Origin of the sequence: Rhizobium leucaenae USDA 9039, assembly GCF_000426285.1 — a bacterium.
GTDB classification, from domain to species: Bacteria; Pseudomonadota; Alphaproteobacteria; order Rhizobiales; family Rhizobiaceae; genus Rhizobium; species Rhizobium leucaenae.
Window position 1 is genome coordinate 1 of record NZ_AUFB01000016.1, and the last position, 114,820, is coordinate 114,820.

107 protein-coding genes and 9 tRNA genes (1 of these 116 cut by a window edge) are annotated in these 114,820 nt (G+C 59.2%); 47 read left to right on the plus strand and 69 right to left on the minus strand.

What is annotated here, in order from left to right; all coding sequences use genetic code 11:
* Positions 1-105: 105 nt before the first annotated feature.
* The 5 genes from K290_RS0121900 to K290_RS0121920 form a co-directional block, all read right to left on the minus strand.
* Positions 106-182: transfer RNA gene (locus K290_RS0121900), tRNA-Arg, on the minus strand.
* A gap of 93 nt (positions 183-275) precedes the next feature.
* A complete protein-coding gene (locus K290_RS0121905; RefSeq protein WP_028753853.1) occupies positions 276-581 on the minus strand; it encodes an ETC complex I subunit in 306 nt (101 codons plus the stop codon).
* A 174-nt stretch (positions 582-755) separates the two neighbouring features.
* A tRNA-Pro gene (locus K290_RS0121910) sits at positions 756-832 on the minus strand.
* A gap of 127 nt (positions 833-959) precedes the next feature.
* Positions 960-1,469, minus strand: a complete 510-nt coding sequence (locus K290_RS0121915; protein WP_028753854.1) for a DUF192 domain-containing protein — start codon at positions 1,467-1,469, stop codon at positions 960-962.
* A 1-nt stretch (position 1,470) separates the two neighbouring features.
* A complete protein-coding gene (locus K290_RS0121920; protein ID WP_028753855.1) occupies positions 1,471-2,049 on the minus strand; it encodes a cold-shock protein in 579 nt (192 codons plus the stop codon).
* 196 nt (positions 2,050-2,245) lie between these two features.
* Between K290_RS0121920 and K290_RS0121925 the strand changes: the two genes are divergently transcribed.
* The 5 genes from K290_RS0121925 (at position 2,246) to K290_RS0121945 (ending at position 4,286) form a co-directional block, all read left to right on the plus strand.
* Positions 2,246-2,686, plus strand: a complete 441-nt coding sequence (locus K290_RS0121925) for a VOC family protein (protein ID WP_028753856.1) — start codon at positions 2,246-2,248, stop codon at positions 2,684-2,686.
* 267 nt (positions 2,687-2,953) lie between these two features.
* Positions 2,954-3,703 (plus strand): hypothetical protein, encoded by a 750-nt coding sequence (locus K290_RS0121930; RefSeq protein WP_245276617.1) that lies wholly within the window; start codon positions 2,954-2,956, stop codon positions 3,701-3,703.
* Positions 3,704-3,860: 157 nt separating this feature from the next.
* Positions 3,861-3,935 (plus strand) — tRNA-Glu (locus K290_RS0121935).
* A gap of 82 nt (positions 3,936-4,017) precedes the next feature.
* A tRNA-Glu gene (locus tag K290_RS0121940) sits at positions 4,018-4,092 on the plus strand.
* A 119-nt stretch (positions 4,093-4,211) separates the two neighbouring features.
* Positions 4,212-4,286 (plus strand) — tRNA-Glu (locus K290_RS0121945).
* Between the two features lie 34 nt (positions 4,287-4,320).
* On the opposite strand, the gene K290_RS0121950 is transcribed toward K290_RS0121945, so the two are convergent.
* From K290_RS0121950 to K290_RS0121970, 5 genes are all read right to left on the minus strand, one after another.
* Complete coding sequence (locus tag K290_RS0121950) at positions 4,321-4,824, minus strand: hypothetical protein (protein ID WP_028753858.1); 504 nt, start codon at positions 4,822-4,824, stop codon at positions 4,321-4,323.
* A gap of 269 nt (positions 4,825-5,093) precedes the next feature.
* Positions 5,094-6,899 (minus strand): single-stranded-DNA-specific exonuclease RecJ, encoded by a 1,806-nt coding sequence (gene recJ, locus K290_RS0121955; protein ID WP_037135990.1) that lies wholly within the window; start codon positions 6,897-6,899, stop codon positions 5,094-5,096.
* 58 nt (positions 6,900-6,957) lie between these two features.
* Positions 6,958-8,277: a homoserine dehydrogenase gene (locus K290_RS0121960; RefSeq protein WP_028753860.1), complete on the minus strand. Its 1,320-nt coding sequence runs from the start codon at positions 8,275-8,277 to the stop codon at positions 6,958-6,960.
* A gap of 58 nt (positions 8,278-8,335) precedes the next feature.
* Positions 8,336-9,556: an LL-diaminopimelate aminotransferase gene (locus tag K290_RS0121965; RefSeq protein ID WP_028753861.1), complete on the minus strand. Its 1,221-nt coding sequence runs from the start codon at positions 9,554-9,556 to the stop codon at positions 8,336-8,338.
* Between the two features lie 222 nt (positions 9,557-9,778).
* Positions 9,779-10,240, minus strand: a complete 462-nt coding sequence (locus tag K290_RS0121970) for a hypothetical protein (protein ID WP_028753862.1) — start codon at positions 10,238-10,240, stop codon at positions 9,779-9,781.
* A gap of 158 nt (positions 10,241-10,398) precedes the next feature.
* Between K290_RS0121970 and phaC the strand changes: the two genes are divergently transcribed.
* From phaC to sthA, 6 genes are all read left to right on the plus strand, one after another.
* Positions 10,399-12,240 carry a class I poly(R)-hydroxyalkanoic acid synthase gene (gene phaC, locus K290_RS0121975; protein WP_028753863.1) on the plus strand — a complete coding sequence of 614 codons (1,842 nt, stop codon included), beginning with the start codon at positions 10,399-10,401 and terminating at the stop codon, positions 12,238-12,240.
* Between the two features lie 13 nt (positions 12,241-12,253).
* Positions 12,254-13,003 carry a DNA/RNA nuclease SfsA gene (sfsA, locus tag K290_RS0121980; protein WP_028753864.1) on the plus strand — a complete coding sequence of 250 codons (750 nt, stop codon included), beginning with the start codon at positions 12,254-12,256 and terminating at the stop codon, positions 13,001-13,003.
* 2 nt (positions 13,004-13,005) lie between these two features.
* Positions 13,006-13,839 carry a type I methionyl aminopeptidase gene (map, locus tag K290_RS0121985; protein ID WP_028753865.1) on the plus strand — a complete coding sequence of 278 codons (834 nt, stop codon included), beginning with the start codon at positions 13,006-13,008 and terminating at the stop codon, positions 13,837-13,839.
* A gap of 42 nt (positions 13,840-13,881) precedes the next feature.
* A complete protein-coding gene (gene radC / locus K290_RS0121990) occupies positions 13,882-14,691 on the plus strand; it encodes a RadC family protein (protein WP_245276622.1) in 810 nt (269 codons plus the stop codon).
* A 256-nt stretch (positions 14,692-14,947) separates the two neighbouring features.
* On the plus strand, positions 14,948-15,544 hold the full coding sequence (locus K290_RS0121995; RefSeq protein ID WP_028753867.1) for a dual specificity protein phosphatase family protein: 597 nt from the start codon (positions 14,948-14,950) through the stop codon (positions 15,542-15,544).
* A 103-nt stretch (positions 15,545-15,647) separates the two neighbouring features.
* Positions 15,648-17,051, plus strand: a complete 1,404-nt coding sequence (gene sthA / locus K290_RS0122000) for a Si-specific NAD(P)(+) transhydrogenase (RefSeq protein WP_028753868.1) — start codon at positions 15,648-15,650, stop codon at positions 17,049-17,051.
* Between the two features lie 37 nt (positions 17,052-17,088).
* On the opposite strand, the gene K290_RS0122005 is transcribed toward sthA, so the two are convergent.
* The 6 genes from K290_RS0122005 to K290_RS0122035 form a co-directional block, all read right to left on the minus strand.
* Positions 17,089-17,865: a helix-turn-helix domain-containing protein gene (locus tag K290_RS0122005; protein WP_037135993.1), complete on the minus strand. Its 777-nt coding sequence runs from the start codon at positions 17,863-17,865 to the stop codon at positions 17,089-17,091.
* Between the two features lie 11 nt (positions 17,866-17,876).
* The gene (locus K290_RS0122010) at positions 17,877-18,179 is read right to left on the minus strand and encodes a putative quinol monooxygenase (RefSeq protein ID WP_028753870.1); all 303 of its coding nucleotides are present in this window, start codon (positions 18,177-18,179) and stop codon (positions 17,877-17,879) included.
* Positions 18,180-18,561: 382 nt separating this feature from the next.
* The gene (gene tig / locus K290_RS0122020) at positions 18,562-20,058 is read right to left on the minus strand and encodes a trigger factor (protein ID WP_028753871.1); all 1,497 of its coding nucleotides are present in this window, start codon (positions 20,056-20,058) and stop codon (positions 18,562-18,564) included.
* 276 nt (positions 20,059-20,334) lie between these two features.
* Positions 20,335-20,419: transfer RNA gene (locus K290_RS0122025), tRNA-Leu, on the minus strand.
* 144 nt (positions 20,420-20,563) lie between these two features.
* Complete coding sequence (locus K290_RS0122030; RefSeq protein WP_425337601.1) at positions 20,564-21,169, minus strand: GDYXXLXY domain-containing protein; 606 nt, start codon at positions 21,167-21,169, stop codon at positions 20,564-20,566.
* Positions 21,170-21,171: 2 nt separating this feature from the next.
* Positions 21,172-22,326 (minus strand): DUF2157 domain-containing protein, encoded by a 1,155-nt coding sequence (locus K290_RS0122035; protein ID WP_028753873.1) that lies wholly within the window; start codon positions 22,324-22,326, stop codon positions 21,172-21,174.
* A gap of 829 nt (positions 22,327-23,155) precedes the next feature.
* Between K290_RS0122035 and K290_RS36440 the strand changes: the two genes are divergently transcribed.
* The 3 genes from K290_RS36440 to trmFO all read left to right on the plus strand — a co-directional run bounded on the left by K290_RS36440 (position 23,156) and on the right by trmFO (position 25,286).
* On the plus strand, positions 23,156-23,302 hold the full coding sequence (locus K290_RS36440) for a DUF1127 domain-containing protein (RefSeq protein WP_007690983.1): 147 nt from the start codon (positions 23,156-23,158) through the stop codon (positions 23,300-23,302).
* A gap of 318 nt (positions 23,303-23,620) precedes the next feature.
* Positions 23,621-23,764 carry a DUF1127 domain-containing protein gene (locus K290_RS36445; RefSeq protein ID WP_065091553.1) on the plus strand — a complete coding sequence of 48 codons (144 nt, stop codon included), beginning with the start codon at positions 23,621-23,623 and terminating at the stop codon, positions 23,762-23,764.
* A gap of 112 nt (positions 23,765-23,876) precedes the next feature.
* Positions 23,877-25,286: a methylenetetrahydrofolate--tRNA-(uracil(54)-C(5))-methyltransferase (FADH(2)-oxidizing) TrmFO gene (gene trmFO, locus K290_RS0122050; RefSeq protein ID WP_028753874.1), complete on the plus strand. Its 1,410-nt coding sequence runs from the start codon at positions 23,877-23,879 to the stop codon at positions 25,284-25,286.
* Positions 25,287-25,404: 118 nt separating this feature from the next.
* On the opposite strand, the gene K290_RS0122055 is transcribed toward trmFO, so the two are convergent.
* The 5 genes from K290_RS0122055 to yajC form a co-directional block, all read right to left on the minus strand.
* Positions 25,405-25,878 (minus strand): hypothetical protein, encoded by a 474-nt coding sequence (locus K290_RS0122055; RefSeq protein ID WP_028753875.1) that lies wholly within the window; start codon positions 25,876-25,878, stop codon positions 25,405-25,407.
* A gap of 75 nt (positions 25,879-25,953) precedes the next feature.
* Positions 25,954-26,814 carry a phytoene/squalene synthase family protein gene (locus K290_RS0122060; RefSeq protein WP_028753876.1) on the minus strand — a complete coding sequence of 287 codons (861 nt, stop codon included), beginning with the start codon at positions 26,812-26,814 and terminating at the stop codon, positions 25,954-25,956.
* Positions 26,815-26,831: 17 nt separating this feature from the next.
* A complete protein-coding gene (locus K290_RS0122065) occupies positions 26,832-27,218 on the minus strand; it encodes an Mth938-like domain-containing protein (RefSeq protein ID WP_028753877.1) in 387 nt (128 codons plus the stop codon).
* 4 nt (positions 27,219-27,222) lie between these two features.
* On the minus strand, positions 27,223-29,760 hold the full coding sequence (secDF, locus tag K290_RS0122070; RefSeq protein WP_028753878.1) for a protein translocase subunit SecDF: 2,538 nt from the start codon (positions 29,758-29,760) through the stop codon (positions 27,223-27,225).
* Between the two features lie 166 nt (positions 29,761-29,926).
* Positions 29,927-30,274, minus strand: a complete 348-nt coding sequence (yajC, locus tag K290_RS0122075; RefSeq protein WP_028753879.1) for a preprotein translocase subunit YajC — start codon at positions 30,272-30,274, stop codon at positions 29,927-29,929.
* Between the two features lie 206 nt (positions 30,275-30,480).
* Between yajC and K290_RS0122080 the strand changes: the two genes are divergently transcribed.
* Positions 30,481-31,353 (plus strand): ATP-binding protein, encoded by an 873-nt coding sequence (locus tag K290_RS0122080; RefSeq protein WP_028753880.1) that lies wholly within the window; start codon positions 30,481-30,483, stop codon positions 31,351-31,353.
* A gap of 179 nt (positions 31,354-31,532) precedes the next feature.
* Here the strand turns inward: K290_RS0122080 and K290_RS0122085 are convergent, their stop codons facing one another.
* The 13 genes from K290_RS0122085 to K290_RS0122145 form a co-directional block, all read right to left on the minus strand.
* Entirely contained in the window at positions 31,533-33,311 is a 1,779-nt protein-coding gene (locus tag K290_RS0122085; RefSeq protein WP_028753881.1) for a LysM peptidoglycan-binding domain-containing M23 family metallopeptidase, read from the minus strand.
* A 170-nt stretch (positions 33,312-33,481) separates the two neighbouring features.
* On the minus strand, positions 33,482-34,135 hold the full coding sequence (locus tag K290_RS0122090) for a protein-L-isoaspartate(D-aspartate) O-methyltransferase (RefSeq protein ID WP_028753882.1): 654 nt from the start codon (positions 34,133-34,135) through the stop codon (positions 33,482-33,484).
* Positions 34,132-34,905: a 5'/3'-nucleotidase SurE gene (gene surE / locus K290_RS0122095; RefSeq protein ID WP_028753883.1), complete on the minus strand. Its 774-nt coding sequence runs from the start codon at positions 34,903-34,905 to the stop codon at positions 34,132-34,134. The genes K290_RS0122090 and surE overlap by 4 nt, the downstream gene beginning before the upstream one ends.
* Positions 34,906-34,976: 71 nt before the next feature.
* A complete protein-coding gene (gene serS / locus K290_RS0122100; protein WP_028753884.1) occupies positions 34,977-36,260 on the minus strand; it encodes a serine--tRNA ligase in 1,284 nt (427 codons plus the stop codon).
* 100 nt (positions 36,261-36,360) lie between these two features.
* Positions 36,361-37,188: a twin-arginine translocase subunit TatC gene (gene tatC / locus K290_RS0122105; protein ID WP_028753885.1), complete on the minus strand. Its 828-nt coding sequence runs from the start codon at positions 37,186-37,188 to the stop codon at positions 36,361-36,363.
* Complete coding sequence (tatB, locus tag K290_RS0122110) at positions 37,185-37,880, minus strand: Sec-independent protein translocase protein TatB (protein WP_028753886.1); 696 nt, start codon at positions 37,878-37,880, stop codon at positions 37,185-37,187. Before tatB ends, tatC begins: the two co-directional genes overlap by 4 nt.
* 55 nt (positions 37,881-37,935) lie before the next feature.
* Entirely contained in the window at positions 37,936-38,136 is a 201-nt protein-coding gene (locus K290_RS0122115; protein WP_028753887.1) for a twin-arginine translocase TatA/TatE family subunit, read from the minus strand.
* A gap of 248 nt (positions 38,137-38,384) precedes the next feature.
* The gene (gene scpB / locus K290_RS0122120) at positions 38,385-39,083 is read right to left on the minus strand and encodes an SMC-Scp complex subunit ScpB (protein WP_028753888.1); all 699 of its coding nucleotides are present in this window, start codon (positions 39,081-39,083) and stop codon (positions 38,385-38,387) included.
* Between the two features lie 38 nt (positions 39,084-39,121).
* A complete protein-coding gene (locus K290_RS0122125; RefSeq protein ID WP_028753889.1) occupies positions 39,122-39,967 on the minus strand; it encodes a segregation and condensation protein A in 846 nt (281 codons plus the stop codon).
* A 24-nt stretch (positions 39,968-39,991) separates the two neighbouring features.
* Positions 39,992-41,005 carry a beta-N-acetylhexosaminidase gene (nagZ, locus tag K290_RS0122130; RefSeq protein WP_028753890.1) on the minus strand — a complete coding sequence of 338 codons (1,014 nt, stop codon included), beginning with the start codon at positions 41,003-41,005 and terminating at the stop codon, positions 39,992-39,994.
* A gap of 112 nt (positions 41,006-41,117) precedes the next feature.
* Positions 41,118-43,976, minus strand: coding sequence for an SPOR domain-containing protein (locus tag K290_RS0122135; RefSeq protein WP_028753891.1), 2,859 nt, complete (start codon positions 43,974-43,976; stop codon positions 41,118-41,120).
* A 60-nt stretch (positions 43,977-44,036) separates the two neighbouring features.
* Entirely contained in the window at positions 44,037-45,797 is a 1,761-nt protein-coding gene (gene argS, locus K290_RS0122140; protein ID WP_028753892.1) for an arginine--tRNA ligase, read from the minus strand.
* A gap of 54 nt (positions 45,798-45,851) precedes the next feature.
* A complete protein-coding gene (locus K290_RS0122145; RefSeq protein ID WP_028753893.1) occupies positions 45,852-47,069 on the minus strand; it encodes a deoxyguanosinetriphosphate triphosphohydrolase in 1,218 nt (405 codons plus the stop codon).
* A gap of 313 nt (positions 47,070-47,382) precedes the next feature.
* Between K290_RS0122145 and erpA the strand changes: the two genes are divergently transcribed.
* Both erpA and xth read left to right on the plus strand, forming a co-directional pair.
* Entirely contained in the window at positions 47,383-47,715 is a 333-nt protein-coding gene (gene erpA, locus K290_RS0122150; RefSeq protein ID WP_028753894.1) for an iron-sulfur cluster insertion protein ErpA, read from the plus strand.
* A gap of 129 nt (positions 47,716-47,844) precedes the next feature.
* On the plus strand, positions 47,845-48,636 hold the full coding sequence (gene xth, locus K290_RS0122155) for an exodeoxyribonuclease III (RefSeq protein WP_028753895.1): 792 nt from the start codon (positions 47,845-47,847) through the stop codon (positions 48,634-48,636).
* Between the two features lie 10 nt (positions 48,637-48,646).
* Here xth and exoR read toward each other — a convergent pair whose 3' ends face one another.
* The 6 genes from exoR to K290_RS0122185 form a co-directional block, all read right to left on the minus strand.
* Positions 48,647-49,450, minus strand: a complete 804-nt coding sequence (gene exoR / locus K290_RS0122160; protein ID WP_028753896.1) for an exopolysaccharide production regulator ExoR — start codon at positions 49,448-49,450, stop codon at positions 48,647-48,649.
* Between the two features lie 701 nt (positions 49,451-50,151).
* On the minus strand, positions 50,152-51,405 hold the full coding sequence (locus K290_RS0122165; RefSeq protein WP_028753897.1) for an OmpP1/FadL family transporter: 1,254 nt from the start codon (positions 51,403-51,405) through the stop codon (positions 50,152-50,154).
* Between the two features lie 410 nt (positions 51,406-51,815).
* Positions 51,816-54,659, minus strand: a complete 2,844-nt coding sequence (locus K290_RS0122170; protein WP_028753898.1) for a valine--tRNA ligase — start codon at positions 54,657-54,659, stop codon at positions 51,816-51,818.
* 120 nt (positions 54,660-54,779) lie between these two features.
* Positions 54,780-55,715: a PopZ family protein gene (locus tag K290_RS0122175; RefSeq protein WP_028753899.1), complete on the minus strand. Its 936-nt coding sequence runs from the start codon at positions 55,713-55,715 to the stop codon at positions 54,780-54,782.
* 242 nt (positions 55,716-55,957) lie between these two features.
* Entirely contained in the window at positions 55,958-56,629 is a 672-nt protein-coding gene (locus K290_RS0122180; RefSeq protein ID WP_028753900.1) for a protein-L-isoaspartate O-methyltransferase family protein, read from the minus strand.
* Positions 56,630-56,847: 218 nt separating this feature from the next.
* Positions 56,848-56,921, minus strand: a tRNA-Cys gene (locus K290_RS0122185).
* 393 nt (positions 56,922-57,314) lie between these two features.
* On the opposite strand from K290_RS0122185, the gene K290_RS0122190 reads away from it, so the two are divergent.
* Complete coding sequence (locus K290_RS0122190) at positions 57,315-58,418, plus strand: porin (protein WP_028753901.1); 1,104 nt, start codon at positions 57,315-57,317, stop codon at positions 58,416-58,418.
* Positions 58,419-58,692: 274 nt separating this feature from the next.
* Entirely contained in the window at positions 58,693-59,007 is a 315-nt protein-coding gene (locus K290_RS0122195) for a hypothetical protein (protein WP_037135998.1), read from the plus strand.
* A gap of 165 nt (positions 59,008-59,172) precedes the next feature.
* Here the strand turns inward: K290_RS0122195 and K290_RS0122200 are convergent, their stop codons facing one another.
* Both K290_RS0122200 and K290_RS0122205 read right to left on the minus strand, forming a co-directional pair.
* Entirely contained in the window at positions 59,173-59,355 is a 183-nt protein-coding gene (locus tag K290_RS0122200; RefSeq protein ID WP_028753903.1) for a hypothetical protein, read from the minus strand.
* A gap of 263 nt (positions 59,356-59,618) precedes the next feature.
* Positions 59,619-59,693, minus strand: a tRNA-Asn gene (locus K290_RS0122205).
* A gap of 117 nt (positions 59,694-59,810) precedes the next feature.
* On the opposite strand from K290_RS0122205, the gene K290_RS38445 reads away from it, so the two are divergent.
* Complete coding sequence (locus K290_RS38445) at positions 59,811-60,125, plus strand: membrane protein (RefSeq protein ID WP_028753904.1); 315 nt, start codon at positions 59,811-59,813, stop codon at positions 60,123-60,125.
* Positions 60,126-60,135: 10 nt separating this feature from the next.
* Here K290_RS38445 and K290_RS0122215 read toward each other — a convergent pair whose 3' ends face one another.
* Positions 60,136-60,693 carry a sugar O-acetyltransferase gene (locus K290_RS0122215; RefSeq protein ID WP_028753905.1) on the minus strand — a complete coding sequence of 186 codons (558 nt, stop codon included), beginning with the start codon at positions 60,691-60,693 and terminating at the stop codon, positions 60,136-60,138.
* Between the two features lie 96 nt (positions 60,694-60,789).
* A complete protein-coding gene (locus K290_RS38765) occupies positions 60,790-60,915 on the minus strand; it encodes a hypothetical protein (RefSeq protein ID WP_280750168.1) in 126 nt (41 codons plus the stop codon).
* 239 nt (positions 60,916-61,154) lie between these two features.
* Between K290_RS38765 and K290_RS0122225 the strand changes: the two genes are divergently transcribed.
* The 3 genes from K290_RS0122225 (at position 61,155) to K290_RS0122235 (ending at position 64,511) form a co-directional block, all read left to right on the plus strand.
* Positions 61,155-62,507: an extracellular solute-binding protein gene (locus K290_RS0122225; RefSeq protein WP_028753906.1), complete on the plus strand. Its 1,353-nt coding sequence runs from the start codon at positions 61,155-61,157 to the stop codon at positions 62,505-62,507.
* Positions 62,508-62,704: 197 nt separating this feature from the next.
* Entirely contained in the window at positions 62,705-63,589 is an 885-nt protein-coding gene (locus K290_RS0122230; protein WP_028753907.1) for an ABC transporter permease subunit, read from the plus strand.
* Between the two features lie 7 nt (positions 63,590-63,596).
* On the plus strand, positions 63,597-64,511 hold the full coding sequence (locus K290_RS0122235; RefSeq protein WP_028753908.1) for an ABC transporter permease subunit: 915 nt from the start codon (positions 63,597-63,599) through the stop codon (positions 64,509-64,511).
* 227 nt (positions 64,512-64,738) lie between these two features.
* On the opposite strand, the gene ugpC is transcribed toward K290_RS0122235, so the two are convergent.
* From ugpC to K290_RS37430, 3 genes are all read right to left on the minus strand, one after another.
* Complete coding sequence (gene ugpC, locus K290_RS0122240) at positions 64,739-65,851, minus strand: sn-glycerol-3-phosphate ABC transporter ATP-binding protein UgpC (protein WP_028753909.1); 1,113 nt, start codon at positions 65,849-65,851, stop codon at positions 64,739-64,741.
* Positions 65,852-65,984: 133 nt separating this feature from the next.
* Positions 65,985-66,815 (minus strand): SDR family NAD(P)-dependent oxidoreductase, encoded by an 831-nt coding sequence (locus tag K290_RS0122245; protein ID WP_028753910.1) that lies wholly within the window; start codon positions 66,813-66,815, stop codon positions 65,985-65,987.
* 67 nt (positions 66,816-66,882) lie between these two features.
* Complete coding sequence (locus tag K290_RS37430) at positions 66,883-67,113, minus strand: hypothetical protein (protein WP_154668651.1); 231 nt, start codon at positions 67,111-67,113, stop codon at positions 66,883-66,885.
* On the opposite strand from K290_RS37430, the gene K290_RS0122255 reads away from it, so the two are divergent.
* The 5 genes from K290_RS0122255 (at position 67,112) to K290_RS0122275 (ending at position 70,922) form a co-directional block, all read left to right on the plus strand.
* Complete coding sequence (locus K290_RS0122255; RefSeq protein WP_028753911.1) at positions 67,112-68,152, plus strand: cysteine synthase A; 1,041 nt, start codon at positions 67,112-67,114, stop codon at positions 68,150-68,152. The genes K290_RS37430 and K290_RS0122255 overlap by 2 nt on opposite strands.
* A 3-nt stretch (positions 68,153-68,155) precedes the next feature.
* Entirely contained in the window at positions 68,156-68,893 is a 738-nt protein-coding gene (locus K290_RS0122260; protein ID WP_028753912.1) for an alanyl-tRNA editing protein, read from the plus strand.
* A gap of 53 nt (positions 68,894-68,946) precedes the next feature.
* Positions 68,947-69,804, plus strand: coding sequence for a 3-mercaptopyruvate sulfurtransferase (gene sseA, locus K290_RS0122265; protein WP_028753913.1), 858 nt, complete (start codon positions 68,947-68,949; stop codon positions 69,802-69,804).
* A 59-nt stretch (positions 69,805-69,863) separates the two neighbouring features.
* Entirely contained in the window at positions 69,864-70,376 is a 513-nt protein-coding gene (locus K290_RS0122270; RefSeq protein ID WP_051264180.1) for a GNAT family N-acetyltransferase, read from the plus strand.
* Positions 70,377-70,448: 72 nt separating this feature from the next.
* On the plus strand, positions 70,449-70,922 hold the full coding sequence (locus K290_RS0122275; protein WP_028753915.1) for a DUF1203 domain-containing protein: 474 nt from the start codon (positions 70,449-70,451) through the stop codon (positions 70,920-70,922).
* Between the two features lie 65 nt (positions 70,923-70,987).
* Here the strand turns inward: K290_RS0122275 and ald are convergent, their stop codons facing one another.
* On the minus strand, positions 70,988-72,106 hold the full coding sequence (gene ald, locus K290_RS0122280) for an alanine dehydrogenase (protein WP_028753916.1): 1,119 nt from the start codon (positions 72,104-72,106) through the stop codon (positions 70,988-70,990).
* Between the two features lie 151 nt (positions 72,107-72,257).
* Here ald and K290_RS0122290 point away from each other — a divergent pair, with 151 nt between their 5' ends.
* Positions 72,258-72,719, plus strand: a complete 462-nt coding sequence (locus K290_RS0122290; RefSeq protein ID WP_028753917.1) for an Lrp/AsnC family transcriptional regulator — start codon at positions 72,258-72,260, stop codon at positions 72,717-72,719.
* Positions 72,720-72,838: 119 nt separating this feature from the next.
* Here the strand turns inward: K290_RS0122290 and K290_RS0122295 are convergent, their stop codons facing one another.
* Positions 72,839-73,648 carry an endonuclease/exonuclease/phosphatase family protein gene (locus K290_RS0122295; protein ID WP_172831027.1) on the minus strand — a complete coding sequence of 270 codons (810 nt, stop codon included), beginning with the start codon at positions 73,646-73,648 and terminating at the stop codon, positions 72,839-72,841.
* Between the two features lie 163 nt (positions 73,649-73,811).
* Between K290_RS0122295 and K290_RS0122300 the strand changes: the two genes are divergently transcribed.
* Together K290_RS0122300 and K290_RS0122305 are read left to right on the plus strand one after the other, a co-directional pair.
* Positions 73,812-74,171 carry a PilZ domain-containing protein gene (locus K290_RS0122300; protein WP_028753919.1) on the plus strand — a complete coding sequence of 120 codons (360 nt, stop codon included), beginning with the start codon at positions 73,812-73,814 and terminating at the stop codon, positions 74,169-74,171.
* A 139-nt stretch (positions 74,172-74,310) separates the two neighbouring features.
* Complete coding sequence (locus K290_RS0122305; protein WP_028753920.1) at positions 74,311-76,299, plus strand: bifunctional 2',3'-cyclic-nucleotide 2'-phosphodiesterase/3'-nucleotidase; 1,989 nt, start codon at positions 74,311-74,313, stop codon at positions 76,297-76,299.
* A gap of 42 nt (positions 76,300-76,341) precedes the next feature.
* On the opposite strand, the gene K290_RS0122310 is transcribed toward K290_RS0122305, so the two are convergent.
* The gene (locus tag K290_RS0122310; protein ID WP_028753921.1) at positions 76,342-77,310 is read right to left on the minus strand and encodes a LysR family transcriptional regulator; all 969 of its coding nucleotides are present in this window, start codon (positions 77,308-77,310) and stop codon (positions 76,342-76,344) included.
* 138 nt (positions 77,311-77,448) lie between these two features.
* Between K290_RS0122310 and K290_RS0122315 the strand changes: the two genes are divergently transcribed.
* On the plus strand, positions 77,449-78,063 hold the full coding sequence (locus K290_RS0122315) for an FMN-dependent NADH-azoreductase (RefSeq protein WP_028753922.1): 615 nt from the start codon (positions 77,449-77,451) through the stop codon (positions 78,061-78,063).
* A gap of 53 nt (positions 78,064-78,116) precedes the next feature.
* Here K290_RS0122315 and K290_RS0122320 read toward each other — a convergent pair whose 3' ends face one another.
* Positions 78,117-78,704, minus strand: coding sequence for a TetR/AcrR family transcriptional regulator (locus K290_RS0122320; protein WP_028753923.1), 588 nt, complete (start codon positions 78,702-78,704; stop codon positions 78,117-78,119).
* Positions 78,705-78,810: 106 nt separating this feature from the next.
* Between K290_RS0122320 and K290_RS0122325 the strand changes: the two genes are divergently transcribed.
* Complete coding sequence (locus tag K290_RS0122325; protein WP_028753924.1) at positions 78,811-79,587, plus strand: SDR family NAD(P)-dependent oxidoreductase; 777 nt, start codon at positions 78,811-78,813, stop codon at positions 79,585-79,587.
* Between the two features lie 77 nt (positions 79,588-79,664).
* Here the strand turns inward: K290_RS0122325 and K290_RS0122330 are convergent, their stop codons facing one another.
* Both K290_RS0122330 and ilvA read right to left on the minus strand, forming a co-directional pair.
* Positions 79,665-80,006, minus strand: coding sequence for an HlyU family transcriptional regulator (locus tag K290_RS0122330; protein WP_028753925.1), 342 nt, complete (start codon positions 80,004-80,006; stop codon positions 79,665-79,667).
* 37 nt (positions 80,007-80,043) lie between these two features.
* Positions 80,044-81,294 (minus strand): threonine ammonia-lyase, encoded by a 1,251-nt coding sequence (ilvA, locus tag K290_RS0122335; RefSeq protein ID WP_028753926.1) that lies wholly within the window; start codon positions 81,292-81,294, stop codon positions 80,044-80,046.
* 438 nt (positions 81,295-81,732) lie between these two features.
* Between ilvA and K290_RS0122340 the strand changes: the two genes are divergently transcribed.
* Positions 81,733-81,818: transfer RNA gene (locus tag K290_RS0122340), tRNA-Leu, on the plus strand.
* Positions 81,819-82,053: 235 nt separating this feature from the next.
* On the opposite strand, the gene K290_RS0122345 is transcribed toward K290_RS0122340, so the two are convergent.
* The 4 genes from K290_RS0122345 to wrbA all read right to left on the minus strand — a co-directional run bounded on the left by K290_RS0122345 (position 82,054) and on the right by wrbA (position 85,077).
* Entirely contained in the window at positions 82,054-82,434 is a 381-nt protein-coding gene (locus K290_RS0122345) for a TadE/TadG family type IV pilus assembly protein (RefSeq protein WP_051264179.1), read from the minus strand.
* Entirely contained in the window at positions 82,431-82,985 is a 555-nt protein-coding gene (locus K290_RS0122350) for a TadE/TadG family type IV pilus assembly protein (RefSeq protein WP_081670397.1), read from the minus strand. The genes K290_RS0122345 and K290_RS0122350 overlap by 4 nt, the downstream gene beginning before the upstream one ends.
* A gap of 6 nt (positions 82,986-82,991) precedes the next feature.
* The gene (locus K290_RS0122355; protein ID WP_245276619.1) at positions 82,992-84,221 is read right to left on the minus strand and encodes a TadE/TadG family type IV pilus assembly protein; all 1,230 of its coding nucleotides are present in this window, start codon (positions 84,219-84,221) and stop codon (positions 82,992-82,994) included.
* Between the two features lie 256 nt (positions 84,222-84,477).
* On the minus strand, positions 84,478-85,077 hold the full coding sequence (wrbA, locus tag K290_RS0122360; protein ID WP_028753930.1) for an NAD(P)H:quinone oxidoreductase type IV: 600 nt from the start codon (positions 85,075-85,077) through the stop codon (positions 84,478-84,480).
* A 242-nt stretch (positions 85,078-85,319) separates the two neighbouring features.
* Between wrbA and K290_RS0122365 the strand changes: the two genes are divergently transcribed.
* The 7 genes from K290_RS0122365 to K290_RS0122400 all read left to right on the plus strand — a co-directional run bounded on the left by K290_RS0122365 (position 85,320) and on the right by K290_RS0122400 (position 97,099).
* The gene (locus tag K290_RS0122365; protein WP_028753931.1) at positions 85,320-86,093 is read left to right on the plus strand and encodes a competence/damage-inducible protein A; all 774 of its coding nucleotides are present in this window, start codon (positions 85,320-85,322) and stop codon (positions 86,091-86,093) included.
* Between the two features lie 116 nt (positions 86,094-86,209).
* Entirely contained in the window at positions 86,210-87,052 is an 843-nt protein-coding gene (locus K290_RS0122370) for a universal stress protein (protein ID WP_028753932.1), read from the plus strand.
* 296 nt (positions 87,053-87,348) lie between these two features.
* Complete coding sequence (gene gpt, locus K290_RS0122375) at positions 87,349-87,846, plus strand: xanthine phosphoribosyltransferase (protein ID WP_028753933.1); 498 nt, start codon at positions 87,349-87,351, stop codon at positions 87,844-87,846.
* 769 nt (positions 87,847-88,615) lie between these two features.
* Positions 88,616-92,425 carry a vitamin B12-dependent ribonucleotide reductase gene (locus K290_RS0122385; protein ID WP_028753934.1) on the plus strand — a complete coding sequence of 1,270 codons (3,810 nt, stop codon included), beginning with the start codon at positions 88,616-88,618 and terminating at the stop codon, positions 92,423-92,425.
* A 158-nt stretch (positions 92,426-92,583) separates the two neighbouring features.
* A complete protein-coding gene (locus K290_RS0122390; protein WP_081670401.1) occupies positions 92,584-93,909 on the plus strand; it encodes an SIR2 family protein in 1,326 nt (441 codons plus the stop codon).
* Between the two features lie 399 nt (positions 93,910-94,308).
* Positions 94,309-95,298, plus strand: a complete 990-nt coding sequence (locus K290_RS0122395; RefSeq protein ID WP_245276621.1) for an acyltransferase family protein — start codon at positions 94,309-94,311, stop codon at positions 95,296-95,298.
* Positions 95,299-95,476: 178 nt separating this feature from the next.
* Entirely contained in the window at positions 95,477-97,099 is a 1,623-nt protein-coding gene (locus K290_RS0122400) for an ABC-F family ATP-binding cassette domain-containing protein (protein ID WP_028753937.1), read from the plus strand.
* 3 nt (positions 97,100-97,102) lie between these two features.
* Here the strand turns inward: K290_RS0122400 and K290_RS0122405 are convergent, their stop codons facing one another.
* From K290_RS0122405 to K290_RS0122420, 4 genes are read right to left on the minus strand one after another with little or no spacing between them, the layout of a single operon-like run.
* Entirely contained in the window at positions 97,103-98,116 is a 1,014-nt protein-coding gene (locus tag K290_RS0122405) for an OmpA family protein (protein ID WP_028753938.1), read from the minus strand.
* A complete protein-coding gene (locus K290_RS0122410) occupies positions 98,110-99,111 on the minus strand; it encodes a hypothetical protein (RefSeq protein WP_028753939.1) in 1,002 nt (333 codons plus the stop codon). Before K290_RS0122410 ends, K290_RS0122405 begins: the two co-directional genes overlap by 7 nt.
* Positions 99,111-99,929, minus strand: a complete 819-nt coding sequence (locus K290_RS0122415; protein ID WP_028753940.1) for a hypothetical protein — start codon at positions 99,927-99,929, stop codon at positions 99,111-99,113. Before K290_RS0122415 ends, K290_RS0122410 begins: the two co-directional genes overlap by 1 nt.
* A complete protein-coding gene (locus K290_RS0122420; protein WP_028753941.1) occupies positions 99,907-101,355 on the minus strand; it encodes a hypothetical protein in 1,449 nt (482 codons plus the stop codon). The genes K290_RS0122415 and K290_RS0122420 overlap by 23 nt, the downstream gene beginning before the upstream one ends.
* A 308-nt stretch (positions 101,356-101,663) precedes the next feature.
* Here K290_RS0122420 and K290_RS0122425 point away from each other — a divergent pair, with 308 nt between their 5' ends.
* Both K290_RS0122425 and K290_RS0122430 read left to right on the plus strand, forming a co-directional pair.
* Entirely contained in the window at positions 101,664-102,680 is a 1,017-nt protein-coding gene (locus tag K290_RS0122425; RefSeq protein WP_028753942.1) for a ketopantoate reductase family protein, read from the plus strand.
* A 70-nt stretch (positions 102,681-102,750) separates the two neighbouring features.
* Positions 102,751-103,080, plus strand: a complete 330-nt coding sequence (locus tag K290_RS0122430) for a DUF1883 domain-containing protein (protein WP_028753943.1) — start codon at positions 102,751-102,753, stop codon at positions 103,078-103,080.
* 8 nt (positions 103,081-103,088) lie between these two features.
* Here the strand turns inward: K290_RS0122430 and K290_RS0122435 are convergent, their stop codons facing one another.
* Together K290_RS0122435 and K290_RS0122440 are read right to left on the minus strand one after the other, a co-directional pair.
* Entirely contained in the window at positions 103,089-104,405 is a 1,317-nt protein-coding gene (locus K290_RS0122435) for a replication-associated recombination protein A (RefSeq protein ID WP_028753944.1), read from the minus strand.
* A complete protein-coding gene (locus K290_RS0122440) occupies positions 104,402-105,805 on the minus strand; it encodes a DegQ family serine endoprotease (protein ID WP_028753945.1) in 1,404 nt (467 codons plus the stop codon). Before K290_RS0122440 ends, K290_RS0122435 begins: the two co-directional genes overlap by 4 nt.
* A 175-nt stretch (positions 105,806-105,980) precedes the next feature.
* On the opposite strand from K290_RS0122440, the gene K290_RS0122445 reads away from it, so the two are divergent.
* Positions 105,981-106,328: a lysozyme inhibitor LprI family protein gene (locus K290_RS0122445; protein WP_028753946.1), complete on the plus strand. Its 348-nt coding sequence runs from the start codon at positions 105,981-105,983 to the stop codon at positions 106,326-106,328.
* A 105-nt stretch (positions 106,329-106,433) separates the two neighbouring features.
* Here the strand turns inward: K290_RS0122445 and ilvD are convergent, their stop codons facing one another.
* Positions 106,434-108,272, minus strand: a complete 1,839-nt coding sequence (gene ilvD, locus K290_RS0122450) for a dihydroxy-acid dehydratase (protein WP_028753947.1) — start codon at positions 108,270-108,272, stop codon at positions 106,434-106,436.
* A 344-nt stretch (positions 108,273-108,616) separates the two neighbouring features.
* On the opposite strand from ilvD, the gene msrP reads away from it, so the two are divergent.
* Positions 108,617-109,564 carry a protein-methionine-sulfoxide reductase catalytic subunit MsrP gene (gene msrP, locus K290_RS0122455; protein ID WP_028753948.1) on the plus strand — a complete coding sequence of 316 codons (948 nt, stop codon included), beginning with the start codon at positions 108,617-108,619 and terminating at the stop codon, positions 109,562-109,564.
* On the plus strand, positions 109,564-110,217 hold the full coding sequence (gene msrQ, locus K290_RS0122460) for a protein-methionine-sulfoxide reductase heme-binding subunit MsrQ (RefSeq protein ID WP_037136007.1): 654 nt from the start codon (positions 109,564-109,566) through the stop codon (positions 110,215-110,217). The genes msrP and msrQ overlap by 1 nt, the downstream gene beginning before the upstream one ends.
* Before the next feature lie 30 nt (positions 110,218-110,247).
* On the opposite strand, the gene K290_RS0122465 is transcribed toward msrQ, so the two are convergent.
* The 5 genes from K290_RS0122465 to K290_RS0122485 form a co-directional block, all read right to left on the minus strand.
* Positions 110,248-111,138: an efflux RND transporter periplasmic adaptor subunit gene (locus tag K290_RS0122465; RefSeq protein WP_028753950.1), complete on the minus strand. Its 891-nt coding sequence runs from the start codon at positions 111,136-111,138 to the stop codon at positions 110,248-110,250.
* Positions 111,135-111,344: a DUF1656 domain-containing protein gene (locus K290_RS0122470; protein WP_028753951.1), complete on the minus strand. Its 210-nt coding sequence runs from the start codon at positions 111,342-111,344 to the stop codon at positions 111,135-111,137. The genes K290_RS0122465 and K290_RS0122470 overlap by 4 nt, the downstream gene beginning before the upstream one ends.
* A gap of 4 nt (positions 111,345-111,348) precedes the next feature.
* Positions 111,349-113,421, minus strand: a complete 2,073-nt coding sequence (locus K290_RS0122475) for an FUSC family protein (RefSeq protein ID WP_028753952.1) — start codon at positions 113,419-113,421, stop codon at positions 111,349-111,351.
* Complete coding sequence (locus tag K290_RS0122480; protein ID WP_028753953.1) at positions 113,418-113,894, minus strand: MarR family winged helix-turn-helix transcriptional regulator; 477 nt, start codon at positions 113,892-113,894, stop codon at positions 113,418-113,420. Before K290_RS0122480 ends, K290_RS0122475 begins: the two co-directional genes overlap by 4 nt.
* Before the next feature lie 79 nt (positions 113,895-113,973).
* On the minus strand, positions 113,974-114,600 hold the full coding sequence (locus tag K290_RS0122485) for a TetR/AcrR family transcriptional regulator (RefSeq protein WP_028753954.1): 627 nt from the start codon (positions 114,598-114,600) through the stop codon (positions 113,974-113,976).
* A 71-nt stretch (positions 114,601-114,671) separates the two neighbouring features.
* Between K290_RS0122485 and K290_RS0122490 the strand changes: the two genes are divergently transcribed.
* Positions 114,672-114,820 carry the 5' end (the start) of a DinB family protein gene (locus K290_RS0122490; RefSeq protein WP_028753955.1) on the plus strand. 370 nt of this gene lie beyond the right edge of the window, so the window shows 149 of its 519 coding nt (coding positions 1-149); it begins with the start codon at positions 114,672-114,674; the stop codon falls past the right edge of the window.

The following is a 114,820-nucleotide window of genomic DNA, read 5'->3' on the forward strand; positions in this document are numbered from 1 at the left end:
GCAGAGAACTTTGCAAACCATCGACAACCCGTTCGGCACGAGGTTGTCACCCATGTCTTAGGTACAATCTGTTACCTATGTCTCCGGTATGGACAAAAAAGGAGATGGCGACCCCTGCAGGATTCGAACCTGCGACCACCTGCTTAGAAGGCAGGTGCTCTATCCAGCTGAGCTAAGGGGCCTGAAACCAAGCCGCCGCGAACCGTTCGCGGCTGACAACACATGCCTGAAACTTCCGTCAAACTCAATGGGCATCGAATTCGACGAGTGCCGGATCAATGGGTCCAGGGCTGGATGCGATTGAAACGGAAGTTATCCGTATAGGAAACAACCTGGCGGTTGGCGTCCTTCGGGGCGAGAACGCGATATTCGATGCCGTTGCGCTGGGCATAGGCTTCGGCCTGTTCCTGCGTCTCAAACGTCAGCTTGAGCTGCTGGCGCGTATCCGCCGACGAGGTATAGCCCATGATCGGATCGATCTTCCGCGGGATCTCCTGGTCGAATTCCAGGACCCACAACTGGGTCTTGGCCTTGCCGGATTGCATGGCGGTTTTAGCGGGACGGTAAATCTTGGCAGGCATCGCTGCAGCGCCTCCGGATAAGCGGGATAGTCCCGCCTTGTGCTTCTCTCGTCTTCGCCCGGCCCGATGAAGGCAGAGCATTTGTGGGATTTTGCTTAGCCGCGAATCCCTTTGTTTTCAAGCAAAAAGGCGGCCAGGCCGCATTCCAATCCATCGATATCAGGGGAATTTAAATGGTCGGAGTGGAGAGATTCGAACTCCCGACCCTCTGGTCCCAAACCAGATGCGCTACCAGACTGCGCTACACTCCGTACCTGCACGCATACCTCTCTAGGAGATCGCGTCGTTCCGCTTTGCAGAACGAGTGCGGAGATACACGGTTCATCCCCGTGCTGCAACAGCTAAAATGGCGTTGAAGCGCCGATCCCCGGGGAAAATCTATTTGCCGAGCTTGGCGGAAATCGTGGCGCTGGTCACCTTGTCGCCGACCGCAAGGCCGAGTTTTCTGGCGATGCCGCCGTTCAGCTCGATGACGTAGAGCACCGGTCCGCCGGAGTTGATGATCTCTTCCGAAAAGGGTACGGCGTTTTGCTGAATGTGCGTGATCACGCCGCTTTTGTCCAGGAAGAGCATATCGAGCGGCAACACTGTATTCTTCATCCACATCATGACGGGGCGCGGCGCACCGAAATCGAAAAGCATGCCGTGATCGGCCGGCATGCTCTTGCGATACATCAGGCCGAACTCAAGCTGCGGCTCGGTCAAGGCCAATTCCACGGTGAATTTGTGCGTCACGCCCTTTGCCGTTTTGATCGACAAAGGCTCCGAATCGAACGTTACCGATTTCTCGCTGGTCGCTTGCGCAGCAAAGGCGGGAGCGGATGCCCCGACAAGAAAAAGCGCCACGATGGCGCTCTTCAAAACAGCAGAAAACGTAGCTCTGGTCATATCAATGCGGCCGCGTCACCGGGCTCGGCGCATCCGGATGGATTTCCGCCGCCATCAATCCCTTCTCGCCTGGCCCGAAACGGACGAGAACCACCTGCCCCGGCCGCAACTCCGCCAGACCGAAACGACGCAGCGTTTCCATATGCACAAAGATGTCTTCCGTGCCCTCGCCGCGCGTCAGGAACCCGAACCCCTTGGTGCGGTTGAACCATTTGACCAAGGCGCGCTCCAGGCCGCTCGTCGCCGTCACCTGCACATGGGTGCGCACCGGCGGCATCTGCGAGGGGTGCACGGCGGTCGACTGATCCATGGAGAGGATCTTGAAAGCCTGATACCCACGCTCACGACGCTGGATCAGCGCAACGATGCGCGTTCCCTCAAGGATGGTCTGATAACCATCGCGGCGCAGGCAAGTTACATGCAACAGGACGTCCTGCATGCCATTGTCCGGAACGATGAAGCCAAAACCTTTGGCGACGTCGAACCATTTGACGACGCCGGAGATTTCGATGAGCTCGACGGCCTCGCCCGACATCTCTCCGAAGTCGACGATTCCCTTCGATGAAATTCTATCACCCATCTTAGCCAACCCTCGATTACGCGTCACACTGTTACAGTTAATTGATTCCTTGAAATCAAGATTAACATCTTGGTAACGGAAAAGCGCAAGTCCTAGTTTTCGTTTATTCCCATCCGTAGATTAGCGCGCCGAGTCTTGCCTGAAGCTGGTGTCTCGTTTCATGATCGCCTCAGCACAAACATAGAGAGGAAACAGAATGCGTTATCTCCACACCATGGTCCGCGTTACCGATCTCGACGCCTCACTGCACTTTTATAGCACTCTCTTCGGCCTCACCGAAACCCGTCGCTACGAAAACGAGAAAGGCCGTTTCACACTCGTTTTCCTTGCTGCCGGCGAGGATGTAGAGGCCTCACGAAGCAGCGGCGCCCCCAGTCTGGAGCTTACCTACAACTGGGACCCTGAGGAGTATACCGGAGGACGCAACTTCGGTCACCTCGCCTATGAGGTCGATGACATCTACGCAATCTGCCAGAAACTTATGGACAATGGCATTACAATCAACCGGCCGCCGCGCGATGGTCACATGGCTTTCGTGCGTTCTCCGGACGGCATTTCCATCGAGATCCTGCAGAAGGGCGCGAACCTCGATCCGGCCGAGCCCTGGGCTTCGATGCCCAACACCGGCGCCTGGTAAAGCGCTAGCTTTCGCGAGGCTTACGGCGCGCGCGGAGCCATCGGTTTCGCGCTTGCCGGTCATACCCGCTCTCCGGCATGCTTGGGGCGACTCGAAGCATCATGCATCGGATTTCTTGCGGTCATCGTTCCCAGTTAATGCCGCACGGATATCATCGTCCCTCGCAAGAGGCCGTTCCGGTGCCAACTTTTCAGCGGGGAACGTCCTTTGTGCGATCGGCAGATTCTATCCGGCAATAAAAAGCTCGCAAGCATTATTGCCGTCGCCATGTCATTTGTAATGCTCACCGGCTGCGCGACCACAGGCGGCAAGCCGAAACAGGCGGCCGAAGCCGAGCCGCAGACCAGCGCTGCCGAACAGCTTGCCGATGCTCTCAACACCAAAGCCGAAGCGAAACGGCAAAAGGGCGATGTCGGCTATCGCGATCCGCTTGTACACAGCGTGCATGGCACACGTCAGCAGATGGTCGCGGAAGAGACAAGCAGTCAATCCTTCTTCCCGCCGGCCCCGGCCGGAGCAACACCTATGGCCACCGACGCGCCGGCTGGCATTGCCGGCCTCGTGACGCAGCCGACGGGCGTCAACGCCAACAGAAGCAGCATCTATTCGACGCCCGCGCCGATTGCCGTCAATCCGGATGGAACGCTGGCCAATACCCAAGCGGGTGCCGGGCAACCGCAGGGGCCTTCTCCGATCATGCGCAGCGTCTACAGCATGCCGCCCAGTGCAACGCAGAATGCCACGCCACAACAGGGCAATGGTGGCATGCCTGTCGACCAGACGTCACAGGCGGTGATTCCTCCCCCGGTCATTCGCAACGCCGCTTATACGACGGGAAGCCCAATGAAGCCGACGGCGGATGCCACGCCCTCGAAAATCCTGCCCGCCCGCGGCTCTACTGCCCGCAGGATAGACAGCAAGGAAGCGCTGATGCTGGCGCATATCGTAGCCTCGAAAGGCCAAGGCCAGGATGGCAAGCCGCTGATAACACAGCCGCAGAGCGGCGCGGGGCTCTAAGCCCGCCTCATCTGCAAATCTCCGCAACATGCTGTTAAGGCATGCTTATTCAAACTTCGCCGAAGCGTTACGCTTCTGTCATTTTTTCCGAGAAAAACCGAAATAGGCGCTTGCGGGAATGAGATCGCCCCGCTATAAGCGCGCCACACAACAGCACGCGCCCTTCGTCTATCGGTTAGGACGACAGATTTTCATTCTGTAAAGAGGGGTTCGACTCCCCTAGGGCGTGCCACTGTTCTTCCTCCCTACGACAATGATCCACCTTCCGCTTGTCGCGGCTTTGCGCTATTCCTATATGGTCGCAAGCGCAGCCTGCGCCCTTCGTCTATCGGTTAGGACGACAGATTCTCATTCTGTAAAGAGGGGTTCGACTCCCCTAGGGCGTACCAATCGGACCCACCCCGAGCTTTTCCACAATTGCCTCGAAAAATCTGGCCCGACCCATAGATTTTTCTCGATTTTCCGCTTGCGGGAACAAAAGGTGCTGACTATAAGGGCGCCACAGCACGCGCCCTTCGTCTATCGGTTAGGACGACAGATTTTCATTCTGTAAAGAGGGGTTCGACTCCCCTAGGGCGTGCCACTGTTGTTTGTTTTTCCCCAACGCATTCAAAGCATTACAAACGCGAGTGCCAACGCCCCGATGGAGGAAGATCGAGCGGCGTGTTCTTAAACCGAAACATATGCTTTTTGTCCTTTTGGCAGCGTTTGTAGTCACCTTCGCCGGATATAAAGCTAATCTGTTTATCGCTGTTCAAGCACACAGGACAGATGAAGTGCATCGGTTGCCCCTCAGCCATCTCTTCCTTCAGTTTATAAACTAAATCATTTTGACCCGTCTGAAACAGCTCGTATCTGGCCTTATCCTTCTCAAACTCGTTCTGGCTTTTGAGTTGTTGGCTAAGTTCTTTCAAACCAGTGCTCAGATTGACATTCATCATGTTGGCGGCAGTCAGCTCTACCGCAAGGGTATTGAGCAGGGTTGCAGCCTTGTCGTTATCGAGCTTCTTTTCCGAAGACATCAAATTTTTGATAGCCTCAACTGTGGATACGGCCTTGCCGGTCGCACCCAACGCTGTGCTCGCGAGTCCAAGTATGCCTTCAACCTGAGTGAGGTCCATTGATCAAAATCTCCACGACGATAAAGCGATCAATAGAATATCGTCACTCTACGCTTACGTGCAAGCAGGGCCAGGGGGTGCATTCGAACGCGTCGCATACCATTTGGGACAAAAAACAGAGAATAGAGAACAGAGAACACCAAATGAGCATCGTCACGTTGAAGACGTAAGGTCGCATTTCAACGTCGCCATCGAAGCCGCGGCGTACTGCTGTTCCTTTTCCCTAAAGCAGTGATTTTGCTCTGAAACGAGAGACCTGTGCTTGTCTGCTAGACGGCCTTTGCGGCATCCATGACACGCAATTGCACGCGCCTTGCGCCCTGCCAATGATCCGCGCCGAGCGTGCCGGCGATGTGGATCTGTGATCCGCGGGAGGAGAGCAGGAGTTCGCCGAGAGGCGTTTCAACGGCGCGGAAGGCGATGCCGTCGAGGCGGCCGCCGTCCTGAGCCTCCAGGGTGACCTTGATGTGAGATTGGCCGACGAGACGCGAATCGCGCAGACGGTGGCTCGGAAGGGCGAAGATCGGCTGCGGATGGCCGGAGCCGTAAGGGCCGGCGGTTTCGAGCTGGTCGACCAACTCCACGGTCGCGCCGCCGGCACCGAGCGCGCCGTCGATTTTCAGCGTTTCGTTGGCGACGAGGCCGGCGACTTGCCTCTCCGCCTTCTCCGTGAAGAAGGCGCGGAGTTTGCCGAGATTGGCGCGCTCCACCGTCAGACCCGCCGCCATGGCATGGCCGCCGCCCTTGACGAGCAAGCCGGCATCGACGGCGGCGCGCACCATGCGGCCCATGTCGAAACCGTTGATCGAGCGCCCCGAGCCGGTGCCCCGGCCCATCGAATCGAAGGCAATGGCAAAGGCCGGACGACGGAACTTGTCCTTCAGCCGTGAGGCAATCAGGCCGACGATGCCCGGATGCCAGTTTTCCCGCGCTGTGACGATGACGGAGGCTCCGTCGCCATTGCCGTACTCGGCCAGAGCTTCAGCTTCCGCCTCCTGCAGCATCGCGGCTTCCATCGCCTGGCGCTCGCGATTGAGATCGTCCAGCTTGTCGGCGATGGTCTCGGCCGCCGAGGCAACATCGAGCGTCAGCAGTCGGGCGCCCAGCGCCGCATCACCGATACGCCCGCCGGCGTTGATGCGCGGGCCGATCATGAAACCAAAATGATAAGGGCTCACAGGGCCGCCGAGTCCGGCCTTGCGAAATAACGCGGCAAGGCCGGGATTGCCCTGATGACGCGCGGCAATGAGGCCCTTGACGACGTAGGCGCGGTTCAAGCCTTTTAGCGGCACGACATCGCAGACCGTTGCCAGCGCGACGATATCGAGCCAGGCAAGCAAGTCGATGGAACGGACCCGGGCATCCCCTGCCTCACGCAATTGCCGCAGGGCCGCGACCAGAACCATAAAGACGACGCCTGCGGCGCAGAGATGTCCCTGCCCCGATAGATCGTCCTCGCGATTCGGATTGACCAGCGCGTGGCAGTGCGGCAGCTCATGCGCAACCTGGTGATGATCGATGACGACGACGTCGATATTGCGGGCCTTCGCCGCCTCCAACGATTCGAAGCTGGTGGAACCGCAATCGACGGTGACGATCAGGGTGGCGCCATTATCGATGAGCTGGTTGATGGCAGCGGGATTCGGGCCATAACCTTCGAAGATGCGGTCCGGAATGTAGATGCTGGCCGTCACGCCGAAATGGCTGAGGAAGCGGTAGGCCAGCGCCGAGGACGCTGCGCCGTCGACGTCGTAGTCACCAAAGATCGCGACCGTCTCGCCCGTCTTGACGGCGCGCAGCAGACGTTGCGCCGCCTTCTCACAGTCAGTCAGCAGATGAGGGTCGGGCATCAGACCGCGGATGGTGGGATCCAGGAAGGCCATGGCCTCTTCGACGCCGACGCCGCGGCCGGCGAGAACGCGGGCGATCAGATCCGGTAGCCCATGCGTTTGCGCGATGGCCAGCGCCCGATTCTGGCCGGCCTGGTCGAGCCGGGAAACCCAGCGATTGCCGGAGACAGAGCGTTCGACGCCCAGAAATGCCCGCTGCACAGGATCTGCCGGCTGTTCCACCATGTCTCCCTGAATTGGACGGCTCGTTCCGCTTTATCGGAACGGGCCTTGGTCGCCAGAATTATTCCTTGGGCCGCTCGATGCGGATCACCTGCGGCTCGCCGACAAGATAGCCCTCGGTCTTGATCGCGGCGACAGCCTTGCGCACCGAATCCTCCGTCGTCGCATGGGTGACGAGGATAATCGTCTGATGATGGGCCGGGGCCAAATGCTGCGTCGCGCGCTGCACGATCGACTCCAGCGAAATGTGGTTTTCCGCCATGCGGGTCGCGACGCTGGCGAAAACGCCGGTGCGGTCGAGAACGGTCAGGCGGATGAAATAGCCGCCTTCGTGGCTCTGCATCTGCGCCTTGCGATAGGGCTCCAACGCCTTGGCGGGATGACCGAGCACCGGCACACGCTGCGCGCCCGGCTGGCTCTTGGCGATGTCGGCGATGTCGCCAAGTACGGAGGAAGCCGTCGCGTTGCCGCCGGCGCCGGGGCCGACCATCAGCAGTTCGCCGAGTATGTCCGATTCGACCGCGACGGCATTGGTGACGCCGTCGACCTGAGCGATGACCGATTCGAGCGGCACCATGGTCGGGTGAACCCGCTGTTCGATGCCGGTTTCGGTGCGCTGGGCAACGCCGAGCAGCTTGATACGATAACCGAGGTCGGCCGCTGCGCGGATATCCTCGATGGAAATATTCGTGATTCCCTCGAGATAGATATCGTCGGCTGCGATGCGGTTACCAAAGGCCAGCGTCGTCAAAATGGCGAGCTTATGGGCCGTATCGTTGCCCTCGATGTCGAAGGCCGGATCGGCTTCGGCATAGCCGAGACGCTGGGCTTCCTTCAGGCAATCGGCAAAGGATAGGCCCTCTTTCTCCATCCGGGTCAGGATGTAGTTGCAGGTGCCGTTCATGATGCCGTAGACGCGCGAGATCGTGTTGCCGGTCAGGGATTCACGCAGCGCCTTGATGATGGGAATGCCGCCGGCGACCGCCGCTTCGAAGTTGAGCAGTGCGCCCTTCTCTTCGGCAATCTCGGCAAGTTCGACGCCGTGATAGGCAAGCAGCGCCTTGTTGGCGGTGACGACATGCAGGCCACGGGCAAGGGCTGCGCGCACTGCCGCATTAGCCGCCCCTTCGGCACCGCCGATCAGCTCGACGAAGACGTCGATGTCGGCCTTCTGCGCCAGGTCGACCGGGCCGCCGAACCATTCGATGCCCGTGAGGTCGATGCCACGATCCTTAGCGCGATCGCGCGCGGTGACAGCGACGATCTTGACGGGGCGGCCGCAAGTGACGGCAAGCTCGTTGGCGCGGCTCTGGATGATACGGACAAGCGAGGCACCAACGGTGCCCAAGCCCGCAATGCCGATTTTGAGGGCATCTGCCATGGAAAATTCCTGATCAGTATTGGGAACGGCAGCCGCGGAAAACGGCTGCCGCGCGACATTACGAACGATGAGCGTTCAGCGAAATGACATTGTGCATTGTCTCATCCGCGGTGGAGAGGAAGCGCTTCAAATTGCGCGCCGCCTGACGGATGCGATGCTCGTTCTCGACCAGCGCGATACGGACGTAATCGTCGCCCTGCTCGCCGAAACCGATGCCGGGTGCCACCGCGATGTCAGCCTTCTCGACGAGAAGCTTCGAGAATTCCAGCGAGCCGAGATGACGGAATTTTTCCGGGATCTTCGCCCAGGCAAACATCGTCGCCGCCGGTGGTGGCACGTCGAAGCCAGCCTTGCCGAAGCTGTCGACCAGCACGTCACGGCGGCGCTTGTAGATGTTGCGGACTTCCGCGATATCGGAACCGTCCCCGTTCAGCGCATGCGTGGCCGCAACCTGGATCGGCGTGAAGGCACCGTAATCGAGGTAGGATTTGACACGCGTCAAAGCCGCGATCAGGCGCTCGTTGCCGACGGCGAAGCCCATGCGCCAGCCGGGCATCGAGAAGGTCTTCGACATCGAGGTGAACTCGACGGTGACGTCCATCGCGCCTGGAACTTCCAGGACAGACGGCGGTGGGTCGTCGTTGAAGTAGATTTCCGAATAGGCCAGATCCGAGAGCACGATGATGTCGTGCTTCTTGGCGAAGGCGATGACTTCCTTATAGAAATCCAGCGTCGCGACATAGGCTGTCGGATTGGAAGGATAGTTCAGGATCAAAGCCAGCGGCTTCGGGATAGAATGGCGCACTGCCCGCTCCAGCGGCGGGAAAAAGCTATCGTCCGGCTCGACCTGCATCGAGCGGATGACGCCGCCAGCCATCAGGAAGCCGAAGGCATGGATCGGATAGGTCGGGTTCGGGCAAAGGATAACGTCACCCGGCGCCGTGATCGCCTGCGCCATGTTGGCGAAGCCTTCCTTCGAACCGAGGGTGGCGACCACCTGCGTATCCGGATTGAGCTTGACGCCGAAGCGGCGGGCATAATAAGCGGCCTGCGCGCGGCGCAGCCCAGGAATGCCCTTGGACGAGGAATAACGATGCGTGCGCGGGTCCTGGACCACTTCGCAGAGCTTGTCGACAATGGCCTTGGGGGTCGGAAGGTCCGGATTGCCCATGCCGAGGTCGATAATGTCGGCCCCGCCCGCTCGCGCGCTGGCCTTCAAACGGTTGACCTGTTCGAAGACGTAGGGCGGCAAGCGCCGGACTTTATGAAACTCTTCCATTTCTTTCCCCATGGGACAGCGGCCCTCACAACCGCAATGAAGTTCGTCAAGCTCCCGGTGAGCCGCGATACGAACTCCGGAATCGCGGCGCCGCAACTATACTGATGCGAAGGATACGGTGAATCTTGGGCGGTTATAGACGCAACGCGCTATCAACCAAGAAGAAACATCGAAATTCAGCCTAGCTGAACGCTTTGCGGCCAAATCGCCTGAAACGCAAGGCTAATTCTGCGTCGGCGCGGGCGTCTGGCTGGGCTCGGCGCTCTGCTGCTGGATTTGCGACAGTGTATCCTGGCCGTGTTCTGCCGCGAGCTTGCGCATGTCGGCGACACGTTTCTGATATTCGGCCTCGGAAATCGTGCCGGCCTTGCGCTGTGCGCCAAGCGCCGTCAATTGCTTGCCGATATCGGCCGCCTGCTGGTCGTTGATCTGCACATTCGCCGCCGTCGGGGGAGCGTTGAAGGAAGGATAACCGTCCTTGTAGTGCTGTTGCGTGTTGCCTTCGTCGACCGGCTTGCCTTCCGCGGACTTGACGACCACCGCCTGCGGGGCCTGCTTGCTCTTGGCAAAGGCTGCCTTTTCCGCAGGCGTCGAGCAGCCGGCAAGCGCCAGCGCGAGACTGGCGCACAAAGCACCGCAGAGTACGGAATACCGGTTGAGTCTTGCCACCATGCCGCCGCCCATATTGTCGTCCTGCTCTGTTGCCTTGCCGTGGGTTGCGACTGTTAAATTTGTCGCAGCGGCAAAGCAAGAGCAGGGTTGCGTTTCATTCGACTTGTATTCCTTTTCCGGCAGGATGTACAAATGGAAAACAAAGAGAGCTGCCGCCGGGAGGATGATGCGTGACCGACAGCAAGCGGGACAATAGTGAAGGCAACGGCGCCTTTCCCGGTTTCGACCCTAAGTCAGTCGAGCCTTACATCGTTAGGGATCCCGAGGCGATGGCCGTGAACTTTGCCCGTGCGTTGGAAAATCTCGGCAAGGCCGCTTCGGCATGGCTTGCGCCACGCGAGCGCGGCGAGAAGGTCGATACCGTTGCCGATCCGATGACCGACATCGTCAAGACGCTCTCCAAGGTCAGCGAATACTGGCTTTCCGATCCGCGCCGGACATTGGAGGCACAGACCAACCTGCTATCCGGCTATTTCGGCCTGTGGACGAAAACCATGCAGCGTCTCAGCGGCGATTCGGCACCCGAGCCTGAGCCGGTCAAAGACAAGCGCTTCGCCGATGAGGATTGGCAGAAAAATCCTTTCTTCGATTTCCTGCGCCAAACCTATCTCCTGACCGCCGGCTGGGCAGACAAGCTGGTTACTGATGCCGAAGGGCTGGACGAGCACACGCGCCACAAGGCCTCCTTCTATACCAAGCAGATCACCGCAGCGCTGTCGCCGGCCAATTTCGTCGCCACCAATCCACAGCTCTATCGCGAGACCGTCGCTTCCAACGCAGAAAACCTGGTGCGCGGCATGAAAATGTTTGCCGAGGATATCAGCGCCGGCCGCGGCGAATTGCGATTGCGCCAGACCGACATGACGAAATTCGCTGTTGGACGGGACATGGCGCTGACACCCGGCAAGGTGATCGCACAGAGCGAGGTTTGCCAGATCATTCAATATGAAGCGGCAACAGACAAAGTGTTGAAGCGGCCGCTGCTGATCTGCCCACCCTGGATCAACAAATTTTACATTCTCGATCTCAACCCGCAGAAATCCTTCATCAAATGGTGTGTCGAACAGGGGCACACCGTCTTTGTCATCTCCTGGGTGAACCCGGATAAGCGCCATGCCGCCAAGGACTGGACGTCCTATGCGCGCGAAGGCATCGATTTCGCGCTGGATACGATCGAGAAGGCAACCGGCGAGAAAGAGGTCAACGCGGTCGGCTATTGCGTCGGCGGTACGCTGCTGGCGGCAACACTCGCTTTGCATGCCAAGGAAAAGAACAAGCGCATCCGCACCGTCACCTTCCTGACCACGCAGGTCGATTTCACCTTTGCCGGCGATCTCAAGGTCTTCGTCGATGAGGAGCAGATCTCGGCGCTTGAAGCGCAGATGAAGGCGGTCGGTTACCTCGAAGGCTCGAAAATGGCGACGGCGTTCAACATGCTGCGCGCCTCGGAGCTGATCTGGCCCTATTTCGTCAACAGCTATCTGAAGGGCCAGGAACCCCTGCCCTTCGATCTCCTGTTCTGGAACGCAGATTCCACGCGAATGGCCGCAGCCAACCATTCGTTTTATCTACGCAATTGCTATCTCGACAATGCTTTGAGCCAGGGCAAGATGGTGCTCGACGGCAAAAAGCTGTCGCTGAAAGACGTCAAGATACCCGTCTATAATCTGGCAACGCGCGAGGATCACATCGCGCCGGCCAAATCCGTCTTCATCGGCAGCCAGTTCTTCGGCGGGCCGGTTGAGTTCGTCGTGACTGGGTCCGGCCATATCGCCGGCGTCGTCAACCCGCCGGACAAGCACAAATACCAGTTCTGGACCGGCGGCGCGGTCAAGGGCGACTATGATCAATGGCTGGACGAGGCTAAGGAGACACCAGGCTCCTGGTGGCCGCATTGGCTCGAATGGATCAAGAGCAACGACAGCCGCATGGTTCCCGCCCGCAAGCCGGGCGGCGCGGCACTGAATGCCATCGAGGAAGCACCCGGCAGCTTCGTCATGGAACGCGCCTAAGCGGCTGGTATCCATGCTCTTCAATCCGCCCCTCGTCCCCGCGCGGCTGATCGCCCGCTATAAGCGCTTCCTTTTCGATGCCGAACTGGAGAGCGGCGAAATCATCACCGGCTCCTGCCCGAACACCGGCTCGATGCAGGGGCTGACGACACCCGGTTCGCGCATTTGGCTTTCCGAACATGACAGTCCGAAGCGCAAATATCGTCACGTCTTTGAATTGATCGAAGCCGATGCCACCATAGTCGGCGTCAACACCGCCATGCCGAACCGGCTGGCAGCGGAGGCAATCGCTCTCAGGCAGATTTCCGATCTCGGCGATTACACGACCGTGCGGCGCGAGCAAAATTATGGCCGCAATTCCCGCATCGACCTGCTCTTGACCGACCCCTTGCGGACGACCACCTATGTCGAAGTCAAGAATGTGCATTTTATGCGCCAGCCGGGCCTTGCCGAATTTCCCGATACGGTCACAGCCCGCGGCGCCAAGCATCTCGAAGAACTCGGCGATATGACGGAGGCCGGATATCGCGCCGTCATGCTGTTCGTGATCCAGCGGCATGACTGCGGTCGCTTTCGCGTCTGTGGCGATCTCGACACGGTTTATGCGGCAGCGTTCGAGCGAGCTTTGAAGCGCGGCGTTGAAGTCTATGCTATCAAATGCAAGGTTTCACCGACAGAAATAACGCCCGCTGGGTTGATCCCGATAGACGAACCCGGCATAGCTGCATTAAATACCAGTATAAAGATTTCTGCTGAAGGCTGATCATGGTGAATTACATCGAAGCGGCAACGGCGCCGTCGAAAAATACCGGCGCCATCCGCCTCTACGGCCCCGACGCTTTCGCAGGAATGCGCAGGGCATGCCAGTTGACCGCTCGTTGCCTGGATGAACTGGCTGCCATCGTCGGGCCTGGCGTACCCACCGATGTGATCGACCGCTTCGTTTTCGAATTCGGCATGGATCACGGCGCCTACCCGGCGACGCTGAATTATCGCGGCTACATGAAGTCGTCCTGCACGTCGATCAATCATGTCGTGTGCCACGGCATCCCGAATGACAAGCCGCTGCGCGACGGCGATATCGTCAATATCGACGTGACCTATGTGCTCGATGGCTGGCATGGTGATTCCAGCCGCATGTATCCGGTCGGCGAGATCAAGCGCTCGGCGGAGCGGCTGCTGGAAGTGACCTATGAATCGCTGATGCGCGGTATTGCCGCCGTGCGTCCCGGTGCTCGGACCGGCGCCATCGGCGAAGCGATCCAGGCCTATGCCGAAGCGGAGCGCTGCTCCGTCGTGCGGGACTTCTGCGGCCACGGCGTCGGCAGCCTCTTCCATGATTCACCGAACATCCTGCATTACGGCCGCGCCAGCGAGGGCCCGGAACTGCGCGAAGGCATGATCTTCACGATCGAGCCGATGATCAACCTCGGACGGCCGCATGTGAAAGTTCTCGGCGACGGCTGGACGGCCGTCACGCGCGACCGTTCGCTTTCGGCGCAGTACGAGCACACCGTCGGCGTTACCGCCACGGGCTGCGAGATCTTCACCCTGTCGCCCGGCGGCCTCGACCGCCCCGGCTTGCCGCCGCAGGGGTAATACATGGCGAAGCGGCCCGCTTCCTCTTCCGGACATGGCGACATGCCCGTCGATAGCGGCGGGGCGGATGGTCTTGAAGACGTGTCGCTTTTCGACGAGCGTCTGTTTTTCGCCCACCAACCCGCCAAATTCGCGCTGCGCAACAAACCGACAAAACCGCCGAGCGCGCCAGCCAATGGCGAAGCCCATTATCATGGGCACCGCGAAAGGCTGCGCAATCGCTATCGCGATGGCGGCGATGGGGCGCTTGCCGATTACGAAATTCTCGAACTCCTGCTGTTTCGGCTGATTCCGCGCCGCGACACCAAACCGATCGCCAAGGCGCTGCTTGCCCGATTCGGCACGCTCGGTGGCGTCTTCGGTGCGCCGGCTAATCTGCTGCAGGAAATCAGCGGCGTCGGGGAAGCCGTGGCCCTCGATCTGAAGCTGGTGGCGAGTGTTGCGCAGCGCATGCTGAAAAGCGAGCTGGCCGGCAAGCCGGTGCTCTCCTCCTGGAAAGCTTTGATCGACTACTGTCACACAGCCATGGCGCACGAGACGCGCGAACAGTTTCGCATCCTGTTTCTCGACAAGCGCAATGCCCTGATCGCCGACGAGGTGCAGGGTTTGGGCACGATCGATCATACGCCGGTCTATCCGCGCGAGGTGGTCAGACGGGCGCTTGAACTCTCCGCCACCGCGGTGATTCTCGTCCACAACCACCCGTCCGGTGACCCCACTCCCTCGCGCGCCGATATCGACATGACGAAGACGATCATCGATACGGCCGGCCCTTTGGGCATCACAGTTCACGATCATATTATCATCGGCAAGAACGGCCACGTCAGCTTCAGAGCGCTGCGCTTGGTCTGAATCGCACTCCGCAGGGTAATCAAGACTTTTCAATATCACCATAACGAATTGTTTTTATTGCGCTCCTGGTAAAAGCAATCTCCTCGAATGCTGAAACATCAACAGTGTACGACATCGAGGGCTCCTCTTCGCGTTTCAGGTATTTGTCAGGATGATCTGACAGAACGACAACGCATCCAGATCGGCGTGTTTGCCGGCGGAAGCGGTTGTTTTATATGCGCCTTATCCCTTGAGGTGCGGCGTGCCCGGAGACTACATGCCGAAGACGTCATCGCCGCTTTCTCATCGTTTGCGCCGCATTGGTCGTGGTGTGCTTTTTGCATTTTCTCCCTTTGCGCTGATTGCCGGCGGTTTCTACGCTCATATGCTATGGACGACGAACTTCCATCCCGTCATCGCCGGCGAGGTCTACCGCTCTTCTCAACCATCTCCGGCGACGATCGCCGAACTGCAGAAGCAGTATGGTATCAAGACCATCATCAATCTGCGCGGCGAAAACAACGGTCGCACTTGGTATGACAGCGAAGTCGCCCAGGCGAAGGAACTCAATATCAACCACATCGACTTCAAGATGTCTGCCAGTCGCGAACTGACCCGGGAACAAGCAGCTCAGCTCGTCCAGATCATGCGCGATGCACCGAAGCCGTTGTTGATTCATTGCCAAGCCGGCGCAGACCGCACGGGGCTTGCCTCGGCCCTCTATCTCGCTGCTATCGCCAAAGCCGGCGAAGCCGTTTCGGAACGTCAGATGTCGATCATCTACGGACATCTGCCACTTTCCTTTACCGATGCCTATGCGATGGACCGGACTTTCGAAAAGCTTGAGCCTTGGCTCGGCCTTTCCAGCTCCTAATCTTTCCTGTTAGATAATCTGTAACATTGAGCAGCTACCGGTTGACGGGCAGCATGTTGCGTTGCGACATTGATTCCATAATTCCAATCACCCGAGGCTTCCGATGGACCAATTCGATCTCATAGTCGTGGGCAGTGGCCCCGCCGGCCGCAGGGGCGCCATTCAGGCCGCCAAGCTCGGCAAGAGAGTGCTGGTCATCGAACAGGGAAAGCGCGTCGGCGGTGTTTCGGTCCATACCGGTACCATTCCGTCGAAGACGCTGCGTGAAACTGCACTCAATCTCTCCGGCTGGCGCGAGCGCGGCTTCTACGGCCGCGCCTACCGTGTCAAACAGGAGATCAGCGCTGCAGATTTGCGCCGCCGCCTGCTGATCACTCTCGACCATGAAGTCGAAGTGCTGGAGCATCAGTTCGCCCGCAATCGCGTGCAGCACATGCGCGGCAAGGCGAGCTTCGTCGATCCGCAGACCCTGCAGGTCGTCAAGGACGACGGCGAAGTGCTCCATGTGACCGGCGCCAGCATCCTGCTTGCGGTCGGCACCAAGCCTTTCCGTCCGGACTACATGCCCTTCGACGGCAAGACCGTTCTCGACAGCGACGAGTTGCTGGAGATCGAAGATCTGCCGCGTTCGATGGTCGTCATCGGCGCCGGCGTCATCGGCATCGAATATGCGACGATCTTCAGTGCGCTCGACACGCAGGTGACGCTGATCGATCCGAAATCGACGATGCTCGACTTCATCGACAAGGAAATCGTCGAGGATTTCATCTATCAGCTACGCGACCGCAACATGAAACTACTGCTGGGACAAAAGGCGGAGAAGGTCATCCGGCAGAATGGCAAGGTGGAACTGCTGCTGGATAATGGCCGCCATATCGTCACCGATATGGTGCTGTTTGCGGCCGGCCGCATGGGTGCTACCGATACGCTCAATCTGGCCGCGGCCGGTATCGAGGCGGACAATCGCGGCCGCCTCAGCGTCAATCCCGAAACCTTTGCCACCAACGTCCCCCACATCTTCGCGGCCGGCGACGTCGTCGGTTTTCCGAGCCTCGCTTCGACGTCGATGGAACAGGGCCGTATCGCCGCCCGCGTCGCCGTCGGCGCCATCGCCAAAGAACCGCCGAAATATTTCCCCTACGGCATCTACGCCGTACCGGAAATCTCCACCTGCGGTCTTTCCGAGGAAGAGGTCAAGGAACGCCACATCCCCTATGAATGCGGCATCGCCCGTTTCCGCGAGACGTCGCGCGGCCATATCATGGGCCTCGATACCGGCCTCTTGAAGATGATCTTCTCGCTGAAGACGCGCCGGCTGCTCGGCGTCCACATCGTCGGCGAAGGCGCGACCGAACTCGTCCATATCGGCCAGGCGGTGCTGAACCTCAAAGGCACGGTCGAATATTTCGTCGAAAACACCTTCAACTACCCGACCCTCGCCGAAGCCTACAAAATCGCGGGGTTGGATGCGTGGAACCGCATGGGCGATATCAAGTCGGAGCTTTGATGCCCCTGTGACGGCATCTGTGCGAAGCCCAGGCAAATTACGCGTTTGGAAGGCTGGCGCCCTGGATGCTGAGGCGGAAGGCCGTCGGTGTCTGGCCGTTGATTTCTAAAAATGCGGCGTTGAAGGCCGATAGCGATGCATAGCCGACCGCGTATGCCGCCTCGGTGATAGTCACACCATTCGCTCCGAGAAGTTCCATTGCGCGAATGATGCGCAACCGGCGCAATGTCTGACGCCAGGTCATACCCATCTCGCACGAGAAACGCCGCGCGAGGGACCGTTCCGTCATCGCGACGTCGCGCGCAATCGAGGCGAAGTCCGGCGCCTCGGCCATCCGCTGTTCGGTCAGTCGCATCGCCGCAGCAACGCCACTCGAACGGGGTAGCGGCATGGCGGCATTGGACGGCGTAGCGGCGAGTTGGCTGACGACCGCGGCTAAGGTCGCGAAGAGTTGCCGCGCATAGGGATCGAGCGGCTTATCGACATCGGTCCAAACACGGCAAGCGAGGATTAACTCGCGCGCGAGAGGAGTCACATTGATGACCGTAAGAGCCTCTGCCGGAGCGGGAATGAATGTTCGAGCGAAGAGAGTTGAACAAGCCATCACGGCCTGCGGCAAGGTTACATGAATACTCCGACCCGCTTCAATAATGGCGGCCCGCGACGGGGGCAATGACCAGACCTTGCCCTCCGCCTCGAGACGCATCGTGCCGGCCGTACAGTAAAGCAGGTAGTGCCGGTCGAAACGCAATTCAGCACGGTCGGCTGGAGGAAACAGCCGGGAAACGCTGTAAGCTTCGGCTGCTTCGCCCATCAGTATATGCCTCAGGCGATCGTCTCAAGAACTTCGGACATCATCCGTCGGCTAATCGGCGGCGCCTTCATCAATGGGCGCAGCACAAGGCCGAGCTGCTTAAACACTTCCGACGCCGTATAGGTGCGGAAATGCTCAACGTCCCGCCACTCGTGCCAAATGCGAACCGCCCCGTCGTCGACAGGGTCGATATAGGCACTGAATGCGAGGTTTCCCTCCATGGTGCGGATAACATCACTATCTTGAAGCAGCCTTGCGATGACTGCGGCGCGGCTTTCGGGTTCAACAGTAAAATCGACGATTGCGATGAACATTTGGCTATCTCCTTGCCCTTAACGCTCGGGAGGTTAGTCGAACATAGTGATTGATGGCTGCCGCGCATTGGTCAAATGTACACGTCTAAAGGACAAAAACAATTCATATCCGGCCGGCATTAGCGGGGTTTCCGGTTGCGCATTTACGCAGCTGTGGTGAGGTGCGCTCGGCAGCGACCGTGGCCCGTCTTTGCAAGCAAGCCATCATCGATCATCTTACCAAGATAGAAACGATGAATGCCAATATCGGTCAATTTCTTATCCAGCCGATAAGTCCCAGCCCCTCTCCTCGTGCGAGGAGAGGGAGTTTACTGTTTCATCACAACAAAAAGGCCCCGCCGCGAACGGCAGGGCCTGATTTCGTTTCGGAACGAGAGCTGAATTATTCGGCGCTGTCTTCAGCAGCCTTCTTCTTCGGAGCCGCCTTCTTCTTCGGAGCAGCAGCTTCTTCGCCTTCGGCGGCAGCTTCGGTTGCTTCAGCCTTGGCAGCAGCCTTCTTCTTCGTTGCAGCCTTCTTGGCAGCCGGCTTGTCTTCGGTTTCGGCTTCGTCGTCAGCCAGCAGCGCTTCCTTGGAAACGGTCTTGTCGGTGACGTCGACTTCGGTCAGCAGGTGGTCGATGACCTTTTCTTCGAAGATCGGCGCGCGCAGGTTGGCAGAAGCGCCGGGCGTGTTGCGGAAGAAGTTCAGGATTTCCTTTTCCTGACCCGGGAACTGCTGGAGCTGCGCATAGAGGGCGCGCTGCATTTCGTCTTCGCTCACTTCGACGCCGGCCTTTTCGCCGATTTCGGAGAGAACGAGGCCGAGGCGGACGCGGCGCTCAGCGAGCTTGCGATATTCTTCGCGAGCCTTTTCTTCCGTCGTGTCTTCGTCTTCGAAGGTCTTGCCGGATTCATCGAGATCGGTCTGGATCTGGCGCCAGATGCTGGCGAATTCGGCTTCGACAAGCTTCTGCGGGGTGTCGAACTGGTACATCTCGTCGAGCTGGTCGAGGATCTGACGCTTGACCTTCTGGCGGGTGACGGAGCCATACTGGCTTTCGATCTGGCCGCGGACGATTTCCTTCAGGCGATCGGCGGATTCAATGCCGAGCTTGGAGGCGAGTTCGTCGTTGATTTCGATATCGCCGGGAGCTGCAACTTCCTTCACCTTAATGTCGAAGGTAGCTTCCTTGCCGGCGAGGTTCTTGGCCGGGTAGTCGGCCGGGAACGTCACGGTGATGGTCTTTTCGTCGCCGGCCTTGAAGCCCACGAGCTGCTCTTCGAAGCCCGGGATGAAGCGGTTGGAGCCGAGGACGAGCTGAGCGTCTTCGTCCTTGCCGCCCTCGAAGGCTTCGCCGTCGACCTTACCGAGGTAATCGATGGTGACGCGGTCGCCGTCGGCGGCCTTGCCCTTCTTCGTCTCGTAGCTGCGGGCGCTTTCGGCGATCTTCAGGATCTGTTCGGTGACTTCGTCCTCGCCGATTTCTGCGACTTCGCGGGTAACCTTGATGCCGTTGACGGACTTCAGTTCGATTGCCGGGATGACTTCATAGGAGAGCGTGAATTCGAAATCGGCCTGAGCGGCGAGAATCTTTTCAGCCTCGTCCTTGTCCTCGGTCATGGCGATTTCCGGCTGGGTCGCCGACTTTTCGCCGCGCTCGGTCAGGATTGCCGGCGGCTGGTCACGAACGATCTCGTTGACGAGGTCGGCCATGATCGACTTGCCATAGACCTTCTTCAGATGCGCAACCGGCACCTTGCCCGGACGGAAACCGTTGATGCGGACCTTGTCCTTGACCTCGGCCAGGCGCTCGTTCATGCGAACTTCCATGTCCTTGGCCGGGATGACCACCTTGATTTCGCGCTTCAGCCCTTCAGCGAGCGTTTCGATAACCTGCATTGTCCTACCTTCATTCATGGCGGCCGTGCCCAGACAGCCGTTCGTTTCGATGAGCACGACGCCGGAAAATCCCGAGCGTGGCTTGCATGCAATTCCTCATCATCTTGCCAGAGCGCCGCGCGTTCGAACGAATGCGCAAAAGGTCGCTCGTCCTCTCGGAATCTAGGGCATCTTATCCACTTTCCACTAGAAAGCGGGATGCTCTAGGCAAAATGGCGCGTCCAACAGCGGGTCAGGAGACAGGCCGTTAAGCCTCTCCCGTCCACAAGGCAGCCTTGGTGCGGGTAGAGAGACTTGAACTCCCACGCCTTGCGGCACCAGAACCTAAATCTGGCGTGTCTACCAATTTCACCATACCCGCGTTCCCAAAAGCATACGGCAATGCCTGCCCATGAGGCCTTCCGGAGCGCGGCGTCTCTATATCACCCGTTTTAAACCACGCAAAGGAAAAATGACGGTTCGACGACCGTCCACGGACCTTGTTTGGTTTTCTGCGGAAACCCTGTCAGTAAAGCGGCTCTTCGTAGACAGATTTGCCGTCCAGCAGCAGGCTTCTGATATGCGCCTCGCCATCTGCGGAGATGCGGGCGGCGATGGCGACGCGGTCGTGATTGCGTGCATCCTCGATGGTGCGACCGGCCCCTTCAGGCACATAATAGCGCTCGATGCCGTATGTGACGGAGATCGTAGCCTGCGGGCTATCGCCATAAGAAAAATAGTCGAAAGGCAGGGTTTTGAGAACGACCGTATCCGGTTTCGGTTCCAACGTTCCAAAGGACGATTCGACGATGCCCCAATAGCCGTCATCCTGTTTCTTCAGGCGGACCGATAGAACCTGATTTTTCCGGCTGTCCGTCGGCGCCCCGCCGATGAGGGTTGATACCGGCACCCGGGAAATATCGTAGTTCAACGTCACGTAGTCGCCGCGCAGCAAATCGCGGGGATCGATCGGCGCGGTTTTCAACAGCACTTCGACGCCGCTCCTCAGGCCCCAGGCCCGTTCGCCCACCATATAACCGAGGATGGCCGTCTGCAGCGCCGCGACGATGATAGCGGCAATCCACATGCGTCGGCTGAAATTGCGTGCAACGGTGCCCGCCTCGGCTGCCATCGTCATGCCTGCACCTCCTGCCTGTCGTTTCGAAGGCCGTCTTGATGGGAAAATCGCCGCTCAAGACGAATGACCAGCCAGGCAGCGATGGCGACCAGGACGCCGCAGATGAGGAAGAAGCCCGATGTCCCGATGATCGAACCGACTGTCTCGTTTGCGAGATAGAGGATTTCCCAGGCAAAGACGACATAGGCAAGATAGCGCACGGCACCGTTGTCCCGGCCACTCAGAGTGATCGCGACGACGGCGCTTGCGAGCGTCACGAAGGCGATTACGATGAGAGGCAGCTTGTTTTCAACCCATATAGTATTCTCAAAAACCCCGTCGCCGATCTCTCCATGGATTGCGATGAGACCGATGGCAGCGATGAGGAAGGCATAGAAGGCCGGCGCCGCACCGGCGGTCCGTGCGATCCGTATCAGGGGTGAGACAGGCAGGCTGACGGCCAGAAAGGCAACCATGCCGGCGGCGGCAAGCAGGACAGCCGCATGCAGGCTTTCATACTGCGCAAAAATCCATGTCAGCCAACCAACGAGCATCAGATAAGCTAGATGCCGGGACCTCGGCGCATCGACATACCGGACAAGGGCAATCAGCACGGCCGCCATGACCGGCGGCGCCCAGGGCATGATGCCGTACCATTGGTCATAATGATCCCAAAGATAGAAGCCGCAAAAACCCCAGGCCAGGAAACCGGCGAGTGCGACCTGCGCGCTTGAGCGAAACAATGCGGCAGCGACGCTGGCGACTGCGAACCAGACGATCATCATCGTCAGCTCGTCGCCGGAGAGATTATACATCTGGCCGACCAGCGACATGGCGCCGCCGAAACTCATCGTACCGAGAATCAGCACCGCCGAAGCAAGAATCGAATGCCCGCGCACGAATGAATAGGCGCCGCCAAGATAGAATGCCCAGATCATCGCTGTGAGCCCGAAGAGCCTGATGAGCCTTGGGATCGCCTCCCAATTCGACGCTACGAAAAGCAGGATTGCGACACCGACCAACAGCGCTGCCATGACGGCAAGCACACGGCCGAGGCTGAAGCTTGCCGGGCGGCTGTCGTATTCGCTGAGGATCGCCGCCGCTGCCGGCGCGTCGACTAGCCCCTTATCCATCCAGATCTTTAGATCACGCCCCAGCCTAGCCCGGTACATAACGCGCCCCTGTTAGCGATTCCGTCACCCCAGAGTGTCTTATCACATATCGAGGACGTTCGAGGTCGCTCTTTCATGTCTCAAATCAAGCCGAGTTTTCCAGAAGGTCATGCCGCGTTAATGCAAGGTTAAGGCTCCGCTTCCTATACTTGTCATTTGCTGGATGGATGCGATCTCAAGCTATGCGCCATCAGCATATCTCCCATGAAATTATTGCGCTGCACAAAAATAAAAAGTCATACTATTTTACAAGCATCGAAGGACGGCGGTGGCGCGCCGCTTCGGCGAAAGCCGGAAAGAGCCTGAGGATGAATTCCTTATATAGAATTCGGAGCCGCACACTCCTCCTCCCAGTGCGCTCCGATGGATTGACGACACTCCTCCTCCCAGTCGTCAATCACCACAAATGACGCCCACCGCATCCTCCTCCCGCGGTGGGCGTTATTTTTTCCAGGAAAATCGATTAGTCCCTTTAAGTCTGTGGACGCGACTTGCTCCCTTTGGCGACTCCATCCGGCAGGCCTCGCAAGGATGGTATGAACCGCGCTCAAACGCTTGGAATTGTGAGCAATTACTCATGATTTGAGCAGGAGCGCAAAAGTTCGGTCAACCATTCGACCGAATGCCCATCTTCATGCAACGTCATGTGCACATAAAGCAGCCACTCCTTTAACCAAATTCTCATCCTGAATTGCATGCTGCGCATAGGTGGCATGAAGCATTCGCGCTTTTACTTCTTGCAGCGCAGCATATATTCCCGCTCAACAGATCAAGAACGGAACCAATCACGGCACCGGCGAGATCTCCAAACCCTCGAAAGTGATTTAAAATGAACCTGACCCGCTCTTTCAATAACTGGCGCAAGTACCGTCAGACCGTTACCGAACTCGGCCGGATGAGCACCCGCGAACTGCACGACCTCGGTATCGATCGTTCGGACATCCATCGCGTAGCTCGCGAAGCCACCGGCCGCTAAGTAGCGGATTGGCTTCGCTAAACAGCGACAGCCTACACAACGCCCGTTGCGGACAACCGCGGCGGGCGTTCTTTTTTTGGCCATTGTTCTCTGGCGCCGTTTGCGCCTGCAGCAACCCTCAAGCTGCCCTAAACTATTCGCCTCAGACAGGTCACATAAATTTTGGGCATTGATGGCTTTTTGGGCGTCATATTGCACAAATGCATAGCAGACGCATTTTATTTGCACTGCAAAATATTCGTCCTCGCGCCTATATAGATACCAAGCGCTGAGGCGGCAATCGTGCCGCTCGCAACCTGAATGACTGAGGACACAACAATGAACCCGCTTCGCATTGCCAAGAACTGGATCAGCTATCGCCGCACCCTGAACGAGCTCGGCAATCTTTCCAGCCAGACCCTGTCGGATATTGGCGTTAGCCGTTACGAAATCCGCAACATCGCTTCCCGCTCTTTCCGTTAATACAACGGACCAAGTGGACTGCCTCAAGACGGCGCCCTTCGGCGCCGTTTTTGATTCCGGCTTTTGCGTAAAGCAATTGGATCACCGGCCTGCCCGTGGTAATGACGCGCGCATGACAAATAGCAGCTCTTTTTCTCCCATCCATATCATCGGCGGTGGCCTTGCCGGCTCGGAAGCCGCGTGGCAGATCGCCAGCGCCGGCGTACCGGTCGTCCTGCATGAAATGCGCGGCGTACGCGGCACCGAGGCACACAAGACTGACGATCTGGCGGAACTCGTCTGCTCCAACTCTTTCCGCTCCGATGACGCGACCAGCAACGCGGTCGGCGTCATCCATGCGGAAATGCGTCTGGCTGGCTCGCTGATCATGGCTTGCGCCGACAGGCATCAGGTTCCTGCCGGCGGGGCGCTGGCGGTGGATCGCGATGGATTTTCGGCAGCAGTCACGCAGGCGATCGAAAGCCACCCCCTGATCACGGTCGTGCGCGAGGAAGTCCAGGGCCTGCCGCCGAAGGAATGGGATCAGGCGATCATCGCCACCGGACCATTGACCGCGCCCGGGCTTGCCAGCGCCATCCAGGCGGAGACCGGTGCAGATGCGCTCGCCTTTTTCGACGCCATCGCGCCGATCATCTATCGCGACAGCATCAATATGGATATTTGCTGGCATCAATCCCGCTACGACAAAGTCGGACCAGGCGGCACGGGCAAGGACTATATCAACTGCCCAATGGACGAAGCCCAATATAATACCTTCGTCGATGCCCTGACCGCCGGCGATGCCGTCGGTTTCAAGGAATGGGAAGGCACGCCCTATTTCGACGGCTGCCTGCCGATCGAAGTCATGGCCGAGCGCGGGCGCGAGACGCTGCGCCACGGGCCGATGAAGCCGATGGGCCTGACTAACGCCCATAACCCTACCGTCAAAGCCTATGCAGTCGTCCAGCTCCGCCAGGACAATGCGCTCGGCACGCTCTACAACATGGTCGGTTTTCAGACGAAGCTGAAGTATGGCGCGCAGGCCGAGATTTTCCGGCTGATTCCGGGCCTGGAGAATGCGGAATTCGCGCGGCTCGGTGGCCTGCACCGCAATACCTATATCAATTCGCCGACTTTGCTCGACCCCTCGCTCACGCTGAAATCGCGGCCGGGCCTGCGTTTTGCCGGCCAGATCACCGGCTGCGAGGGTTATGTCGAGAGTGCCAGTATCGGCCTGCTCGCCGGTCGCTTTGCCGCTGCCGAGCGTAAAGGCGAGGCGCCGTCCCTGCCGCCGCATACGACGGCGCTGGGTTCGCTGCTCAACCACATTACCGGCGGGCATATCGTTTCCGATGAAGAGCCGGGCAAGCGCTCCTTCCAGCCGATGAATATCAATTTCGGGCTGTTTCCGGAATTGGAACCGGGTTCCATCGTCAAACCGGAAGGCGTCAAGCGCTTCCGCGGCAAGGACAAGACGATCATGAAGCGGCAACTGATCGCCAAGCGGGCGCTGGCGGATTGTGCAGAGTGGCTGGGACAATAATTACCTTCGCCCCAGCGGGAAGAAGGCCGCCTAAAGGGCGGGTTGAGGGGCACTAGCGGGAAGAATTTAGTGTGGCTCACAGCGACACCTTGCCGGCAGCGCCCCCTCAACCGGCCATTCACGATTTCGTTTCGCTCAACCGATCATGTGCACCTTCTCCCCGCTGGGGCGAAGGTTTTTCAACATAATTGCCGAGCAGCCAGAGGGAGACCTCGGCGGCGTCTGCGGGCGTGGCGAATTCGAATGTGCCGTTGTGGTGCGGAGCGTCTAGGAAATCGACGGTCAAGCCGCGACCGGTTCCAGAATCCTTGGCACGCGCCCTGCCCGGCTCGATCAGATGAACGGCAAAATGATTGCGCAGGCTGCGCATGAAGCCGGCCTTGTCATCATGCAGGCGCACGAAAACCGCTTGGCCGTTGGCCGTCGTTTGCAATTGCCGGATTGCCTCGGTCGGAAAAGCGCGGCCGAATTCAAGAATGGCAAGACCGGTATCGTGCAAACCGTCTTCCTTGTTCTGCGACGCCATGCGCGTTGCGAAGAACGCAAAGAAAACGACGATCGCAAAGAGTATGCACCAGACGATGATGCCCATAGCGGCTCTCCTAGGATGCGGGCAAATGTTCAGCAGTCTCTATAGGCCCCGAGACTTGCGCGAGCGTGGTCGATTTCAGATTTTCCTGTTGATGGACGCCAGTGCCATGCGCATCTGTCGCCGCCATTGCGGCTGCAGGAAAGATCGATCGAACACCTCAGCGCCCAGCGCTTGCGCGCGCTTCAGCACCGGCTCCGCCAAAACGACCGGCAGGAAAGCCGGAAATACCGTCGGCGAAATATTGCCGGCAGCTCTCGCCTTCGCCAGATGCTCGCGGCCGAGTCCAGCGAAAGCTTCGATCGCGGCAGAAATGCGTGCCCTGTCCTCGCCGGCGAGGAAGGCATCACGATCGAGGCCGGTTGCCGTCAGGATTTCCAACGGCACATAGAGCTGCCCGCGGCGGCGATGCAGCGGCATCAGCAGCAACAGCCCTGCAATTGCCTGCGCGACGCCGGCATGCCCAGCGGCGTCGGCCGAGCGACGGGCGTCCTCCGGCGACAGCACCAGGCTCGCGAGCTGGATCAGCGCCGAGGCCGTCTCGCCGGCATAACCTTCCAGCGTGCCGCGCGTTTCCATCGGATCGTCGTAGAGATCGAAGATGCGGGCATCGATCATATCGATCAGCGTTTGACGCGGCAGGCGATGGTGTTCGATCGTCGCGAGCAGCTCGGCAGCTACGGGATTGGCGGCACTCGACCCATGCGCCTGTCCTTCGAGCAGATCGCGCCAATATTGCATGCGCACTTCGCCCGGCAGGGGCTCGTGGACGAGATCGCGGATGCGCGCCAACTCGGCATTGAAGGCATAGAGTGCGGCGAGAGAACCCCGCTTATCCTGCGGTGCCAGCAGGCAGGCAAGATAGCGGTCGCGATCAGTGTCGCGAAGCGTCGCCAGGCAAATATCCTGGTTGCTACGGGGCGCAGCTAATGTCGTCATGCCTTGCCGGATCCTCGTCAAACCGCGATCAGCGCCGCGGCCACGGCGCGCGACTCAGCCAGCATGATGTTGAATGTGCGCACCGCCGCTCCCGTATTCATCGAATCGGAAGAAATCTGCTTGGCCCGCAACGCCGCCCGCAGCTCCGAAGGCAAGGGCCGCAATTCCATGCCGGTGCCGACCAGTAGCACTTCGATCCCGGCCGCCTCATCGAGCACTTTCTGGAAATGCGCCGGCGTCAGCGCATCTTCTAACGTCATGTCCCAGCCATAGATGCCGGAGGGCAGGCAGAGCAGCGAGCCGCGATGCGACATATCGGCAAATCGGAAACCGCCATTGCCATAAGCGTCGATCGGTGCGCGGCCGGGAAAATGCGCGTTCCGTATTTCTATGCCTTTTGCCACTCTGTCACACCGCTGGTTTACTTGATTGCACGTCGTTGCCTGCCTGGTCTTTGTTTTCACCGCCGGCCTGGAATTTATCCGGGCGCAGCTTGAAGACGATCAGAACCGGGGCCGCAATGTAGATCGACGAGAAGGTGCCGACCGCGACGCCGAAGAGCAGGACGAAGGTGAAGGAGCGGATCACCTCACCGCCGAATATATAGAGCGCTAACAGCGCCAGCAAAGTCGTCGCGGAGGTCAAAACCGTGCGCGACAGCGTCTGGTTGATCGAAGCATCGATCAGAATCGGCAAAGGCATTTGCGAATAGCGTTTGAGATTCTCGCGCATCCGGTCGTAGACCACGACCGTGTCGTTCAGCGAATAGCCGACGATCGTCAAAAGTGCAGCAATACCCGTCATGTTGAATTCCATGCCGGTCAGCACGAAAAGGCCAAGCGTCAGGATAACGTCATGCAGGATGGCGACAATCGCGCCAACGGCAAACTGCCATTCGAAACGCAGCCAGATATAAACGAGGATCGCAGCCAGTGCCGAAACAACCGCAAGTGAAGCCGTCGTGCTGATTTCGCCTGAGACGGCAGGGCCGACGACCTCGACGCGGGAGAAGTCGTAATCCCTGCCCAGCTCGTCGCGCACGAGGGTCACGGCGGATTGTTCGGCATTCTCGCCGCCCTGCTGCGCGTGCACCCGGATCACCGCACTCAGCCGATCGTCCAGCCGTTCGACCTGCACATCGCCCGGAACCACGTTCTGCAGGCGCGATTGAATATTGGCCGGATCGACAACGCCGTGCTTGGCGCGAACCTCGATGATCGAGCCACCGGTAAAATCGATGCCGAGATGCATGCCGACCATTGCGAAGGCAAGCAGAGTTGCGACCGACAGCGCTGCCGATACCGTGAACGAATAGCGGCGGATACCCATGAAGCGGATATTCGCGCCGTCGAAGATGCCGCTTCGCACGCCCGCCAGCAGCACACGCGGCTTGCGGTGCGAAATCCAGGCGTCGACAAGCGAACGCGTGACGAAGCAAGCGGTAAAGAAGGTGGTGAAAACGCCCGTTATCAATGTCGCCGCAAAGCCCCGAACCGCGCCGCTGCTGACATAAAAAAGGATGGCGGCGACGATAAGCACCGTGAGATTGGCGTCGGCTACTGTGGCGGCCGCCCGGTTGAAACCGTGGCGCAGCGCGTCGACAAGAAGATGGGTCTTCTTTTCCTCTTCCCGGACGCGCTCATAGATCAGCACATTGGCATCGAGCGCAATGCCAATGACGAGAACGATGGCGGCAATCCCGGGCAGGGTCAGCGTGATGCCGAACAGCCCCATGATGGCCAGAACCATGATGATGTTGATGATCAGCGCGATCGTCGCGGCGACTCCGAGCAATCCGTAGAAGCCGATCATCAATGCGGTAACGAAAATGGCGGCGGCAATACAGGCGGTGACGCCCGAGCGCATCGTTTCATTGCCTAGGCCGGGCTTGATGGTTCGCTCTTCGACCGTGGTCAGGGTCGCGGGCAATGGCCCGGACTTCAGCATGACGGCGAGATCCTGCGCGCCCTGCGCCGTGAAATCGCCGGGTACATCGATATCGCCGGTGGTGATTGCGGTCTTCAATGCAGCGGCCGAAATGACCTGATCGTCAAGCACGACCACGATATTCTTGCCGAGATTGGCAGCCGTCGCCTGGGCAAAACGGCTGGTCGCTTCGGCCGTCAACTTGACGGAGATATTGCCATCGTTGTTCTGGGCATTGGATACCGCCACGGCATCGGCAAAGTCGATATTCGAAAGCAGAGGCTGCTTTTGCACGAGATAGCCGACCGGCGGATCGTCGTCGGAAAACAGCACTTCCGAACCGGCAGGCGGTCGGCCATTGATGGCATCTTGCACCTGCATGGATTGATCGACCAAACGGAAGCTGAGCTGGGCGGGCTGGTTCAGAAGGTTCTTCAGGCGCTGCGGATCGGCAAGGCCCGGCACCTGAATGATGACGCGATCCGCGCCCTGCCGACGGATCATCGGCTCGCCGACGCCCAACTGGGCTATACGGTTGCGGATGACGTTGAGCGAGCGCGCCATGGATGCGGAGACACGCTCATTGATGCCGGCATCGGTAATATCGATGGTAAGGGCACCGTTGTCGCCTTGCGACAAGGTCGCCTCTGCCTTGCCGCTGGTGATCGGCTTCAGGGCGTTTACTGCAGCCTCAACCTGAGCGGGATCGTTGATGCGGAGCTGAATCTTCTGGCCGGTACCGGTGAGACCGGAATAGCTGATGTTGACCGTGCGCAGCCTGGCACTGATATCGCCGACCACTGTCTCCAGCCGGTTCCTGACGACATCGCCACGCTCGATCTTCAGCATAATATGCGAGCCGCCCTGAAGATCGAGCCCAAGCCCGACTTTCCGTTGCGCAAACCAGGCGGGAAGAGAGGAAAGCTGCTGATCGCCGAGCAGATTGGGCACGGCAAGGAAAACGCTCAAGAGAACGGCGAACCAGATCAGGACGGTCTTCCACCAGGAGACGTGCAGCATCGCTCTCTCGAGTTTTGGCTTCTCACTGCGCCCCGACAATCACCGAGGCACGTAAAGGCGCAGTAACGCTTTGAAGTTGCGCATATTTCTCCACGAAAGTCGAATCCGATTTTCGAAACACGCGCCGACGTGGCAAGCCGCTTCGACCTGCCTCCCCTGGTAAACCTTACGCAGCGTCAGCCTTGACCGGCTCGCCCTTGACCCGGACTTCGGAGATAGCGCTGCGAACAACGCGGATGCGAACGCCTTCGGCGATTTCGACTTCCAGTTCCTTGTCGTCGACGACCTTAGTGACCTTGCCGACGATGCCGCTCGTGACGATCTGGTCGCCGCGGCGGATGTTCTTCAGGACTTCCTCACGCTTCTTTGCCTGCGCGCGTTGCGGCCGGATCAGAAGGAAATACCAGACCACCATCAGCGGCACAAACAGGATGATCATTTCAAAGCCGGAACCGCCAAAGACGCCTGCGGCTGAATCTGTCGCGCTCTGCGCATATGCGTTGGTGATAAACATCGAGAACTCCCTTCAACTCCTTGCGGGAACAGGCCCCGCGTCAGGTGGCCGGAATATAGTTGTGATCATCGCGAATGCAACAAAAACAGCCGCAGACCGTACTGTTTTCCAGGCCTCTTAGCCTTTCAGGTCCGAAAGGAGCATGGTACCCGGCAGCACAGGGAGCATTTTACTCCTTTCCCGACTAACGTTCTGGAGGAAAAACGGTGACCGAAGATCAAAACACGCTGATCCTTGCGGAAGTCCGCCGTCTCGCCGACGCGCTTGAACGCCTCGCCGGCCCGGCGCCGGCCGTCAACGATTGGAACGCCGCCGATTGCTTCGTCTGGGTGCCTGCCCGGCTCCATTTGCAGCCGGTTGCCCGGCCGAACCGCGTGGCGCTGACCCTAATCCGCGGCGTCGACCATGTGCGCGATATTCTGCACGAGAACACGCTACGCTTCACTGAGGGTTTTGCCGCCAATAACGTATTGCTCTGGGGCGCGCGCGGCATGGGTAAGTCATCGCTCGTCAAGGCCGTGCACGAGGATGTGCGCCGTGCCACCGGCGTTTCGCTGAAGCTGGTCGAAGTGCATCGAGAGGATATTTCCTCATTGCCGGTGCTGCTGGATATCCTGAAAGCTGCGCCGCACCGCGTCATTGTCTTCTGCGACGACCTTTCCTTCGATCACGACGATACCGCCTACAAGTCGCTGAAGGCGGCGCTGGACGGCGGCGTCGAAGGGCGGCCGGACAATGTGCTGTTCTATGCCACATCGAACCGCCGCCACCTGCTGCCGCGGCACATGATGGAAAATGAGCAATCGACGGCGATCAACCCTTCGGAAGCTGTCGAAGAAAAGGTCTCGCTCTCCGACCGTTTCGGCCTCTGGCTCGGCTTCCACAAGTGCAGTCAGGAAGACTATCTGCAGATGATCGACGGCTATGCCGATTACTTCAAACTCACCCTCGACCGCGCAGAGATGCATCACGAGGCGCTTGAATGGGCGACGACACGCGGCGCGCGCTCCGGACGTGTGGCGTGGCAATATATCCAGGACCTCGCCGGACGGCAGCGGATCGTGCTGAAGCGGGATTAACCTCCGCTTTCCTGGAGCGGTTCAGCGTTTCACGGAACCGCTTTCCCGCTCCATCCCCTTGTTTTTATGCATTCCGGACGGAAAACCGCGTCGCACTTTTCCTGGAATTGCTCTTGGCTTAGAACGACAAAAAGCCCGGTGGTGACCGGGCTTTTTGCAGACTCCTTGAGACGCACTACCTATTCAAGGAACGTCATTGGGTTGACCGGGGCCGAATTCTTGCGAACTTCGAAGTGAAGCTGCGGCTGCTTGACGTCGCCGCTCATGCCGGAAGTCGCGAGCGTCTGGCCGCGCTGAACCTTCTGGCCGCGGGCGACGCTGAGCGCATCGGCATGGCCGTAGACCGTGACGGTGCCGTCGTCGTGACGGACGAGGACCGTGTTTCCGAGTTCCTTCAGGCCGTTGCCGGCATAGATGACCACGCCGTTTTCAGCGGCCTTGATCGGCGTGCCTTCCGGAACCGAGATGTCGATACCGTCATTGCGGCTGCCGTTGACGTTGGAGCCGTAGCCGGCAATGACCGCACCACGCACCGGCCAGCGATATTTGCCAATACCGGTCGCTTCCGGTGCATCAGCCTGCACGTCTGCCTTGGCGGCAGCGTCGCTGACAGACTGCGTCGGCGCTGCGATTGCGACGGCCTGCGGCTTGCCGGCATCGGATGCCTGCGCGGCGGCCACGGCCTTGGGCGCTGCCTTTGCTGCCGGTTCTGCGGCTGCGGTCTTTGCGGCAGCGGTTTTCGCAGCCGGCTTTACGCTCGGCTCAGCGGCGGCCTGCTTCGGCTCCATGGCCGGCATGGCAACCGATTTGACGGCGGACTTCTGCGGCTCGATCGAGGCAGTTTTCACCGGATCGGGCCTGACCGGCGAGGCTTCCGCGATCGCGCCACCATGCGGCAGCTTCAGCGTCTGACCGATACGAATGCCGCCGCCCTGCTCCATATGATTTGCCTGCTTGAGCGCCTCGACGCTGACGCCAGCGTTCTTGGCGATCCTGGCGAGCGAGTCACCCGGCTTGACGACATAGGTGCCGTCGCCCTTCGGCTGCGGACCCTTGCCATTGCCGGCAGCGAGCTTGCCGGGATCGGCGAGGCCGGCCTGCGACTTGCCGCGCATCTGGCCGTTGGAAGGCAGTACGACTGCATCCTGCTCCGGAGCCTTGACCGGCGCGGGCATCTTGCCGCCCTTGGAAAGGTCGGTCGCTTCCGAAGCCATTTTGGCCGGGCTCGGGGCGCCTGCACCGTTCATGGTCGGGATGATGATCTGCTGACCCGGCTGAGCACTGGCGCTGTTCTTCAGGCCATTAGCCCGCAGGATTTCCTTTTCCGGAACGCCGTAGCGGCGCGACAGCAGGCTTATGTTTTCGCCCGGACGCAAGGTGACGCTCGGCGCATTGACCGCTGTCCAACCGGACGAAGATGCGGCAGCGGGCGCCGCCTTGATCGTGCCGGTCGACAGCGTATCCGGAGCCAGAGCGGGCTTTTGGCGGGAAACTGCGGCCTTGCCACGCGATGCCGGGAACGGCTGTGCCAGCGCTTCAGCCTCTCCCTTGGAGGCGACATGCGTGCGCGCCGGCGCTGCGGAGGCGGTCGGAGCCGCAAGCTCGGTCCGCTGGATCGCAACGGGAGCGGTCGATGCGCGGGCACTTGAATAGGATGGATTATAGCGGGCCGGAGAATTCGGATAGGGCCGTGTAACCAGTGTGTTCTGCTGCGAATAATCCTGCTGCTGATAGCCGCCGCCCTGAGCAAGGTCCGCACGCGGCACGGGATCGCCGTCCGGCCCATTCAAGCCGCGACGATTGATCGAACCGGTCGTCACCTGATCAGGAGAGCCCGCAAAAAGCCCGCTGAAGCGCGTCGTGTCCGAACTACAAGCTGTCGCGGTACTCGCCAGGAGAATGGCCACCAGGACTTTCCCTGCCGATTTACCGAAGTTTGACGAAAGACTGAAACCCATGACTCGACCCACTTGAGACGCAACCGTTTATGGGTCGATTAAAGCGCGTTAATCTTACCATGCGGTTAAAGCACTGGTGTCGCATGTGTTTTTTTGAGGAATTGCTAACCATAGAAGATGAATCCCCGCGCTGGCGGGATACTTCCTGGGATTTCAATCTAAATTAGGCCTCAAAGATAAGAGGCGAGCATCGGCACGATCGGCTGATAGGGAACGTCGAACAGTTCCTCGCGCTCGAAGCGGCTGCCTGTCTTGGTGAGACGCACCATGCGGCAAACATTGTCCGACTGTATCAAGGGCGCGATCATCGATCCGCCGGAAACCAGTTGCTCGGCAAAGAAGCGTGGCATGTTGGTGAAGGCTGAGGTCACCAGGATACGATCGAAAGTACCCTCACCCGGCATCCCGACGCTACCGTCAGCCTGGCGGATGATGACGTTGCGCAGGCCGAGCGTATCCATGCGCTGCTGCGCTGCCGTCGTCAAAGTCTTATAGCGGTCGACCGTCAGCACGCGCTCGACAATGCGGCCCATCACGGCGGCAGTGAAGCCGCTGCCGGTTCCGACCTCGAGAACGCGATGGCCAGGCTTAACCTTCAGGCTATGCAGAATGCGGACGACAAGATCGATGCCTTCCATGAAGGCACCGCATTCGATCGGAATCGTGCGGCTGGAATAGGCATCGTCGGCGAATTGCGGCGGCACAAAAGGTAGGCGCGGCGTCTGTTCGACGGCCGTCATCAGATCGATATCCAAAATGCCTTCGGCCCGCAGCCGCAGCACAACGGCTGCAAAGCCTTCCTTCTCGACCAAACGAGCTGTCAATCCGCTACTCCGTACCCGAGCGCCCGCGCCACGCGGTCTTGCGCCGAATAATCCGTCAAATCGAGTTTCAAAGGAGTTACCGAAATACGATTTTGTTTCAAGGCGTGAATATCCGTGCCCGGGCGAAACACGCCACTGCGTTCGCCAAAGCGCAACCAGTAATAGGGAAAGCCACGGCCGTCTGCCCGTTCCTCAACTTGGAGATTGAAGGCAAGATTGCCCTGCGCGGTGACTTCGGTGCCCGAAACCTCATCCGGCCGGCAGTTCGGGAAATTTAGGTTGAGAAAGGTGCTAGCGGGCAAGTCGATATCCATCAGCTTGCCGAGAAGCGTCGGCGCATGCGCCTCGACCACGTCCCAGGGCACGACGCGTGTCCCATTCTCGTGCACATAGGCCTGGCTCAACGCGAAGGAGCGCACGCCCTGCAGCGTACCTTCGATCGCGCCGGCGATCGTGCCGGAATAGGTGACATCGTCGGCGACGTTGGAGCCGGAATTGACCCCCGAGAGCACGAGGTCCGGCTTGATGTCCATGACCTGGCGGATACCCATGATGACGCAATCCGTCGGCGTGCCGCGCAGCGCATAATGCTTGTCGGAGACCTTGCGCAGACGCAAGGGTTCCGAAAGGCTCAGCGAATGGGCAAGGCCGCTTTGATCGGTCTCCGGCGCAACGATCCAGACATCGTCGGACATGGTGCGGGCGATGCGCTCCAACACGGCCAGTCCTTCGGCATGAATGCCGTCGTCATTGGTCAGAAGTATCCGCATTGCCCCCACCGCTCAAAACATGACCCCGAAAAGTGCGAAGCGGTTTTCGGACAAGATCATGTCACGTCAAATCAGGCTGCGCGCTCGATTCTCTTCAGACCACCCATATATGGCAGCAGTGCGTCCGGAACAGTCACCGAACCATCCTCGTTGAGATAATTCTCGACGACGGCGATCAGGCAGCGGCCGACGGCGGTGCCAGAACCGTTCAGCGTGTGCACGAATTTCGTGCCCTTGTCGTCCTTGCCGCGATAGCGGGCATTCATGCGCCGCGCCTGGAAATCGCCGCAGACGGAGCAGGAGGAAATTTCGCGATAGGTATCCTGTCCCGGCAGCCAGACTTCCAGATCGTAGGTCTTCCGGGCGCCGAAACCCATGTCGCCGGTCGACAGCGTCATGACACGGTAATGCAGGCCAAGGCGCTTCAGCACTTCCTCGGCGCAGGCGGTCATGCGCTCGTGTTCGGCAATCGAGCTTTCGGCATCGGTGATGGAGACGAGTTCGCATTTCCAGAACTGGTGCTGACGCAGCATGCCGCGCGTATCGCGTCCGGCCGAACCGGCCTCCGAGCGGAAGGATGGCGTCAGGGCCGTGAAACGCAGCGGCAGCTTTTCCTGATCGAGGATCTCGCCGGAAACGAGATTGGTCAGCGAAACCTCCGCCGTCGGGATCAGCCACCGACCGTCCGTGGTCCTGAAGGAATCCTCGGCAAATTTCGGCAGCTGGCCGGTTCCGAACATCGCCTCATCGCGCACCATCAGCGGTGCGCTGACTTCGGTGTAGCCATGCTCGCCCGTATGAAGATCCAGCATGAATTGGCCGAGCGCCCGTTCCAGGCGCGCAAGCTGCGAGGTCAGCACGGTGAAACGCGAGCCGGAAAGCTTGGCGGCGCGCTCGAAATCCATGTAGCCGAGCGCTTCGCCGATCTCGAAGTGCTCCTTCGGTTTGTGATTCCAGGTGGGCTTGGCGCCCCAGGCGTGCTTGACGACGTTGTCGTGCTCGTCCTTGCCGACCGGCACGTCATCGAGCGGAATATTGGGAATGCGCGACAGGGCCTCGTTGAGTTCGGCCGTCAGCACGCGCTCTTCTTCTTCCGCTGCCGGCAGCGATATCTTGATCTCGGCGACTTCCGCCTTCAGCTTTTCGGCCAGTTCGGTGTTCTTCTGCGCCATGGCCGCACCGATTTCTTTCGAAGCGGCGTTGCGGCGGGACTGCATATCCTGGACGGATTGGATGACGGAGCGGCGCTTCTCGTCGAGCGCAATGAGGCTTTGCGACAAAGGCTCGGCCCCGCGCTTGGCAAGCGCTGCATCCAAAGCCTCGGCATTCTCACGAATCCATTTGATATCAAGCATCGTCGTTCCAGGTCGTTGCACATGAGCATAGCTCCGACCGAGATTTCGGTCGGAGATCGAACCGGCAAAACCCTATGAAAAGACGATGCAGACCTGCCGCTCAGACACTATCCGTCTTGGCGACATCGGACGTCTCGCCACTCTCCTCGAGCGCTTGCCGGGCACGCTGGCGTTCCACGAGTCGCGCCGCGTAGATGGAAATCTCGTAGAGAAGGATCGTCGGCAGCGCAAGGCCGATCTGGGACATCGGATCCGGCGGCGTCAGCACGGCGGCGACGATGAAGGCGAAGACGATGGCGAACTTGCGCTTTTCCGCCAGCCACTGCGAGGTCAGCAGGCCGACACGTGCAAGCAGTGTGGTGATGACCGGGAGTTGGAAAACAAGACCGAAGGAAAAGACCAGCGTCATGATGAGGCTCAGATATTCCGAGACCTTCGGCAGCAATGCGATGCCAACCTGACCCTCGGCAGGCGTCTGCTGCATCTTCAGGAAGAACCACATGACCATGGGGCAGAAGAAGAAATAGACCAGCGCCGCGCCCATCAAGAACAGGACGGGCGATGCAATCAGGAACGGCAGGAAGGCGGCGCGCTCGTTCTTATAGAGGCCGGGTGCCACGAATTTGTAGATCTGAGCGGCAATGATGGGAAACGCGATGACCAGCGCGCCGAACATGGCGACCTTCACCTGCGTGAAGAAAAACTCCTGTGGCGCGGTATAGATCAACTCGGCCTTGGCGAGATCGAGATGGGCCCAGACAACAGCCCATTTATAGGGGTAGACCAGATAGTTGAAGAGATGCTTGGCAAAGGCGAAACAGCCGATGAAGGCAATGAAAAACGCCACCAGCGACCAGATCAGCCGCGTGCGCAATTCCATGAGGTGTTCGATAAGCGGCTGCGGCTTATCGTCGATGTCACCCGTCATGCCTGGTCCTTCTTCTTAGGCGTTGTTTTGCTCACGGTTGGACGCTTTCTGGGAGCGGCAGCGGCGGCAGGAGCATCGGCAGTGGCCGCTGCAACCTTGCGAGGCGCCCGCTTCGGCTTTTCCGCGACAACCGACGTGTCGACCAGCGCGGCGGCGACATCCTCCGTTTTGGCCGGCGCCTTTACCCGAGGCCTGCGAACGGTTTTAGGCTTTGCAGGCACTTCGGCGACGACAGCCGTTTGCGGCGGCGCCACCGGCGCGGGCGAAACGACCGGCGCGGCCTCACTGACAGCAGGGGCGATCGGGGCAGCAGGAGCGATCGGAGGCATTTCCGGCAGTCCCATGGATGGCTCGGAAACAGCTTCCGCCGGCGTCGATGTTGCCGCAGCGGGCGTCGAACGCTGCAGGTCCGCCTTGATCTCATTGCCCATCTGCCGCAACGGGTTCATTGCCTCCCGCAAGGAATTGACGGGATTGAGCTTTTGCGCATCGGAGATCGTCTGGCGCACGTCGTCCAGCTCCGCCTCGCGCATGGCCTCATCGAATTGTGCGCGGAACTCGCCCGCCACTTTTCGCGCCCGCGCCGTCATCTTACCGATTGTCCGCAACGTTGCCGGCAGTTCCTTAGGGCCAATGACCACAAGCGCCACGACAGCGATAACCAGCAGCTCAGACCAGCCTACGTCGAACATGAAAAGGCTCCTGGGGCGACAGCGAGCATCTCAGCCCCCTGCGCACCCGACATGATTATTTCGATTCGTCGGCCTTGTGTTCAACCGTGCGGGACGTCGTCTGCGACGGCGTCTCTTCCTCGTCGTTCATGCCTTTTTTGAAGCTCTTGATGCCCTTGGCTACGTCACCCATAAGCTCCGGGATCTTTCCACGGCCGAACAACAACAGCGCGATGGCCAGGACAATCAGCCAGTGCCATATGCTTAGAGAACCCATTGCGATAACTCCCAATTTCAACGTCATCCCGATGTAAGACGTTTACAGATGTTTTTCAAACACCAAAATGTACTGCATCGGCGCACATGGGGATAGCGAGCGCCAAAGCCACGGCCGAGCATCTCCAACTAGGGAGAACGACTTCTATATTCGCATCCGCTAATGGCAAAAGCGAGACTTGACATCACTGCCTGGAAAAAAGCTTTACCATAGCCGAACGGGCCGCGGATGCGCCGGGAGCGCTCGCTTTAGTCGTCCGAAGCGCCGCCCGGCGCCAAAAGACCGAGTTCCTCCAGATCCAGTTGCGTGATCGGATCTTCGTCCTCAGTCAATTCGTCGCTCATCAATGGCGACGGAACGTTGAAATTGGCAGGAATACGGCCTGAAAGCAGCCCTGCCCCCTTCAATTCTTCGAGACCGGGCAAATCCCGCAGCTCTTCCAGCCCGAAATGGTCGAGAAAATCCCGCGTGGTGCCCAGCGTCACCGGCCGGCCCGGGGTGCGCCGGCGGCCGCGAAAGCGCACCCAGCCGGATTCCATCAGCACGTCCAGCGTCCCCTTGGACGTCTGCACACCTCTGATATCTTCGATCTCGGCGCGCGTCACCGGCTGGTGATAAGCAATGATGGCAAGGACTTCGAGCGCGGCGCGAGAGAGTTTCCGCACCTCGTTGTCATCGCGGCGGATGACGAAGGAAAGATCGGCGGCCGTGCGAAACGCCCAGGCGCCGTCGACCTGTATCAAATTGACGCCGCGCGTCGCATAATCAGCCTTCAGGCGCTGCATGACGGAGCGGACATCGACGCCGCGTGGAACGCGATCGGCGATAAAGCCTTCCGACACCGGCTGGGCAGAGGCGAAGACCAGGGCCTCCGCGATGCGTTCGGCCTCTCCAATGCGATGCGCATCGATCGCTGGGGCTGTCGCCGCAGCCGCTTCATCATCCATGCGGTGATCGTCGTCCGGGCCGTTCACATTCGCTCCTGTTATTCCGCCGCCTCGAGTTCCATATGGTTCGGCCCGCGGCGCATATAGAGCGGCTGGAAGGCGCCCTCCTGGCGAATTTCCAGCTTGCCCTCGCGCACAAGCTCCAGCGAGGCGGCAAAAGCGCTCGCAATGGCGGTGACCCGCTCGCTCGCACTGGTCATATAGTCCAAAAGATAGTGTTCCAAAACCGTCCAGTCGGTGATCTCGCCGATCATGCGGCTGAGGATGGTACGGGCATCGACCAGCGACCAGACGCGGCGGCGCTCGATCGTTACCTGCGTAATCGCCTGGCGCTGACGCAATCCGGCATAGGCGGTCAGAAGATCGTAAAGGCTGGCCTCATAGGCCGATTGGCGACGGTCGGGAATATGTTCGGGCGCGCCACGGACGAAGACATCGCGGCCGAGACGATTGCGATTGACAAGGCCGGTCGCCGCGTCTCGCATGGCTTCCAGACGCTTCAGCCGGAAAGCGAGCGTCGCGGCCATTTCTTCGCCGGTCGGACCGTCTTCCTTGCTCTGTTGCGGAATAAGCAGCTTCGATTTGAGATAGGCGAGCCAGGCGGCCATGACCAGATAGTCGGCGGCAAGCTCGATGCGGATGCGACGGGCGCGCTCGATGAACAACAGATATTGCTCGGCGAGCGCCAGCACGGAGATACGCGACAGATCGACCTTTTGATTGCGGGCAAGATGCAGCAGAAGGTCGAGCGGGCCTTCGAAGCCGGCAATATCGACGACCAGTGCCGGCTCATGCATGCCGCGCTCGGTGCCATTGTCTTGCCACAGCTTGTCCATCGGCGCTTGCGCCTGCGGGCTCTTTTCCGTGCCGTCCACCTTGTTCACCCGTCAGATCCCTGGAGTTCGGTCCTATGCTACTGCAAACATCGCGTCGAATTCGGCGCGGATCGAAGCCTCGTCGGCGCCGTCATTGCGGCCAAAAGCCGCCTCGACCGCTTTCGCGCGCGCCAGCGACGCGCCGGTCAATGCCGGAACATTGCACACCACCTGCCGCATCTCATCCATGACGCCGTTGCAATGCAGCACGATATCGCATCCGCCCGCAACAATATTCGTCGCCCGCTCACCGATTGTGCCGGCAAGCGCGTTCATCGAGGTATCGTCTGACAGCAGCAGTCCCTGGAAACCGATGTGGCCGCGGATGATCTCGTCGATGACCTTGCGCGACGTGGTCGCCGGATTGGCAGGATCAATGTCGGTAAAGACGACATGGCAGGTCATTGCCATCAACTCGTCCTTGAGCGCCACAAAGGGCGGAAAATCATGCCCCTCCAGCTCCGCGCGCGGAACCGTGACAACCGGCAATTCATGATGCGAATCGGCAAAACCGCGGCCATGGCCCGGCATGTGCTTCATCACCGGCAGCACGCCGCCGGCCTTGAGGCCTTCGGCGGCCGCGCGTCCCATCTCCGTCACCGTCACCGGATCGCCGCCATAGGCGCGATTGCCGATAACGTTGCTCGAACCTTCGACCGGAACATCGAGCACCGGCAGGCAATCGACATTGATGCCGAACTTCAGGAGATCGAAAGCATGCAGCCGCGACATCAGCCAAGCGGCGCGCAGGCCGCGCTCACGGTTCTGGCGGTAGATATCGCCCAGCGCCTGACCGGACGGATAGTGCGGCAGGATCGGCGGGCGGATGCGCTGCACCCTGCCCCCTTCCTGGTCGATCAACACCGGCGCATCGCGGCCGACGCTGTCGCGCAACGACGCGACCAGATCGGCGATCTGCGCAGGCTCGGAAATGTTGCGTCCAAAGAGAATAAAGCCCCATGGCTGTTCCGACTGATAGAAGGAACGCTCTTCGGGCGTGATGGAATGGCCGCTACAGCCGAGGATCATGGATTTTGATTCGGTCATGTTCGAATCATAAAGGCCGCCTCGCAAAATGCGAATAACCTCGAACCGAGATACACAAAAGAAAACGGCGAGCCTTAGCCCGCCGTTTCCACAATCGTTCAGCCTTGATCTCCTACTTCGAGATCAGGCAGGTGCCGCCGGCGGCGCGGTAACGCTGGCAGAGGTCGGCGGCTTCATCCTTGGAGCCGGCGACGACGCGGACGCGATAATAGGTGCCTTTACCGGCGATGTCGGCCTTGCGAATTTCGAGCGGGTGACCACCGATGACGCTGGCGAACTTGGCCTTCAGATTGGCCTGCGACTTCTGCGCCTCCGCCTCGGACGGCAGCGAAGCGATCTGCACGCCGTAAGCCCCGCCAGCACTTGCCGACGCAGCCGGAGCCGCCTGGGTGGCAGCCGGGCTTGCCGACGCAACCTGCTGAGGCTTCGGCTGAGCCTGAACCGGATGAGCGGCAGCGCCATTGTTCGCGGCAGCGGCGACAACAGCGGGCCTTGCTGGCTGCTGCACTGGACGCGATGTCGGAACAGGGGTTGTCTTCACGACACGGATCGGCGTGCTTTCGGCGCTGGCCGAGTCGCCATCATCGGGTTGGGCGGCGGCGGGCTGCGAGGCCTGTGCATCTGCCGTCGACGGACGGAGATCGGCGGAGGCGACCTGATTGCCGACCGGCGGTTTCACGGCGGGCGTCTTCGGCGTTGAAGCAGGAGAAGCTGCCGTCGTTGTATTGTCGACAGCCGGTTCCTCGCGAGCAACGAGTGAGCCATCCGGCTTGACGATCATGGTGCGCACCTTCCGCGGCGACACCGACGGAACCTGGGCATCGTCGTTGGCAGCGGTATTGGCATTGTTGCCGTTCTGATTCGGCAGCAAGCGGGGATCCTCGGTTTCGCCGACAGGCGTCGGTGTGACCTGATCGTCGCTACCGTCGTCAGGCGACACAGCTTCGGGGATCAAAGTCTTCTGAACGACATCCACCGGCTGTTCGTTGGAGGAAACCAGTTCCTTCTGCTTCGGTGCCGCGGTGCTGTCGCCAGCGACGCGGTCGTAGACGGCCTTGTCCTGATTGGGAACCACCGTGCCGCCCGGATTTTCCGGAGCGACTTTGACCGGATCGGCATCGGCGGTGATGACGCGCGGCTCGCCGGAGAAGCTCGAAATCGGCGAACCGTGGCGAACCCAGCCGTAGATACCATAGGCGCCAAGACCCAGAACTGCGATGACGGCAGCGGCAGTTGCCATGCCACGGAACGAGCGCGCCGGACGACGGCCGGCTACAGCCGCCGGATTCAGCGTCATGCGGGCAACGTTCTCGACCGGGGTGGACGCTTCACGGTAGCTGCGGCGGAAGTCCTCTTCCAACGCCCGTTCGAACTCGTCGAACTCTTCGGCAGGTTGTTTGGCCGTCGGAGCGGGTTTTGCTGCCGCATTCTTGGACCAGGACGGAGCCATCGAAGCGCCGCCGAGCGCGGCTACAGCAGCCGGCTTGATCGGCTCGGGGGCCGCTTCCTTAGCTGACGTGCCGAACAGGCTTGCCATCTCCGAGTCGATATCGAAATCATATTCCGGCGGCACCACGATCGGCTCTTCCGGCTCGACCGGCGGCAGGTTCGGAACATGGGAGCCTTCGAAATTCTCGACACGCTCTTCGGTATCGGAGATTTCGGACGGATCGAATGGCAGAGCCTGGTCGGCATCGAGAACAGGCGCAGCCTTGCGTGCCATCGGCGCTGCCGCCACGGCAGCCGGCTGAACCGGACGCTGCGGCCCCGGTTCCTGACGCGGGGACTGCATCACGCCGGGCGCAGCTGCTGCGGCAGCCATCGCAACGGGAGCAGCCAGAGGAGGCGCCATCGGCGTCGCCCGGGAGACAACTGGAGCAGGCTGCGGCGCAGCCATGGGAGCAGGCGCAGGCTGAAGAATCGGAGCAGATTTGCTCGTTTCGGCAAAATCGAGTTCGGCAAGTTCCATCTCGATATCCGCGAGATCGAACTCGAAGTCCTGGCCGGCGAAGGGATCATCGGCCTCCAGAGTAATCGGTTTCGGCTCTTCGTGCTGCGGAGCCGCAGCAACGGGAGCAGTCACGACTGCAGCGGGGACGGGCACAGGTGCTGGAGGGGCCTTGGGCTGCGAGTCGAAAATATCGAAGCTCGGCTCAACCTTCGCCTCCGGCGCAACGCCTCTCACGGGAACCGGATAGCGGTCGACATCGGCCAGCAGATCGTCGATTTCGGCGGAAAGAGCCGCAGGATCCATGGGGACCGGCGCGACGGGCTCCAGCGCCTTGGCGAACGCCGCATCCGATTGCGCGGCGATGGGGCGGGACTGAGGGGCGTCCTGCATCATCGGCAGGTCGAAATCGAATGCCGTTTCGACAGGAGGCTGCGCCTGAACAACGGACTGAGCGACCGGAGCTTGCGCCACAGGCTTTGCCTGCGACGGAGCCGCGACGGTGAAATTGGCAAGCGGCAGCCGCACGGTGGCGGCGGCGGACTGCGGTGTAGGCGCAGGCTTCGGAGCCGGAGCTGACGCCTGCGGGGCAGGAACAGGCTGCGGAGTCGGCGCGGGCTGCAAGGCCGGCGCGATCGACATTTCAAGTTCGTCGATCAGATCGCGCGCACCGACCACCGGTTTGGCCGGGGCCACGGGCTGCGGCAATTCGACAAACTGGGGTTCAGTGCGCACCGGCTCTGCCGGATGCGAAAGCTGAGCTTCGCCGGCAAAAGGCTGATCTTCCGGCGAGACCGGAATGTCATCAGCAGGACTCAAACGTGGCGCATCATAACGCTCGAATTCCCGCAAAAGCTCGTCTTCGAGATCGAAGGCCGGCTCTTGCCGCTGGGCTGCGGGCGCCGCCTGGGCGGCAGGCCGCGGCTCGAAACCGACGATGCGGGCGAGTTCGGCAAGCGGATCATCATCCGCAAAGAACTCGTCGTTTCCGCTTGCGCGATACGCCAACTGTTTTTCTGCCATCACCCAATCCACTCGCAAACACTACAGATATGCCAGCGCAATGTGGGCAAATGGTGACGTTTATCGCATTTCATCCGGTGCTGCGGTCCCGGTTATACCAAGACCTGACTTCAAAACCGACGCGACAGCGTACACCAGCCCAAGTCTGGCAATGCTTAATTCTCGGTTCTTATCGTTAACAAATCGTAATTCAGGTAAATCTTTACCTTTATTCCAATGTCCGTGGAAGGAACTTGCCAGATCGTAAAGATAAAAAGCGATGCGGTGGGGCTCCTGCGACAGTGCTGCAGCCTCGACGATTCGCGGGAATTCCGCAATCTTGGCAATCAACTGTAATTCCGCTGGATCGGAGATCACGCCGCTAACCGCTTTCGCCAGATCCAGCGAGGCGACATCGAGATCGGGGAAGGCTTCCTTCGCCTGCCGGAAGACCGACATGCAGCGTGCATGTGCATATTGCACGTAGAAAACCGGATTGTCCTTGGACTGTTCGGTCACCTTGGCGAAGTCGAAGTCCAGAGGCTCTGAATTTTTCCGGTACAGCATCATGAACCGCACGGAATCGCGGCCGACCTCGTCGACAACGTCGCGCAGCGTGACGAAATCGCCCGAGCGCTTCGACATCTTAACCGGCTCACCATTCCGGAACAGCTTGACGAGCTGGCAGAGCAGCACCGTCAGCTTGGCCTGACCATCCGAGACGCCACGCGCCACTGCTTCCAGCCGCTTGACGTAGCCGCCATGGTCGGCGCCGAGAATATAGATCATCTCGTTGAAGCCGCGGTCGAACTTGTTCTTGAAATAAGCGACGTCGGCGGCGAAATAGGTATATGAACCGTCAGACTTGATCAGCGGCCGATCGATATCATCACCCACTTCCGTCGAACGGAACAAGGTCTGCTCGCGATCTTCCCAATCTTCCGGCAATTGTCCCTTCGGCGGCGGCAGCGCACCCTTGTAGACGTATCCCTTGAAGGTCAGGTCGTTGATCGCGGTGCGGATCAGCGCCGCGCCGTTGGCGTGCAACGTCCGCTCCGAGAAGAAGACATCATGATGGACGTTCAATGCCTCAAGGTCTGAACGGATCATCGCCATCATCGCATCGATCGCACGCTCCTTGATGATCGGCAGCCACTGGTCTTCAGGCATGCTCCGAAGCTTGGTGCCGAACTCCTTTGCCAGCGCTTCACCGACCGGAACAAGATAGTCGCCGGGATAGAGACCCGCCGGGATATCGCCGACCTGCTCGCCAAGCGCCTCGCGGTACCGGAGGAAGACCGACCGCGCCAGCACGTCGATCTGCGAGCCGGCGTCGTTGATGTAATATTCCTTGGTGACGTCATAGCCGGCAAAGCCAAGCAGATTCGCCAGCGCATCGCCGACGACCGCGCCGCGGCAATGACCGACATGCATCGGCCCCGTCGGATTGGCAGAGACATATTCGACATTGACCTTCTGGCCGGCACCCAGGGTCGAGCGCCCGAATTTCTGTCCTTCGGAGATCATCGTCGCCAGCAGGCGCTGCCAATAGCCGACCGAAAGGCGAATATTGATGAAGCCGGGGCCGGCTACCGAAACCTCGGCAACATCGGCATCTTCCTTCAGCTTGGTGATGATGATCTCAGCGAGCGAGCGCGGATTGGTGCCGAGCGGCTTCGACAGCACCATCGCAGCGTTGGTGGCGACATCGCCGTGGCTGGGGTCTCGCGGCGGCTCCACGCCGACACGACCGAAGTCAAGTTCGGATCGCTTTTCTTTCACAATATCAATTTGTTCAAGAGCGTTCTTAATTCTGACTTCGAAATCGGTGAAAAGATTCATCATAGTGTCCACGCATAGCTTGGGCAGGCCCTGTCGGCCCGACGCCGCCGCTGCCTACCGCAAATCGGGAGTCTGGTCAAACAAACGCCTGTGGGCGCTGATGGCATAGGTATCGGTCATCCCGGCCAGATAGTCCCCGACATGGCGAGCCTTGGCGGCAACAGCGAGCCCGGCAATATGATCGACCCAATAATGGCTCTGCATCTCCTTGGGATTGTCCATATAGGCATGGAAGAGATCCGTGACGATCTGTGCTGCGCCGGCGCGGATGCGCATGATATCCGGATGGCGGTAGATGCGTTTGAAGAGCATCTGCTTGATCTGTTTGTCGGTCTCGGCCATTTCCGGAGAGAAGGTGGCGATGATGCGACCGGCGGCGCGGATATCGGCGACGCTCTCCGGTCTGATCTCGCTGAGCGCTTGCTGTGCAACGGAAATCACGTCTTCCACCATGCGGGTGATTTGCCGACGCATGATCTCATGCGTGAAGCGACTCGGCTCCAGATGCGGATAGAGCGCCCTCACCTCGGCCATCAGCGCCGAAAGAAATGGTATCTCCTCCAGCATTTCGAAATTCAGATAGCCGGAGCGCAGGCCGTCATCGATGTCATGCGTATTGTAGGCGATATCGTCGGCGATCGCCGCGACCTGTGCCTCCAGGCTGGCGAAGGTCGCGATTTCGAGATCGTGGATTTCGCAATAATCGAGAATCGGCTGCGGCACCGGACCGCGCGTGCCCTGGCCATCTGATGTCAGCAGCGGACCGTTGTGCTTGACCAGCCCCTCCAATGTTTCCCAGGTGAGGTTCAAGCCATCGAATTCGGCGTAACGCCGCTCGAGCTTCGTCACAATGCGGAGCGATTGCGCATTGTGGTCGAAGCCGCCATAGGGCAGCAGCATTTCGTGGAGCGCGTCTTCACCGGTATGGCCAAAGGGGGTGTGACCGAAATCATGGACGAGCGCCACGCCTTCGGCCAAATCCTCGTCGAGCTTCAGCGCACGCGCCAAGGCGCGTGCGATCTGCGCTACCTCGATCGTATGCGTCAGACGCGTACGGTAGTGATCGCCATCCTGCGCGATGAAGACCTGCGTCTTATGCTTCAGCCGCCGAAAAGCTGTCGTATGGACGATGCGGTCGCGGTCGCGCTGGAAATCCGAGCGCGTCGGGCTCGATCCCTCTTCGTAAAGCCGTCCACGCGATTCCCTGGGATCAGTCGCATAAGCAGCCCGCTCGCCATAACCGAAACCCAATGCATGCCTGTCGATCGTCATTATCCATCCATTCCGGCTTCAGAGCGCCGCATTCGATTGAATGCGCAAAGGCCGCTCCATTCCTTTAAGTCCAAAGCATCGTCTCCGCATTTTGATGATGCCATTCCAATACGGGATGCTCTGGCCCATTGACGCCGCTTTACGGCCTTCATACCTATACCGGAGAGAAACAGCAAAATGGCGCATGGCTCCACCATGTAACCATAGCTGTCACCCGTTGTACTTTCATGATAAAGGCTATGGATATCAGCCGTTTGAAAGTGGAACGGCCCATTTGGTTCTCTCCGGATCTTGACCCCGGCAGGAGGAAGGCATGACTGAGACAAGTGTAACCCTATCGGACGCAGCGGCAAAGCGAATCGCCGCAATCGTCAGCGCCGAGGCCGGCAAGCGAGCGCTTCGCGTCGCGGTCGAAGGCGGCGGCTGTTCCGGCTTTTCCTATAAATTCGATCTTGTCGACGGACCGCAAGACGATGATGTCGTGGTCGAAAAAGGCAACGCTACGGTGCTGATCGACCAATTGTCGCTGGTCTACATGGCGGGCTCCGAGATCGATTTCGTCGACAATCTGCTCGGCCAGTCCTTTCAGATCAAGAATCCGAATGCGGTCGCAAGCTGCGGCTGCGGCACGAGTTTTTCGATCTGACGCTCCTCTTTTCCACAAGTTGACAACCGGCCGGAAGCTGTTGCTTTACGGCCGGTTTTCGTTCGGACGGGTGGCCAAGGCCGTTTGCTGCGGATAAAAGAAAACCCGAAGCAGAGGAGCCATCCCTTCATGAAGATCGCCACCTGGAACATCAACGGCGTCAAGGCGCGTATCGAGAACCTGTGCCAGTGGCTGAAAGACTCCGATCCCGACATCGTTTGCCTGCAGGAGATCAAGACGGTCGATGAAGGCTTTCCGCGCTTCGAGATCGAGGCGCTCGGCTATCACGTCGAAACGCATGGTCAGAAGGGGTTCAACGGCGTGGCGATCCTTTCCAAGATCAAGCCTGATGAAGTGACCCGTGGTTTGCCCGGCGATGAGGCCGATGAACAGGCGCGCTTCATCGAAGCGGTGTTTTCCGTGCCGGAACAGGGCGTGCTTCGCGTCTGTTGCCTTTATCTGCCGAACGGCAATCCAATCGATACGGAAAAATATCCCTACAAGCTCGCATGGATGGAGCGCCTGCGAAAATTCGCAATCAGCCGCCTGGAACTGGAGGAGCCGACCATCCTTGCCGGCGACTACAATGTCATTCCGGAGCCGCATGATTGTTTCGATCCGAAGGTCTGGGAAAACGACGCGCTGTTCCTGCCGCAAACCCGCCAAGCTTTCCGACAGCTCGAACATCTCGGCTTCACCGATGCGGTGCGCGCCACCACCGATGCGATCAAGCTCTATTCTTTCTGGGATTACCAGGCGGGGGCCTGGCCAAAGAACAACGGCATCCGCATCGATCATCTGATGCTATCGCCGGAGGCAGCCGATCGCCTGACCTCAGCCGCAATCGAAAAGCATGTGCGCGCCTGGGAAAAACCGTCGGACCACGTTCCGGTCATCGCGCATTTCGATTTCCGAATCTGAAAATCGGCGATTATTCGGCGCCGGCGACATCCAGTTGATGCGCCATGGAAACGGCAACACGGCGATCATCCTCATTGGCGATCGAGAAGGCCTGCTCCTGCAGGTCTTGCATCCACGCACAATCCTTCGGCTTGCACTTATCGAGCGCCGCCGTCATGAAGGCGAGGCCGCGCACGGACTGGCCTTCCTGGAAGAGAATATTGCCGAAGACGGCCATTGCACCGGGATGGCCGCTCTTGCGGGCCTGATTCAGCCACTTCTTGGCCTGCTGCACATTGGCCGCGCCACCCTCACCCGCCAGCATCATCTGCGCGAGTTGAAACTGCGCCTCCGGAACACCGAAGGTCGACGCGACCTGGAAATAGAGCTGGCGTGCCTGATTGAGATCGATCTTGACCGGGCTGTTTGCAATGCCGGTCTTATAATAATTGGCGAGCGCGAGCAGCGCGTTGATGAAGAAGCCGGTGTCTTCGGAGCCGGGCTCCACGCCCTGCTGGGCGATCTCGCTATAGATTTTGAAGGCCTCGAAATCGTCCTGTGTGACGCCATCGCCGTCGGCATACATATTGGCCAGCGCCCAACGCGAGCCGGTGTGGCCCTTCTCGGCGGCGTAGCGATAGGCTTCAACCGCCTCTTCCTTCTGGCCGTTCTTATAGGCCCGAAAGCCGAATTTGAAGAGATCGAAAGGCCCCGATTCCTTGGTGACACCCGCATTGATGTCGAATGCCAGGGCCTGGCCTGCGAGCGCCACCGATGTGGCAAGCGACAGGCTGAGCATCATCATTCTCGCTGATATGAACTCGGACTTAAACATAACAGTCGATTTCTTTCGCTCCATTCGCATCCGCAACGGTGATCCCATATGCACCGTAAGATCTGCGAATGTATTCCCTACCGGCGCGCGAACCAGCGACATCCCTTAAGGAAGCCTGCCGGGTACCAGCCCAACGCCGTTCGCCACATTTCCAAACGTAGTCTGAAATTATGTCCAAACGAGCATCCACGCTGACACGATCACATATCGCTCTTGAAACAGTCCGCCGCTTCACTGTCGAAAGAGAGAGGCTTGCGATTGCACGAGTTTCGGATTCCTTCGGGAAACAATGCATTTCCGGCTGCGTCGTGAACGCCGTCGCTCCGATCCCGGATTGCTTTTTTTCTTGAAGTGTAAACTGACCCATCAACCGTTTACGCACTTTCCACCAAGGCTTGCCCCTTTGCCCGTATAATCGCTGCTCCCCATTTGTGGCGGGAAATGGACAAATTGGGCGCCGGAGACACGCCTGTAATCTGTTGAAATAAAGTGTTGCTGAATCGTCACAAAGAGTTTGCCGATCTTGACGTTCCGTTAACCACGAAACGCTAGGCGGGACGGTTTTGCGGGTCGCATGTGGAAATTGCCTGGCACTGAACCTGGTATTAAAACGCCGCGAGACCGAAAGGACTCGCGGCGCGGGAATCGCTGGAAGCAATAAGGATCAGACCTCGAAACCTGCTTCAGCTCAATGGTTTACCTCAGAATCTGACCTTCATCGATGTCGACAGCGCAGCGACCAAATCGTTGCCGAAGCTATAGGTCGCGTCATCGCCATAGGTGATGCCATTGGAGGTGACTTCGCCGGATTTGCCGCTGGTCAGCAGGCCCAGCGCGCCGGCAAAGGTGAACTCGACATGCTCAGTGGGCTTATAGGAAAGACCGGCGCCAAGCGTCCAGGTGTCCGAGCTCAAGCCGTAACCCTGGCTGGTGCCGCGATCCCAGCTCAAGCTGAGCGCACCGCTCCATTGGTCGTTGAACTTGTGGCCGACGCCGCCGGTGATCGTCCAGCCATCCTGATAGAGCAGATCGAGCGAGGTGAGCTCAGTCGCGCCGCCCGTATGGCAGGATATGCCACGCGTGGAGGTCGGGCAAAGCGCGATGCTCTGCAGAACGCTCCAGTTGGTCCATTTGACCGAACCGAAGGCCAGCCAGTCCGGCGCGATGCCGCTCTGGACTTTCCATTCCAGCGAGTCCGGCGCATCGGCCGAACCGAAGACGGAGGTGGCTTTGCCGAAGAACGCGCGAACGGGCGGCAGTTCCGTCAGATCGACAGTGCCCTTGAGGTTATCGTATTTGACCCGGCTGTTATAAACGAGGCTGGTACGAAGGGCGTATTCAGGGATCTCATAAGCGAGACCGGCGCGCCAGCCCCAGCCATGGCCATCGACATCCAGCGAGCCGACACCATCATAGACCGCGGAAAACGGAGCCGGAACAACGGAAACCAGGCGCGATTTGTAGCCGCTGACCTCCTGATAGAAGCCACCGCCGATCAGGCGCAGTTGACCCGGACCGGCATCGAACTTGTAGGAGCAGGTGGCCGCGTAATTGTGCGTACGCACCTTGGTTTCGATTTCATTGTTGGCGCCAGCCCAGTTCAAACCCGGATTGGTATGGGCGCCGAACGGCTCGGAATAATCCGCCATGCAATCGATGTCGTCGGTGATCCCGATCTTGAAGCCGATATAGGGTACGGCGTAATTTTCGGTGGCATCGACCGAATGCGGGCGTCCGTTGAGGTTGCCATCGGCCGGATTGATATCTTTTGCATTCTTCAGCTTACGATCAGGCATCACATAGGTCACGCCGGACTCAAAAACGTAACGCCCCTTATCGAAAAGTAGATCGATATCGTAGCCGGCCCGATCCAGCCCACCCGCGAAAGCGGCGCTGGCGAATGACGAGCCGATAACGAATGCAAATGCGCCCCTCAGCGCAATACGAAATGCCATTGTGTCTCCCCCACTTGCGTATTCATTGATTGGATTGTTGCGACGATCACCCGAATTGGCAATGCGACGCCGGCTATCCACAATGTTGCGACATATTGACTGACTTACGTAAGAAAGTGATCTGCACGCCCAATCACAGCCAAGTTTAGGCATTTTTGCTTCTCTGTTGTTTACCAGGGGCCCTAGGTAGATTTTTATTCCTCACGGCAACAGTTCTGTTACAATCTGACAACAGTCTCGCTTTTCAAGAAACCCTACCAATTTAGGGGTAGCCTCTTTTGCCTGCGCGAAGCTGGAGCAGGTTAAAAAGCGACGCTTTTTTTTGATGCTTACCATCGAATCAGTAATAAAAAGAAAAGGGCACGCTGCCTTTCGCCGCGTACCCTTAAAATAAGATTGTTACAGGTTCTTCAGCCGGCTTCGCTGACCCTTTCAAGCGCCACCTTGAGACTCGAAAGTTGGCCTTCGAGTTCGCTCAAGCGCTCGCGCTCGGCAGCGACGACGTCCGGATTGGCATTGGCGACGAATTTCTCATTTGAGAGCTTGCCGACGATGCGGGCGATCTCCTGTTCGTTCCTGGCGATCCCCTTTTCAAGACGCGCCTTTTCAGCAGCGAGGTCGATGAGATTACCGAGCGGCAGGCAGGCGGTCGCTTCACCGACGATGATCTGTGCCGCGCCTTTCGGTGCGGTGTCGGCAAGCGAAATCGTCTCGACGCGCGCCAGCCGCTTGATTGCCGCGTCATGACGGAACAGCCGTTCGCGCGTCAGGCTATTGGCGCCGACGAGCACCAGAGGTGCGGTGGCGGCCGGAGGCACGTTCATTTCCGAACGCACGGAGCGCAAACCTGAGACAAGATCGATCAACCAGTTGATCTCATCGGCAGCGACATCGTCGGCATAGGAAGGTGCCGGCCAATCGGCATGGCAGATCAGACCGTCGCGTTCCCTGCCCTCGCCTGCCGTATGCGCCCACAGCTCCTCCGTCATGAAGGGCATGAAGGGATGCAGCAGCTTGTAGGTTTCCTCGAGAACGTAGGCGGCGCAGGATTGCGCCTCCGCCTTGGCGTTCTCATCGTCACCATTGAACACGGGCTTCAGCAGTTCGAGATACCAGTCGCAGAACTGGTTCCAGATGAAGCGATAGAGCGAGCCGGCGGCATCGTTGAAGCGATAGGCTTCCAACGCTTCGGTAACGTCCCGCTCTGTCCGGGCTAGTTCGGTCAGGATCCAGCGGTTGATCGTCAGCTCGGCAGCTTCCGGCACGAAATGCGGATCGCTCTTGGCGCCGTTCATCTCGGCGAAGCGCGTGGCGTTCCACAGCTTGGTGCCGAAGTTACGGTAGCCGGCGATGCGGGCGGGATCGAGCTTCACGTCGCGGCCCTGCGCCGCCATGATCGCCAGGGTAAAGCGCAGCGAATCGGCGCCGTACTGGTCGATCAGTTCGAGCGGATCGATGACGTTTCCCTTGGATTTCGACATCTTCTGCCCGTTCTTGTCCCGCACCAGGGCGTGAACATAGACCGTGTGGAAGGGTTCGACGGCTTCGCCGTTTTCGTCTTCCATGAAATGCAGGCCCATCATCATCATACGGGCGACCCAGAAAAAGATGATATCGAAGCCGGTGACGAGCACATTAGTCGGATAGTAACGCGCCAGTTCCGGGGTCTGATCCGGCCAGCCGAGCGTCGAGAACGGCCAGAGCGCCGAGGAGAACCAGGTGTCGAGCACGTCTTCGTCGCGCGTCAGGATTTCGCCCGGCCTGAAGTTTTCCAGCAGGTCCTCGACATAGGCCTTCATCGGCCCTTCATGCGACAGATAGTGCTGGATAGCGGCCTGTAGCGCCTCTTCTTCCGTCTTTTCGACGAAGACCTGACCATCCGGGCCATACCAGGCCGGAATCTGGTGGCCCCACCAGAGCTGGCGGGAAATGCACCAGGGCTGGATGTTCTCCATCCAATCGTAATAGGTCTTGTCCCAGCTCTTCGGGACGAGCTTGGTGCGACCCTCGCGAACGGAGGCGATCGCCGGTTCGGCAAGCGTCTTGGCGTCGACATACCATTGTTCGGTCAAACGCGGTTCGATCGGAACGCCGCCACGGTCGCCATGCGGGATGGTATGCTTGTGCGGCTCGATCTTATCGAGCAGACCGGCCTCTTCGAGAATGCGGACGATGATCTTGCGGGCTTCGAAGCGATCCTTGCCCTCAAGCTCATCCCAGGCGCCGTGCAGCGCCGCCGGATTATCCAGACCTTCGAGGAAATCCTCGTTGTCCTTGATGGTGATCCGGGCATCGGGCGTCATAATATTGACGACGCGCAATCCGCGACGCCGGCCGACATCGAAGTCGTTGAAATCATGCGCCGGCGTCATCTTCACGGCGCCGGTGCCCGCAGTCGGGTCCGGATATTCGTCGGCAACGATCGGGATGCGCCGGCCGACGATCGGCAGGATAACATGCTTGCCGACAATTGCCTTGTAGCGCTCGTCACTCGGATGAACGGCGACGCCGGTATCGCCGAGCATGGTCTCCGGACGGGTGGTGGCAACGACGAGATAGTCGCGGGTTTCCCATTCCGTCGGCTTGCCTTCTTCATTGAAAGCGATCGGATGCTGATAGGTGACGCCTTCCTCGAGCGGATAGCGCAGATGCCAGAGATGGCCGCTGACCTCATGCTGTTCGACTTCGATATCCGAAATTGCCGTCAGCATTTTCGGGTCCCAATTGACCAGCCGCTTGTCGCGATAGATCAGGCCTTCCTTGTAAAGCGTGACGAAGACTTCAAGAACTGCCTTTGACAGACCCTCGTCCATGGTGAAGCGTTCGCGCGACCAGTCGCAGGAAGCCCCGAGGCGCTTCAACTGGTTGAAGATCAAGCCGCCAGATTCCGCCTTCCAGTCCCAGACCTTTTCGATGAAGGCTTCACGGCCCATGTCGCGGCGGCCAGGCTGCTGCCTCTCCATCAACTGCCGCTCGACCACCATCTGCGTCGCGATGCCGGCATGGTCCATACCCGGCTGCCAGAGCACATCCTTGCCGCGCATGCGCTCGAAGCGCACCATGATGTCCTGCAGCGTATTGTTCAGCGCATGGCCCATATGCAGCGAACCCGTGACGTTCGGCGGCGGGATGACAATTGCAAAGGTTTCCGCGCCAGGCTTGGCGTTCGCACCGGCGCGAAACGCGTCGGCCTCATCCCATTTCTGGGCGATCTTCGGTTCGACGGCGGCGGAATCATAAGTTTTGTCGAGCATTTGGGGACCGGATCTGGAGGGTTCGGTGGATGCGGGTTGTAAATAGGATGGCCGCGGGCAAGTCAATAAAAAAGCCGCCCCGAAAGCCGGAGCGGCAGCCGTCTACCGGAGCTCTGGCTGTCAGCGGCGCGGGCCGCGGGCCACTCGTTCGATTTCTTCGCGCACGAGACGCTCGACGAGAGTCGGCAGATTGTCGTCGAGCCATTCCTGCAGCATCGGCCGCAGCATTTCCTGGGCGATCTCGTCAAGCGAACGGCGCTCGCTGCCATCAATGGCCGCAGCCAGCTCGTCGAAGGAGCGCGCAACCTGCGCGCCGGCCGATTCCGACATGAGCGAGGATGTCAGCTCAGCCTGCACTTGCGGCAGGTACCGATCAGCGATTGCCGCAGACGGCGGCTGTGGCGGCTGATTGAAAATCGGCATCTCGACCGGCGCGGCCGCGGCAGGGGCAACGGCCGCCTTGCGCTCTTCCATCGGTTCAGGCTGCGGTTCAACCTTCACTGGGGATACCGAGGCCTCCGCAAGAAGGGCGGCTGCGGGCGCGGTGACGACCGGCGAGGTAATCACCGGCGCGGGCGCTTCGGCGATCGCGCTGCGCAAAGGCACCTCGGCGACCGGTTCGACACGCGCCTCGGCAAGACGTGCGACCATGGCCGGCGGCAATTCGCGCAGTTGCGGCGCTTCGCGCGCCGAATTCAGTTGCGCGGCATTGCGCTCGGAGGCGGCGCGAACGCGCGCGGCAACATCGGCGAGCGACAGGGTGCGGGGTGATGTTTCCGGCTCGCGCGCCGGAGCCTGCGAATTGGCGGCGACGAAACGCGGATCAGGCATGGCGACGGCGGTCGGCGATACCTCATCCATATCAGCAGCAACAAATTGGTCATCGACAGTCAGGTGGATATCGTCATCCTGCTCATCGTCGGCAATGGTATAAACAGCAGGCAGGGACGGCGAAATGGACTTGCCGGCGCCGGGCTCGTTGCTTTCGATGATCCGGCGAATCGACGCCAGAATCTCTTCCATGGACGGTTCACGCACTACACTTGGCTGAGCCATATTCATCCCCGTTTTCCCAAACAACGACCGGATTCTTGCCAAAGCAGCGCCCGAATCGGCGCTAGCGTAGAATACTACCCTTGGGAAAAAAATCACCGCGGCAGCAGTAAGCCATCTGATGCACAGTTTTGTTACGGTGGCTGCGAATCACCTGATATTGTGGACTTATCCAACGATAATGCCCAACGAAAAACGGGCGCCCGAAGCGCCCGTCTCAAAGAATGGTTCAACCGCACAACCGGTCAGAAAACGAATTCCTTGGCTTTGGCAAAGCCGGGCAGCGGCTTGACCGAAGCGTTAAAGAAGACGTTTTCGGAAAGGGCGCCGCGCTCGCGTCTGAAGACGGTGGCGCGCGCAGCATGGCCATAGCCGAGGACCACGATCAGCCGACCACCTTCGCCGAGTTGATCAAGAAGCACTTGCGGCACCTCTTGGACCGAACCGTTGACGAAAATCACGTCATACGGGCCATTGGCGGCATAACCCTTTTCCAGCTCGCCGATGACGACCGTCACGTTTGCCTGGCCGAGCACGGCGAGATGCGCCTTGGCCTCAGCGGCCAGCGCCTCGTCGGATTCGAGCGCGATGACCGTGCCTGCAAGGATCGAAAGCAGCGCCGAGACGTAACCGGTGCCACAGCCAACGTCGAGAACCTTGTCGTCCTTGGTGATCTCACCGAGTTGCAGGAGCTTTGCCAGCGGCGAGGCTTCCATCAGGAAGCGCGCCGGCTTGCCCGCAGCCGCAGGGCTGACCTCGATGTCATTATCGATATACGCCAGGAGCTTCGACCTCTCCGGCACGAAATTCTCGCGCGCCACCGTCAGAAACGCATTCAACACGGAATGGGAGGTGACATCCGTCGTGCGGATCTGGTTCTCGACCATTTTCACGCGTGCTGCTTCGAAATCCATCATATCCTCTCGCGCCCAAAGGCAAAGCCGGGTTGCTGCTATGCTCAGCGTGTCTTAATCGCGTGCGGCTGCGCTTTCAAGGCGTCGCAGCAACGGGCGCAGAAATTCATAATAATGCGTCGCGGCGCGACAACAGCCGTTTCTTTACGGCGCAGCTCAACCGCTTTCTCGGCGTCAGCCGACCAACGCCGTGGATGCATCAAGCTCAATAGAAGGGAATTTGGAGGCCTCGCCCGGAATCGAACCGGGATTCAAGGATTTGCAGTCCTCTGCGTAACCACTCCGCCACGAGGCCATCCGATTTGTAAAGGCGAGTGATGGCGGGCGTTTAGAACGAATCTTAGTGGAGCGCAAGACCTATCGCGGCTGATGATCAAATAACTTGGTTTCTAACCCATGCGGGCCGCAAGGCGCCGCCAAACCTTAACAATTTATTAGCGCAAGCTAAGCCTGTGGAGACTGCCATCCGGGGAATTGCGTCATTTTTGCAACAAGATTCTTTTTCGAGTAGGGCACGAATAGTTCGCCTGTCTTAGTATCTTGTCAAATCAGCGCGACAGGTTCAGGAAATAGTTCGCGAGGCTTATTACTTCGCACCTACCGATAGGGAACATGAACGGGATGGGGTTGGGCACGTCGTTTTTCGGCGCGATATCTCACGCCCAATCAGAACAGATTGGAGTTATTTATGAACATCAAGAGCCTTCTTCTCGGCTCCGCTGCCGCGCTTGCAGCAGCATCCGGCGCTCACGCAGCCGACGCCATCGTCGCCGCTGAGCCGGAGCCGCTCGAATACGTTCGCATCTGCGACGCCTACGGTGCAGGCTACTTCTTCATCCCCGGCACCGAAACCTGCCTCAAGATCGGCGGCAAGGTTCGTACCGAAGGTGAGTGGTATAATGCTTACAATCGTGACAGCCATCAGGGTACGCTGTGGCACACCCGCGCCGAGCTGAATGTCGACACCGCGACCGACACCGAATACGGTCCGTTGAAGACCGAAACCATCGTTCGGTGGGACTGGAACGACGGCAACTCCACCAGCACCAACCTGCTGTGGTCCTATATCAGCCTCGGTGGCTTCACCGTTGGTAAGAAGGACTCCGCCTACAACCTCTACATTGGTTACGCCGGCGACGTCATCAACGACGACGTGATCTATGATGGTCCATACGAACTGAACCAGTTGACCTACAACTACGACGCAGGCAACGGCTTTACGGCAGTGGTCTCGCTCGAAGACTCCAACTCCAGCGGCTCGGGCGCCTCCTACGGCGCAAGCTGGTGGACCGATGACAAGGCCGATCATTATGCTCCGGACGTCGTTGCCGGTGCCGGTTACAAGGCCGGCGCATGGTCCTTCAAGGTCGTCGGTGGTTATGACTCCATCGTCGAAGAAGGCGCCATCAAGGCTCGCGTCGATGCAGACTTTGGTGGATTCACTGCCTTCTTGATGGGCGGCTGGAACACCGATGGCGACAAGCTCAACAAATATGCCGGTACCAACCAGGATATTTCTGCGTGCACCGCGCCGAACGGCACCGTGAACGATTCTAAGTGCGGTTGGGGCGACTGGGCCGTCTGGGGTGGCGTTGGCGTTCCGTTCAACGACAAGCTGAAGTGGAACGTACAGCTCGCCTACACCGACTCGAAGATCTTCGAAGCAACCTCGAACCTCAAGTTCAATCCGGTCAAGGATCTGCTGATCGAGCCGGAAGTGACCTACGTTCACTATGACTATGCCAAGGACGATACCGTCTCCGGCATTCTGCGCTTCGAACGCAACTTCTGACCTGATCTGAATTGACCTCCGATCAGAGAAGAGAGGGGCCTAGCTTTCCCTGCTAGGCCCCTTTTCTATGCCTATCACCGCCCCACCATATAACGCGATCTCACCCGGCATGGCCGGTTACGCCACTTTCGGTAGGCGACAACGCCAAATCTCATTAGGGGTGGCGTATCACACGTTGCAATTGACACTAAGGTCAACTTTAGAGGGGAACATTGCCGCCAACCCGGCGTTAAAGCCGTCAAGGGACGTTTCGTCCAACAAGGAGTCGATTGTTTTGACACACTTTGCTTCGATAGCCCTGGCCGCCTCGCTTACCATGGGAACAGTGCTGGCCGCCGCGGTACCAGCAACGGCAATGCCGTTGGCAAACTCGCCCTCGCCCAGCGTTTCCGATGTGATTCTGGTTCAGGAGCACGGATCCCGACGGAACCAGGACTGGTACGAGGGGCGCCGATATTGGCGTGATCGTCACTACCATCATCGCTATTGGAACGATAGCCGCTGGGATCGCCGTCGCTATTGGGATGATGACTGGCGCTACCGCCGCTATCACCATCGCCATGGAGGCATCTACTTCGAAATCCGGTAATCCCACCGGCGATGTTACAGCCATTGGCTCGCCAACGCTGAGGCGCTCACGGAACGAACTAGCGTGCCCTACGCCCAAAAACATTCCGGCCGTTGCCGAAGAATCGGCAACGGCCGGTCTTATCTTGTCGGCGATAACGGCCGGCGGCTCGAAACTGCTACCGGATCAACGGCAGACGCGTTCCTTGCGAACGACCCAATGGCCGTGAACGTGATGGCGCACGGTCTTCACGACGCAATGGTGATGATGATGGTTGTCGACATGCACAATCGTGGCCGCTTCAGACTGCGTGCTGATGCCGACAAAGGAAGCCAAAGCAACGGCGGAAGCAAGAATCAGATTTTTCATTTCGAACCTCTAAAGCATTTGGGGGAATATGCTGCGCGATAGCGCATGTCGTTCATGCGCCGATTCAGATTAACGGTACATGAATGTGTCCTCACATTTTCGAGAGCAGCCGGATGGAATGAATAAGTGAGCCGGAAGACCACCGCCATGGCGCAAGAAAAAGGCCGTGATCGTGGCCGCGCGAATGACAGCCGGGGTGGACTGAAATGCCTGAAAATGAAAAAGCCACATTCCCAACGAGGTGAATGTGGCTTTTTGAAAACTGGCTCCCCGGGCCGGATTCGAACCGGCGACCTGTCGATTAACAGTCGAATGCTCTACCGCTGAGCTACCAGGGAATACCGCTTGGCGCGGTGTGAGTGGGCTAATACAAATGCTTTCCCGATTTGCCAAGCAGTTTTTTCAAAAAAATCCATTTCCCTTGTATTATTTCGTCGCCTTACCATTTCCTGTGGATGACCGATCAAGGCAGACCCCAAGAAAAGACTGCTCGCGCCGGCAACGAAAAGGCGCGGCGTTTCGGAATAGATCATACCACACATGAGCTCGTCATTGGCTCCATTCGTATTCCGCTTCCGCAATCGAGGCTCGCCCGTCTTGGCATCGGACTTGCGTTGATCTTCGGTGGCTTTCTCGGCTTTCTCCCGATCCTCGGTTTCTGGATGTTGCCGCTCGGCTTCATCGTGTTGTCGCATGATCTGCCAATCGTACGGCGCTGGCGACGGCGCCTTGCCGTGTGGTGGACGAGACGGCGGCGTTCGATAGATTGAGATCCGTCGCCTATTTGGCGACCAAAGCCCTCGCGGGATTGCCTATTACGGTCGTGCCCGCCTCGACATCCTTGGTAACGACAGCGCCCGCTCCGACAATCGCACCGTCGCCGATGGTCACGCCGCCAAGGATGATGGCGCCGCCGCCGATCCAGACATCCCTGCCGATCTCGACCGGCCGTGCGATTTCCAGCCCCCTGCGCCGCTGTGCCGGATCCTTATGGTGCTCGGCACAATATATATGAACACCCGGCCCCAGCATACAGCCTTCGCCGATGCGTACCGGGGCGGTATCGAGAATGGTACAGCCGGCATTAAGATAGACGCGCGGACCAATCGAGATGTTCATGCCATAGGCGCAATGAAACGGTGCTTCGATGAATACGCGCTCGGCCACATCCGCAAAAAGCATGGATAGCGCAGGACCGATCCCGCCGCGCTGGCCGGGGGACATGGTGTTATGCTCATGCACAGCTTCCCGGGCAAGTGTTCGCAAGCCATCGAGTTCCGGATCGAGGCAGCAATACCATTCTCCCACCGCCATCTTCTGTCGCTCGCTTTGGCCCATTGGTCCGCTCCCCGACGCCTCCGTCACCATGCCGGGATGATCATGCACACGATCAGGGCGGGCGGCAAGGAGAGCTCTCGGCTCGGTTTGCGCTCCTCAATATCCGGCGATCAGCAACGCCAGGGGACCGAACGCCATCACGGTGAGGGCCGCCATGATCAGCAGCAGCTCCCGCATTATATATCGTTCCACCCTGATGAGGCGCCGGGATCGACGATCCATGCGTGACTCCTCTCGATATCGAAATATTAGGCGCACCTTATTCTACACTTAAAGCGCCGTCTCCCCCTCCTAACGAATTAATCCGCCATAGCCCTTTAAAAGCGTCCGCAAAGGCGCAAAACTGCGTGCGGACGCGAGGTTTCCGCCCACAACAAACTGTCACACAGCTTGTCTATAACGCCGCTGCCGCGAACTTGCCCAAGGCCACCGGTTCCGAGCTTTCAAAAGGAAATAGGGATATGTCCAAATTTTATAACTGCATTTCGGCGGCTGCCGCCGGCGTCATGAGCTTAGCGCTGGCCCTGCCGGCTGCTGCTGCTCCGATCAAGTTCGATTTCTGGTTCGGCCTGTCCGGCGATCTGGAGCGTGTCGTTCAGACGATGTGCACGAACTTCAACAATTCGCAGACCGACTATCAGGTTGTCTGCACCAGCCAGGGCAACTACGACGCCGCTCTGCAGAACACCATTGCCGCCTTCCGCGCTGGCAAGCAGCCGGCAATCGTGCAGGTTTATGACGTCGGCACTGCAACCATGATGCTCTCCGGCGCCTATTATCCGGTTGGCAAGCTGATGTCGGAAAACGGCTACAAGATCGACTGGAACGACTATTTCCCGGGCATCGCGCGTTATTACGCGACATCGAAGGGCGAACTGCTTTCCTTCCCGTTCAACTCTTCGACCGCCCTGCTCTATTGGAACAAGGATGCCTTCGCAAAGATCGGCAAGACCGCCGCTCCGAAGACCTGGGAAGAAGCCGCCGACGACATGAAGGCGCTGAAGGGCGCTGGTTATGATTGCCCGATGGCCATCAACATCTCCGCCAACGAAAGCTGGCAATTGATGGAGCAGTTCTCGGCCATCCACAACGAGCCGGTCGCTACCCAGAACAACGGCTATGACGGCCTCGACGCCCGCCTGACCGTCAACAAGACCAAGTTCGTCAAATACGTCACCGACCTCAAGAGCTGGTATGACGCTGGTCTCATCAAGATCAAGTCGAAGGATCTCGGCCAGGATATGGTTCAGGCCTTTGCATCGGGCGATTGCCAGATGATCATGACCTCGGTCGGCGACCACGGCACGGTCGGCAAGACGCAGAAGGCCGGCATGAACTGGGATGTTGCCGAACTTCCGGCCTACGCCGGCACCGAGCGCAAGAATTCGCTCGTCGGGGGCGCTTCGCTCTGGGTTCTCTCCGGCAAGTCGGCTGACGAATACAAGGGCGCAGCAGCGTTCCTGAACTTCATCCACGATCCGAAGACCGCTCTCTTCTGGTCGACCAACACAGGCTACATCCCGGTCACGAAGTCCGGCTTCGATTTCATGAAGTCCTCCGGCTTCTACGACAAAGCTCCGTATAAGGGCCGCGAAGTCGCGATCGCCAGCCTGACCGCTTCCGAGCCGACCCCGATCACCCGCGGCGTCCGCCTCGGCAACTTCACGCAGATTCGCGCCGAGTTCGCCAATCAGATGCAGGCCATCTTCGCCAACAAGGTCAGCGTCCAGGAAGGCCTCGACAACCTCGTCAAGAACAGCAATGCTGTTCTCGACCGCTTCGAAGCAACCTACAAGGGCAAGCAACTGCCGTAAGCAACCAGCCCATCAGTAGAGGACGTCCGTCGGGAAATTCCGACGGACGTTCGCTATGACCGCAAATGGTACCAGAGTATCCTGCTTTCAGTTGGTTTCATCTGAAACGGATAAGATGTTCTCGATTCGAACGGGTGAGCGTCCTCTGTGCGTTCAGATGGCCGCACGGCGCTCCGGGTTCCAAGCCGGAAGAAGCAATGGAAAAGCGTACGACTTTCAGCAAGTGGAGCGTCGGCATCCTGTTCGCAGTGCCGCAACTCCTCCTCATCTTCACCTTCTTCTATTGGCCCGCCGGCCAGGCGATCTTTTGGTCGCTGACGCTGCAGCAACCCTGGGGCGGCGGCAATATCTGGGTCGGGCTCGACAACTTCAGATCGATTCTTGCCAGTGCCGATTACTGGAACTCGGTGACGATCAGCATCATCTTCGCAGCGATCAGCACCAGCATTGCCATGGGCGTCGCGCTGATACTGGCCGCTCTCACGGATCGGCAGCTCCGCGGTTCGAAGTTCTATAGCGTCGTGCTCATCTGGCCTTACGGCATTGCGGCGCCTGCTTCGGCAATGGCCTTCCGTTTCATCCTGGCCCCCGAAGCCGGGTTCATGTCCATCGTCAACCACTATTGGCCGGGCCTATGGGATCCGGGCCTCGACGGCACCGCCGCTATGGCCACCATCATCGCCGCCTTCTCGTGGAAATATATCGGCTACAGCTTCATCTTCTTTCTTGCCGCCTTCCAGGCCATTCCGCGTTCATTGATCGAAGCAGCGGCAATGGACGGCTCGGGCGTGATCCGGCGCTTCTGGGACATTCAGTTCCCGCTGATCACGCCGACAATCTTCTTCCTGCTGGTGATCAACATCACCGAAAGCTTCCAGGATTCGTTCGGGATCGTCGACATCATGACCGCAGGTGGCCCACACAACTCAACCAATCTCATGGTCTACAAGATCTATTCTGATGGTTTCAAAGGACTCGATTTTTCCGGCGCGGCGGCACAAAGTATCATTCTGATGCTGCTGATCATCGTGCTCACCATCTTCCAGTTCCGCTTCATCGAGCGGCGCGTGCATTACCGTTGAGGCTGACATGGTCGAGCGCACACCCATCCTTAATTTCTTCACCCATCTGATCCTATTCATCGGCTTCGTAATGGCAGTGGGACCGATAACCATCGTGGCGATCGCCGCATCCCATAATCTGGCCGAGGTCAATCAGGTACCGATGTCTCTGATCCCCGGCACCGATTTCTGGGTCAATCTCAAGACGGCGTGGACCACGGCCGATCTCGGGCCCAAACTGCTGAACAGCCTGATCTTCGCGGGCGGCGTGGCGGCGGGCAAGGTGATCATTTCAGCGCTTACCGCCTTTTCGCTTGTCTATTTTCGTTATCCGGGCCGCCATTTCATCTTCTGGCTGGTCTTCATAACGCTGATGCTGCCGCTTGAAGTACGTATCGTGCCGACCTATGCGGTCATCGCAAACGTCCTGTCTCCCTATCAGGGCATGCTCGATATCACCGGCCTTACCTGGCTCATCGAGAAGGTTACAGGCATTCAGGTCTCGCTGAACCTCGGGCTGCTCAATTCCTATCCCGGCCTGATCCTGCCGCTGGTCGCCACGGCGACCGGCACTTTCCTCTACCGTCAATTCTTCCTGACAATCCCCGACGAGCTGACGGAGGCCGCGCGTATGGACGGCGCTGGATCGCTACGCTTCTTCTTCGACATCCTGTTGCCGCTGTCGCGCACCAATATGGCGGCGCTCGGCACCATCATGTTCCTATGGGCCTGGAACCAATATCTGTGGCCGCTGCTCATCACCACCGATCCGTCGCATGCGACCGCAGTGACCGAACTCAAGCAGCTCATCCCGAATGTCGGCGGCCTTCCCGAGTGGCACATCGCCATGGCCGGCACGCTGATCGTCATGATCCCGCCGCTCCTCGTCGTCGTCCTGATGCAGCGCTGGTTCGTTCGCGGTCTCATCGCCACCGAGAAGTGATCGGATTGTTTGCCGCGCTTCCTTTGAGAAGGCGGCGACTTACAGCAGCCCGACTATCGTCGAGAGCGCCGTGTGTTCATCTGAACGCACGGTGCTTTCATTTTTGAATCCAGACGTATTGTCCGCTTGGATGACTTAATCTGAAAACAAGATTGCTCCGGGCAATAAAAAGCCCGGAAATCGGTAGGGATTTCCGGGCGTTGCTGCTGAAAATTGATGTTTGAAAATTAGTTTGCCGCGACCTTGAGAGGCGTAACCGAGGCAATAGTATCGAGCCGCAGGCCGGTGTCCTGGGCGAAGAGATGCGTATGCTGTTGGGCGATCTCCAGGCCGACGGCATCACCCGTCTGTCCCGTGGTATGGTCGGCCACGGCAATGGCGAAGCTGGAGCCGTTAATGTCGCAGTGGATGACGCGGCCGGCGCCGAGTTCTTCGACGAAATCCACGGTGGCAGGAACGGCGCCCGGCGTGCCGGCCGGCACGAGACGCGCATGTTCCGGGCGGATGCCGAGCGTGACCGGCAGGCCGGCATGACGCTTGCCGATGTTCGCGTCGACGGCGATCGGCAGGCCATCAAAGATAAACTGCTCGCCATTCGCCGAGAAGGAACCTTCGAGGAAATTCATTGCCGGCGAACCGATGAAGGAACCGACGAAACGGGTGCGCGGCGCGTTATAGACCTCGAGCGGCGTGCCGACCTGCACGACATTGCCCTTGTACATAACCACCAGCTTGTCGGCGAGCGTCATGGCCTCGACCTGATCGTGAGTGACGAAAACCGAGGTGGCCGACAGGCGCTTGTGCAGGCGGCGGATTTCGACGCGCATCTGGACCCGCAGCTTGGCATCGAGGTTGGAGAGCGGTTCGTCGAAGAGGAAGACCTTCGGTTCTCGGATGATGGCGCGGCCCATGGCGACACGCTGACGCTGGCCGCCCGAAAGCTCGGACGGCTTACGGGCGAGGAAGTCCTCCAGGCCAACGATGCGCGCCGTTTCCCTGATGCGACGTTCACGTTCCTCGCGCGGCACGCCGGCCACTTTCAACGCGTAGCCCATATTGGCGGCGACATCCATGTGCGGATAAAGCGCGTAGTTCTGGAAGACCATGGCGCAGCCGCGTTCGCGCGGCTCGAGCTGATTGACGACCTTGCCGTCGATGATGATCTCGCCCGAGGTAATATCCTCGAGACCGGCGATCATGCGCATCAGGGTGGACTTGCCGCATCCGGAAGGGCCAAGGATGACGACGAACTCTCCGGAACGGAAGGTCAGATCGACGCCATGCACGACCTGATTGCGTCCATAGGCCTTGCGAACTTGCTCGATCCGGATCTCTGCCATCTTGCGCTTTCCTGCCTGTCAATTCTGGGCCTGTCAGTTCGCTGGACTGCTAGCGAACTTGCATTACAAATAGGTGACAAGGCCCGGCGAATTGTGCAGCGCACAAGCTTTTCGGCAAGTGGACGCTTCGCGACTATTCCGCCGGATGCGGATTGGGATGATGGCCGGCGGCTCGCGACGGGCGACGGCCATCGATGATACGCCGGATGATCCGAAAATAAAGGCTATAGGGCAGGAAGTTCAGCAATTTTGCCCGGTAGGTAAAGCTCTTGGGAAAGGTGATTTCGAAAGCCGGCGATTTCAAACCGGCGGCGATCGCCTTCGCCGCATCTTCGGCGGATATCAGCCCCGGCATCGAAAACTTGTTTTTGCCGGTCAGCGCCGTATCGACGAAGCCCGGTGTGACGAGCTGTATATGAATGCCCATGCGGTCAAGTTCGAAATTCAGGCTTTCGGCCATGTTGATCAGCGCGGCCTTGGTCGCCCCATAGGCTGCGCCCGCGGGAACCCCGCCATAGCCAGCGGCCGAAGAGACGATGGCGATCTGCCCGTATCCCCTAGCCCTCATGTGGCGCACCGCCGGCACCAGGCAATTGACGACGCCGTGGAGATTGACGGCAAAGCTGCGGTCGAAAACATCATGGTTCAGATCCTCGCCTCGCGCCGGCAGGTATATGCCGGCATTGAGAACCACCAGCGCCAGACCGCCGTGTTGATATTCGATCGCCGCGACCGTGTGCTCCATATCCTCGGCATTAGTGACATCGCCGTCGAGTACGATGATGCTGCCGGGCAGCCCCTGCGCTTCCGCCTGCAACTCCAGCAGCTTGTCGTGGCGGCGGGCGGTGACGGCAACCTTGTAACCCTCGCCCGCAAGCTTCAAAGCCAGCGCCCGGCCAATCCCGGAGCTGGCGCCTGTGATCCAGATCGCTCCATGTTCAGGACGGGCAATGAATGGGCGCATGTTTTTTCTCCTTGGCTGGCGACCTGCCCAACGCAGCCTTCGGGCGATCTTCCTCAGCATTTTAGAACTAGCGCATCATTGTGGCCGCTTTCGGCCAAGGTAAGGCGGCATGGTCGAAATCCGCGCAGACGAAGCGGACGAACGGGGCTTTCATCGCGCTTTGTGGATGGGTTTCATGTCCCAAGTTGAATTTTGCGGCCTGGAAGAGGAGCGTGGAACAGAATTTCTTGCCTATGCCGCCTTGTGAAGGGAAAAGACCGTTCTTACAGTAGTCTTGAACAGAAGGCAGAGATTCCATGACCGTCCATCCCTCCGTCCTAGAAGCGATCGGCAACACGCCACTGATCAAACTCAAGGGTGCCTCCGAGGCGACGGGCTCGACCATCCTTGGCAAGGCGGAGTTCCTGAACCCCGGCCAGTCGGTCAAGGATCGCGCCGCGCTCTACATCATTCGCGATGCCGAAAGGAAAGGCCTGCTGAAGCCCGGCGGCGTCATCGTCGAGGGGACTGCAGGCAATACGGGCATTGGCCTGACGGTGGTTGCCAAGGCACTCGGCTACCGCACCGTCATCGTAATTCCGGAAACACAGAGCCAGGAAAAGAAGGACGCGCTGAGGCTGCTCGGCGCCGAGCTGGTGGAAGTGCCGGCCGTTCCCTACAAGAACCCCAACAACTACGTGAAGGTTTCCGGGCGGCTTGCCGCGGAGTTGGCGAAGACCGAGCCGAATGGTGCGATCTGGGCGAACCAGTTCGACAATGTCGCCAATAGGCAGGCGCATATCGAAACGACGGCCAAGGAAATCTGGGCCGACACCAACGGCAAGATCGACGGCTTTATCTGCTCGGTCGGTTCCGGCGGCACGCTGGCGGGTGTCGCCATGGGCCTGCACGGCTTCAACAAGGACATCAAGATCGGCATTGCCGATCCTGAGGGGGCCGCGCTTTACGAATTCTACAAGAACGGCGAGCTGAAATCCTCCGGCTCTTCGATCACCGAAGGGATCGGCCAAGGCCGCGTGACGGCGAATCTCGAAGGTTTCAAGCCCGATTTCGCCTATCAGATCACCGATGCCGAAGCCCTGCCCTATGTCTTCGACCTGGTCGAACACGAAGGTCTCTGCCTCGGCGGCTCGACGGCCATCAATATTGCCGGAGCCGTGCGCCTTGCCAAGGATCTCGGCCCCGGCCATACGATCGTGACCATCCTCTGCGACTATGGCAATCGCTATCAGTCCAAGCTTTTCAATCCGGATTTCCTAAGGTCGAAGGGTCTGCCGCTACCGGCATATCTGACGACCACGTCCGATATTCCTATTCCTTACGAAAACCTGGCGTGATTTATGTCGGTGAATGCCCTTTATCGTGACGATTTCTATCTCTCGACCGCCGAAGCTGTCGTAACCGCAATTCACGAAGATGGGGGCATCGAGCTCGATCAAACCTGCTTCTATGCCACGTCAGGCGGGCAGCCGGGCGACACAGGATTCTTCGAGCGTGCCGACGGTTCGAAAATTGCGCTTGGCCAGACCAGGCATGGGGCGACAAAGGATATCATCATCCATGTGCCGCAGCAGGGTGAAGCATCGCCCGCCATCGGCGAGAAGCTGGTGATGCATGTGGACTGGCCGCGTCGCTACAGGCTGATGCGTATGCACACGGCTTGCCATCTGCTCTCGGTCGTCTGCCAATATCCGATCACAGGTGCTGCGGTCGGCGAGGACGAAAGCCGCGTCGATTTCGACATGAGCGAGACGATCGACAAGGACGAGGTGACGGCGAAGATGATGGCGCTCGTCGATGAGAACCATCCGGTTTTTGTCCAATGGATCACGGATGAGGAGCTTGCAGCCAATCCGGGTATCGTCAAGTCGAAGAATGTGCGTCCGCCGATTGGACTCGGCCGCGTCAGCCTAGTCTGCATCGGCGAGAACTCCGCCATTGACAGCCAGCCTTGCGGCGGCACACATGTGTCGGAGACGCAGGAAGTCGGGGCAATCTACATCGCCAAGATCGAGAAGAAGGGCAAGGAGAACCGCCGCTTCCGCATCCGTTTCGGCACGGCCACCGACGAAGTTTGAGCCGCGGTTTCCTGTAATAAATAAGGCCCGATACAAATCAGGGAGAGATTATCATGACAGCGGAGAAGAGCCGTTTCGTCGTAACGGCCGATTGGCTGCAGAGGGAATTGGGCGCCCAGGATTTGCGGATCCTCGACGCATCCTTCTATCTGCCGGCGCAAAAGCGCGATGCCGATGCCGAATATGCCAGCGGCCACATTCCCGGCGCCATCCGCTTCGATCAGGACAAGATCGCCGATCACTCCACCGGCCTGCCGCATATGGTGCCTTCGCCGGAATTCTTCGCAGCCGAGGTCGGCAAGCTCGGCATCAGCGAGACCGATCGCATCGTCATCTATGATGGCCCCGGCGTCTTCGCATCGCCGCGGGTCTGGTGGCTGTTTCATGTGGTCATGGGCGCTGCGAATGTTTTCGTGCTCGACGGGGGCCTAGATGGCTGGAAGGCCGAGGGACGACCGCTGGAAACCACCCTGCCGGCATATGCACCTGCCACCTTCAAGCCGAATTTCAATGCAGCCCGCGTTGTCGCCTTCGATGAGATGCGCGAGATCGTCGACAGCGGCTCCTCGCAGATCGCCGATGCCCGCAGCGCCGGCCGCTTTGCCGCCACCGAGCCGGAGCCGCGCGAAGGCATGCGCTCCGGCCATATGCCGGGCGCCAAGAGCCTGCCGTCCGGCAGCTTCGCAGTGAACGGCAAATTCAAGTCCCTGCCGGAACTGCGCGAAACGATCGAGAACGCCGGTATCGATCTTGAAAAGCCTGTGGTAACCACCTGCGGCTCCGGGATCACGGCTGCCATTATCACGCTGGCGCTGGAATCGCTCGGCCACGGCGCCAACCGGCTCTATGACGGCTCATGGTCGGAATGGGGCAGCCGGCCGGATACTCCTATCGTCACCGGCAAAGACTGAGCGGCACCGTTCCCGTGAAAACCCCATCGTCGCTCAAAGTCCATATCACCCGGCTGGAAATGACCGCGCCGCCCAAGGCGAGCCTGCCTGTGCCCGTCAACATCCAGACGGCGATCATGCGCTCGCCGGGCATTCCCCTGCCCTTCTACCGCTATCTCTATCGCCAGGTCGGCGCCCGCTGGCATTGGGTCGATCGGCTTCGTATGCATGACGAGGAACTGACGGCCGTTCTGCACGACCAGCGCAACGACATCAGCGTGCTCTATGTCAACGGCGCTCCGGCCGGCTTCTTCGAATATTTCCGCGAGGATGAGGAAACGATCGAGCTCAGCCATTTCGGCCTGATCGAGCACGCTCTCGGGCTCGGCATCGGCAAATGGTTCCTGTTGCAGGCGCTCTACGCAATGTGGACGCTAAGCCCGCAACGCATCACCACGACCACCAACAATCTCGATCATCCGCGAGCGTTACAGCTCTACCAGATGTTCGGCTTCTCTCCGGTCTCAACCGGCGAAGGCATCGTCAGGCCGCTGAGCGACAAGGAATTGCTGGACTTGGCGAAGAAAAGCTAACCGCAGGAATCGGGTGGCTTCTCCCGCCATCGCGGCGCATCACATGACAAATCGCGAAAAAGGAGATTTGTCATGCCCGCCATTGCCTTTGCCGCCATGCCGACGTCAGACGCCGAAACCCTCTGGAACGGCGGCGCGGATGCCTATGATCACCAACCGGAGACAATGGTCTCGGATGGTCCCGGCCATCCCTGCCGCCATTGCCTGCGCAACATCGATGCCGGCGAAGAACTCTATGTCTTCGCCTATCGGCCGTTTCCCGAGTTGCAGCCCTATGCGGAGACCGGGCCGATTTTCCTGCACAAAGTGCCTTGCCGGCGCTATGAAGCCGAGGAAATCCTGCCGCCGGTACTGACGACAAGCCCGGATTTCATCGTACGGGGATATGGCGAAAACAACCGCATCGTCTACGGTACCGGCGCCGTGACACCGACCGATGATATCAAAGCCTATGCCGCCGAACTCCTAAGCCGTGAAGGCATCGCCTATGTGCATGTCCGCTCGGCACGCAACAATTGCTACCAGTGCCGGATCGACCGGGCTTAGCTCGATAGAAGAAGCGCCGGCACCTCAGAATGCCGGCGCTTCCATTCAACGCAGCGCGATGGGATTTACGCTACGTTCAAGACGCTTTCCGGAGCGAAGGCTTCATAGCCGAGCGCTTCGGCGACGGGCCTGTTGGTCACGCGGCCTTTGTGGATATTGAGGCCGTTGCGCAGGTGCTTATCCTCGGCAATGGCGCGCAGGCCCCGGTCTGCGAGGGCGAGGCCATAATAGATGGTGGCATTGTTCAGCGCATGCGCCGAAGTGACCGGAACCGCACCCGGCATGTTGGCGACGCAATAATGCACGATGCCTTCGACCTCGTAGGTCGGTTCGGAATGGGTCGTAGCATGCGAGGTTTCGAAGCAACCGCCCTGGTCGATGGCGACGTCAACGATGACGGCACCCTTCTTCATGCCGGAGAGCATTTCGCGCGTGACGAGCTTCGGCGCTGCTGCGCCGGGGATCAACACGGCGCCGATGACGAGATCGGCGGCGAAGACCTCTTCTTCGAGCGCCTGGATGCTGGAATAGCGCGTGTGGACACGGCCGTTGAAGATGTCGTCCAACTGGCGCAGGCGCGGCAGCGAACGATCGAGAATGCTGACATCGGCGCCGAGCCCCGCCGCCATCTTGGCAGCATGAAGGCCGACGACACCGCCGCCGATGATGGCGACCTTGGCCGGCAGGACGCCGGGCACACCACCAAGCAGGATGCCGAGGCCGCCATTGGCTTTCTGCAACGCGGTGGCGCCCGCCTGGATGGACAGGCGGCCCGCCACTTCCGACATCGGTGCAAGCAGCGGCAGGCCGCCGCGCTCATCGGTGACGGTTTCATAGGCGACAGCGGTAACGCCGGAGGCGATGAGGCCCTTGGTCTGCTCCGGATCGGGCGCGAGGTGCAGATAGGTATAGAGAAGCTGGCCGTCGCGCAGTTGCGCCCATTCGGAAGCCTGCGGCTCCTTGACCTTCACGATCATGTCGCACTTTTCAAAAATGTCCTTCGCGGTGGCGGCGATCTTGGCGCCGGCGGCGATATAGGCGTGATCATCGGCACCAATACCGGCACCCGCTTTGGTCTCGACCCAGACCTCATGACCATGGGCAACATATTCGCGAACGGATGCGGGCGTCAGACCGACGCGATATTCATGATTCTTGATCTCTTTCGGACAACCAACGCGCATTTTCTTCTCCCTGAATGCTTATCCGCTTTGCAACTGTTCCGCTCTGAATGAGAACACCTTCGCTTTGAAATGTCCTTGCAAAGACAATTTGCCGAACTGGCTTTTTTCGTGAATTATTGCGTCAAAGCGAAATTTTTCGAAGGGTCTTCGAATGCCTAATATAGACACCATCGATCGTTCGATTTTGCGCGTGCTGCAACAGAACGCCCGGATCACCAATGCCGAGCTTGCCGAAAAAATCGGCCTCTCGCCCTCCGCCTGCTCGCGCCGGCTCGACATTCTGGAGAAGAATGGCGTGATCGGCGGCTATCATGCACGGCTGTCGCACAAGGCGCTGGACTACAAGATGATCGCCATCGTGCACATCTCGCTATCCGGCCAGTTTGCCAAGACGCTGTCGGAATTCGAAACGGCGGTCAAACGCTGCCCCAACGTGCTCGTCTGCTATCTCATGTCCGGCGAATACGATTATATCCTGCGCGTCGCCGCGCGCGATCTCGAAGACTACGAACGCATCCACCGCGACTGGCTCTCCGCCTTGCCGCATGTGGTGAAGATCAATTCCAGCTTCGCGTTGCGCGAAATCATCGACCGGCCGAATGTCGGGCTCTAGAGCGGTTCAGCGCTTCACGGAATCGCTTTCCCTCTCTATCCCTTTGTTTTTACGCATTCCGGACGGAAAACCGCTTCGCACTTTTCGTGGAAGTGCTCTAAGCTGCGCGGAAGATCGAACTATCGTAGGTCGAGCAGCAAGGCGCGGTGATCGGAGACTTCCGGCTCGGCGACGGCGTCGAATGCAATCACCTCCACAGCCGATGTCACCAGCATATAGTCGGCGAAACGCGGCTCCTTGCGATAATAGGAGGTCCGTGTGTCGCGGTGGCCGCGCGAGGTAACGAGGTCGGAAAGTCCGAATGCGCTCAGGGCATCGAAGGTCATGCTCCCCGGCAGCACATTGAAGTCGCCGCAGACGACGAGCCTCTCATCGCCCTGGCGAACGCGCCGGATGAGTTCCACCAACGCGTCCGCCTGATGGCGACGCGCCGGCGTGTCGCCCTTGCCTTCAAGATCACGCAGGCCATGCATCTGCGCGATGGTGACGGGGAAACCGCCCTCGTAATCGAAGATGCGAATACAGTGCGCGTTGCGCGACCGCGGATGCAGACCCCAGCCGTCGGCCGAGAATTCCCCATGCACGAAACCCGAGGCCTGGCCGATGACCGGATAGGATCTGCGCACAAAGGTTGCCAAGCCGAATTCGGACGCGATCCGCCGGTCGCCATCGAAGAGATCGCCCCGCGCCGTCGGGCTGAAGAATGCGTCATATGCCGGAAGAGCTGCGCTGATCTCATCGAAGAGATTGGCCCGCTGCGCAAGCTCGACCCCATGATCGCGATAAACCAGCCATTCGGATTGCGCGTCTGCGGTGCGCCCGACTTCCTGCAGGCACAGGACATCCGCGTCGACCTCGACGAGATATCGCATCAGCGGCTCATACAGCAGGCCGCCCCATACATTCAGTGAAACGATGCGCAACGTCATTCCTTCTTTCCCAAAATCCCCGCCTGACCCGCACTGAGTTGAAACCATTAAAATCAGGCGGTCCCGATTCGGAACGGATCACGTCAATTTTAGCGATCGTTCTAAGCACCTTTCAACGCCTGCCTGCTATCCGGTACGTCAGATACATGCATCGAGGTTAGTCATGCACCCGATTTCAAAACCGCTCACCGAGAGCAATCTGAAAATCAAAGCGAGGCGTTCCCAGCGCAAGCGTGCCCGTCTGATGGGTCGAATCCGGTATTTCGCCAAGGCGGTTACCGGCCGCGTTGTCGATATTTCCACCGGCGGCATTGCGCTCGACCTGCAATCGCCGATCCATGCCGCCGCCGGCAGCAAGGTCCGTGTCGAATGCGACGACATCGGCATCTTGGAGGGCATCGTACGCTGGACCCATAGCGGCCGGATCGGCATCGAATTCGATCCCTCCTCTAATGCAGCGGCTCAGGTCGCTTCCTATTTCCGCTTTTTCCACAAGGACATACAGCCGGTTCTGAAACGCTGACGGCTTCTTCTTTCCCTGACGCCGGGACCACAATAAGCCTGTCATAATAGTGGTGCACACCTTCAAAATTCGTCTTAATCTCCCTCACCCCACGAGGCGTTCGAGGGATGAGGGATTCGTTGTTGAAGGAGTGTGTTTCATGTCTTCCATTCTGGAATTGCCCAGCATGTCGCGCCGTTCTTTGCTGCAGGGCCTTAGCGCCACGGCCGCGCTGATCGTGCTGCATCCTTTCGCGGCCCGCGCGGCCAGCAATCAGGCGCACCTGCGCCTCATGGAAACGACAGACATTCACGTCAATGTCTTCCCTTACGATTACTACGCCGACAAGCCGAACGACACGATGGGACTGTCGCGCACGGCAACGATCATCGACAACATCCGCGCCGAGGCCACCAACTCGCTGCTGATCGATAATGGCGACGTGCTCCAGGGCAATCCGATGGGCGACTATATGGCCTATCAGCACGGCATGAAGGACGGCGACGTTCATCCCGTCATCAAGGCGATGAATACGCTCGGCTATGAGGTCGGCACGCTCGGAAATCACGAGTTCAACTATGGCCTCGACTTCATGTTCAAGGTGCTGGGCGGGGCGAACTTCCCCTTCGTCTGCGCCAACCTGACCAAGGGCCAGCTTGCCTCCGACCCGAAGAAGGACGATCTGTTCTTCAAGCCGTATCTTATCGTCGAAAAGAAGATCAAGGACGGCGCCGGCAATGAAAATACGATCAAGATCGGCTTTATCGGCTTCGTGCCGCCGCAGATCATGCTCTGGGATGTCAAGAATCTCGAAGGCAAGGCACAGACGCGCGACATCGTCGAGGCTGCTAAGGCCTGGGTACCGGTGATGAAGGAAGAAGGCGCCGACATCGTCATTGCGCTTTCCCACTCCGGCATCGACGGCAGCGGCCCGGCCGATAAGATGGAAAACGCCTCGCTCTATGTCGCCGCCGTTCCCGGCATCGATGCGATCTTCACCGGTCACCAGCACCTCGTCTTCCCTGGCCCCAAGACCTGGGACGGCATCAAGGACGCCGATCCGGTGAAGGGCACGCTGCATGGCAAGCCGGCTGTCATGGCAGGCTTCTGGGGGTCGCATCTCGGCCTCATCGACCTGCTCCTGGAAAAGGATGGCAAGAGCTGGAAGATCGTCGACTTCACTTCCGAGGCGCGGCCGATCTACCATCGCGACGACAAGAAGAAGGTCATCGCCGATGTCGCCGACAAGAAGGAAGTGGTGGAAGCCGCAAAGGCCGAGCACGAAGCGACGCTGACCTATGTCCGCACGCCGGTCGGCAAGACCTCCGCGCCGCTCTACTCCTACTTCGCGCTCGTCGCCGACGATCCCTCGGTGCAGGTCGTGAGCCAGGCGCAGATCTGGTACATCAAGAACATGCTGAAAGAGACGCAGTATAAGGATCTGCCGGTGCTTTCGGCGGCAGCGCCCTTCAAATGCGGCGGGCGCAACGGCGCCGATTATTATACCGACGTTCCGGCCGGCAATATTGCCATCAAGAATGTCGCCGACCTCTATCTTTATCCGAACACGGTGCAGGCGGTCGTCATCAACGGCGCGCAGGTCAAGAACTGGCTCGAAATGTCGGCGGCGATGTTCAATCAGGTCCAGCCGGGCGCAAAGGATGCGGATCTGATCAACAACAGCTTCCCATCCTATAACTTCGACGTCATCGACGGCGTCACCTATCAGATCGACATCTCCCAGCCGCGCCGCTTCGGCGACGACGGCAAGGTTCTGAATGCCGATGCCAACCGCATCCAGAATCTTCAGTTCGACGGCAAGCCGATCGATCCCGCTCAGAAGTTCCTGGTCGTCAGCAACAACTACCGCGCCGGCGGCGGCGGCAACTTCCCGGAAATTGCTTCCGATAAGGTCGTCTACCAGGCTCCGGATACCAACCGTGACGTTATCGTCCGCTATGTGCATGACCAGGGCACGATCAATCCGACCGCCGACGGCAACTGGACCTTCAAGCCGCTGCCAGGCACGACGGTCCTATTCCAAAGCTCACCCAAGGCCAAGGATTTCCTCGCCCAGGTGAAAAGCGTGAAGATCGAGGAGGCCGGCGAAGGTAGCGACGGCTTCCATAACTTCCGGCTGGTTCTTTAGACCCGGTCGTTCCCTCTCCCCGCATAGGCGGGGAGAGGGTTTTCACTCTGCCGCCAACTGCTTCTCGTCGGGATGAAACATGTCGACGGCAGCCTTGAAATCCGCCTTGTTCGGGCATTTTGAAAGGCGCTCGCCGAAGGCTTCGATCATCCAGGCAGCGGCAGGACCGCGAGGATTGTCGAGCTTGTGAACGGCATAGATCGGATATTCGCTCTGATCGTAGGCATCGAGGGCCAGACGCACCAATCGTCCCTTCTGCAGGTCTTCTACGATGAGCGAAGCCGGCAGCCCGCCCCAGCCGAGGCCGCCACGCATCAATTGATGCTTGGTCGCGATATCGCTGACATGCCAGATCTTGTACGACAGGACGTTGAAATCTTTGCCGCTCGTGAGACCCGAGGCATCGGTGACGACCAACTGCACCTCGTCTCGCACATCGGTAAGCGTCAACGGCCTCTCGATTTGGGCGAGCGGATGGTTGGGCGAAGCTACCGGAAGCATGAAGGAGTGACCGATGCGCTCGATGACCAGCGAATCATCCTGATTTGGCACCGCGCCGCCAATGCCGATCGTCGACTTGCCGCTGGCGACGAGTTCCATCATCGTGCCGAGTTCGCCGGTGTCGAGCCGTAGCGAGACAAGCGGGAAGCGATCGCGAAACTCGCTCAGCACGTCCACCGTCGCGTTCGTCGGCACCATAACGCTGATGGCGACAGCCACTTCCGCTTCGAGTCCCGCCTTCAAGCCTTTGACACGGGCGCGCATCACACCGAGATCGGAGAGAATGCGGCGCGCATCCTCCAGCATCGCCCTGCCCGCATCCGTCAGGGTCGGCTGACGGGAGCCTGAACGTTCGAACAATGGCACCTCAAGCTGGGCCTCAAGATTGGCGATCGTGTAGCTGATGACCGATTGCGCGCGATTGAGCGTGCGCGATGCAGCGGAAAAGCTGCCGGATTCGGCAACGGTCAAAAAGACCTGCAACTGGTCGAGGGTCGGATTGGGAAGCATCTGTGGCCATCCATTCTATCGATAATTCCGATCCATATTATCACAGTTTTTTCGATGGCACTGCAGACTTATTTCTCTTCTCGAACGATGACCGGTCCCCTATCTGGCTCTCGCAACCTATTGAAAAGGAACACAACCATGTCCTCCATTCTCCTTTTGACGTCCAGCCCGCGCTCCGACTCGCTCTCCACCAAGATAGCCAGCGAGCTTGCCGACAAGATCAAGGCCCAGAACCCGGGCAAGACGATCGTCTATCGCGATCTCGCCGCCAATGGCCTGCCGCATATCGATGAACTCTTCACCGCCGCGATCCGCACGCCGGTCGAGGCTCGCACGCCTGAACAGGCCGAAGCCGTGAAGATTTCCGACCAACTGGTGGACGAGCTGCTCGCTGCCGACACGGTCGTCATCGGCACCGGCCTGATCAACTTCAACATCTATTCCTCGCTGAAGAGCTGGATCGACAACATCGCCCGCGCCGGCCGCACCTTCACCTACACGGAAACCGGCCCCAAGGGTCTGGTAACCGGCAAGAAGGCTTATATCGTGCTCGCTTCCGGCGGCGTCTATTCCGAAGGCCCGGCCGCTCCGCTGAACCACGCTGTTCCCTACCTGAAGTCGGTTCTCGGTTTCATCGGCATCTCCGATGTCGAGACCGTCTATATCGAAGGCCTCGCCTTCGGTCCGGAAGCCGCTGAAAAGGCAATCGGTGCTGCCCAGGCTCGCGCAACCGAGCTGGCTCTGGCCGCCTAAGCTTCCAAAACGATCAATTCTTTGTGAGCGGCCGGCCCCCCACCGGCCGCTTTTTATGTCCCGTCGCCTGCTACCAGTTCTTTCACGAAGCTCCGCGCGGCCTCCAGAATTTCGCGGGAGAATTCTTCGTCATTTGCAATACGCGCGAGGCCGACAGCGCCGGTCATCAGGCACGAGGCGATGATGGCATTGCGCCGCGCGTCCGCTGTATCCGATTGCGGCAGGCGCGCCGTCATCGATGCGATGTTTCTCCGTATTCCTTCCGTCGCGATCGCGCGAACGGCATCGCCGCTGCGGGCGATATCGGCCGTCAACGCTGCATAGGCACATCCTTCGCCGCGATGATCGCGATGCCGCGTGCTGAGATAGTCGTCGGCATAGTTCTCCAGAGAAACATCCGCCGGATCAATCCCCTTCTCTTCCAACTGCCGTCGCCATGACTCCACCGCCACCTGAACGGCTTCGGCCACGAGTTCGTCCCGGGAGGCGAAATGCTTGTAAAAGCCGCCGACCGTCAGGCCGGCTTCCTTCATCAGATCGGCAACGCCAATACCCTCTAGCCCCTCCTCCCGCAGGCGCTTGGCGGCAAGCGTCACGATGCGCTCATGCGTCTTCTGCTTCTCCAACTGAGAATGGCCCATCGAAAAATCTCCTCGATCCAACTTGACGAAACTGGATTATAGTCATAATCCTTATAGAGAACGATCATAATCCAGATCGCCATTAAAGCCAATAGGAGCTACGAACATGCGTCTCAAGAACAAGGTTGCCATCATCACCGGCGGAAACAGCGGCATCGGCCTCGCCACCGCCCGCCTCTTCCTCGCCGAGGGCGCCAAGGTCGCCATCACCGGCCGCAATGCGAAGACCCTTGCCGCCGCCGTTGAAGAGCTTGGCGGCAATGTCCTCGCACTGCAGGTCGACGTCACCGATGTTGCAGCCACCGAGAAAGCTTTCGCCGAAGCGGCTGAAAAGCTCGGCAATTTCGATATCGTCTTCGCCAATGCAGGCATTGCCGGCGAAACCGCCGTTGGAAAGACCACACTGGAGCAGTTCGAGACGGTGGTACGCACCAACTTCACCGCCGTCTTCTTCACGGTGCAGGCTGCCTTGCCGCATCTGAACGACGGTGCATCGGTGATCCTGAACGGCTCCGTGCACGCAGTTCTCGGTATCCCCGGCTATTCCGCCTATGCCGGCACCAAGGGCGCTGTCCGCGCCATGACCCGCAACCTGGCATCCGAACTTGCTCCGCGCGGCATCCGCGTCAACCAGGTCACGCCCGGCGCCACCAAGACGCCAATCTGGAACACACGGGCCATGACGGAAGATGCTAAGGATGCCCTGGAAGCACGCTTCGGTAGCCTGAGCCCCCTTGGCCGCATGAGCGAGGCCGACGAGATCGCCAGGGCCGCCCTCTACTTCGCATCGGACGATTCCGCCAACGTGACGGCAATCGAAATCACGGTCGACGGCGGCGCGACCAGCGCTCCCTCGGGTGCCAAGCTTTTCCGCACGGCGTAAAAGCGAATAAAGACCACAAACAACAAGGCCGCCATTCGGCGGCCGTCATCGTTCCGGTTAGTTGGCCAAATCCTGAATCAAACCTGGCGCACCTTTTCGCCGTCGCCGAAGAGGCCGGCGCCGTTCTGATCGATGATCTGCTGCGCCTTGCGGAAGGTCGATTCAAGCGCGTCGTCCGATGAGGTGAAAACATCGGCGCGGATGAAATTGCGCACTAGCACCTCGCCGTTCACTTCCTTCTCGATCCGGCCCATCAGGCGGAACTGATTGCCTTCGCGCTGCGGCGTCGCGTAGATCGTGCAGCCGTTGTGCACCTGCGGCTCAGCGGTGACAGAAGGGCCGCCGGTCTTTTCGGCGCTCGCTGTCGATGCGCCGCCGCCGGTGAAGATCGAGAGAATATTTGACAAGATCGAAGCCATGAATCGCCTTTAGCATGAAGGGCGTGGGGTGGCAAAGTTAAATGATCAGGCTAGCCAGAATGTCGTTCTCGGTGATGTCCTCGTAGCCCATGCCGGCGCGCTCGAAATTCTCGACCAGTTGCTTGAAATTGTCGGGATTTTTCGTCTCGATGCCGATCAGGATGGAGCCAAAATTGCGGGCGCTCTTCTTCAGATATTCGAAGCGGGCGATATCGTCCTCCGGACCCAGCAAATTGAGGAAATCGCGGAGGGCCCCCGGACGCTGCGCCAGCCGCAGGATGAAGTATTTCTTCAGCCCGGCATAGCGCATGGCGCGCTCCTTGACGTCCGGCAGGCGCTCGAAATCGAAATTGCCGCCGGAGACGACCGCAACGATCGTCTTGCCGCGAATGCTTTCACGATCCATCGCCTCGAGTGCTGTGATCGCCAACGCGCCGGCGGGTTCGAGCACGACGCCTTCGACATTCAGCATATCGGTGATTGTCACGCAGATGGCATTTTCCGCGATCAGCATCACCTGCTCCGCCGGAAAATCTTTCAGGGCGGCGAAATTCAGGTCACCGATGCGGCCGACCGCGGCGCCGTCGACGAAATTGTCGACCTTCGCCAGCGTCATCACCTGCCCCGCTTCCACGCTGCGCCTGAGGCTGGGCGCGCCCGCCGGCTCGGCAAAAAAGAATGCCTCCTTGGCGAGGCGATCGGCAAAATAACCGGTGATGCCGGCCGCCAATCCACCGCCGCCGACGGGCAGAACGATACGGTCGGGCACGACACCATCCGGCAGTTGCTCGGCGATTTCGGCCGCGACCGTCGCCTGCCCTTCGATGATATCGGCATGATCGAAAGGCGGCACCATGACGCCATCGATATGCTGCACATGTTCGCGCGCCGCCTGGTAGCACTGGTCGAAGAAATCGCCGAACAGCTTGATGGTGATGAACTCACCGCCGAACATACGGGTTTTATCGATCTTCTGCTGCGGCGTCGTCACCGGCATATAGACCACGCCAGGCACCCCGAAGTGGCGGCAGACGAAAGCAAAACCCTGCGCATGATTGCCGGCCGAAGCGCAGACGAATGTCTTGCCGGTACCGCCCGCGGCAATCACCTTGCAGAAGAAATTGAAGGCGCCGCGAATCTTGTAGGAGCGCACCGGCGTCAGATCCTCGCGCTTCAGCCAGATATCCGCACCGTAACGAGCGGAAAGATGCTCGTTCAGTTGCAGCGGCGTTGCGGAAAAAAGGCCACGCATGGCCTCGGTGGCATCGAGAACATCCTGCTTGTCCACGGTCTTGGTCCGTTCTTGTTCAATCCGCCTTCGCTATGACACAGGAAAGACGCGTAAAGAAAGCCTGTTTGGAGCAGTTTCGGACCTATCCGATCGACATTGCGATCATCGAACATGCAACTGCCTTTGCTCGCGCCACAATGTTACATCCGGTCGCAACCCAAAATCTTCGAATTGACAGGAAGCAAAGGCCCGCTTCCAATGCGAACCAGCCATCATGACGATGGTCAGAGGCCCGCTCCAATCCGGTCCACCCGGTGCCGGCGGGCTTCGCTTGTTAAACGGATGCTGACGCCGCCCTTGTCAGGGTATTCAAAGGGCACCCAGACCATCACAACGTTATCTCGGCTGACGGGATTCGCTCGCGCTTAGAATTCAAAAATCTGCGTTCCAAACGCTTCCCAAATCAGACCTTGCAAGATATTGAAATCGCGAAACGCGGACGTGGCGAAATTGGTAGACGCAAGGGACTTAAAATCCCTCGGCCTTAGGCTATACGGGTTCGACCCCCGTCGTCCGCACCATATTAGAAATATAAAACTCCTTAAAAATTGCTGGTTTGTGACCTGCGCGCCGAAAGCGTGGGCCTGTTTGGAGGGATATGGCATGACGCGTTCATACCTGGTGGAGTCCTCGCAGCCGTCAGCGGCAATCGTTGCGGCGATTATGAGGCTGGCCAGTGATCGGTTGACCAAGCGAGCATAGGATCGCGCGAGCGGTATTCCGCCGGTAGCGATCGGGATTGATGACGGGACCGGCTCAATAAGTTGGGAAGCACGACGTTGCGGCAATGGGCACTTGCATCGACGGCAGCAAGGGAATGGCGATTGTATAGGTGTACGATGCCGTAACGTTCTGACCGCATGTATCCTGCGTCACTGAAAACACGCTAGGATCTACATTAAGGCTATAAGCCTGGTCGGCGGCATATGCCTGGGTTGAACCTTCATCCGGACAGGTGGTGTGCATCAGGCTCGCGCACCGGGCGCTGAGATCGACGGCATGTTGCAATCCCAATTGCGTCCATAGAAAAAGTCCGAATTGAGCGATAGAAAATACAAGAATGAAGAAGAGTGGAGCAGTCAGGGCAAACTCGACCGCGCTCGTTCCTTCGACCTCCCTCACAAGACGGCGAATCATTGCATCCTCGCTGTTGCGGTTGACTGCAGTGCAAACGATGCGGGCACGAAGGGAAGCGCAATGTACGGCACGTAGGTTGCGGCGGCCGAGGCGGATACATAGGTGCCCGCTCGCGATCCGTCCGAACAGACATCGGAGCATAGCGTGCTGGAGATGCCTTGACCGCTGGGGCAACCGCAAAATTTCAACGGGGCAGGCGCCGCCGAGATAACGGCGGAGCCGGTACTTCTTGTGATGACATTCGATATGGCGGAACTATCAAAGCCGCGAGCCAAAGCATATTGCAGACCTCGCTGAGCCGCATTCTCCACCTGCGCCTGCTGAAGCAGTGCGGAGGAGTAGTCGATAAGTCCGAATGTCATCGCGATCAAAACCGGTAGTATGAGTGCCAAGTCGACGGCGACCGTGCCCTGCTGTTCATTGAGCAAGTCCCGACAGAGCCTTCTCCGAACCCACGCCGATATTGCCCGGGTGCGTGAATGCAGCCGGTTTTCGGCGACGAGCATCCTGGAGCGCGATATTTCAGTTCGTTTTGTTGTTTTTGCAGCCATGACGCATCACTCGACCAATTTGCCGGCAGCGCCGCCGATGGCGCGGGTCGGATAAGCACTGCAATCGATGGAGAGGTTGGAATTGCCGGTGAAGGTGACCGTATCCGCGATAATCTTGATGCAGGCATTTGTCGCGGTGTTGCCTCCCGAGTAGCTGACGGCGGCCTTCGGCAGATAGATCGATCCCGCCAAACTCTGGTTTGCGCCACCGTTAAAGCTGAACGCCGTGCCGACGGGCATATTGCGGTCCCCGAAAATGACGATACCGGCCGTGTCTCCCGTCTGCGGTGGCGTGAGATCAAGGATCGCCCCACCATTGATGGATGCGGTGCCGTAGTTGCTTCCCGTGCTGGAGGTGAAGACGATCGTGACACCATGACCGATCAAGGTTGCGCCGCCATTAACCTTCAGATTGGCGCGATCGAGAATGTAGATCCCGGGATCAAGGGTAAGGACCGCCCCGGCGTTTACGGTAATATCGCCGCAGTAGACGCCTGGATCGAGCGTCGTCTTCCCCTTGATGTTTTCCTTGGCGTTGTTCGTGCAACCCGAGTAGGTTGGCATCTGAACATCGGCATAGGGGTCCGTGAGAGGCCAAAGTCCGGTCGCCGTCCCCTCGCTCGCTTTAATGCCGCTAAGACCGCTAATGCCACCAGCAGCCCCGACCGACAGCGCTTGGATCAGTGCAGAACCGCCGACACTAACCGACGTGGGGCTTGTCGAATTCGAGACCAAGCTGCAGTTATTCAACGTCACCGTGGTTGAACCCTGGGCCGAAGCGGCAGCACTCGCGGTCTGATCGAGTGCCAGCACGCAGGCGTTGCCCGCATTCGCCATCGCCACGGATCTCGTCGTAACGACGAAAGCCTGCTGCCAAAGCGCGGAGAACAGCAGGTCCATTGGTTGTTGTGCGACGACTTCGATCGCCGATCCATTCCCAACGTAAGATCCCTGCGTCGGAGGGCGGTGGATCGATATCACCACGTTATTCTGGCCATTAACGAGCCCATAACTTGCCGTTATCGCATCGACCTGGGATTCCACCGGCCCATCGCCGCTGCTGGTATAGGCGGCCGCGCCGCTTACAGCGGCGGCGTCGGTTGCGGACTGCATCTTCTGTTGCTTGTAGGTCCATAGGCCATAATCCGTGCCGAGCCCTATCAAACCGATCAGAACTGGGAGCGACAAAGCGAAGACGATCAAATAAGCACCGGACGAATCGTGAAAGAAGTCCACGATTGTCTTCCGGTGGCGCGAGCCAACAGGAACTCGAAGCATTGCCCCCCTCAAATTATACGGAAAACCCGATGGAGGACTGTGCAACCCAATTCTTTATTTTTCTCTTTTTAAAAAGTTCGAATTGAAAGGAAAAACGGTAAAGATGGACCGCACCGCTCATGGTGGACAGGTCGCAGACATCCACTCCAGGCTGAGACCCATAAGAAATAAGGCGACCCGCTCGGCCGCCTTTGATCAATGCATCAGGTCGAAATTAAGCCACAAGCTTGGCCGCGATCTTGGCGACGTGGGCGCCCTGATACTTTGCGGCCTCCAGTTCAATTTCCGAGGGCTGGCGCGAGCCGTCGCCGTTGGTGATCGTGGAAGCGCCATAGGGCGAGCCGCCCTTGACTTCTTCCGTGCCCATCTGGCCCTGGAAAGCATAGGGAAGACCGACGACGGCCATGCCGTGGTGCAGGAGGGTCGGGATGAAGCCGAGGATGGTCGATTCCTGGCCGCCGTGCTGGGTCGCCGAAGAGGTGAATACCGAGCCGACCTTGCCGACGAGCTTGCCGCCGAACCACAGGCCGCCGGTCTGATCCCAGAAATTGCGCATCTGCGACGTAACCGTGCCGAAGCGGGTGCCCGAGCCGACGATGATGGCGTCATATTCGACCAATTCATCCGGCTTTGCGATCGGGGCTTCCTGATCGAGTTTGAAGTAGGAAGCCTTGGCCACCTCTTCCGGCACCAGTTCCGGCACGCGCTCGACCGTCACGTCAGCGCCGGCGGACTTCGCGCCTTCAGCGACGGCATAGGCCATCTTCTCGATGTGACCGTAGGAGGAGTAGTAGAGCACCAGCACCTTAGCCATGAATATCTCCAATTGTAGGACGCGTTGATTTTCGAGCTGAGTTGTACCAGCAGGCACACGAAGGCGCAGCCCCTGCAACTGGAACGCACTGTTCACCCGATGAAGACGAAAATTCACTTGCGGTTGCTTTTTTCACGGTGGTCGAGCAAACGAAAACGTCAGTTTGCATTCGCGGCAAACGGCGCTACCTATTTGAAACGCTTTTTCGAACGCGCCACCACGCAATTCCACGGATAATTTCCATGACCAATGAAATCATTGTCACAGCCGCGATGCTCGCCATCGGCGACGAACTGCTCTCCGGCCGGACGAAGGACAAAAATATCGGCCATCTCGCCGACGTCATGCTGCTGTCGGGCATCGATCTGAAGGAAGTCCGTATTGTCGCCGACGACGAAGATGCCATTGTTTCCGCGCTGAACGCCTTGCGCGGCCAATATGATTATGTCTTCACCTCGGGCGGCATCGGTCCGACGCATGACGACATCACCGCCGATGCCATCGCCAAGGCCTTCGGCGTAGCCTGCGAACACGATGCCGAGGCGATGCGGCTGATGGCGGAGATGTATGCGCGCCGCGAGATGGAATTCACCGAGGCACGCCAGCGGATGGCGCGCATGCCGGTCGGCTCCAAGCATATTGCCAATCCGGTTTCGACGGCGCCGGGCTTCAATATCGGCAATGTCTACGTCATGGCCGGCGTGCCGCAAGTCTTTCAGGCGATGCTCGACAATGTCGCCCCGACCCTGCGCTCCGGCACGCGCATGCTTTCGGCGGCGATTTCCTGCCCTTACGGTGAAGGCGAGATCGGCACGCCGCTTGGCGCCATCCAGAAAGCTCATCCGGATACCAGCATCGGATCTTACCCGCGCTATATCGGTCAATCTTTCTCGACCGAGATCGTCGTGCGGGGCCGTTCGGCCGAGTTGGTTGAAAGTGTCGCGGCTGAAGTGCGCGCCATGATCGAAACGATACGACAGGCGAAAGCAAAGGAAAATCAGTCCGCTGAGGCATGACGTTCAGCAAGCGCTTTCAATCCGCCGGGGAACCGCGGTCATATCGGCGCATTATTATCAGGCGGAACACTGATATAATGGAGCGATAAGGACCTTTCCTCATGGGAGATCACGTCATGCCCTATAAAACCATTCTGGTCATTCTCGATACGCCTGACAATGCGCGCGTGGCGGTCGATTTTGCCGCCGCGTTCGCTCGCGAACATGGCGCTCATATCGTGGGTCTGCATACGGAAATCGTCTCGGCCGTGCCGCTGGTGGCGCCGATGGAAATCCCCGATCCGGTCGCCGTTCAGGCCCTGCAGGATATGGCGCACAACCAGGCCATCGATATCGAGCGACTGTTCCGCGCCAAAATGGAGCGCGAAAACCTCGCCTATGAATGGCGCAATTTCGCAAGCACCGTCGGCTATGGTTCGGAGCCGCTGATGGAAAGCGCGCGCAGCGCCGATCTGCTCGTTGCCGTGCAGCCCGATCCAGCCAAATCGTCGGACTCGCATGTCGATGTCGAAAGCTTCCTCTTCGAAAGCGGGCGGCCCGTCCTTCTCATCCCCTACATCTTTACCGAGCCTAAGCCGATCCGTCGCGTGCTGATTGCCTGGAACGGGTCCAAGGAAGCGGCGCGCGCGACCTTCGATGCTCTGCCGTTTCTGACAACCGCGGATTCCGTGGAGATTTTTTCCGTCGACACGTCTAATAGCTTGACGCATTCGCCGAAGGAGACCGGCGCGGAGATTGCTGCCACGCTTGCCCGCCATGGCGTTCGCGCCAGACTGGAAACGGCAGCCTGCGGCGGCAAGACGCCATCGCAAGTCATCGAAAACCGCCTTGCCGACGACAGCATCGATCTGCTCGTCATGGGTGCCTATACACATTCCTGGCTCTGGCAATTGATCTTCGGCGGCACGACGCGCACGCTATTGCAATCGATGACTGCGATGACGCTGCTGGCGCGCTGACCATCGTATCCCCTGCCGGATATGCGGCGCAGCGGCGGCTCTTGCCTTTTGGCCGCAAATCCAGCAGAAAGCAGCGACCGATGAGAGAATTCCCGCCGGGGAACCCATTCGCACGGGTCCATGGAACGTTGCCCCCAAAGTCCAAAGCGGTTTTTGGATGGGTCATGTCCTATTCGGAGAGCCGGCGAATCGCGTTTCAGGATTTGGTCCATGGTCCGCGCCCGTCGCGGGGTCTGCTCAGGGTCGCCGGCAGCGCCGGTGCGTCGTTATCTTCTGCGTCCCGGAGCCTTTGAGCCATGTCCCTCCCCGATAAAGCCTTTCCCGTATCCTGGGATCAGTTCCATCGCGATGCCCGCGCCCTTGCCTGGCGGCTTGCCGGGCTCAATAGCGAGTTCAAGGCAATCGTCTGCATCACCCGTGGCGGCCTCGTCCCTGCTGCCATCATCTCGCGCGAACTCAACATCCGCCTGATCGATACCGTCTGCGTCGCCTCCTATCACGACTACGCCAACCAGGGCGAAATGAACCTGCTCAAAAGCATCGCGCCGGAGTTGACGGCCGACGGCGGCGAAGGTGTGCTTGTCGTCGACGACCTGACCGATACCGGCAAGACTGCCGCCGAAGTGCGCACCATGCTGCCGAAGGCGCATTTCGCCTGTCTCTACGCCAAGCCGAAAGGCGTGCCCACCATCGACACCTTCATCACCGAGGTCAGCCAGGACACCTGGATCTATTTCCCCTGGGACATGGGCTTCACCTATCAGGAACCGATCGCCAAGGGTCATCGCGGCTGACCCTCGTGAAGCTCACGCGAATCACTTGTGATTCTACTGGGTGTGCCAAAGCCGGACGCAGGCATCAGCAATAGACGTGGGCGCTTCGGCGCCCACTATATTTAGTAGTCCGCGAGATACCAAGATTTCGTGGGATTCAAGGCCTTCCGCGCGAATCATGAGGGGTTGCTGCATGCTTTTGCCCCTCTGCCAATGGTTTGGAAGTCACGGTTACAATATTGTCGCGTTTATTTCCGTTGCGAGTGGCGTTGGGCTCATACGCGGTCGCGCGAAGGGCGAGCAATTTCGGCCAAGCGCTTGAATCTTAGGGACTCCTGGCGTTTCCCCAATTTCCACAGGCAAGCCCACAAGATATTGTGGTTAAAAATCCGTCGCAAACCACCCCTTGACGGAATCGGGTCTTTCAAAGTTAATGAATGCCGTTGCGGCGGCAACTGGACCGGGCAGAATTACGGGGGCTGGTCCTTAACTCGAAATTGGATTTGAATTCAGGGCGAGACACCATGACTGGTGGCGCCATGGAGGCTTTTTGTGCCGATATCGATGCTGCCAAAAAAAGACATGCGGGGACTGGCGGCAATAAGCTGTTAATACTATATTTAGTGTTTGCAGCCACCATCACCACAAGATACGGGAAGGACATCTCCGGATGACACCTCCTGTCAGGAAGCGGATTGAACACTGGCTGCGCGCTGAAACCGCGAAGCCGGATCAGGATTTTTGCGCCTTCCTTACGAGGGCAGGCGCCAACGAATTGAGGTATGGGATCATGCGCATCGAACGTCGATTTACGAAGGCCGGCCAGTCACCTTATGCGGAGATCGAATTCCGCAAGGCGACGAGCGAGATCAAGAACCCTGACGGTTCGATCGTGTTCCGCCTCGAAAACATCGACGTGCCGGCGCAGTTCTCGCAGGTCGCGGCCGACATTCTGGCGCAGAAATATTTCCGCAAGGCCGGCGTACCCGCCAAGCTGAAGAAGGTTGAGGAAAACGACGTTCCTTCCTTCCTGTGGCGCTCCGTGGCCGATGATGCGGCACTGAAGGATCTGCCGAAGGAAAGCCAGACCGGCTCCGAAACCGATGCGCGCCAGGTCTTCGACCGTCTTGCCGGCACCTGGACCTATTGGGGCTGGAAGGGCGGCTACTTCTCTTCCGAAGAAGACGCTTCCGCTTTCAAGGACGAGCTTGCCTATATGCTCGCCACCCAGCGCGTCGCTCCGAATTCGCCGCAGTGGTTCAACACCGGCATGCACTGGGCCTATGGCATTGACGGCCCCGGCCAGGGGCATTTCTATGTCGACCCCTTCACCGGCAAGATCACCAAGTCTAAGTCGGCCTACGAACATCCGCAGCCGCATGCCTGCTTCATCCAGTCGGTCGAGGACGATCTCGTCAACGAAGGCGGCATCATGGACCTCTGGGTTCGTGAGGCGCGCCTCTTCAAGTATGGCTCCGGCACCGGATCCAACTTCTCGCTGCTGCGCGGCGAAGGCGAAAAGCTTTCCGGCGGCGGCCGCTCTTCCGGCCTGATGAGCTTCCTGAAGATCGGCGACCGCGCTGCCGGCGCCATCAAGTCTGGTGGCACGACCCGCCGCGCCGCCAAGATGGTCGTCGTCGACATCGACCATCCGGATATCGAGGAATACATCAACTGGAAGGTCAAGGAAGAGCAGAAGGTTGCTGCCCTCGTCACCGGTTCGAAGATCGTCGCCAAGCATCTGAAGGCGATCATGAAGGCCGCCGTCAATTGCGACGGCGACAATGACGATTGCTTCGATCCGGCCAAGAACCCTGCCCTGAAGCGCGAAATCCGCGCCGCCAAAAAGGACCAGGTTCCGGAAAATTACGTCCAGCGCGTCATCCAGTTCGCTCGTCAGGGCTACAAGGACCTGGAGTTCAAGACCTATGACACGGACTGGGATTCGGAAGCTTACCTCACCGTTTCCGGCCAGAATTCTAACAATTCCGTCTCCATCAAGGACGACTTCCTGCGCGCTGTCGAGAATGATGGCGACTGGAACCTAACCGCCCGCAAGGACGGCAAGGTCATCAAGACGCTGAAGGCCCGCGACCTCTGGGAATCCATCTCCTACGCCGCCTGGGCATCGGCCGATCCGGGCCTGCACTTCAACACGACGATGAACGACTGGCACACCAGCCCGGCTGCCGGCCCGATCCGCGCGTCCAATCCGTGCTCGGAATACATGTTCCTCGACGATACGGCGTGCAACCTCGCTTCGCTGAACCTGATGACCTTCAAGGATGCGGCGACGAAGCGCGTCAATATCGGCGACTACGAACATGCCGTTCGCCTGTGGACCGTCGTTCTCGAAATCTCGGTCATGATGGCGCAGTTCCCGTCGCGCCGCATTGCCGAACTTTCTTACGAATACCGCACGCTCGGCCTCGGCTATGCCAATATCGGCGGCCTGCTGATGTCCTCCGGCATCCCCTATGACAGCGACGAAGCCCGCGCTATCGCCGGCTCGCTGACCGCGATCATGACCGGTATCGCCTATGCGACCTCGGCCGAAATGGCATCCGAACTCGGGACCTTCCCGATGTTCAAGCCGAACCGCGAAAACATGCTGCGCGTCATCCGCAACCATCGTCGCGCTGCTTACGGCGAGATCTCGGGCTATGAGAGCCTGTCGGTCAATCCGGTAGCGCTGATCCATTCCGACAATCCGGACCAGGACCTCGTTGCCCATGCCAAGGCTGCCTGGGACAAGGCCTTGAGCCTCGGCGAACAGCATGGCTACCGCAATGCCCAGGCGACCGTTATCGCGCCGACCGGCACGATCGGCCTCGTCATGGATTGCGATACGACCGGCATCGAGCCGGACTTCGCCCTGGTGAAGTTCAAGAAGCTCGCCGGCGGCGGCTACTTCAAGATCATCAACCGCGCCGTTCCGGAAGCATTGCGTGCGCTCGGCTATTCCGAAAGCCAGATTGCCGAGATCGAGGCCTATGCTGTCGGCCATGGCAACCTGAACCAGGCGCCGGCCATCAATCCTTCGACGCTGAAGGCAAAGGGCTTCACCAACGAGAAGGTGGAGGCCGTCAACGCCGCGCTGAAGAGCGCCTTCGACATCAAGTTCGTCTTCAACCAGTGGACGCTCGGCGCCGACTTCCTGAAGGGCACGCTCAAGGTTTCCGACGAGCAACTGACCGACATCAGCTTCAACCTGCTCGACCATCTCGGCTTCTCCAAGAAGGATATCGAAGCAGCCAACATCCATGTCTGCGGTGCGATGACGCTGGAAGGCGCGCCGTTCCTCAAAAACGAACATCTCGCCGTCTTCGATTGCGCCAATCCTTGCGGCAAGATCGGTAAGCGTTACCTTTCGGTCGAAAGCCACATCCGCATGATGGCCGCCGCCCAGCCCTTCATCTCGGGCGCCATTTCCAAGACGATCAACATGGCCAACGAAGCAACCGTCGAGGATTGCAAGAACGCCTATATGCTGTCCTGGAAGCTCGGCCTGAAGGCGAATGCGCTTTATCGTGACGGCTCCAAGCTCAGCCAGCCGCTGAACGCCTCACTGATCGACGACGACGATAGTGAGGATGCACTCGAAGAGCTGCTGCAGGCGCCGGCTGCCGCCCAGGCCGTCACCGTCACCGAGAAGATCATCGAACGCGTCATCGAAAAGGTTGTCCGCAGCCAGGAAAAGCTTCCCGGCCGCCGCAAGGGCTATACCCAGAAGGCCAAGATCGGCGGACACACCATCTTCCTGCGCACCGGCGAATATGACGACGGCCGTCTCGGCGAAATCTTCCTCGACATGAACAAGGAAGGTTCGGCGCTGCGCGCCTTCATCAACAACTTCGCCATCTCCGTCTCGCTCGGCCTGCAATACGGCGTGCCGCTCGAAGAGTATGTCGATGCCTTCACCTTCACCAAGTTCGAGCCAGCCGGCATCGTCACCGGCAACGACGCGATCAAGAACGCCACGTCGATCCTCGACTACGTGTTCCGTGAGCTTGCCATCTCCTATCTCGGCCGCCACGATCTTGCTCATGTCGACACCTCGGACTTCAACAATACGGCGCTCGGACGCGGCGTATCGGAAGGCAAGGCGGATGTCGTCTCCAAGGGCCTGACCCGCGGCTACAAGCCGACGCTGGTGCCGACATCGGGTGAACGCCAGGCGGGCGAAGTCAAGGGTTCGGCCACGGCAGCCCCTGCCCGCGCCTCTTCCGGTGCGACGATCACCTCCATCGCCGGCAACACCGCGCGCAAGCTCGAACCGGCCGGCGCCATCTCCACCTCGGAAGTCGTCGCCTTCAAGCGCGACTATGAGGAGCGCGCCAAGGAGCTGGCGGAAGAGATCGCCGAGGAACTGGCAAACGAAACCGCCGAAGCCTCCACCGCCCTCTTCACCGACAAGGCAGCGGATGACGCGGCAACGGCGAAGTCGGAAGCCAAGAAGCTGGAATCCGAACGCCGCGCCCGCTCCATTATGCAGGGCTACACAGGCAACATGTGCACGGAATGCCAGAACTTCACGATGGTCCGGAATGGAACTTGCGAGAAGTGCGACACGTGCGGGGCTACGAGCGGGTGCTCTTGATTTCTCTTCTTACCCCGCCGCCGCCCGCGGTGGGTGTCGTGTTCAAGCAAACGTCACCCACCGCCAGGCTAAACTAAATACTCCAGCTTAGTTTAGCCGATCACCACCACCAAGCGCCGTCGCATATAGATCGGCGGCGCTTTTTTGAGCGAGGGTCAATGTCAGCGTGCGACTGTGCATTTTGTCGCAATGAAATAGAATTTGCCTTGCCGCCGGATTTTCTGGACAGATTAGTGGCGGGCAGATGCGTCATATTCGCAGGTGCAGGAATAAGCACTGAGAACCGTACTCATTGTAAAACCACGTTTTACGAAAAGATTCAGACAGAGATGGGTGTCTCTGACTCCGGCTTAGATTTTCCATCTTTAATGACGCAGTATTGCGGCAGAGTAGATGGGCGAATTAATCTTATAAAAAAGATACGAGAACGAATAGAATATTTTCGTTCTTTCCGCGGATTTTACGTTCCAATGACTCGCTTTCATAGAGCGTTGCGACCGCTCTATATGATCGAGGATGTGATCACGACAAACTGGGACGATTTCTTTGAGGAAGAAAGCGGACTTCGTCCATTTGTCTACGACCAAGATCTGCCGTTTATAGAAAGTTCCCCTCGTCGCCTAATAAAAATACACGGATCAATAAGCAATGCCGGCTCAATTGTCGCAACAAAGGACGACTACAAAAAAGCGTTACTCCGCTTGGAAAAGGGCGCCCTCGGAGCATACCTCGAGACGCTACTATCGACAAAAACGATCGTGTATATTGGATACTCTCTGAAGGACTCAAACTACCTATCTATAATAAAATCACTTAACAAAATCATGGGAAAATTCTCTCGATCATCCTACTTTGTGTCACCAAATATAGACTACGATTATTTGAAATCTACTAATTTGAGCCTCATTCCCATAGAGACAGATGGGTCGTTTTTCCTGGAGCAATTGCGGCTACACATCAATCAAAAGCTTTGTAACCACCAACAAATAATAGATGACGTGAGATTTGATTTTTGTGAGGATTTTCTTCCATACGTCAATGAAGCCCATCATCGTGCAGCAGATATATTTATTGAAACACGCAAGCCAATTATGACGTTAGTACTGTCTTACCAAGATGGACTCCAAGACGCACTCATGCGTATCACCGATACACGGTCGAGCGGCGAATATTACAACTCGGAACGCGTCAGATATCTTCTCCATGCTTATGAAAAGAAAGTTGAAACGTACGTCTCTGAATCAAATTACTGGGATGCTTGCTACTGTCGTGGATATCAAAATGGTCTGATGCTGTTATTGGCAACCGGTGAAGATGGCGTCCCTCCTTTGGTTGACCTCTGCTTTGCAGACAACATAGACACCATCCCTAAAGCACTTCGTCTGGCAAGGAAACGCATTCCAAGCTCCGTGTTGGAGGAGATAGAAAGAATAACCGCGGAAGTTGGTGAAGGCCTTATTCCTGAGCACATCCCTTACGTTTAGCATAAAGTACGCGCATATGATTTCGACTGAAGCCAATGGAGCGTGCCCGTCAAACAGCATCGATTAACATTCGGAGGCGACTTCGGCGTTTTGCTTACTTCGGCCCAGCGGGGAAGATGCCTACCTTAAAGTGACAAGGCGAGCAGCTAGCTAAGCCAAGGCGTATGGTCTTCAACGCCGTCTGTTGGGTAAAATCTCCGGCAATAGGCAAGCCTCTCGCACACAAAAGAGAGTCCCAAACCTATAACCACAACCGCCCCACATCCGAAATGCCCGATTTCCGTCACGAAACCGGCGGGAAATTATCCGTTTTCACTGAAATTGTTGCGACGGTGACATCCGGTCCACCGTACCCTCCAAGCCGTTCTGCAATTGCATTCCAGTCGCGCGGGGCACCTCTTGAAAATCGGCAGCGACATCACGAGCATTCAATATCTGCGGGCCATCGCTGCGATTTCCGTCCTCTGCTTCCATGTCTGTGACGCCTACGGCTTGGGATTCGAAGTCGGAGCGGCGGGGGTCGATATTTTCTTTGTCATCAGCGGCTTTATCATGTGGGTCACCACCGAGGGAAAACCTGTCGGTCCGCAAGAGTTCATGGTGCGCCGGCTGCTCAGAATAGTGCCGCTTTACTGGATTGCGACGGCGGCGACATTCGTCATGGCCGTGTTGAAACCGCAGTTCTTCTTCAACGTCGACACGACCATTGGCAATTTGATCGGCTCGCTGCTTTTCCTGCCCGCCATAAGGGGCGACGCGATACATCCGATCGTCGAGCAGGGATGGACCTTGTCCTACGAGATGTTTTTCTATCTCATCTTTTCCATTTCGTTGCTTCTGCCGGAGCTTCTACGGCTATGGTTCCTGATGGTGGCTCTGGTGGCTGTCGTCATTGCGCACTACCTGCTGCCCCTCGGCTATCTCAGTGTTTTCACGGAGCCGGTTATTCTTGAATTTGCGGCCGGAATCGTCATCGGCCGCTTATGGAGAAAGGGTTTTCGGCTGTCTTTTCACGCCGCCGTGGGCTTGATGATCGCCGGATTCGTATTGCTGCTGGCAAGTGACCTGATGCCCGATGTCGATCGGATGGTTGGCTGGGGCATACCTGCGGTACTGATATTATCAGGCGCTGTTTTCGCAGAACGGGAGCGAGGCGTTCCAAAACTGGCATTCCTGCATTTCCTGGGAGACGCCTCTGATTCCATCTATGTTTGGCACGTGCTCACCGGTGTCATGGTAACGGCGCTGCTGTTGCGCGCTGGCGTGCCACACGCCGCGCAGCCTGCGTTCCTCGCATTGGGCTCGCTGGCCTTTACGATCATCTGCTACCTGTTCATAGAACGTCCGATACTCCGAAAAATGCGACCGGCACGCCCGCGGCCGGCGTAAAGCGGTTGACGTATAAGCTGGGTGGGGCGGATACCGACATGCGAATAATACCTCGGAAATCACCGCGACTGACACCAGTTTGACATCGAACTCATCTTCTCTTCCCGAAAACCTGCGACAGCGCGCGCGACCCGTGGCATAAGGCCCGCGAAAAACTTTCTTCGGGCCTAGCGTAAACATGATTCGTATCGAGAATATCAGCAAGCAGAATAGCCATCGTATCCTCTTCATCGAGGCAACGGCTGCGCTCAACAGGGGCGAGAGCATTGGGCTGGTCGGCCCGAACGGCGCCGGCAAGACGACGCTTTTCCGGATGATCACCGGACAGGAGCTGCCCGATGAGGGACAGGTTTCCGTCGATAAGGGGGTTACCATCGGCTATTTCAATCAGGACGTCGGTGAAATGGCGGGCCGCAGTGCCGTCTCCGAAGTGATGGAAGGCGCCGGTCCTGTCAGTGCTGTTGCTGCCGAGCTGCGCGAGCTGGAAGCTGCAATGGTCGATCCGGACCAGGCCGACAAGATGGACGCGATCATCGAGCGCTACGGCGAGGTTCAGGCGCGTTACGAGGAGCTGGACGGCTATGCCCTCGAAGGGCGTGCCCGCGAAGTGCTGGCGGGCCTGAGCTTCAGCCAGGAGATGATGGACGGCGACGTCGGCGCGCTGTCGGGCGGCTGGAAAATGCGCGTGGCGCTCGCCCGCATTCTCCTCATGCGCCCCGATGTCATGCTGCTCGACGAGCCGAGCAACCATCTGGATCTGGAAAGCCTCATCTGGCTCGAGGAATTCCTCAGGGGTTATGAGGGCGCTTTGCTGATGACCTCGCACGATCGCGAGTTCATGAACCGCATCGTCACCAAGATCATCGAGATCGACGGCGGCTCATTGAGCAGCTATTCGGGCGATTATGCATTCTACGAACAGCAGCGGGCGCAGAACGAGAAGCAGCAGCAGGCTCAGTTCGAACGCCAGCAGGCAATGCTTGCCAAGGAAATCAAATTCATCGAACGCTTCAAGGCGCGCGCTTCGCACGCCTCCCAGGTGCAGAGCCGCGTGAAGAAGCTGGAGAAGATCGATCGGGTGGAGCCGCCGAAACGGCGTCAGACCGTCGCCTTCGAATTCCAGCCGGCGCCGCGCTCGGGCGAAGACGTGGTGAGCCTGAAGAGCGTTCACAAGAAGTATGGCAGCCGTATCATCTATGAAGGGTTGGACTTCATGGTGCGACGCCGGGAGCGCTGGTGCATCATGGGCATCAACGGCGCCGGCAAATCCACCCTGCTGAAGCTGGTGGCGGGCTCGACGCAGCCGGATGACGGTAGTGTCGCTCTCGGCGCCAGCGTGAAGATGGGATATTTCGCCCAGCATGCCATGGATATTCTCGACGGCGAACGCACCGTCTTCCAGCAGCTCGAACACGAGTTTCCCCAGGCGGGACAGGGTTCCTTGCGGGCGTTGGCCGGATGTTTCGGTTTCTCCGGCGATGATGTCGAGAAGAAGTGCCGTGTGCTGTCCGGCGGTGAGAAGGCACGGCTCGTTATGGCGATGATGCTCTTCGATCCGCCAAATCTCCTCGTGCTGGACGAGCCGACGAACCATCTCGACCTCGACACCAAGGAAATGCTCATCAAGGCCCTGTCGCAATATGAGGGCACCATGCTGTTCGTTTCGCACGACCGGCATTTCCTGGCGGCTTTGTCCAACCGCGTGCTGGAATTGACGCCCGAGGGCATTCACCAATATGGCGGCGGCTACACCGAATACGTGGCCCGCACCGGCCATGAGGCTCCGGGCCTTCGGAGCTGAGCCTCAGCGTACGCTGACAGGTGACGCCGTTGCATCGCTGATCACGGCAACCGGCGTGGTCCTGCCGCGTACCCGGATTTCGATGCGCCGCCGGGATTCCACGGCGCCCGCCTGCCCTGCCGTGATCGTATCGCCGGGCAGGATCAATTGGGCGGCCGACATCGGCAGGATGGTGACGTTCTTCAGCTTCGGATTGGCCTTGAGGATATTGGCGACGGCAACTGCGCGCGCCAGCCCCAACCCGGCATTGTCCGCGGGCTCGACGGCCGATATCGGCAGTTTGCCATCCATCGCCCCGATCAGCGTATCGTCAAGGTTCGAGCTTGGCCGCGATACGCGCTGCTCGTCCGTGTGGCCGATCACCTCGACAATGTCGGCATCATAGAGGCTGAGATTGCTGGCAATCTCATTCGAGATTGTCGTGTCGAGCATACGTTCAAAGGTCTTGGTCAATTCGGCGCTGCCCGACTGAAAATAATTCTTCTTGGCGTCGTCGAGATTGATAATCGGGGGCCAATCATGAGCGCCTTTTCCGCCCCCCTCGCCCGCCAGCAGCTTACTCACTTCGTCGGATGCCTTGGCGAGATCGACGCCGTGCTGCTTCAGCACATCAGCGACTTTGGCAAGCTCCTGCAGGTCCTCCGGCTTCGCGCCATCCGCGCCCATGCTGTCCAGCGTCTCACGCGCCAGGACCAATTCGCGCCATTCCTTTTCCAGCGTCGACCGGTCTGCTGCCGAGAGATCGCCGGAAATCAGCTTCGATTGCAGTTGCACGATGCGCGCCGCCTGCTCGGATTGTTTCTTTTCCAGGAGCACGAGCCGTTGCTCGGCGTCCTTCAGTTTCCGCTCGGTCTCATAGCGATGGTTCCTCTCCGCAGAAATCATGGCGGCTGCGACCAGAAGCAGGCAGAAGACCAGCAGCAGCATGGATTCGGCCATGGTCAGGCCGAGAATGAGCCCGCGATTATAGCCCTTGTGTTCCAGCTTGGGCGCGGTATCTGAGACGCGCATCACCATAGATGCCACCGTCGCTTGCGCCTTGGCGCGTCGGCCGCCGGTTCGTTTTCATTGGCCGTAACCGCTGCAATCGCCCCGGAGGACGCTTGATCGGTCTCGGGTGCAATCTGGGGCTCAACCAGTTTGAGTTCAGGGGAAAACGATCGTCCCGGCAAATCCGCCATACGGCTCAGCGTCTGCTCGATGTTCTTCAATGGCTGCAGTTGGGCCTCCGCCATCGCCTTGATGGCAGAGATGGCGGGTGCCAGCTCGGCGCGGACGACATCTTCGGGGGCGCGGATCTCCTCGAGCTTCTTGCCGACGGTTTCGACAGCCGTGCCGAATTTGCCGATGATCTCGGAAAGCTGCGATGTCGTTTCCGTCAGTTGCGCAGCCGCCTCGTTGATCGGCGTGACCGCCTGCTTCGCCAGGACCTCCAGGATTTTCTGGATTTCCTCGCCACTTCGTTCCGCTTGGCGCCCGATCTCCTCGAAACCCTCCGACAGCATTTGGTTGCTGACGCGCCGATAGTGCGAGAATTCGCGCGACGAAGAGTCCAGCTCCGAGCGCACGCGGCGCGTCATCTCGGCCAGCTCGTGGCGGACACTCCGCTCGATGTCGATCGGATCGCGGCGCATCTGGTTGAAGAGAATGCGGAGCGTGACACCGGCGATGGTCGAGGTGACGGCGATGCCGAAATTGCGGACGATCGTTTCGATCGACGTCTCGCCGGCAAAGAGGTAGAGCGATACGCCGAGGCTCGACAGGGTAAACAGAAATCCCATGTAATAGAGATTGTCGCCCGCCTGCTCGTTGTGCAGGCGAAATCCGGCGAAAACCACCGAGATCACGAAATAGACCGCCATCAGCAGCAGCGGCACGCCGGTTACAATCGGCAGCGGCCAGCCGAGAAGCTTCGACGTCCAGATGAAAATCATGCCGCCGACGGTGACCAGCGCGAAGAGGATCATCGGCCCATAATCGCGTATGGCTAGCCTCGCCTCAACGTCGGCCATCAGCGTATTCCTTCCAATCGGACGAAGCCGTCGAAATAGCCATTATTGCTCTTGATCCACTGCGCCCAGAAATTTGCAAGCTCCTCCATACTGAACTTCATGTTCGGCCTTTGAAAGGCGAGGATTTTGATCATGACACCATCCAGTGACGTCCGGAATTTATCACGTGCGGGGCTCTGCTGGAATTTCTGATAAGAGGCGCCGTCCCGGTAGTTCGAGAAGGCGTCGGTATGTTCGATCATGTCGGAGGCGATATAGAGATGTTTCGGAATGCCACTGGCAGCGCTCGCAAAGACTTCCAGATTGATCTTCTGGATGGCGGCCATGATCGGCGATTGCTTGCCCGCCTCTCCGACGCTCAGCTTGCCGGCGATATCGGCAAGCGGTTTTGCGAAGCCCTTTTCCCAGCGCGCCTGCGCCAGGCGGGGGTTGCTGGTCCATTCGTCGACATTGGCACCGCTGCCCGGATTGCAGCCGTGGAAGGTCTGGATAAGCTCGCCTTCCTTCTCCGTCAGGGCATAGATGTCGATCGCGCCGCCGACGGGCACGTCCGCTACGATTTTCTGGAACTGATTGCGCAGGTCGAGCGCCGTCGTATCCGAGATCGGATCGGTGACGTCGAGCAGGATCGCCGTTTCCGCCTTCGGGCCATCCACCGGGCAGAGCGAGGCCTGGTCGACCGCTATATTGCCGCTTGCCTTATAGCGCAGCCAGCCATAGGCGCCGACAATACCGAGGGACAGAACGGCGAGGCAAACCGTCGCGATGATAAGACCGGCCGAGCTGCCGGCTCGGCTACGCCGCTTGCGTCGTGCCAATGATGCCCTCCGGGAAAAGATTATCGAGCTTATGATATTTCTCGATGGCGCTTTCGAACTCGTCGCCGATCCGCTTGATCTGCTGGGTCAACTCCGCCTGCGCGGCCTGAATGCGCTCGCCGAGTACCTTATCGTCCCATTCCTCATCGGTGTGCAGGACCGGCACCAGGCGCTCAAGCCGATAGCGGGATGCAAAGTAAGGCGGCTCCGGCTCCGTGCGTGCGCTTCTGTTCGCCTCGCGATAAATAGTCAGCAGCGTATTGGCGGTTCGCTCGAGATGATTTTGATGTTCGGCGAAAAGGCCCGCCGTTCTGGCGCGATGGGCGATGATGGCGGCGGTCTCCTGCCGGCGCATGCTGAGATCGCGGATGATCTCTTCGATCTTGCCATTGTGTTCGTCGCGGATATCCCGAAGATCGTCAATGAGATCGAGCTTGCGATCGATGTAATTGCTTCTCGCCGCATCGAGGCGTTTCTGGACGCCGGCGAATCCCGGATAGGGATCGGTGAGGTAACAGCCGTCGATAAAGGCGATGAGCGAGAACATCAGCCCTACGGCAAACAGCATCCAGGAATTCAACTCCTGCAGACCGAGCGGCGCAATCTTCAGCCGCTGCATCACCTCCGTTCCGGCACCGGAGAGGATGGTTGCCGAGACTTCGCGGTAATGCGCCAGCGCGATGTTGATCGCGAGTGCCACGGCGACATACGCGACGAGCCCGAGCAGACCAAGCAGCTTCAGGAAGAACGACCTGTGCACAAGGAAGCGCACGCAGAAGAAGGAAAACATCAGCGCCGCGCCGATGTTCAGGAAAGCGAAGGCCGCTGCCTCCGTGACGCCACCGACAATGCCCTGCTCGCTGCCCTTGGCAAGGAAGCTGCCGTTCATCACCATCTCGATGAGGATGAGGAATACGATGAGCGAGACCTTGAAGCCCCAGGCCGCCTTGCTGGAGACCTTCGCCGCGCGCTGCAGCCGGTGCCGGGACTTGAAGTCGACCATCTCGTCCTCGGCAGTCTTCAGATTGCGGCGCAGGCCGTGCAGCTCGTCGACGCCGCTTGCGACCTCCGCCTTGAAATCCGAAACGCTGGACGCATTCGCCTGCCGTATTAGCCCGAACTGACCTTCGAAATCGAGATTGCGCAGGCGGCTGTCGAAAGTCTGAAACTGATCTTCCAAAACCTGATAGGAGCTCTTCTTTTCCGCCTCGACCCAGGCGATGACGCGCTGCTCGGTCTCATCGAAAGACTGAGCGCTTTGCGCTGGCCGGTTGAGACCGCCGTTGGCCGCGCCCTTCTCCTTTAGGCCGAGCGTCGTGCTCAGCTTCTCGATATCGACGACGGGAAACACGTCGGTCGAAGCCTGGAAATCATGGCTGGTCTCCCGAACGGTCTCCCAGAGGCGGTTTAAGGCTTCGAAACGCAATGATCTTCCTTCGGCGACACGATCAACTTTAAAAGGACCAGCGACAAACCGATACCGCACCGGTTGTTTCTGGTCCAGCACCGCCGCCGACGTTAAAATGTGATTGTGGTAAAGAATAGCCCGAAAGAACAATGCCGGCCCTGACCCGATATTGTTTCAAAAAAGCAAAACAGAGGATCCGGGATTTGGGCCGTTGCCTGCTGCCTCATGAAAAGCGGCAGGTTTTTGCGATCAGCTCCATAAACTGCTCGCCAAATCATGGTGATGACCTAACTTGCTCCAAGCGCTGCAAACCCGGAGATCAAGTTATGACATCGCCTTCCCTTAAAACTATCTGTGTTTACGGCGCGGGCGCGCTCGGCGGCGCGATTGCCGCAAAACTGGCTTTAGGACTAAGGGAGCAGGCAACCGTTTCAGTGATAGCGCGCGGCGGGCATCTGGAAGCGATCCGCGCAGATGGCTTGCGGGTCTGGGAGGCCGAAGCCGACAGTCCGCTCATAGCCCAGGTGACCGCAACCGACAGTGCGGCGGCGCTACCGCCACAGGACTTGGTGATCACGGGGCTCAAAGGCCACCAGCTCGATGCGGCAGCACCCGGCATCGCCAAACTTTTGCATGCCGGAACGCGTGTCGTGATGGTCCTGAACGGCATACCTTGGTGGTATTTTCATCGGGACGCGCAAAGCGGCCATGCGGAGCGCCAGATGGAGGAACTCGATCCGAACGGCAATCTCTGGCGACTGATCGGGCCCGAGCGCGTTATCGGCTGCGTCGCCTATCAGGGCGCCGAAGTCATCAATCCCAGCGAGATCAAGCTCAGCAACAACGGCCATTTCGTCCTCGGCGAACCCTCGGGCGAAACGACCGGCGACATCGAAGCGATCGCTGCTCTCTTGAAGGACGGCGGGATCAATGTCTCGATTTCACCGCGCATTCGCGACGAGATCTGGAGCAAGCTGATGGGCAATGCTGCCTTTAATCCGATCAGCGCCCTGACACGGGCGCTGATGTCCGACATCATGGGCAACCCTGCCCTTGCTGCCATGGTCGGTCAGGTGATGAACGAGGTGAAGACTGTCGCGGAAGCCCTGGGGGCGCGTCTGGCGATTTCCATCGAAGAACGCCTCGAACGCTCCCGCCAGATCGGCCCGGTACGCACCTCGATGCTGCAGGATCTGCTGGCCGGCAAGGCGCTGGAAATCACGCCGCTGGTCGGCATGGTCGTCTCGCTCGGCAAACTCGCGAGTGTCCCGACACCGATTTCGGCGACGATCATGGCGCTGGTGACGGAGTTGGACCGGCAGAACCTGCGGGCGGCGGGATAAGGATCCCCAACGCTTCCTTAACCCACGCTTGGGTAGAATATCGACTGGGTGTCACCAGAGTAAAAGATCAATGTCGAAGCCGACCTTCCGTTACAGCCACTATGATCTCAACGAGCAGCGTGCGGGAACCGTTATTGAGATCACGCTGTCGGCCGTTGCCAATGTCCGGTTGATGAACAGCTCGAATTTCGAGCGCTTTACGGAAACTCTGAAGCATCAGTTCCTCGGCGGCGTCGCCAAGAAATCGCCGATCCGGCTATCCATTCCGGAAACGGGCCATTGGCATCTGATCGTCGATATGGAAGGCCATAACGGGTTGGCGGAATCGAGCGTCAAGATGATCGACAAGGCCCCGGCACCGCGCATCCAGAAGGCCGCGGAAAACGTCACTGCCAGGTGACGTCTAATCTATGGTTCACCGCGCTCCTTGCGCAGCTTGGCCCACCAATCCAACCGTTTGCGGATTTCGCGCTCAAAACCACGTTCTGGCGGATCGTAGAAGGTCTGGCGGCCCATCTTTTCCGGAAAATAATTCTGGCCCGAAAAGGCATCGGGTTCATCATGGTCATAACGGTAACCGTCGCCATAACCCTCTGTGCGCATCAGCTTCGTCGGCGCATTGAGGATATGCTTGGGCGGCAGCAGCGATCCGTTCTGCTTGGCGGCCTGCGTGGCAGCCTTGAATGCGGTGTAGACGGCGTTCGACTTCGGGGCGGTGGCGAGATAAACGCAGGCCTCTGCCAGCGCCAACTCACCTTCCGGTGATCCCAGATAATCATAGGCGTCCTTGGCGGCGTTGCAGATGACCAGCGCCTGCGGATCGGCAAGCCCGATATCCTCTACCGCCATGCGCACCAGCCGCCTTCCGAGATAGAGCGGGTCTTCACCGGCGTCGAACATGCGGGCAAGATAATAGAGCGCCGCGTCGGGGTCGGAGCCGCGCACCGACTTATGCAGAGCCGAAATCAGATTGTAATGGCCATCCTGCGCCTTGTCGTAGACCGGCGCCCGGCGCTGCACGATCTTGACCAAAGCGTCAGGATCGAAAAGCTCGTCCTTGCGCGCGGCACGCCAGACTTCTTCGGCCAGTGTCAGCACCGAGCGACCATCGCCATCGGCCATGCGGATCAGGCTGGCGCGGGCATCCTCGGTCAGTGGCAGCGGCTTGCCTTCCGCCGCCTCCGCGCGGCGCAACAATTCTTCCAGGCTTTCCTCGTCATGCGAGCGAAACGTCAGGACGCGCGCGCGGGACAGAAGAGCGGCGTTGAGCTCGAAGGACGGGTTCTCGGTGGTGGCGCCGACCAGAATGACGGTGCCGTCTTCCATGACCGGCAGAAAGCTATCCTGCTGGGCGCGGTTGAAGCGATGGATCTCGTCGACGAAAAGCAGCGTCTGGCGGCCGTCCATGCGGCGCAGACGCGCGGCTTCGAACACCTTCTTCAGGTCCGCAACGCCGGAGAAGATTGCCGAGATCTGTTCGAAGGCCAAGCCCGCCTCGCCCGACAGCAGCCGTGCCACCGTCGTCTTGCCGGTGCCTGGCGGCCCCCAGAAGATCATCGAGCCGAGCGAGCCGGAGTCGATCATCCGCCGCAGTACGCCGTCCTCGCCGGTCAGATGTGGCTGGCCGGTGACATCGCCCAGGGTTTGCGGCCGCAGACGATCGGCAAGAGGCCGCCTCCTGGCGACCTCCTCCGGTATTCGCGGTGCAAACAGGTCGTCACTCATCGGAAGAACTGCCGGATGCGTTGGCCGTCGCGCTCGATTTCGACGCGCCAGAAGCTTGGATTGCCCGTAACGGCCTGCTGCAGCACGTCCGTCGAGGTGATCGCGACGCCGTTGACGGAAACGACGATATCCTTCGGCGCAAAGCCAAGGCGCTCGGCCGGCGAATCCGCCTTCAGGTTTTCGACGACGACACCGTTCGTATCCGCCGGCAAATGCAGTTCATCGGCAACGCGCGGCGAGAGGTTGGCGACGGTCGCCCCCGAGAAGGGATTGTTGCCCTGGATCAGCTTCTCATCCCGCGGCGTGGATTCAGGCGCGGCCGCGAGCGTCATGCTGTCGTGCAGTTCTTTGCCGTTCTCCAGAACGGTCAAATCAACGGTCGCGCCGAGGCCGGCCGTCGTCAGACGGTAACCAAGCGCATCCGGATGCTCGACCGGGATATTGTTGATGGCCGTGACGACCTCACCAGCCTTTAGGCCAGCCTTCGCCGCCGGCCCGCCTTCGACTACCTTGGTCACCAGCGCGCCGCGCACCTTGTCGAGGCCGAGCGCTTCGGCAACATCTGACGTCACCGGTTCAAAGGAAGCGCCGATATAGGGGCGATCGAAGGTCTTGGCGCCGCGATCGGCGGCAGCGAGGAAAACCTTGACTAGGTTGGCGGGGATGGCGAAGCCGATACCGTTCGAACCACCGCCTTGGGAAAAGATGGCCGTGTTGAGGCCGATCAGTTCGCCCGACATATTCGCCAAGGCGCCGCCTGAATTGCCGGGATTGATCGACGCATCGGTCTGGATGAAGAAGCCGACCTCGTTCTTCACCTGGTTGCGGGCCAGCGCCGACACGATGCCGCTCGTCACCGTCTGCCCGACGCCGAAGGGATTGCCGATCGCCAGCACGAGATCGCCCACTTCGACGGCATCGGAATTGCCGATCGGCAGGATGGGGAAGCTCTGGTTCTTGGATTTGATCTTCAGCACGGCAAGATCGACCCGATCATCCTTCAGCACGACATCACAGGGGAATTCGCGGCCGTCGGACAGCGCGATCTTGATATCGTCGGCACCATCAATGACATGGTTGTTGGTGATGACCGTGCCGTTGGCTTCGACAATGACGCCGGAGCCGAGCGAAGACTGCTTCTCGGTGCGATTCGGCATGCGCTGGCCGAAGAACTGCTCGAAGAAGGGGTCGCCGGCAAAGGGGGATTGCCGCTGCACCATCCGTTCGGCATAGACATTAACCACGGCGCCGGCCGTCTGTTTGACCAGCGGCGCAAACGAAAGCTGCATTTGCATCTGGCTCTGCGGCACGGACTTTGCAGTCTGTGCCTCGGCGGAAAGCGGCATCGTCATGATGAGGGCGATCATCGAAACGGCGGTGCGCTTCAGCAGGACCTGCATGGAATTTTCCTTCTTTAATGCTCTTGAAACAAGGTTGTAACGTCCGACGCTAGAAAGGAAAGAGGGCGGAAGCATGAAGTATAATTGGTCGTTTGCGCGCACGAAGAACAGGCGTTGTGAACAAAAACGCGTGATCGCGCATTTCGTTTCGGAAACCGGCAGATGGAGCAAAATCATGCGATCAGTGAGCCTTGCGGCAGTCTTTCTCCTTACCTCCCTCACGACGGCCAACACATCGGAGGCCGCGAGCTTCAATTGCGATTCGCAGACCCTTCAGCCGGATGAAAAGATGATCTGCGATAACAGAGCGCTCAACGATGCCGACGTGAAGATGGTGACGACCTTCGACCTGCTCTCTGGCCCCCTCGCCATGGGTTCACGCGGCACGTTGCAGGACGAGCAGACAGCTTGGCTGAAGAAGCGGCAGGCATGTGGCGCCGATGCCGCCTGCATCAAGGGGGCCTATGACGAACGGCTGAAAGGGCTGGATGAGACGTATAAGCGGATCAATCGGCCGCTATAAAGCATATGTGTTCCCGATGAGCGTGGCGATGTGGGGGCTATCTCGCCCTATAGCCACCTTCTCCCCGCCCCTTCGACAAGCTCAGGACGGGGCGAAGGAGCTTGATTACTTCCCGCCCAAATCGCGGACCGCACCCCGGTCAGCACTGGTCGCGAAGGCTGCATAGGCCTTCAGCGCCGTCGTGACGTTGCGCTTGCGCTGTTCTGCCGGATGCCAACCGCTAGCGTTCTGGGCTTCGCGGCGGGCAGCGAGTTCCTTTTCGTCGACGCGCAGGCTGATGGTGCGATTCGGGATGTCGATGTCGATCATGTCGCCTTCGCGTACCAGGCCGATCGTGCCGCCGTTTGCCGCTTCGGGCGAAACGTGGCCGATCGAGAGGCCCGAGGTGCCGCCGGAGAAACGGCCGTCGGTGATGAGCGCGCAGGCCTTGCCAAGGCCCTTCGACTTCAGGTAGCTCGTCGGATAGAGCATTTCCTGCATGCCGGGGCCGCCTTTCGGGCCTTCATAGCGGATGACGACGACGTCGCCGGCCTTGATCTCGTTGCTGAGGATGGCCTTGACGGATGCGTCCTGGCTTTCAAAGACCCTGGCTGGGCCGGAGAATTTAAGGATCGATTCGTCGACGCCCGCCGTCTTCACGATGCAGCCGTCCAGCGCCAGATTGCCCTTGAGAACGGCGAGACCACCATCCTTGGAGAAAGGATGTTCGACCGAGCGGATAACGCCGCTCTCGCGATCGGTGTCGAGTTCTTCCCAACGGGCGTTCTGGCTGAAAGCAACCTGGGTCGGAACGCCGCCAGGCGCCGCGCGGAAGAATTCACGCACGCTTTCGCTGCTGGTGCGAGTGATGTCCCAGCGATCGATGGCATCGCCGAGCGTTTCGGCATGAACGGTCGGGCAATCGCGGTTGATCAGGCCGCCCTTGTCGAGTTCGCCGAGGATCGACATGATACCCCCGGCGCGATGCACGTCTTCCATATGCACATCGCTCTTGGCCGGTGCGACCTTCGACAGGCAGGGCACGCGGCGCGACAGCGCATCGATGTCGGCCATGGTGAAATCGACTTCGCCTTCATGCGCAGCCGCAAGAATGTGCAGAACCGTGTTGGTGGAACCGCCCATGGCAATATCGAGCGCCATGGCATTCTCGAAGGCCTGCTTCGAAGCAACGTTGCGCGGCAGGACGGAAGCATCTTCCTGTTCGTAATAGCGGCGGGCGAGATCGACGATCAGATGGCCGGCTTCGACGAAGAGGCGCTTGCGGTCGGCATGGGTGGCGAGCGTCGAGCCATTGCCCGGCAGCGACAGGCCGAGAGCCTCGGTCAGGCAGTTCATCGAATTGGCCGTGAACATGCCCGAGCAGGAGCCGCAGGTCGGACAGGCCGAGCGTTCGATGACCTGAACATCTTCGTCGCTGATCTTGTCATCGGCAGCGGCAACCATGGCGTCGACCAGATCAAGTGCGTGTTTCTTGCCGTGCAGGACGACCTTGCCGGCCTCCATCGGACCGCCGGAGACGAAGACGGTCGGGATGTTGAGGCGCAGCGAGGCCATCAGCATGCCGGGGGTGATCTTGTCGCAGTTGGAGATGCAGACCATGGCGTCGGCGCAATGAGCATTGACCATATATTCGACGCTGTCGGCGATCAGCTCGCGCGAGGGCAGCGAATAGAGCATGCCGTCATGGCCCATCGCGATGCCGTCATCGACGGCGATGGTGTTGAATTCCTTGGCGACACCGCCGGCCGCTTCGATTTCACGCGCCACGAGCTGGCCGAGATCCTTGAGGTGGACGTGGCCCGGCACGAACTGGGTGAAGGAATTGACCACCGCAATGATAGGCTTGCCGAAATCGCTGTCCTTCATACCCGTCGCGCGCCAAAGGCCGCGCGCGCCCGCCATGTTGCGGCCATGGGTCGTGGTTCTAGAACGATAAGCTGGCATGATGTCTTCCTCGTCGTCTCGGAAATTGTGAGGCGTCGGCCGGCCAGGGCTTTGCGCCGAAGGGAGCGCCGACATTCCTGCTTTTTGGAATTGTCCTAATCCAATCGCGCCGGACTGTCACTATCAACTCAAGCGAATCCGGTACGCCGCAAGGGTAAAGCTGGTCTCTGGCTCAGTCATCGGCCAAACGACATAGACACCGCAGAAGGCGGTTTATTTCATCACGGAAGCACACGAAAAGTTGGTTTCCGTTGAAAAGAAATAACATCGTAAGACGGTAACAAATCACGCTTCTCCTGCGTAGAGGTCGTATCATCTCTACGATCGTAGAAAGGAATATCGTAATGCCGTCCTATCGCCCGCCGAAGATCGCTTCTTCCGAGATCACGCCGCGCTCAGTCTATATGAAGCGTCGGGAATTCTTGACGGCTGTAGCTGGTGCCGGCGTCGCGATTGCCGGTGGGAAAAGCGCTGTTGCCGATGCGTTGAATGCCACGAAGAGCAACTACACGGTCGACGAGAAGCTGACGCCGCTCAAGGATGTCACCACTTACAACAATTTCTATGAATTCGGCCTCGACAAGGCCGATCCGGCAAAACTTTCGGGCAACTTCAAGCCACGGCCCTGGACCGTCACGGTCGACGGCATGGTCAGTAAACCCGGCACATTCGACATCGATGCGCTGATCAAGGACTTTCCGCCGGAAGAGCGCGTCTACCGCATGCGCTGCGTTGAGGCCTGGTCGATGGTCATCCCCTGGGACGGCTTTCCCCTCTCGGCCCTGCTCGACAAAGTCGAGCCGCTTGGCAGCGCCAAATTCGTCGCCTTCGAGACTGTCGTGCGGCCGGAGGAGATGCCTGGGCAGTCGGGCGTTTTCCAGTCGCTCAACTGGCCCTATGTCGAAGGCCTGCGGCTCGATGAAGCCCGCAATCCGCTGACGCTTTTGGCTGTTGGTCTCTATGGCGAAACATTGCCGAATGCGAACGGCGCACCGATCCGCCTTGTCGTGCCCTGGAAATATGGCTTCAAGGGCATCAAGTCGATCGTGCGCATCACGCTCACCGACAAGCAGCCGCTGAACACCTGGCAAGCAACGAACAGCCAGGAATACGGCTTCTATGCCAACGTCAATCCGGCAGTCGACCATCCGCGCTGGAGCCAGGCGACCGAGCGCCGCATCGGCGAAGGCGGCTTCTTCGGCGCCAACCGTCACCCCACCCTGCCCTTCAACGGCTATGCCGATCAGGTCGCGAGCCTTTATGCCGGCATGGACCTTAGGGCGAATTTCTGATGGCTCTTTCCCTCGCCTTGCCCAAACGCTGGCAGCCTGCTTCCGTCTGGGCGCTTTATGTCGTCGGCCTGATACCGGCCGCATGGGAGTTCTATCTCGGCGCCACGGACCAGCTCGGCGCCGACGCGGTCAAGACTTTCGAACTCTTCCTCGGACTCTGGGCGATCCGCTTCCTGCTGCTGACGCTTGCCGTCACCCCGGCGCGCGATCTCTTCGGCTGGAACTACCTGCGCTACCGCCGGGCGCTTGGCCTGCTTTGCTTCTATTACGTGCTGATGCATCTGACGGTCTACATGATCCTCGACCAGGCGCTCGACGTACAGGCAATCATCGACGATGTGCTGAAGCGGCCCTTCATCATGTTTGGCATGGCCGCGCTGGTGATGCTGCTGGCGCTGGCCGTGACCTCCAACAATTTTTCGATCAAGCGTCTCGGCAAGAATTGGATTTGGCTGCACCGGCTGGTCTATATCATCGCCGCCTGCGGCGCGCTGCATTTCGCGCTATCGACCAAGGTGCTGTCGCTGGAGCAATTTATCTATATCGGCCTGCTGATCGCCATGATCCTTTATCGGTCGTATCGCCCAATCATGATGGAGAAGCGCAGGGCGGCGCGGAAACCGGCTGCGGTTTCCCGCTCCAAGGCGGCCTGAACTCGGCCGCCCGTTCTTTTCAAACAATGGTCATTTCGCAGCACTGGCGATCTTGGGCTCGCCCTGCTCCTGCACCTCGACCGTCGCCGTCAAGCCGGCAATGAGCTTCGTGCCATCAGGCACCTTGTCGAGCGCGATGCGCACTGGCACGCGCTGCGCAAGGCGCACCCAACTAAATGTCGGCGTGATGTTGGCGAGCAGGCTGCCGGAGGTTCGTTCGCGATCCTCGATGCCATAGGCGATGCTTTCGACATGACCGGTCAGCTTCTCGGCCTGCCCCATCAGATGAATCGACACCTCATCGCCAATATGGATACGCGGCAGCTTGGTTTCCTCGAAATAGCCTTCGACGCGCAGCGAATCGGTATCGATCAGCGCCACTTTGGCGGTGCCGGCCGAAACATAGTCGCCGGGACGCAGGCTGAAGTTCGAAATTGTGCCGTTGACGGTAGCACGGACCTCTGAACGATCGAGGTTCAACTGCGCGAGTTCGCGATTGGCGGTCGCCTGTCGGAGCGCGGCTTCGGCCTGTTGCTCGGTGGTCTGCGCCTGTTCTTTCTGCTGGAGGGAAGCGGCATCGCCGAGGCGATCCTGCCGCTGCCTTTCACGGCGGGCCTGGTCGAGAGCCGCCTTGCTGCTTGCGAGCGCAGCATCGGCCTGTTCGAGAGCGATGGCGAAGCGATCCCGATCGACACGGAAGAGCATATCGCCTTTCTTGACGGTCTGGTTGTCCTTGACGAGCACGTCGCTCACGAGACCGGAGACGTCAGGCGCAATGCCGACGACATCGGCCCTGAGGCGCGCATCGCGCGTCCAGGGCTCGTCCATATAATGACCCCAGAGCTGGCGGCCGACATAGACGGCAGCAACGACGAAGAGGAGAGTGACGGCCACACGACCGATGAGTTTTAACGCATTCATGTGAAGTACCAACGAGAGACAGAGGAGATGGCGCCGAGCAGCAGGACGTAAAGCGCGAGATCGAAAAGACCGCGATGCCAGACCAGAGTGTAGGCTCCGATCCAGGCGAGCAGGCGCCTGAGGATGATGACGGCAAACAGCGTCACGAGCATGAGAACGAGAAGGCGTGGTATATAGACGCCATAAAGATCGAATTCTGCGGGCATGATGCTACTCGGCGGCAATGGAATGAGGTTGGGTTATGTCCGATACGGGCGGTCGCCAGCTCGCCGGCGGCTCGGCATGGGGAAAGAGCGCCCGGCGAAGGCCAACGAGAGCATCGAGGCTTGCCCGGCCGGAGTGGCGCTTTTCCTGCGCGACTGCTTCAAGGCTTTGATCGATCGACACGCGCAGTTCGTCGGAGGGATCGATGGCACGCTTGGCCTTCAGCCTCGAGCGATAGAAATCCGATACGCCGATCAGGACTTCGCTGACGGATGCGGCCGAAGCGGAGCTTAGATGACCGCGCTCCCTCTGCAGCATCAGCACATTGAAGCCGAGACGGACATCGGCATAGCCGTCAACCTTCTTCAGCTCGCGGTCTTCGATGCCCGCAAGGCGGGGCACGAGCTGGCCCAGACGGTCGAGGATGCGGCCGGACAGGCGTTCGTGATCGGCACGGCGGATACCCGCCGCGGTTTCGGCAAGGTCGGTCCAGCCCGCTCGCACCAGCCGCCAGGCGGCGAGTTCCGAACCGAAGGGACGGGTGAGCAAGGTCCAGACGAGAGCGAAGCCGACGCCTGCCAAGGCTGCGATCGCGCTGTTGGCAAAGCTGGCGAAATCGGCCGTATAACGATCCTGCAGAGCGATGAAGGTGGCGCCATTTACCGCCAGCAGCATGGCGAGCATGTTGGTTTGCGGGCGCGGTATCAAGAGGCCCATGACCAGGAAAGGCGGGGCAAAGATCAGCACCAGCATCTCAAAGCCGGAGATCGACGGCAATATGCCGAAAATGTAGATGCAGGCGATAAGCAGACTTGCAGCGCACCAGATGAACATCGAGGTGATGAAGGGTGCAGGCCGGTCCAGCGAGGCGAAAAACGAGCAGGCAACGGCCGCCATGGTGACGAAGCCGGCGCCATCCACCCATCCGGAATAGATCCAGAAGAAGCAGGCGACCGCGATCCCGACGACGACCGCACCGGCCGAGAACGCAAGCAGCGCATAGTCGTAGTGCCGGCTGCGTCCGACGACATTGCGGTGACGGAAGGTGGGGCGCCAGGCGCCGACCTGCTGCCCGGACATGATCTGATCGCGCAGCGTCAGGCAATCCTGCCAGAGATCGACGATTTCCTTCAGGCGGACCAGAGCGCTGGACCGGACGAGGTCATCCCAACCGAGATCCAGGTCATTCTGCTGCAATTCCTCGATCTCTTCCGATAGAGCATCGGCGGCATTGTCGGCCCTGCCTCGCCCGCCCTGAGCGAGCCAGTCGGCGACTTCGTTGAGGACGGCGACCAGTTCCTGCGGCAGCGGCTTGCCGCCGGCCTTCAGCGCGTACAGGCGATCGGCGAGAGAGGAGAAGAGCGGCAGCAGCATCAACAGGCGACCGCGCAATTCGCGCGAATGCCTGACGATATCGCGGCTGCCTGCGTCATAGCGCAACTGACTGATGACAAAATCGAGACCGGTGACGTCGGCGGCAAGCTTCTGCCGCTTCAGCGGAGTTGCCGGGGAAGCACCCTCCCCACGCAGGATTTCGTCTGCCCAGGTGCCGGCATCATCCAGCCAGGAGCTAATGCGCTGGCCAAGAACGGTACCGACGCTGCTCGGAAAGACGACGGCGCTGACGACGCTGGCGCAGACGATGCCGATGATGATCTCCTCGGACCTGGCAACCGCCACATCGAATACGGTCTCCGGCGCGCCGACGGTCGGAAGCGCAATCAGCGGCAGCGAATAACCGGCCAGCATGAAGACATAGCTGCGCGAGGTACGGTCAAGCATCGAGATGAACAGCAGGGTGCCCGTCCACAATGCGACGACGACGGAGAGCAATTCCGGCGCATTGACGAAGAGCGGCACGAGGATCACCGATGCGCAGGCGCCGATCAGCGTGCCGAGAGCACGATAGAGCCCTTTCGAGCTGGTTGCGCCGGCAAGCGGATTGGCGACCACATAGACAGCCGCCATCGCCCAATAGGGACGCGGCAGGTCCAGCGACAGCGCAATGAACAGCGCCAGGATGGCCGCAATGAAGGCTTTGACGGAAAACAACCAGTCGCGCCAGGATGGAATGCTCATAGGGCTTTCTCCCGCTCCCGCTCGGCTTCGCTGGTCTTCGGCGATTCAAACTCCTCGAAAGCCTTCAGAACACGAACAGCAGCTTCGATATCGGCCGGGTCGACATGGGCGAGGATCTTGCCACGCAGTTCGTCAAGCGCGTCCTCCATGCGGGAAGCCAGCACCTCGCCTTCGGTGGTCAGCCACAGACCCTTCGCGCGGCGGTCCGTCGGATCATCCTTGCGGATGACGAGATCCATGCTTTCGAGCTGATCGAGCAGACGGACCAAAGACGGGCCTTCGATGCCGACATAGGTGGCAAGAACCACCTGCCGGACACCTCCCCCGAGACGGCCGATCCAAAGCAGCGGCGCAGCCGCAGCCTCCGATATGCCATAGGAGCTGAGCGCAAGATCGACCACCCGGCGCCATTGGCGACCGGTCGTGAGCAGATTGGCGGTGAAGAGGCGTTGCAAGGCGGTCAGCGATTTCATGCAAATCTATTAGCACTAAACTAATTAGGATTCAAACTATTTCGATTCAAAGTGATATTGTCGCCGCTCGAACCGACGCTTACCGATCGGTGCAGCTAAGATAGGAGCAGATCATCTTGACCAGTTCCTGCTTCAACTCCGGGGAATCCAATGTGCCTTTCCGCGCTCCGTTGTGGATCACGCCTTCGACCGCGCCGGATAGAAGTTGCGCAAGGACATCGTCGGAGGGACCCGCACCTGCACCGCGATGGGCAGCGACAAAATCTCTGTAGCGACTTTGATAGTCTGCCACAAAGGCGTCATGGGCCGATCTCGACCCCTCAAGCCCGGGCACCTCATCCAGAAGCACCCTGTGAAGCTCGGGATTCACGTTGTGAGCATCTATCATTCCCTGGACAAGAGCTTCGACGCTCTGCTGCAGTGGCAAGTCGCTCGCGGTCGCTTGACGCAGGACGGCCAGAACTTCGTCGAAATGGCGGCGCCTTATCGCTTCCACCAAAGAGAGTTTGTCGGGAAAATACTGATAGAGAGAACCGATGCTGACCCCCGCGACGGCCGCCACTATATTGGTCGTGAACCCGGCCCATTCGCGATCGCCCAAAATGCGAGCACCGGCCTCAATAATGGCGTCGACCGTTGCCCGCGAGCGGGCCTGGCTTGGCTTTTTGCGCATCGGCGAACGCAGTCTTTTAATGCGAGTAGACATACGCTCCCTGCTCCATGAAAATGTGAACACTCTACTCGCATTTTTCCCGAGGACGAAAGGGCAACATCCTCATGAGCGAATTGTCACTGCTGCAGACTCTTTTCCGCTATCAGGCGTCGGCAAACCAAGAATTGCTGGACGCGATCGGCCGCTTCGATCCGGTCCGCCACGACAAAGAGCGTCATCAGTCAATACGCTTAATGAATCACTCACTGATTGT

Coding starts and splice junctions, on each gene's coding strand:
- K290_RS0121905 (WP_028753853.1), bottom strand. CDS start 581: ATGCCTGCCAAGATTTACCGTCCCGCTAAAACCGCCATGCAATCCGGC.
- K290_RS0121915 (WP_028753854.1), bottom strand. CDS start 1,469: ATGACCAGAGCTACGTTTTCTGCTGTTTTGAAGAGCGCCATCGTGGCG.
- K290_RS0121920 (WP_028753855.1), bottom strand. CDS start 2,049: ATGGGTGATAGAATTTCATCGAAGGGAATCGTCGACTTCGGAGAGATG.
- K290_RS0121925 (WP_028753856.1), top strand. CDS start 2,246: ATGCGTTATCTCCACACCATGGTCCGCGTTACCGATCTCGACGCCTCA.
- K290_RS0121930 (WP_245276617.1), top strand. CDS start 2,954: ATGTCATTTGTAATGCTCACCGGCTGCGCGACCACAGGCGGCAAGCCG.
- K290_RS0121950 (WP_028753858.1), bottom strand. CDS start 4,824: ATGGACCTCACTCAGGTTGAAGGCATACTTGGACTCGCGAGCACAGCG.
- recJ (WP_037135990.1), bottom strand. CDS start 6,899: ATGGTGGAACAGCCGGCAGATCCTGTGCAGCGGGCATTTCTGGGCGTC.
- K290_RS0121960 (WP_028753860.1), bottom strand. CDS start 8,277: ATGGCAGATGCCCTCAAAATCGGCATTGCGGGCTTGGGCACCGTTGGT.
- K290_RS0121965 (WP_028753861.1), bottom strand. CDS start 9,556: ATGGAAGAGTTTCATAAAGTCCGGCGCTTGCCGCCCTACGTCTTCGAA.
- K290_RS0121970 (WP_028753862.1), bottom strand. CDS start 10,240: ATGGGCGGCGGCATGGTGGCAAGACTCAACCGGTATTCCGTACTCTGC.
- sfsA (WP_028753864.1), top strand. CDS start 12,254: ATGCTCTTCAATCCGCCCCTCGTCCCCGCGCGGCTGATCGCCCGCTAT.
- map (WP_028753865.1), top strand. CDS start 13,006: ATGGTGAATTACATCGAAGCGGCAACGGCGCCGTCGAAAAATACCGGC.
- radC (WP_245276622.1), top strand. CDS start 13,882: ATGCCCGTCGATAGCGGCGGGGCGGATGGTCTTGAAGACGTGTCGCTT.
- K290_RS0121995 (WP_028753867.1), top strand. CDS start 14,948: ATGCCGAAGACGTCATCGCCGCTTTCTCATCGTTTGCGCCGCATTGGT.
- sthA (WP_028753868.1), top strand. CDS start 15,648: ATGGACCAATTCGATCTCATAGTCGTGGGCAGTGGCCCCGCCGGCCGC.
- K290_RS0122005 (WP_037135993.1), bottom strand. CDS start 17,865: ATGGGCGAAGCAGCCGAAGCTTACAGCGTTTCCCGGCTGTTTCCTCCA.
- K290_RS0122010 (WP_028753870.1), bottom strand. CDS start 18,179: ATGTTCATCGCAATCGTCGATTTTACTGTTGAACCCGAAAGCCGCGCC.
- tig (WP_028753871.1), bottom strand. CDS start 20,058: ATGCAGGTTATCGAAACGCTCGCTGAAGGGCTGAAGCGCGAAATCAAG.
- K290_RS0122030 (WP_425337601.1), bottom strand. CDS start 21,169: ATGGCAGCCGAGGCGGGCACCGTTGCACGCAATTTCAGCCGACGCATG.
- K290_RS0122035 (WP_028753873.1), bottom strand. CDS start 22,326: ATGTACCGGGCTAGGCTGGGGCGTGATCTAAAGATCTGGATGGATAAG.
- K290_RS36440 (WP_007690983.1), top strand. CDS start 23,156: ATGAACCTGACCCGCTCTTTCAATAACTGGCGCAAGTACCGTCAGACC.
- K290_RS36445 (WP_065091553.1), top strand. CDS start 23,621: ATGAACCCGCTTCGCATTGCCAAGAACTGGATCAGCTATCGCCGCACC.
- trmFO (WP_028753874.1), top strand. CDS start 23,877: ATGACAAATAGCAGCTCTTTTTCTCCCATCCATATCATCGGCGGTGGC.
- K290_RS0122055 (WP_028753875.1), bottom strand. CDS start 25,878: ATGGGCATCATCGTCTGGTGCATACTCTTTGCGATCGTCGTTTTCTTT.
- K290_RS0122060 (WP_028753876.1), bottom strand. CDS start 26,814: ATGACGACATTAGCTGCGCCCCGTAGCAACCAGGATATTTGCCTGGCG.
- secDF (WP_028753878.1), bottom strand. CDS start 29,760: ATGCTGCACGTCTCCTGGTGGAAGACCGTCCTGATCTGGTTCGCCGTT.
- yajC (WP_028753879.1), bottom strand. CDS start 30,274: ATGTTTATCACCAACGCATATGCGCAGAGCGCGACAGATTCAGCCGCA.
- K290_RS0122085 (WP_028753881.1), bottom strand. CDS start 33,311: ATGGGTTTCAGTCTTTCGTCAAACTTCGGTAAATCGGCAGGGAAAGTC.
- surE (WP_028753883.1), bottom strand. CDS start 34,905: ATGCGGATACTTCTGACCAATGACGACGGCATTCATGCCGAAGGACTG.
- serS (WP_028753884.1), bottom strand. CDS start 36,260: ATGCTTGATATCAAATGGATTCGTGAGAATGCCGAGGCTTTGGATGCA.
- tatC (WP_028753885.1), bottom strand. CDS start 37,188: ATGACGGGTGACATCGACGATAAGCCGCAGCCGCTTATCGAACACCTC.
- tatB (WP_028753886.1), bottom strand. CDS start 37,880: ATGTTCGACGTAGGCTGGTCTGAGCTGCTGGTTATCGCTGTCGTGGCG.
- K290_RS0122115 (WP_028753887.1), bottom strand. CDS start 38,136: ATGGGTTCTCTAAGCATATGGCACTGGCTGATTGTCCTGGCCATCGCG.
- scpB (WP_028753888.1), bottom strand. CDS start 39,083: ATGGATGATGAAGCGGCTGCGGCGACAGCCCCAGCGATCGATGCGCAT.
- nagZ (WP_028753890.1), bottom strand. CDS start 41,005: ATGACCGAATCAAAATCCATGATCCTCGGCTGTAGCGGCCATTCCATC.
- K290_RS0122135 (WP_028753891.1), bottom strand. CDS start 43,976: ATGGCAGAAAAACAGTTGGCGTATCGCGCAAGCGGAAACGACGAGTTC.
- argS (WP_028753892.1), bottom strand. CDS start 45,797: ATGAATCTTTTCACCGATTTCGAAGTCAGAATTAAGAACGCTCTTGAA.
- K290_RS0122145 (WP_028753893.1), bottom strand. CDS start 47,069: ATGACGATCGACAGGCATGCATTGGGTTTCGGTTATGGCGAGCGGGCT.
- erpA (WP_028753894.1), top strand. CDS start 47,383: ATGACTGAGACAAGTGTAACCCTATCGGACGCAGCGGCAAAGCGAATC.
- xth (WP_028753895.1), top strand. CDS start 47,845: ATGAAGATCGCCACCTGGAACATCAACGGCGTCAAGGCGCGTATCGAG.
- exoR (WP_028753896.1), bottom strand. CDS start 49,450: ATGTTTAAGTCCGAGTTCATATCAGCGAGAATGATGATGCTCAGCCTG.
- K290_RS0122165 (WP_028753897.1), bottom strand. CDS start 51,405: ATGGCATTTCGTATTGCGCTGAGGGGCGCATTTGCATTCGTTATCGGC.
- K290_RS0122170 (WP_028753898.1), bottom strand. CDS start 54,659: ATGCTCGACAAAACTTATGATTCCGCCGCCGTCGAACCGAAGATCGCC.
- K290_RS0122175 (WP_028753899.1), bottom strand. CDS start 55,715: ATGGCTCAGCCAAGTGTAGTGCGTGAACCGTCCATGGAAGAGATTCTG.
- K290_RS0122180 (WP_028753900.1), bottom strand. CDS start 56,629: ATGATGGATTTCGAAGCAGCACGCGTGAAAATGGTCGAGAACCAGATC.
- K290_RS0122190 (WP_028753901.1), top strand. CDS start 57,315: ATGAACATCAAGAGCCTTCTTCTCGGCTCCGCTGCCGCGCTTGCAGCA.
- K290_RS0122200 (WP_028753903.1), bottom strand. CDS start 59,355: ATGAAAAATCTGATTCTTGCTTCCGCCGTTGCTTTGGCTTCCTTTGTC.
- K290_RS38445 (WP_028753904.1), top strand. CDS start 59,811: ATGACCGATCAAGGCAGACCCCAAGAAAAGACTGCTCGCGCCGGCAAC.
- K290_RS0122215 (WP_028753905.1), bottom strand. CDS start 60,693: ATGGGCCAAAGCGAGCGACAGAAGATGGCGGTGGGAGAATGGTATTGC.
- K290_RS38765 (WP_280750168.1), bottom strand. CDS start 60,915: ATGGATCGTCGATCCCGGCGCCTCATCAGGGTGGAACGATATATAATG.
- K290_RS0122225 (WP_028753906.1), top strand. CDS start 61,155: ATGTCCAAATTTTATAACTGCATTTCGGCGGCTGCCGCCGGCGTCATG.
- K290_RS0122230 (WP_028753907.1), top strand. CDS start 62,705: ATGGAAAAGCGTACGACTTTCAGCAAGTGGAGCGTCGGCATCCTGTTC.
- K290_RS0122235 (WP_028753908.1), top strand. CDS start 63,597: ATGGTCGAGCGCACACCCATCCTTAATTTCTTCACCCATCTGATCCTA.
- ugpC (WP_028753909.1), bottom strand. CDS start 65,851: ATGGCAGAGATCCGGATCGAGCAAGTTCGCAAGGCCTATGGACGCAAT.
- K290_RS0122245 (WP_028753910.1), bottom strand. CDS start 66,815: ATGCGCCCATTCATTGCCCGTCCTGAACATGGAGCGATCTGGATCACA.
- K290_RS0122255 (WP_028753911.1), top strand. CDS start 67,112: ATGACCGTCCATCCCTCCGTCCTAGAAGCGATCGGCAACACGCCACTG.
- K290_RS37430 (WP_154668651.1), bottom strand. CDS start 67,113: ATGGAATCTCTGCCTTCTGTTCAAGACTACTGTAAGAACGGTCTTTTC.
- K290_RS0122260 (WP_028753912.1), top strand. CDS start 68,156: ATGTCGGTGAATGCCCTTTATCGTGACGATTTCTATCTCTCGACCGCC.
- sseA (WP_028753913.1), top strand. CDS start 68,947: ATGACAGCGGAGAAGAGCCGTTTCGTCGTAACGGCCGATTGGCTGCAG.
- K290_RS0122270 (WP_051264180.1), top strand. CDS start 69,864: ATGACCGCGCCGCCCAAGGCGAGCCTGCCTGTGCCCGTCAACATCCAG.
- K290_RS0122275 (WP_028753915.1), top strand. CDS start 70,449: ATGCCCGCCATTGCCTTTGCCGCCATGCCGACGTCAGACGCCGAAACC.
- ald (WP_028753916.1), bottom strand. CDS start 72,106: ATGCGCGTTGGTTGTCCGAAAGAGATCAAGAATCATGAATATCGCGTC.
- K290_RS0122290 (WP_028753917.1), top strand. CDS start 72,258: ATGCCTAATATAGACACCATCGATCGTTCGATTTTGCGCGTGCTGCAA.
- K290_RS0122295 (WP_172831027.1), bottom strand. CDS start 73,648: ATGACGTTGCGCATCGTTTCACTGAATGTATGGGGCGGCCTGCTGTAT.
- K290_RS0122300 (WP_028753919.1), top strand. CDS start 73,812: ATGCACCCGATTTCAAAACCGCTCACCGAGAGCAATCTGAAAATCAAA.
- K290_RS0122305 (WP_028753920.1), top strand. CDS start 74,311: ATGTCTTCCATTCTGGAATTGCCCAGCATGTCGCGCCGTTCTTTGCTG.
- K290_RS0122310 (WP_028753921.1), bottom strand. CDS start 77,310: ATGCTTCCCAATCCGACCCTCGACCAGTTGCAGGTCTTTTTGACCGTT.
- K290_RS0122315 (WP_028753922.1), top strand. CDS start 77,449: ATGTCCTCCATTCTCCTTTTGACGTCCAGCCCGCGCTCCGACTCGCTC.
- K290_RS0122320 (WP_028753923.1), bottom strand. CDS start 78,704: ATGGGCCATTCTCAGTTGGAGAAGCAGAAGACGCATGAGCGCATCGTG.
- K290_RS0122325 (WP_028753924.1), top strand. CDS start 78,811: ATGCGTCTCAAGAACAAGGTTGCCATCATCACCGGCGGAAACAGCGGC.
- K290_RS0122330 (WP_028753925.1), bottom strand. CDS start 80,006: ATGGCTTCGATCTTGTCAAATATTCTCTCGATCTTCACCGGCGGCGGC.
- K290_RS0122345 (WP_051264179.1), bottom strand. CDS start 82,434: ATGATTCGCCGTCTTGTGAGGGAGGTCGAAGGAACGAGCGCGGTCGAG.
- K290_RS0122350 (WP_081670397.1), bottom strand. CDS start 82,985: ATGGCTGCAAAAACAACAAAACGAACTGAAATATCGCGCTCCAGGATG.
- wrbA (WP_028753930.1), bottom strand. CDS start 85,077: ATGGCTAAGGTGCTGGTGCTCTACTACTCCTCCTACGGTCACATCGAG.
- K290_RS0122365 (WP_028753931.1), top strand. CDS start 85,320: ATGACCAATGAAATCATTGTCACAGCCGCGATGCTCGCCATCGGCGAC.
- K290_RS0122370 (WP_028753932.1), top strand. CDS start 86,210: ATGCCCTATAAAACCATTCTGGTCATTCTCGATACGCCTGACAATGCG.
- gpt (WP_028753933.1), top strand. CDS start 87,349: ATGTCCCTCCCCGATAAAGCCTTTCCCGTATCCTGGGATCAGTTCCAT.
- K290_RS0122385 (WP_028753934.1), top strand. CDS start 88,616: ATGCGCATCGAACGTCGATTTACGAAGGCCGGCCAGTCACCTTATGCG.
- K290_RS0122390 (WP_081670401.1), top strand. CDS start 92,584: ATGTCAGCGTGCGACTGTGCATTTTGTCGCAATGAAATAGAATTTGCC.
- K290_RS0122400 (WP_028753937.1), top strand. CDS start 95,477: ATGATTCGTATCGAGAATATCAGCAAGCAGAATAGCCATCGTATCCTC.
- K290_RS0122405 (WP_028753938.1), bottom strand. CDS start 98,116: ATGGTGATGCGCGTCTCAGATACCGCGCCCAAGCTGGAACACAAGGGC.
- K290_RS0122410 (WP_028753939.1), bottom strand. CDS start 99,111: ATGGCCGACGTTGAGGCGAGGCTAGCCATACGCGATTATGGGCCGATG.
- K290_RS0122425 (WP_028753942.1), top strand. CDS start 101,664: ATGACATCGCCTTCCCTTAAAACTATCTGTGTTTACGGCGCGGGCGCG.
- K290_RS0122430 (WP_028753943.1), top strand. CDS start 102,751: ATGTCGAAGCCGACCTTCCGTTACAGCCACTATGATCTCAACGAGCAG.
- K290_RS0122435 (WP_028753944.1), bottom strand. CDS start 104,405: ATGAGTGACGACCTGTTTGCACCGCGAATACCGGAGGAGGTCGCCAGG.
- K290_RS0122440 (WP_028753945.1), bottom strand. CDS start 105,805: ATGCAGGTCCTGCTGAAGCGCACCGCCGTTTCGATGATCGCCCTCATC.
- K290_RS0122445 (WP_028753946.1), top strand. CDS start 105,981: ATGCGATCAGTGAGCCTTGCGGCAGTCTTTCTCCTTACCTCCCTCACG.
- ilvD (WP_028753947.1), bottom strand. CDS start 108,272: ATGCCAGCTTATCGTTCTAGAACCACGACCCATGGCCGCAACATGGCG.
- msrP (WP_028753948.1), top strand. CDS start 108,617: ATGCCGTCCTATCGCCCGCCGAAGATCGCTTCTTCCGAGATCACGCCG.
- msrQ (WP_037136007.1), top strand. CDS start 109,564: ATGGCTCTTTCCCTCGCCTTGCCCAAACGCTGGCAGCCTGCTTCCGTC.
- K290_RS0122465 (WP_028753950.1), bottom strand. CDS start 111,138: ATGAATGCGTTAAAACTCATCGGTCGTGTGGCCGTCACTCTCCTCTTC.
- K290_RS0122470 (WP_028753951.1), bottom strand. CDS start 111,344: ATGCCCGCAGAATTCGATCTTTATGGCGTCTATATACCACGCCTTCTC.
- K290_RS0122475 (WP_028753952.1), bottom strand. CDS start 113,421: ATGAGCATTCCATCCTGGCGCGACTGGTTGTTTTCCGTCAAAGCCTTC.
- K290_RS0122480 (WP_028753953.1), bottom strand. CDS start 113,894: ATGAAATCGCTGACCGCCTTGCAACGCCTCTTCACCGCCAATCTGCTC.
- K290_RS0122485 (WP_028753954.1), bottom strand. CDS start 114,600: ATGTCTACTCGCATTAAAAGACTGCGTTCGCCGATGCGCAAAAAGCCA.